This window comes from Chloroflexota bacterium (assembly GCA_026713825.1).
Classification (GTDB): domain Bacteria; phylum Chloroflexota; class Dehalococcoidia; order Lucifugimonadales; family UBA1127; genus UBA1127.
Genome location: JAPONS010000108.1, coordinates 1 through 94,942 on the forward strand (window position 1 = coordinate 1; position 94,942 = coordinate 94,942).

The following is a 94,942-nucleotide window of genomic DNA, read 5'->3' on the forward strand; positions in this document are numbered from 1 at the left end:
CGCTGCGCGCCCGCCTCGGGGGGCCCGCGGCGCCCGTCGCCGCCCGCCCCGCGTCGGACCTGCGGCAGGCCGGCTTCCGCGCCGTCCTCGCGCAGCCGGGCCGCAGCTTGCGGGGGCAGATGCGCCACGCATCGGCCCTTGGCGCCCGTTACACCCTCGTCCTCGGCGACGCCGAGGTGGCGGCGGGCACAGTCCAGGTCAAGGCTATGGACAGCGGTGAACAGCGAGAGACGCCCCTTACCGAGGCTGCGTTGTTGATCAGAGGAGCGTAGCTGGAGTGAGTCTGATCGTATTATTCCAGCTATCCACATAACGGACGTTCGTGTATCCTGAATGGACGATGACCCCAACCCACCTTCTGGATTTACCAGCATTGTCCGGGTGACCTGAATGGAACGGCCGTTGTCTCGCGGGCAGAAGCCGCGGCACATCTCGTGGATTGCGAGGCCCATTCCACCCTGCACCTTAGCTTGTCCAAGCGTTAGATAGAGAGGGAGTGCCTATGCAACGTCCCGGCGGAGGCTCAGGAGAAGAGTGGGAACGCCTCTTTAGACAGGGGCGGGAACGTTTCAGCGATTGGTCGTCGCGCTTCGGTGGCGGCGGCAGTGGTGGGATCGGCGGAGTCGGCGGCGGTATGCGCGCCACGTTTCTGATCGGCGCGATCCTCATCGCCCTGTTGATCTGGCTCGGCACCGGCTTCTACACCGTGGACCCCGACGAGCAGGCCCTCGTGCGCGTCTTCGGAAGGGTCACCAACGTCGCCGGCCAGGGGCTGCACTGGCGCCCGCCGACGCCTATCGCTCGGCACGATACCGTCAAGGTAACCCAGGTCCGGCGCATGGAGGTCGGCTTCCGCACCTTGCCCGACAACACCGTCCGCACCGACGCCGTGGAAGCATTGATGATCACCGGCGACGAGAACATCGTCGACGTGGAGATGGTCGTCCTCTACCGCATCTCCAGCATCAGCGACTACATCCTGAAGGTGCGCGACCCCGGCGACCCGGATCGCGCCATCGGCGACAGGCCTGACGGGCGCACGTTGAAGGACGTCGCAGAGGTCGCCCTCCGCGGCGTCATCGGTCAGCGGCCCATCGACGACGTGCTGACCGCGGAACGTGCCGTCATCGAGACTGAGGTCAAGGACGGTATGACCGGGCTGCTCAACGATTACGCGTCCGGCATCCTCATTGAACAGGTGCAGTTGCAGACGGTGAAGGCGCCGGAGCAGGTGCAGGCCGCGTTTGACGACGTGGTCAGCGCCAAGGAGGACAAGGAGCGGCTCGGAAACGAGGCACAGGCCTACGCCGCGGACATCGTCCCCCGTGCCGAGGGTAACGCCGAGCGCATCCTGAATGAGGCCCGCGCCTTTGAGGCCCAGCGCATCAACGACGCCCGCGGCCGCGCCGCCGAGTTCCTCGCCATCCTCCAGGAATACGCGCAGGCTGAGGACGTCACCCGGGAGCGCCTCTACTTGGAGGCGATGGAACGCATCTTGCCCGGCGTGAAGAAGTTCATCATTGACAACGATACAGGCGGGGACCTCCTCCAATTCTTGCCTCTGGATTCGCTGCAACAGCAGCCACAGCAACAGTCGGCGGGAGGGGGGCCACAGCAATGAAGGCAGGAATCCTCTACGGGTTCATAGCGTTTGTCGCGGCGGCGCTCATAATCATCTCGCAGAGCTTCTTCATCGTCGACGCGACCGAGTACGCCATTGTCACCCAGTTCGGTGAGTTCCAGCGGAGCTACACCAGCCCGGGGCTCAAGACCAAGCTGCCCTTGATCCAGAACGCCGTCAAGTTCGACAACCGGCTCCAGCGTTTCGACATCCCGCCGGCCAACTTCATCACGCTGGACAAGAAGAACCTCGTCATTGACGCGTACGCGCGTTACCGGATCACGGACCCGCTGCTCTTCCTCCAAAATCTCTTCAACCTCGAAGCCGCCGGGCCCAAGGTCGGCGACATCGTTACCTCCGAGTTGAAGAAGGAAGTCGCCAGCGACAACCAGTCTGACATCATCTCGGAGACCCGCGAGCAGGTCATGAATCGGGTGCTCATCGCGTCCCAGAAGATCGCCGACACCAGCGGCGAGAGCGGTCGGGGCCTCGGCGTCGAGATCGTCGACGTGCGCATCAAGCGCGCCGACTTCCCCCTGTCCATCGCCGAGTCCGTCTTCGCCCGCATGAACGCCGAGCGGAGAAGGGTCGCCAACCAGGAGCGCGCCGAAGGCGAACGCACCAAGCTCGAGATCCAATCGAGAGCCGATCGTGACGTGGCGGAGATCCTCGCGAATGCCGGGCGTGAGGCGCTTGAGATTCGCGGTGCTGCGGAGGGTCAGTCCATTCAGATTTTCGCGGAAGCCCTTCAGCAGGACCCCGAGTTCTACACCTTCCTCCGGAGTCTTGAGGCCTATGAGAAGATCCTGAGCGGAAACGACACCATCGTCCTGGACTCTGAAGCCGCACTGTTCCGGTTCTTGGCCGCGGCGCGGGGAGAATAGAAAGAGTAGGCGCACAATCGTGACAACAAGCCCCGGCGCAAACGTGGACGCCGTCGCGGCGGCGGCCCAGCGCCTGCACACCCAGATTCAGAGAGTGATGGTCGGCAAGCGGGACGCCACAGAGCTCCTGCTTGTCGCCGTCCTCTGCAACGGGCACGTCCTTATCGAGGACGTGCCCGGCATCGGCAAGACGATGTTGGCCCGCACTATGGCCCGCTCGTTGGGGTGCACCTTCCGCCGTGTGCAGTTCACGCCGGACCTGCTCCCCTCGGACATCACCGGCTCCCACATCTTCGACCAGCGTACCGCCGAGTTCACCTTCCGTCCCGGCCCCGTCTTCACGCAGGTGTTGTTGGCGGACGAGATCAACCGCGCCACGCCCCGCACCCAGTCCGCGCTGCTGGAGGCCATGGAAGAGAGACAGGTGACGGCGGAGGGCGATTCCCTCTCTCTTCCCAAGCCCTTCCTCGTGCTGGCCACGCAGAACCCCGTCGAACTCGAAGGCACATTCCCCCTGCCCGAGGCCCAGCTCGACCGCTTCCTCCTCCGCGTCCGCATGGGCTACCCCACCGAGTCGGAGGACGCCCTGATCCTCGACCGCTTCATGCGCGACAACCCCATCGAGGACATTGAGCCGGTCGTCTCGGACACCGACCTCATCGCCCTGCAGTCCGCCTGCCGCGAGGTCGTCGTTGAACCCGACGTTCGCGACTACATCAGCCGCATGACGCAGGCCACCCGCGTTCACCCCGAGGTCGAGCTTGGCGCAAGCCCGCGCGCCATGCTTGGCCTGCTCCACGCCTCCCAGGCGCGCGCTGCGGTCAACGGCCGCGGCTACGTCATCCCGGACGACGTCAAGGCGCTGGCGCCCTCCGTATTCGAGCACCGCATCAGCCCGCAGGCGCAGACCAACCTGCGCGGCGACTCGGCCGCCGCGGTGCTCGCTGAGATCATTGAGTCAGTCCCAACGCCGGTGGAGCACGAAGCAGCCGGCGTCCACTCGGGAGACTGAACATGGTCGGTGAGGGCTGGCTCCTCATCACCCTGACGCTCCTCATCATCTCCCTGATAACGGCTCAGGTGCCCCTCCTGCTGCTTACAACCCTCGTCTTCCTCTCGGGCCTGCTCGTCCGCGTGTGGAGCCACTTCGCCCTCGCCCGCGTCTCCCACGAGCAGCGCCTCAGCCACGAGCACGCCTTCTTCGGCGAGACCGTGGAAGTCGACGTCACCGTCTCCAACCGGAAGATGCTCCCCCTGCCCGTGGTGCAGGTGACCCTGGAGGCCCCCGACGAGCTCCGCGTGCTGCGCGGCTCCGTGACGCCCGCCGCCGGCAACCCCTTCCGCATCAACCTGACCAGCTTCCTCGCCGTCGGCTGGTACCGGCGCGTAACCCGGCGCTATCTCGTCGAGTGCAACAAGCGCGGCTACTACACCTTCGGCCCGTCCACCATGTCCGTGCGCGACCCATTCGGCTTCACGAGCCGCGATTCCGACTTCCCCGCCACGTCGCGTCTCGTCGTCTATCCGCGTGTGCTGCCCCTCCGGGCACTCGGCCTGCCATCAACCGAGATCCTCGGCGAGCGCCGTGTGAAGCGGCAGCTATTCGAGGACCCTCTGCGCATTGTGACAAGCCGCGAGTACGTCCCCGGCGACCCGCTCAACCGCATAAACTGGCGCTCCACGGCCCGGCAGGGCAGCCTCCAGACCCGCGTGCTCGAGAGCACCTCGACGCCCAACGTGGCCGTATTCCTCGACGTCAACACCATGGAGTCACGCTTTCAGGCGCCGTCGGAGCCGCTGCTGGAATCGGCCGTGTCCGTCGCAGCCTCCATCGCCAGCCACGCCATTACCTCGCGCTTCGAGGTCGGCGTCTACGTCAACGAGGCCTACCGAGGTACTAGGGAAATGATCCGCTTCGCGCCGTCGAGAAACCCGGGCCATCTGACCCGCGTCCTCACGGGCCTTGCCCACCCGCAGGGTTGGCCCCTCCACTCCATGGACCGAATTCTATCGAGGGAGGGCCGCTCCATTCCGTGGACGGCCAGCATCCTCGTCGTTACCGCCGTCCCGACGCCGGCCCTCTTGGGCACCCTCCGCCGCTTCACGCGAGCTGGACGCCGCGTCGCCCTCGCTCTCGTCGGCTCAGGAGCCGTCCGCGCCGTACCCAGCGACATCCCAACCTTCGTGGTCCCGCAGGCCGCTCTGCAGGGGCACGCCGCAACGCTGGAGGTGGTGACGCAATGAACCGCCTCTACGCCACCCTGCTTGTCATGGCCGAGCTCCTCTGGAGCTACTCCGTCATCGTAGCGCTGACCGAGTGGGGCTGGATCGGATGGGAGCGCCCGCCCGTCTCCCTCCCCGCCGCCACACTCCTTGCCGCGGCCGCGCTTATACCGACGCTCTTGCCAGACGACAGCGAGTCTGTGTTCGTACGCTTTCGCGGGCTGTTCCTTCCGCTGCAGGTGCTCCTCCTCGCATTTGTCGTCCGCACCCAGACCGCCGATGGCTACGCCCTGCTGGACCCCGAATGGTTCAACGCCCTCTGGGCTGGCCCGCAGCTCTTCCTCGGCGCCGTCGCCTACGGCACATTCCTCCTCTGGCGCGCCGGGACATGCACGTCGCCCTTGCCCGTGCCGGAACGGCTGCACACCCGCTTCCTCTTCGGACTTGCCGTATTCTTCTTCGCGCTGCTCTTCGCCTTCTTCGCGGACAATGAGTTCGACAGCCGGAGCCCGCTCCTCTCGCTGGGCATCTACGGCGTCACCTACTTCGGCGTCGGCATGGCCGCCATCGCCATCGCCAACCTCCGCGACATCCGCCGCGAGATGGTGCGCCGCTCCGACACCGGCCTGCCGTCTCTCCGAGAGTGGATGGCAGTGCCCCTCGCGACGATCGTCGGCATGCTCTTCACGTCGCTGGTCTTCTCGGCCTTCTTCTCATTCGACCTCGCCCGGCTGCTGCTCATTCCGCTGGAGTACATCGCGAGGGGCATCGCAATCGCCATCCTCTACGGCATCATCTTCCCCCTGAGCTTCCTCGCGGGCGGGCTCACGTGGCTCCTGCAGCGGCTCGTTGGAACGAACATGGAGGAGGAGCAGAACGGAGACGCCGCCCAGCTCACGGACGACCCCCTCCTGGTGGAGCAGGGCGAACGCGTACTCTTCTCCGACGCCGCATTGCTCGCGCTGCAATGGGCCGCCGGCATCCTCGCCGCCCTCGTCGTCATCTTCATCCTCGCTAGGGTGCTCAACCGCTTCCGTCGCAACCGCGATGACGACGGCGAAGAGGAGGTCAGCGAGTCCCTCGGCGCGTGGAGCTATTTCAAGCAGGACCTCAGCATGTTCCTGGCGTGGCTGATGGGGCTATTCCGAAGGAAGGAGAGGCCCGCGCCCGTCGAGGAGTACACGCCCGTCGCTGTCACCGGCGACACCGGCGGCCTCCGTCGCGACTTCACCATCCGGGAGATCTACCAGGGCCTCCTCTGGGAGGGCCGCACCGTAGGCCGCCCCCGCCGCAACGCCGAGACCCCTTTCGAGTACGGCACACGCATCCACCCCCTCGACACCACGGAGGAGCACGCCCTGGAAGACATCACCCAAGCCTACGTCGAAGCCCGCTACGGCAGCGAAGACCCCTCCCCCGACCGCCTCCGCTGGCTAAACCGCCAATGGCTCCGCCTCCGCGCCGCCCTAACGCGCGAGTGAGGCGAGGGGTAGGGTAGGATGCGCATAACGGCTGCAACGTCAGGAAAGGAGCATCGTGACTACACAGGAAGATCGGGAGCAGCAACAGAGAATAGCAAGGGAACGGCGGGAGGAGCATCAGCGAAGAGAGCACCATGAGCAGCAGGTTTCATCAGCGCTGTCTGCCTCCAATCACGCCTTTGAAGGGCCTCTGAAGGCACTGAGAACGTTGAACGAGATGTTTAGGGAGAACAGGACTCGGTTGACCGCGGATGAAACACGCACCTTCGATACCGTAGCAGATTTGCTCCAGCAGTCGATTGACGCATACAGGCGAGAAATAGTGGCAATGTCCTACCCCGGCTGTATTTGTCCCGTGTGCCAACCCATGAAAAGGTATGCTGATAGATTGGAGAGGGTAAGCAAGAGGTAGGTAAAGGTTCATGCCCGCCCGCAAGGTCTCTATAAGAGACGCCCCCACTGGCAGTCAAGCGAAGTGCAAACTGCTTTCGTGAGCGTTTCTGATAAGTGCACCCTTGGCAAGCCCGGAGCCTGCCCCGTACTTGATATGGGGCCAAACCGCGTGCGTCTAGTACAACCTGGCGCGCAACCTGGGGACAAGCTCTTGTGCTATCGGGTCTACCATCAGCATCAGCGCCTCAAGTGTGACGGCCCCCATAATCGGTTCGGCATCGTCATCGCCGAAGGCCACCGGCGCAACGCCGGAAACGCCCATGGCCGTAAACATGGCGTTCCCAACGCCATAAGAGACCTCGCTCTGGTCAGCAAGTTCAAATGTGATGGTACGGGTCGGCGCTATCCCCAGTTCCCGCAGTGCGCCGGCCGGAATCACGGAATACGTCGCCCCGGTATCGACGAGGGCCTCCACAGCAACGCTGTTGACCCCGTTCACGTCAGACACCGTTAAAGTATGCGTAAACTCCCCCATGCAACACTCCTGAACGCCATTCTAGCAGAAAACGCCTTTTCACCCCCCGGTCACGGCAGATGCCGCACCCGTACCTCGACGTCCAGCTCCATCGCGCCGCCCCCCTGCAGCACCCCTCGCGTGGGCGCAACGTCCTGGTAGTCGCGGCCCGCCCCGATGCGTATGTGCCGGTGGTCCGCCAGGCACCGGTTCGTCGGGTCGAAGCCCACCCAGCCGAGCCCCGGTAGCTTGCACTCCACCCACGCGTGCGTCGCCCCCGGCCGCGTCTCGTCAATGTCCGCGTAGTCGGACACGTCAACGTACCCCGACACGTACCGCGACGCCACGCCCCACGTCCGCGCGACGGCCAGCATGACGTGCGCGTAGTCCTGGCACACGCCCTCGCCCGACTCCAGTACCTGGTCGATTGGCGATCCCACCGACGTGCTGCCCGGCACGTACCTGAAGCTCCCGTGTATCGCCGACATCAACGCCCGCAGCGCCGACAGCGGGTCGCCGCCCGGCCCCTCAAGCCCGTTCGACCGAGCGAAGTCCGCCAGCGCCGGCGTCGACTGCGTCAGCGTCGTCGGGTGCGTGTAGTCCCAGTCGGCGAATGACTCCGAGGCCGCTCGGATCTCGTCCCACGCGCTGCTGTCCAGCGTCTCCGGGGGCGTCTCGCCGGGCAGCGTCACTACGATGGAGTGCGCCGTGATGACGAGGCTCGTATGCTCGCGGTGGATGTGCAGCACGTGCTTTGTGTTGCCGAACGGGTCCAGCTCTGCGTTGTGCGGCGCAGCCGGGTCCGTGGTCAGATCGAACCGCAGCAGTTGTTGCCTCTCGTCGTTCTGCGGGTTCAGGCACACGGACATGATGCAGTTGCGCACCGGCCACTCGTACCGGTAGCGCGAGATGTGCTCAATCTCGTAGCGAACAGGCAGGCTCATGGCATCACCGTACCGGAGCGTCTTGAATGCGGTAGTCGAAGTACGTCGCGGACACCAGGTCGTGCAAGTCGCGGCAGTGCTGGTATGCCTCGTTCAACAGCGGCTCCGGATTGTGATGCCCGTCCCACTCGTACTTCACCAACGCCGAGACCCGTCCCGCCAGCCGCCTCAGGTCCTCGCTCGCGGCCGCGTTCGGCCCCGGCCCCAGCGATTCCAGCGCCTCCTCCACGTGGCCCAGCATGCGGCTTAGCGAGTTCGGCAGATGGCTGTCCGTCGACAGCAGGTCCAGCACCTGTCCCGGTTCCACCTGCACGGCATACCGCACGACGTACGCGTCGAACGCGTGGTACAGCCGCAGCAGCGTCTCCCAGTCCCCGTCAAAGGAATCGTCTGCCAGCCGTGAAAGCTGCAGTTGCGTGAGGAACAGTGACGTCGTCAGCTGCGCCTTCTCGATGGCCCGGCCAAGGCGGATGAAGGACCAGTTCTCGTCGCGGTACATCGTGTCCGCGGCTGCCCCGCTAAACGCCGAGATTGCGCCCGCCGTCTCGTTGTAGAACGTCTCCGGCGACGTCCGCCAGATGTCCCGTATGCCCATTCTCTGTAAACGCAAATACGGCAGGGTCAGTCCCAGCCACATCTCGCCGGTGATGCACTGCCGCATCTGCCGCGCGTTCTCCCGCCCCCCCGCGCAGCAGCTCCACACCGACTCCGGGTGCATCCGCTCGAACGTCAGGTCCTCCGCCAGTGTGTACGAGTCGAACAGCAGCCCCTCGTCCGACTCCAGCACGCCGATGTCGCCCCACGGCGGCGTCCGCTCCATCGTGCCGTAGATGCGGCTCCACCCGAAGTGCACCTCGCGGAATGGCCGGTCAACCATCGCCTCCATCTGCAGCGCCATCATGCGGCACAGGTGCTCCGCCCGCGCCAGGTAGCGGCTCATCCAGTACAGGCCCTGCGCGCTCCTCACCAGTATCATCTCAGTCCTCCAGCACCCACAGGTCCTTGCCCCCGCCGCCCTGACTGCTGTTCACGACAAGGCTGCCCTCACGCAGCGCGACGCGGCAGAACGCCCCCGGCACCGTCCGCGTCTCGCGCCCCGTCAGCATGAACGGCCGCAAGTCGACGTGCCGCGGCTCGAAGCGCCCGTCGATCAGGCACGGCGCCCGCGACAGCGCCAGCGTCGGCTGCGAGATGAAGTCTGCCGGGTTGGCCCGCATCTCCTCCGCGTACGCCTCCCGCTCCGCCTTCGACGCGTGTGGCCCGACGAGCATCCCGTACCCACCCGACCCGCCGACGCGTTTCACCACCAGCTTGTCCAGGTTGTCCAGTGTGTACTCCAGCCCTTCGGGCCGTCGGCAGAGTGTCGTCTCGACGTTTTGCAGCAGCGGCTCCTCGCCCAGGTAGTAGCGCACCATGTCCGGCACGTACGCATAGACGCTCTTGTCGTCCGCGACGCCCGTTCCCGGCGCGTTTGCCAGCGTCACGTTGCCCAGCCGGTACGCGTGCATCAGCCCCGGCACGCCCAGCAGCGAGTCCGGCCTGAACACAAGCGGGTCCAGGAAGTCGTCGTCCACGCGCCGGTAGATGACGTCGACACGCCGCAGCCCCGAAGTCGTCCGCGTGTACACAAAGCCGTCGTTGACCACAAGGTCGCGCCCCTCGACAAGCTGCGCGCCCAGCTCGCCCGCAAGGAACATGTGCTCGTAGAACGCCGAGTTGTAGATCCCCGGCGTCAGCAGCACCAGCGACGGGTCAGACTGCCCCCGCGGCGCAAGCTCCCGCAGCGTCTCCCGCAGGAGCCGTCCGTAGTGCTCAACATCCCGCACCCGCGAGCTCCGGTACACCCGTCGAAGTCCCGCCTTCACCGCCTTCCGGTTCGCGATCATGTACGACACGCCGGAAGGCACCCGCAGGTTGTCCTCCAGCACGAAGAAGCCGTCGTTGGTGCGGACCATGTCGGTGCCGCAGACGGCCACCCACACGCCCAGCGGCGGCTCCATGCCCCGCATCTCGACGCGGTACTGCGGGCACCCGCGCACCACGTCGACGGGTATGACGCCGTCCCGCACGATGCGTCCTTCGCCGTACACGTCGCTCAGGAAGCGGTTCAGCGTCGTCACCCGTTGCACCAGCCCCCGCTCGAGAAACTCCCACTCGGCGGCGGCGATGATGCGAGGCACGCAGTCGACGGGGATGATGCGCTCCTCCGCCTCCTCGTCGCCGTAAACCGTGAAGGTTATCCCCTCCGTCGAGAATGAGTGCGTCACCCGCTCCTGTATCCCGCCCAGCTCCTCCTGCGAAAGCGCCGTCAGCGCCTCGTACAGCGGCCGGGAGCCCTCTCTCGGCTCGCCGGCGTGCAGGAACATCTCATCGAAGATGCCCGGGGCCAGGTTGTAGTTGGAGAAGTCCATGCCAGTCTCATTCTCTGTTCTGGCTGAGCCTGTCAAAGCCCGCGCCTTTGCCTTCTACTTAGCTGCACCAGTATACCGATTGTGCAATCCACCACGCCACGCTATGTATGGGCAAAGGCCGCCCACCCTTACCCCCCACTCCCTCTCCCCCGCCTACTCATACCGGCGAATAGCTTGCCCCATACTCCGATACGGGGCAGGTATCCAGAGACCCTGCGGCCAACGGCATCCGTTATTCTCAGGCTTACTCACACCGCCATTCCGGCGAATGCCGGAATCCAGGGGCCAGGCAACGCGGCCCGCTTGTCCCCCCGCCGCACCTCCCCGTATCATGGGCGATGCGCCCCGTCGCAAACCGGCAGTCGCATTGTGGGAGGACATCGTGGACTCGAAGGCCTTCGTCGCGGAGCTCGTCGGCATGGTGGAAGATTTCTGCCGCACCTTGGACGACGCTCCGCCCGCATACAGCTACATCCCCCTGTCGACCGACGACCAGCGCGTCCACGTCATGAAGAGCCGCCTCTTCAACGAGCAGCGCGCCGCCGACCTCTATGGCTCATGGCTCCGCACGACGCCCGAATTTGACGTGAAATTGCTGATGGCCGAGTCCGCCCACGAGGAGATGGAACACGCGGAAATCCTGTCTGGACGCATCCGGGACCTCGGCCACGACCCCTTCGACTACCGTCCGCTGCCCGCGCAGATGGCGATGTTCAACGCCATCGAGGGGCTGAGCGACACCTGCCAGCGCATCGCCGGGTTCGCCCTCGCGGGCGAGTCCGTGGCGACGTACCTCATCATGAAGTCCCTGGACGCCGACTCCGTCCCGGACTGGATCAAAGCCCCCTACCGCCGCATCGCCGAGGATGAGGTGGGCCACGGCAGCGCCCCCCGGCAGGTCCTCATAGACCACGCCACCACGCCCGAGCGGCAGGACGCCGCCCGCCGCGCCGTCGCCATGCGCCTCGTCCTCTTTCGCGAGTACCTCGCCAGCCTCGACCGGTGGGTGCTCGGCGACGGCCCGTGGTAATCCAATAATCCGTTCGCCCAGAGCTTGTCGGAGGGCGACTGAAACGACCGTCCACACTAAAGGAGGAAACCATGCACGCAATCCAAATGGCGGAGGTCGGCGGCCCGGAGGTCATGAAGTACGTGGAGTTGCCGGACCCCGAGCCGGGCCCCGGTCAGGCCCTCGTCGAGATCAAGGCCGCCGGCGTCAACTACACCGACGTCTACTCCCGCTCCGGCTCCAACCACCCCGCGGCCCTGCCCGCCATCCCCGGTATCGAGGCCGCCGGCGTCGTCCTCAAGCTCGGTGAGGGCGTCAACCAGGTGGCCGTCGGCGACCGAGTTGCCTACTCCAGCGGCCCGGGCTCCTACGCCGAGATCAACGCCGTCCCGGCATGGCGCCTCATGCCCATCCCGGACGAGCTGACCTTTGAGGAGGGCGCCGCCGCCATGCTGCAGGGCATGACCGCCCAATACCTCGTCTCCGACTGCTTCCCAATCAAGCCCGGCGACATAGCCCTCGTCCACTCCGGCGCGGGCGGCGTTGGCCGCCTCCTCATCCAGATGGCCAAGCTCAAGGGCGCCGAGGTCATCACTACCGTCTCCACCGGCGAGAAGGTGGAGATCGCCAAGGCATGCGGCGCAGACCACGTCGTCATGTACACGCAGGAGAGCTTCTCCGAGGCCGTCAAGCGCATCACGGATGGGAAGGGCGTCCAGGTCGCCTACGACGCCGTCGGCGCCACAACCTTCGATGAGAGCATCGCGTCGTTGGCTGTCCGAGGGTACATGGTCGCCTACGGGCAGGCCTCCGGCCCCGTGCCGCCCGTCCCCCTCGCGACGCTGAACCCAAAGTCGCTCTTCCTGACGCGCCCAACCCTCGTCAGCTACACGCTCAACCGCGACGAGATAGCCATGCGCTCAGGCCAGGTGTTCGAGTGGATCAGGTCGGGCGACCTCAAGCTCAGCATCTCGCAGACCTTCGCCCTCAGCGACGCCCCGGAGGCGCACCGCCAGTTGGAGGGCCGCCTGACCACGGGCAAGCTCCTGCTGAAGCCGTAGTGCCGTGAATCGCCCGTCCCCACGGTCGTTCGCCCTCATACATCGAGGAAACCGTGGAGGTAGGGGCAACCCTCGTGGTTACCCTGACTGGGAGCGTGCTCTCCTCGCAGAGCTGTAGAGCGGGACCGTCTTACCGGCAAAAGCCGGTATCCAGAGGGGCGGAGTTCGGGGAGGGGCCGTTTGCCCTGAGGGAACGCATTGAAGGAAGGGGGCAGGCCCGTGGCCTGCCCCCTTCTGTTTGGTCAATCTAGCTGCCTGTAGCTAGGAGTCCAGCGCCCGTAATTACTCCGTATACAATCCAGAACAAAATCCATGAGGGTATTACAGTAATCAGTGCTACAAAGAACGCCCGCATTGCGGAATTGTAGTCCAAAGTCTGGCGCGCGGAGATCACAACGCCTACAAATTGCCAGAGCCAGACGCCAACGAGGATGAATACCCCAATATGTGAGACAAAAGTAAGTACATTCAACACTCCGGGAGTCTGGGCAAACGCCGTACCGCGCGCTACTTGGCCCCAGTTGGCATGGGTCTCTGACGTTCGGAGAATTGTCCCGCCAACCATGTAGATCAGGAGGGCCCAGATCGCCCAAAAGAGAATGCCCCGAACGACAGCGTAGATTAGAGCTTGTAGAACTTCACCCTTACCGCCGAAAAACTCGCCTACGCCACTCAACAAGGAGATAACCACTACCAGCAGCAGCGCCTGGGGCATTGCACCGCTGTCGGCTTCAACCTCCTCATAGGTGTGGGGGTCCAACCGCGCAGCGCCCAACATCCGAGCCAGCATGTTCATCTACCTGCCTCCTCGTGCCCCGCGCTTGAACAGGGCAATGTATTCGCTGCGGCGCGAACGCCCGAACAACTCTCATGCTATCACGAATTGCCAATGTTCAGAGCCTGTCCAAATTGGAAACCGAAGCCAATTGCAGCGTATCGCCCGTTCCAGCGGACAGCGTTTGAGGCAGGGGCGCAAAAGTCTCGGGCAACTGATAAGCAGGGTGCGGCTCGCGGCACGAAAATAAAGGGCGGGCCCTTTCAGGGCCCGCCCTTGACTGCGAGTTGTGGGAGCTTAGTACAAGTGCGGCTGCACCGCCGTCGCGATGGAGACCTCGATGTCGCGGATGGCCTGCGTCATCGCCTGCCCGATGAGGTCCAGCCTGCGCACCTGCTCAACCCGCTCGGACACGCGTTCCAACTCCTTGCCGGAGAGCATGTTCTTGAAGATGCCCGTCGCGTCGGCCAGCCCGATAATGACGATATCCCGAGGATCTGGAATGTCGTCACTCAGCAGTACATTCATAATGCGGCGCTGCACCGCTCGCTCTTGAGTGTCGTCCACAGTGGGGTACTGGGTCGACTTGAACACCCACAGGAAGCGGTTTTCCCGCTCTTCCAGGACCCCCGCCGCGATCAGGCGCTTTAGGCACTCGTCCCGTGTGGCGACGGCCCGCTCGGCCTCCCGCTCTACCCAGTAGCGCGCATCGCGCTCTCCGCCTGCCGCAGTGTCCGCGGCGATGTCCGCAAGTGCCGGGTCGAGCAGAGAGTCGCCTATCGGCGTCCCGTCGACGAGGATCAGCCGCTCCAGGTCCGTGTCGATGCGGTTCTCCAGCGCCAGGTCCATCAGCACCCCGCCGGCAAGGGCATAGTCCATCGACCAACTGGGTATGTGGGAGAAGTTCCCCGACTCGTCATCCAGCAGCAGCAGGACCATCTCTTCAGCGAATCGCAGCATGTTGCTACCCTCTCTTGTGAATTGGGCCGCTCATCACGCCTGCCCGGCATCGGGCCCTTCTATCGGCTGGCCTCATTATAGCACCCCCTTGCGGGGCAAGGGGGCAACAACAATGCCCGTTGGCGGAGATTACGGCTGCACGTACACGGATGCAACCCATGTGCCCGCAATTATGGCGTATAATTCATGGCAGGGCTTAGTCCCGCTGCAATCACGAGCGGGGCTGACGTCGCCTTCGAGGAGATACTCGATATGCCCACTGTCCTGAAGACCGCCGCACACCTCCTGCTGTTCATCGTGGCCGTCGCCGTCTTCTACGTTGGTCTGGGCGTCGGCCTCACCGCGAACCCCACTATCGGCACATTCCTCTGGCTCGCCGCCGCCTCGATAATCGCCGCCAACATCGTCTGGCTCGTGCGCTCCCGCCGCTGACCCCGCCCCGGCTCGATGCCGTTTGACGCCCTGCCCCCCTCCCAATAGAATCAGCCCGAAACTCCTGTTGGGAGGCATGCCATGTACCTCGTCCAGGAAATCCTTCACTTTGGCAACGGCCGAAACGCTGAGGCCATAAAACGCCTCAACTGGATCCACTCGCTCATGCAGCCCCAGCCCGGCTTTGTCTGCGCTCAGGTCTGCGCCTACCTTGGCAATTCCTCCCGCCACCTCGTCCTGCGCATGTGGGAGGACAAAGACGCCTTCCTGGCCTTCCGCGCCACTCCCGACGGCTCGGGCTACTCCGCCAACCGGCCGCCCGGCATCTACGAAGGCCAGCCCTGCGGCCGCGAGTGGGATCTCGCCGCCGAGACCCTCGGCCCCGCCGCCGGCAACTGGCTCATGCGCGGCGAGTTCGACATCGCCGAGGGCCGCTGGGACGATTACTTCATCCTCCGCAAGATGCAGGACCAGACGCACCTCGCGTCGGGCGGCCTTGTGGTTGCCCGCCAGTTCAAGCAGTTGGACGCTGAGAACGTCGCCCTCATGCTCATCCGCAAGACGGGCCGCGCAGACCACCTCAAGTACATGGAAAACGAGAATCTGCCCGGCGCCAACTCGGACCGCCCCCGTGGAACCTTCACCGCCCGCGGCAACGAGTACTACGAGATCGTCGACGAGACCCTGCCCTAGGCCGACCGCCGGCTCTGCGCTCACGTCCTGGCTGCGACAGCGTCTCAAGATGCGCCCTTCAATTGACGCCGTATACGGCGCCACATACAATCGGCCTGCATGACGGCGGTTCTGGCGCGTAGTTGCGGAGGTAGATATGTACTTGATGCAAGAGATCCTGCAAGTTGCCAACGGTCGAAACAAAGAGGCGGTGAAGCGCCTCCAGTGGATCCATTCGCTGATGCAGCCCCAGCCCGGCTTTGTGCGCGCTCAGATTTGCCAGTACCTCGGCAATTCCATGCGCCACCTCATCCTGCGTATGTGGGACGACAGGGAATCCTTTGAAGCCTTCCGCGCTACCCCTGAGGGCGCCGGTTACCCCCAGAGCCGTCCCGCCGGCCTCTACGAGGGCCAGCCCTGCGGACGCGACTGGCAGCTCCTCCAGGAGTCCAACGGCCTCGCCACCGGCAACTTCCTCATTCGCTCTGAATTCGACGTCGCCGGTGACCACTGGGACGACTACCTCACCATCCGCAAGGCCCAGGACCGCATCCACCGGCAGGCCGGCGGGTTCCAGTACGCCTGGAACTTCAAGGAGCTCGGTGAGGGCGACGGAGCGCTCCTCCTCGTCCGAAAGACCAGCCGCGAGGATCACATGGTCTACGTCGAGAGCCTGCTCAAGTCCCAGCTCCGAGACAGCAGCCCGCAGGGCATCTCCAAGCCCCGCGGTGACTACATGGAATACTACGATATCATCGACGAGGTCACGCCGTAGTCCCGGCTCGCCTCTCGAGATACTCATTTCCGGTTGACTGTTGCGGCGTCTGACTCTCGCGCACAAGGGGTAAGAAATGGCAACTCGAATCGGCATCATGGGCGCGGGAGCCCTCGGCAGCTACGTCGGCGCCTTCCTCGCCCGCGCCGGTGAGGACGTCACCATGGTCGATATGTGGCCCGAGCACGTCGAGACCATGAAGCGGGACGGCCTCCGCGCCAGCGGCAGCCAGGGCGATTTCACCGTTCCCATCAACGCCCTGCACCTGACCGAGGCCCAGAACATCACCGACCAGTTCGACTACGCCTTCATCGCCCTCAAGTCCTACGACACCGAGTGGGCGACCCACTTCATCAGGCGCTACGTCAAGCCCGATGGCTGCTTCATCTCCCTGCAGAACTGCTGGAATGACCCGACCGTCGGCGCCATCGTCGGCCAGGAGCGCGCCATGGGCTGCATCGCCTCCCACATTGAGGTCGCCCTGTGGGAGCCCGGCCACGTCCAGCGCGGCGGCGCCGTCGGCCGCGACTCCGGCCACGTCGTCTTCCGCGTCGGCGAGCAGACCCTGCAGGTCACCGAGCGCTCGGAGTACGTCGCCTCCCTGCTCGACAACATCGACGCCGCCTACGCCACCGACAACCTCTGGGGCGAGCGATGGGCCAAGCTCTGCCAGAACTCCATGGGCAACGCCATCTCCGCCATGACCGCCATGGGCACCAACGAGCTCGCCGTCGACCAGCGGTGCCGCACCATCTCCATCAACCTCGCCAGGGAGGCCGCCAGCGTCGGCCTCGCCCTCGGCTACAACGTCGTCGACATCAACGGCAAACCGGCCCAGCTCTGGGCCGACGCGGAGCGCGGCGACGTCTATGAGGAGCTCGACAACTACTTCGCCAACCGCCGCACGCGCGTCAACTGGCTCGCCTCCATGGCCCAGGACGTCCACAAAGGCCGACGCTCTGAGGTCGCCTTCATGAACGGCCTGGTCTGCGCCAAGGGCCGCGAGGTCAGCATCCCCACCCCCTACAACGACGCCATAGTCTCCGCCATGCAGCTAATAGACGACCGCATCAAACCCGCCGGCCCGGAGCTCATCGACATCGTCCTGCAAGGCGTCGGCGCGTAGTCCCTTCCCCTTGACGGGGGAAGGTTAGGATGGGGGTGCCCCACCCAAGTCCGCCGTAGGGACGATTCGCGAATCGCCCGTCCTGCGACAGCGGGAACCCCCGCCTGCCCATCCGCTCACCCTCATCCTGTCGAAGGGTTACCCGAACGGCCAAGCCGTTACCCCAACCCCCCATACCGGCGAATGCCGGTATCCAGAAAGGGGCAACCCTCGTGGTTCCCCTCTCCCGCTATAGTCCTTTCCCTCTTGATGTCGGCAGTCGCAGCGTAACCCCCCGTTGGCCCTGAGCCCGTCGCTGCACCCTCTACCCCGCCAGCAACCCCCGCAGCGACCGAACGTCGTCCACCGACTCCAGCCCGCGCACCGCCGAGATCAGCCCGTCCGCCTTCTCCTCGCCGAGCGCCGGCACGAGCAGGTCCCGCGCCTTAGCCTCGACCTCTTCCGTCGTCATCGGGTTCTCCATCGTCCCCCGCACGGCCACCACGTGGTCGCGGTACGTCGCGCCGTCCGTCGTCGTCACCTCCACGATCGCCTGTCGAGGGCTCTCAGGCGTCACCAGCGCGTCGTCCCCTACCAGCTCCACCTTCTCCCGGATCGCCAGCATCGCCGGGTCCATGAAGCGCTCGTAGTCGTGCGCCGCCGCGAACGAAATCCCGCCATCCACCAGGTACACCGCCATCATGTGCTGCAGGCAAATGTTCGGCATCTCGCGATTGTTCACCGTGCGAGCGCCGCCCACGCCCATCATCACCTTGATGTGCTCCACCTCGTCCGGCCGCAGCGGGTGCTCGTCCAGGATGTGCCCCAGCGCGTCCGCCGCCGCTTGGATCGGCGAGCCAACGCAGTGCTTCTTGATGTTCGTGCGCAAGACCTCGTACCGCTCGCCCAGCTCCGCCACCATCTCCCCCGGCTGCGGCGACGGCGAGAACGACCGGAAGAAGTTGCGCTCCCCCTCGAACACGTTCCACACGCCCGTGAACCCCATGTCGACCAATACCGCCGCGGTCACCCCGCTCCGCGCTGGCATCCCCGCGAAGTCAAACGCCTTCTCGATGTGGTCCGTATCCCGCGCCCACGTCGGAATCCCCGACGTCTGCTGGGCAGTGTACGAGATCAGGTAGCGCATCTGGTCCTCGCTCGTGTCCGTGCACGCACCCGCCGCCGTCGCGGCCCCGAACAGCCCGCCGAGGCTGTGGCTGCTGAACCCGCGCTCCGCCTCCAGCGTGTACCGTTCGCCCAGCGAGTGCATGACTCGGGCGCACATGTCGTACCCCAGCACGACGGCGTTCAGCAGCCGCCGCCCGGACACCGCGTTCCGCTCGCCCATCGCCATCGCCGCCGGCACGATGCCGCACCCCGGGTGCGTCCCCGACGGCGCATGCGAGTCGTCCGTCTCGTCGGCGTGCGCCAGGAAGCCGTTGGCCATCGCCGCCGTCACCGCCGTCGTCAGGAAGGGTGTCGAGAGCACCTGCGCCTCCTCGGTCCCGCCCTGGCTGCGCGCAAACTCGATCGCCATGCGCCCCGGCTCCAGCGCTGCTCCCGAGACCATCGCCGCGATGGTGTCGAGAATGTGGTGTTTGGCCTTTGCCGCCACCTCCGGCGGAAGCGCCGCATCCCGGGCCTGCACCATGTACCGCGCGAGGGTCTCCATCTCTCCGGCCATAACTCCTCCTTGCCGGCCGATTCCGCTGCCGGGCCTCGCGCCGCAGTATCAGACGAGGGCCCCACAGCGTCAATGCGAGCCACCCTGACACAGACACATTGCCTGGACGCCGCGCCCATCGCTACCCTTCTCCCATGCACTACTGCTTCATCACGCTCAAGCAGGCCGTCAGTCAAGAGAAGCGCCGCTGCCAGGTGGTAGCCAGCGATGTCTTCTACCCAGCGATGCGCGAATCAGCCAACAGAATACTTGGTAGGCTGGCCAGGAGATTTTCTCATTCGTGTTGTAGCCAAAATGTGCCGCATCAGCTACAAAGGGAACACCGAAACAAGGGGGTGCCGGTGTCCCCCCCTGCACAAGGATGCGCGGATTGGTCAACAGAATACTGGGTTGCTGGGCCAAGAGAGTTTTTCACTCGTGTTGTAGCTAATATGTGCCGCATCAGCTACAAAACGTGTCAAATTCAACCTCCATGCGGCAAGGGCGCTTCCAGAATGGCTCGCAAGGGATGGAGGCGCCACTCGTGCCCGGAATCCAGCAGGCCCACGGTAGCCGCATGTGCCGAAGACAGTCCCTGCGTTTGGCAAAACTTGACCCCGCAGGTATCCTATCCGCACCCACAAGCGCGGATAGCGCAGGATTCATGGTGTGCAACACGCACTGCCAGGAAGGGAGGTAACTGTGGCAGACTACTTGCTAGTGGAGTCCCGGGACCCGTTCGAGTACGCCGACACGTCCTACTTCTATCAGATGGCGGAAGACCTCTGTAAGGCCGGCAACAACGTCACCTTCTTCCTGGTGCAGAACGGCGTCATCATGGCCCGCAAGGGCATCTCCAACGACGCCATCGCCAGGCTCCGGAGCGCCGCGCCGTCCGTCAAGATCCTCGCCGACGAGTTCTCCCTGCGCGAGCGCGCCATCACTGCCGACAAGCTCGCCGACGGCGTCGCCTCGTCCGGCGTGGACGCCCTCGTCGACATGCTCGCCGTTCCCGGCGTCAAGGCCGTCTGGCACTAGGCCGGACTCTCATCCCGAAGGAGGACTAGCACAATGACTACATCAGGTGACAAGACAATCACCATCGCCCTCATGGACCCGCCGTACGAGTCCGGCACGACCACCACCGCCCTCCGCATCGTCGACGCCGCCCTGCGCAAGGGCATCAACGTCAACGTCTTTGCATATGAGGGCGCGGTCAACATGACCATGAAGGCCCAGGCCCCTCACCCAAACCCAGTCAAGGGCACCAGCATCGAAGAGCAGGACCACCCCAGCACGGCCCGGTTCATCGCCGGTCTGTTCGAGTTGTCGCAGTCCGGCCCCGCGCTCGACTGGATCAACTGCGGCCTCTGCGTCGACGAGCGCGGCGCCGGTGACTGGATCGAGGGCCCGCGCCGCGGCGGCCCCGGCGACCTGTTCAAGATGTCTCAGGCAAGCACCAACACGCTGATTATCGGGACGCGCTAGCTGCCTTACCCCCTTCCCCTCTGGGGGAAGGTTGGGATGGGGGTAGACAGCGACTATACCAAAATCCAGGAGGCAATCATGGCCGGAATTCTCTCCGTCGTGGAGCGCGCCTACCACGGCACCATTGAGGAGCAGGATGACACCATCCTGTGGGTCAGCCACATGCTCAAGAACGCGGGCGCGGACCTCTCCGTGCTCCTGCGCAGCAACGCGGTCAACTACGCCGTCAAGGGCCAGGACGCCAGCGGCCTGAGCATCGGCGGCGTAGAGCTCAGCGTGCCCCCGCGCCTCGACGACGACGTCATCGCGCTGGCTAACTCCGGCGCGCCCGTCTACGTCGTCGCCGAGGACCTCGCCGACCGTGGCATCTCCGCCGGCGACCTCTGCGATGGCGTCCAGACCGTCTCCCGCGCGGACCTCGCCAAGCTCTTCGACGACCACGACGCCATCTGGCACTGGTAAGAAAGCTGGCAGCCCGGTTTGGGGATCGCGGAATTGTTGCTGGGGGGCATGGAAGCCTTTGGCGTGTACTGGTTTCCCCGTACCGAGAGATGACTTCACGGTGGGCGGGAGCGTTTGACAGTATCGAGAACGCCTACCTATAATACGTTTGACTATTTGCCCTTTAAGGAGTCTTTGCATCTATGTTGCGAATCCGCCTGCGCCGAATGGGGAAGAAAAAGCAGCCCAGCTACCGGGTTGTTGTAATGGACGCTCGGTCTCCACGGGACGGCGGCTACATTGACCAGGTCGGGCTCTACAACCCCCGCACGGAACCCGCGACAGTGGAGATAGATACTGACAAGGCGCTGGCGTGGATGAAGAACGGCGCCCAACCTTCTCAGCCGGTGCAACGCCTGCTGCGGAACCTGGGAGTGCTGGAGAAGGCATAACCCATGCGTGAGCTCATCGAGTACATTGCCAAGTCCCTCGCGCACAACCCCGATGCCGTCAAGGTGACGCAGGTCGAGGAGGAAGGCGTTTACGTCATCCAGCTCGATGTCGACCCCGACGACAAGGGGCGCATCATCGGCAAGCAGGGCCGTGTCGCTGAGGCCATGCGCGTTCTGCTGCGCGTGGTCGCCATCAAGCAGGGCGTCCGCGCGTCGCTCCAGATCCTGTAGCCCTAGCGACCGGCCCGGAACTGCCCATGCCGTCTCCCTCCGAAGAACGCAAACCGCAGCCTGACCGCTTGGTTGCCGCCCGTATCCTCGGCCCTTGGGGCCGCCACGGCCACCTCCGTATCGCCTCCCTCAGTGACGTCCCCGACCGCTTTGCCCCCGGCGCCCGTTTCCTCATCGGTGACGACACCTACGTCAGCGAGGGCGCGTCTCAGCAGGGCAAGTCCCTCCTCATCAAGCTCCGCGGCGTAGACACTCGCTGGGACGCCGACGACCTCCGCGGCGAGCTCCTTGAGACCCCCGTTGAGGAGGCCGCTGCCCTGCCCGAGGGCGCCTACTACCAGCACCAGGTCATTGGCCTCGCCGTGCGCACAACGGACGGCCGCGACCTCGGCACACTCTCGGACATCATTGAGACCGGCAGCAATGACGTCTACGTCGTGCGCGGCCCGGACGGTGAACACCTCATCCCGGCCATCCCCGATATCGTGCAGGACGTGGACATGGAGACCGGCGTGATCACCATCGAGACTGTGCCAGGACTACTTTGACCTCACGTCAGCGACGCCTGTAGAATGCCCCTAGCAGGCCCGCCACGGTGGGCCAGCCCATGCACCGCAGAGGAGGTGGCCGTGAGCGGACACTCCAAATGGTCCACAATCAAACACCAGAAGGGCGCCGCTGACGCCAAGCGCGGCCAGCTCTTCACCCGCCTGACCAAGGAAATCGCCGTAGCCGCAAAGGCCGGCGGTGGTGACCCCGACATGAACCCCCGCCTGCGCCTTGCCGTCCAGCAGGCCAAGCAGAACAACATGCCCCTCGACAATATCGAGCGCGCCATCAAGCGGGCCACCGGCCAGTTGGGCGAAGATGTTGTGCTGGAAGAGCTGGTCTATGAGGGGTTCAGTCCTGGCGGCGCTGCCATCATAGTTGTTGCCGTGACAGACAACCGAAACCGCGCATCCTCGGAGGTGCGCAACGTCTTTGACCGTAACAACGGCAAGATGGGGCAGGTCGGCTCAGTAGGCTGGATGTTTGAGCAGAAGGGCGTCATCACCCTGCAGATCTCCGAAGAGCAGATGGAGGAGGCCGAACTCCTTGCCATCGAGCACGGCGCGGAGGACATCACTGACGACGACACCAGCATTGAGGTCCGCACCGCCCCTGAGAACTTTGAGGCCGTCCGCCGTGCCTTGGAGGAGGCCGGCCTGGCTCCCGTCTCCGCCGAGGTCACCCTCGTCCCGACCACCCAGGCCGGCCTCGACGAGCGCGCCGCCGAGCAGACCCTCAAGCTGCTGGACCGCCTCGAGGGTCTGGACGACGTCCAGAAGGTCGTAACCAACGCAGACTTCCCTGAAGCCGTCCTGGAAAAGTACGCGACGGCGGCCTAGGCGCGCCATGGGCCAGCGCATCCTCGGCATAGACCCCGGCACCATCCAGTTCGGCTACGGCCTGCTGGAAGCCGAACGCGGCGATGCCACCTATCTCACGGCCGGGGTCATCAAGGCCCCACGCTCACAGGAGATTGGCGAGCGCCTCCATCGCATCCACGCCGAGCTCCTTGCGCTGCTGGAGACGTGGCGCCCAAACGTCATCGCCGTCGAGGAGCCCTTCGTCCCGCCGGAGGTCGCCAGCCGGGGCGGCCACCGCACCAGCATCCGCTCCGCGATGGCCGTCGGGCAGGCCCAGGCCATCGCGCTGCTGGCGGCCGCTCACTACAGCCTGCCCGTCTTCCGCTACCCGCCGGCGCAGGTGAAGAACGCGGTATCGGGCTACGGTCAGGGCAGCAAGCAGCAGGTCGCCGCCATGGTCGGGATGCTCCTCGGTCTGCAAAAGCCGCCAGAGCCCGCGGACGCCACCGACGCCCTGGCAGTGGCCCTATGCCACCTACAGCACGAACGGCTTAACACCTTGGTATAGCCCGTGACAGACAACCCACAAGTACGCGAGAGGACAAAGCATAGATGATTTCAGGTGTGCGGGGAACACTGGAGGCCGTTGGCGCCGATTGGGTTAACGTGGGAGTCCGCGGGGTCACCTTCCGGGTCTCCGTGCCCTCCTCCGCCATCCCCACCCTCGGCGCCATAGGCGGCTCGGTCCACCTGCACACGCACCTCGTCGTCCGCGACGACGCCATGGAACTGCACGGCTTCCCGACAGACGACGCCCTCCAACTCTTCACCATGCTCATCGGCGTCTCCGGCATCGGCCCAAGGTTGGCCCACTCAATGCTCTCCGCCATGCCGGCCGAGACCCTCGCCGCGGCCATCGCCGCCGGCGACACCAAGGCCCTTGCGCAGGCGCCCGGCCTCGGCCAGCGTACGGCGGCCCGCGTGGTAGTTGAGCTCAAGGACAAGCTGGACATGGGCTTCACAAGCAGTGCTCCCGGCGTCCCCACCACAGGAGCGGCGAACGCCGTCACCGAGGCCCTCCAGGCGTTGGGCTACTCCCCCATTGAGGCCCGCCAGGCAGTCGCGGGCGGCGACACCACCCTCCCCGTCGAGGAGCAGGTCCGTCAGGCCCTCCAACGCATCGCCCAACGTTGAGGGACGTGCTTCAACTTCGTAGGGGCGATTCGCGAATCGCCCGTCCCGTCCGCAGACGGGAACCCCACCGCGAGCGCCTAGTTCAGCGGTGAAAAGTCCGTCGGGGCCAGCATCACGTTCTGGACGTCAGCCACGATGGGGCCGTCCTTCTCCGACTCCGCGAACACCCTCGCCCGCTCCGGGTCCTCCCGGAACGCCGCGAAGCAGCGGCTGCGTTCCTCGTAGCTCTCCCAGGCCAGCATGTAGATCAGCTCATGGCTGGACCCGCCAACCTGCGGCGTCCAGAACCCGATGATGCGGAAACCGTGCTCAGTGAACTTGGCCGCCGTGAAGTCTCGGAACCGCGCGACTACGTTAGGCAGCTTGCCGGGGCAGGCAGTGTAGGTCCGGAGCTCGTACAACATGGCCTCTCCTTGCGGTGCGGATTTCCACGCCATCATACACCAGCAAGGGCCTTCACACGGGGAGAGAGGGTCACTTGAAGGAATCCTCGTCGCTGTCCGGTGGCGCCTGGTTGAAGCGGTTCATAGCGGCCTCGACGCCCTCCGCCACGAAGCACGCCGCCGCCTCTGCCGCACGGGCCAGCAGCCGCTCGACGGACACCTCCTCTGAGTCCGTGAACCCTCCGAGCACGTGACGTATCGGGTCGTCCACCGGCGAGCGCCCCACGCCGATCCGAAGCCGCGGGATTTCCTGCTTCCCCAGCGTGTCAATGATGGAGCGCATCCCGTTGTGCCCGCCGTGGCCGCCTTCCGCACGCAGCCGAGTCACGCCTAGCGGCAGGTCCATGTCGTCATACACAATGAGCATGTCCTCCGGTTTCACCCTGAGGCGCGCTGTCAAGTACGCTACCGGCTCCCCGCTCAGGTTCATGAACGAGCGAGGCTTTGCCAGCGCGACCTGTGCGCCGTCAACCCACCCCTGACCGAGCAGCGCATAGCGGTTCTTGCGCTCCAGCGTGATGCCCCACTGCTTGCACAGCCGGTCCACCGTCATTGCGCCGATGTTGTGCCGCGTATTTGCGTACTTGGGCGTGGGGTTGCCCAAACCCACGATGACCTTCATGCCGCCGCCTGCATCGCAATTGCGTTGAGTTTCCTGCCCATGTTTCGAGGGGTCATATCAGTCGCGCCGCCTTATCCCGGCAATAGCGCCAGAAACTCTTCCTCGTTCAGCACCTGCGTACCATACTTCGAAGCCTGCGTAACCTTCGACGCACCCGGCTCTGCGCCCACGACGAGGTGCGTCGTCTTCTTCGTCACCGACCCCGACGCGGAGGCGCCGAGGGACCGCACCAGCTCCTCTCCCTGTGAGCGCGGCATGGCGGCGAGCGTCCCCGTAAAGCAGAACACCATGCCGGACATCGGCAGCCCCTCGGGAGGAGGCGGAGCCTCGTCCGCGTCCATCCGCAGCCCTGCGCCACGCAGCTTCTCAACAAGCCGCGCGTTGCCCTCGTCCGCAAAGAATCCCGCCACGCTCGCTGCAATCTTCGGCCCGACGCCTGGAATCGCCGTAAGCTCCTCCTCCGACGCTGCCCGCAGTCGCTCCATGTCGCCAAACGCCGAAGCCAGCAGCTCTGCTACCTCGCTGCCCACCAGCATGATGCCAAGGGCGACGAGCAGCCGGTGCAGGGGCCGGTCCTTGCTCTCCTCAATGTTCCGAAGCAGCTTGGCCGCCAGCAGCTCACCCATGCGCTCAAGCTGCACTAGGTCTTCCATCTTCAGCGAGTAGATGTCCGCCACGTCCGTGATCAGCCCGGAGTCCAGCAGCGACGTCGCGATCTTCGGCCCCATGCCGTCGATGTCCATAGCGCCCTTGGACACGAAGTGGAAGATGTGCTCCGCCAGTTGCGCCGGGCACGAGGCGCTGGTGCAGTAATGCGCCGCCTCGCCCTCCGCGCGAAGCACCCGGCTGCCGCACGCCGGGCATTGCTCCGGCATCGCGAATGGTGCCGCACCGGGCGGCCGTTGCTTCGGCAGGCTCCGCACCACCTGCGGGATCACCTCGCCGGCCCGCTCGACGACCACCGTGTCGCCCACGCGGATATCCTTCTCACTGATGTAGTCGGCGTTGTGCAGCGTCGCGTGCTGCACCGTCACGCCACCCACGAAGACCGGTTCCAACACGGCGAATGGATTGATACGCCCCGTGCGCCCCACGTTGACATTGATCTCCAGCACCCGCGTCGTCTCCTGCTGCGACGGCCATTTGAACGCGATCGCCCACCGAGGCTCGCGCCCAACCACGCCCAGTGTCTCCCAGTTCGCCCGGCTGTTCACCTTCACGACGGCGCCGTCGGTGTCGTAGTCCAGGTCCTCACGCCCTTCCAGCCACTCCCTGTAGTAGTCGAGCGCCCTTTCCGGCGTCTCGTAGTAACGGTTGTTCGGATTGGTGCGGATGCCCATGGAGCTGAGCCACTGCAGCAACTCCCACTGCGTTTCCGGCGCGGCGCCGCCTTCGGCGTAGCCAAGGGCGTATACCCAAATGTTCAGCGGCCGGGTCGCAGTCACGTTGGGGTCGAGCTGCCGCACACTGCCCGCCGCGCTGTTTCGAGGGTTTGCGTACAGGGGTAGCCCCTCGGCGGCGCGGGCCTCGTTCATGCGCCGGAAGCCATCGCGCCCCATGTAGATCTCACCGCGCACCTCCAGCAGCTCCGGCGGCGAGCCTAAGAGCTGAAGCGGAATGCTGCGGATGGTGCGGACATTCGCGGTCACGTCCTCGCCTCGCTGCCCGTCGCCCCGGGTCGCGCCGCGCTCAAGCACGCCGTTGCGATAAGTCAGCGACACCGCGAGCCCGTCGATCTTGAGCTCGCAAGTAACGGCGAAGTCGTCCCCGCCCAGCAGCCGGCGTGTTCGCTGCACCCACGCCATGTACTCGTCGTCGTCAAATGCGTTGGAGAGGCTGAACATCTGCCCCCGGTGTATCACCTCGGCAAAGCCATGCGCGGGTGGTGCCCCAACGCGCTGCGTCGGAGAGTCCGGCGTGACGAGGTCAGGATACTCAGCTTCCAGCTCGCGCAGCTCGCGCATCAGCGCGTCGTAGGCGGCGTCGCTGACGAAGGGATCGTCAAGGACGTAGTAGCGATAGTTGTGCTGCGCAAGCTCGGCCCGCAAGGCCTGCGCGCGAATGAGGGCTTCCGGTGAGGCCACGCTCAATCTCCTAACCGGTCGTAAGCGGAGCGCCAGGTGCGCGCTCCGCCAACCTAGGCTACCATCTCCCCCCGGAGCGTCAAGCTGTGCCAGTCGACCACCCCTTTGAGCCAACGGCACGCTTTGACTATACTGTCACCAACACCAACCGGAGGCTCTCCTTTGGCAGACGTGCGTCCATTCCGCGGAGTGCGCTTCAATCCCGATCGCTCCGGCGCCCTCGGCAACGTCCTGTGCCCGCCCTTTGACGAGATCAATGCCGAGCGCCGGGAAGCGCTTCTTGCCCGCGGTGGGCACAACGTCGTGCGGCTCGAGTCTCCCAAGCCCGAATCTGACGGCGCCGACATCTATGCCCAATCCGCCGCCCAGTTGCGGGCGTGGCTCGACGAGGGCGTCCTGGGGCAGGACCGCCGGCCCGCGTACTACGTCATGCAGGAGGAGTACGCCACCGAGTCCGGTCCGCGGCAGCGCGTCGGCGTTTTCGCGGCCGTCCACATCGAGGAGTACGAGCGCGCCATCGTCCTGCCGCACGAGTACACCCGCCGGGGACCCAAGGAAGATCGGCTGGCCATGATGGAGGCCTGCGGCGCCAACTTCAGCCCCATCATGGCAATGTACCGGGACCCCGGCGGCGTCCAGACGCTCCTCTGGGAAGCCATCGCCAACCGCGAGGCCGATGTTACCGCCGGTGCCCCCGGCGCCATCAACTACAAGCTCTGGCTCATCGACGACGACAATGCCGTCGGGCAGCTGCGTGGCCTCCTCAAGTCGTCTCCCATCTACATTGCCGACGGCCATCACCGTTACGAGACCGCTCTCGCCTATCGCGACAACGTCCGCAGCCGTGAGCGTGTACGTCTTGACACGCAGGCATCCGAATTCGTGCTTATGTGCCTCGTCGAGTTTGACGACCCGGGCATGCAGCTCCACTCCTTCCACCGGGCTCTTTCCGGTCTGTCTCGGGACAAACTCTCCGCGCTGCAGGAGCAGGTCTACGGTCTCTTCACCGTCGAGTCCCGCCCGCTGGGTGGCATGAATCCGGAGCGCATGGGTGATTTCCTCGATTCCACCTGGCGCACCCGCGGTGGCAAACCTGCCCTCGGCCTCATCGAGCCCGAGGAGGGTCGTCTCTCAGTCCTCTCCCTACGTGGCAACCTCGCCGCCGGTTCAATCCCCCACGCCCCAACCCCTGAGATGTACCAGTGCGAGGCATGGCTGCTGCATAGCGCTGTGTTGGACCCAGTTCTTGGCGGCAGCAGCGGCGATCAGGCTCAGGTCGACTTCATCCCGGAGCTCGACGTTCTACTTGCGCAGATAGAGCGCGGCGACTGCCAGGCAGCCTTCCTCGTCCCACCCCTGGACATGACCGTTTTCGAGTCCCTCGTCCGCGAGGGCCAGCGCCTGCCGCCGAAGACCACCTATTTCCTCCCTAAGCTCCCAACCGGGTTGGTCATGAACCTCCTCACTGGCGACGTTTAATGATTAAACCTGACTCTACCCTCCCTGGAAATAGCTGATTCATCGGGGCATATAGCGCCCCGCAACTTTGACACGACCCAACCACCCCGCTACGATGAACTAAAGGGCCGCTAGAAAGGCACAGCCATGCTGAAATGGTTCACCACCATGCTCTCGGGCGGCTATGAGGCCGAATCTACCGCCTCGGAGGTTGACCGCGCCATGCCGGAAGACGCCAATCTTCGCACCCCCGCTGGCCAGTACTTGACCGATAAGTTCCCCGTGCTGACCTTCGGCGGCACGCCCAGGATTGACATGGCCAAGTGGCGCTTCCGTGTCTTCGGTCTGGTCGAAGAGAAGCTTGAATGGACGTGGGACGACTTCACCGCCATGCCGCCCACGACCCTAACCGCAGACTTCCACTGCGTCACAACTTGGAGCCGTCTCGACAACACATGGGAGGGCATCTCCATCCATGAGGTCATGAAGCGCATCAAGCCGCTGCCCAACGCCGGCTATGTCATGTTCCACTGCTACGGCGGATACACGGCCAACGTCGCTCTCGACGTACTCACGGACGATGACGTTCTCTTCGCCTACAGGCACGACGATGCGCCGCTCCCCCCCGATCACGGCGGTCCGCTGCGCCTCGTAGTGCCCAAACGCTACGCGTGGAAGAGTCCCAAATGGGTCAACGGCATGGAGTTCATGGAGCGCGACAAGCCCGGCTTCTGGGAACAGCGCGGCTACCACATGGAGGGTGATCCGTGGAAGGAGCAGCGCTTCAGCTGGTAGCGTCGTGACGCTTACTCGCCCCGAACAGGATGTCCTCTGGCTCGAACGCCTTCAGCGCGACGGCCCACCCGATGTCGACCACCGCGATCTCTCCCTCGCACTGCGCCCCAGCCTCGAGCTTCTGCGCGCGCGACGCTTCTGGGAGGCCCACGAGTCGCTGGAGGACCTTTGGCGTGATGCCCCGTACCCGCTCCGCCTCTTTCATTACGCATTGATCAAGGTGGCTGTGGGCCTGCTGCACATGGAGCGCCGAAACCCGCTGCCCGCCGGTCGACAGCTTGCTCAAGCCGCTCTCTACCTCGAACCATTCACGCCAACCTTCGCCGGCCTCGACACCGACGCAATACTCGCGCAGGTCCAAGTCTGCCACAGTGCTCTGGCGGCAACCGCGAGTTCGTCGGTAAACTGGGACTCACTGCCAGAATTCCGGTTCCCGGACTCTGCGCCTGATTAACACCACCAATAGAGAAGGAGGCCCCGGTGACCGGGGCCTCCTAGATTCGTCCTACAGGGGGCCTTGCGGCCTATCCAGCCGAAACGTCAGGCAGCCTTTGCTCGCCGCATCTCTCGGGCTTTCGCAAGCAGATGAGGAGCAACGGCGCGCTCGAACCCGCACTGCAAGCAGTGGAGGGCATCGCCGGTGCCATCGTTCTGTAGCTGAATGTCACCCCTGCACTTAGGACAGGCCTTGAAGTAGATCATGTTGACCTCCCCTTTCCCAGAGCGTCTAGTGCTCTATGCCTTTGTTTAACGCTCTGTACATGTATAACGTTCCATCCGCCCGGAAGGATGCATGTTTTCGTAGCGATTTTGTTCTGACGCCTCTTTGCTCCCGACAGCATAATAACACTTGACACGGTGCGTATCAAGCATTATGATTCGAAATGCAAGGAGACGCCGATGGAGCGCCGTACGCGCCGTATTCAGCTCAGCACGGAAATAGTCTTCCCGCCGGCAACATCGGGCCGCGATGTGGAGGCTCGGCAGGCATCACAACTGCCCGTGCCGGCTGGTGCGCCAGCGCAAGAGCAACCGGTGGAGACCCTCGGCGTTTACGTTATCAGCGTTACAGCGCGCATCCTGCGCATGCATCCACAGACCCTTCGCAAGTACGAGAGGCTGGGCCTCGTCCATCCGTCTCGCAGCGAGGGTATGGTGCGCTATTACTCGGACCATGATCTCAACCGATTGCGGATGATCAAGTATCTGGTGGAGGAGCGCGGCATGAATCTTGCCGGTGTGGAGATGGCGCTGGAGATGGTAGCGCGCTTGCAGGAAATGCAGCGTGCGCTTGAGGGCCAGCGAGAGACCGGGGCAGCTGTCGCGCTCGAGAGCCATGTGCAGTCCGTCTTGGAGATGCTCCACTACGTGGAGCGCGACCAGGGCGCCAGCGGCCAAGTACAAACCTAGTCACTGCCAAAGGGGGACCGATGCCAGACCGCAGTTACGGCGCCCACGACGGCGAGGATCCACCTGTCGAAGGTGTTCTCCCGCCCGCGCCGGAGGCAACCGAGGAGGAGCGGCTTCAAGCGCTCCTGGATGAGGCAGACCGAGAGAAGGCGCAGTTCAGGGCCCTTGCCCAGCGGGCGCAGGCGGACCTCATGAACTATCGCAAACGCGCCGAGGAGGAGCGACAGGAGATTGTGGGCAACGCGGGAGCCCAGCTCATCCTCCGTGTCCTGCCCGTCCTTGATGACGTGGAACGTGCTCTCGCCCACGCAGCCAATGATGCACCGCAGTCCGAAACCGGCTGGCTCGAGGGGTTCCGGCTGATCGAGCGAAAGCTCCAGGGCATTCTCGCCGCCGAGGGGCTCCAGCGTATAGAGGCCGAGGACGCCGTCTTCAATCCCTTCGAGCACGAAGTCGTCGGTCAGTTCGACGTCGTCGGCCGCCGGGAAGGCGAGGTCCTGGAAGTGACGCGTCAGGGCTACAGAATGAACGGCAAGGTGCTCCGCCCTGCGCAGGTGATCGTGCAGGCCGGCCAGGGCAACAGTGAAGACACCAAGAATCCAAATGATCCAAACCAGCACAAGGAGGCGTAACACATGCCAAAGGTACTCGGCATAGACTTGGGCACCACCAACTCGGTGGCCGCTTATGTGGAGGCGGGGCAGCCCATCATCCTGGAGAACGCCGAGGGCTCGCGCCTGACGCCCTCCGTCGTCGCCGTCAACCCCAAGACTGGAGAGCGCTATGTTGGTCTCGCAGCCAAACGGCAGAGTGTGGTCAACCCGGAGCACACCGTCTACTCGGCGAAGCGTCTCATCGGCCGCACCATGAACGATCCTGTGGTGCAGGACGACGTCAAGCTCCTGCCCTACCAGATCCAGCGAGGCGGCAATGGTGACGCCCACGTTGTCATGGGCGACAAGGCTTACTCTCCCACGGAGATTGCGTCCCAAGTGCTGCAGAAGATCAAGCTGGACGCCGAGACCAAGCTCGGCGAGAAGATTACGGAGGCGGTCATCACCGTCCCGGCATACTTCAACAACTCCCAACGTCAGGCCACGACCGACGCCGGCAAGATCGCCGGTCTGGAGGTCCTGCGCATCATCAACGAGCCGACGGCCGCCGCGCTGTCCTACGGCATGGACAAGCACGCTGAGGCCACCGTCGCGGTCTTCGACCTCGGCGGTGGCACCTTCGACATCTCCATCCTCCGCATTGGCGAGGGCGTCAACGAGGTGCTCTCCACCAACGGCAACACGCACCTCGGCGGCGACGACTTTGACCAGAAGAGCGTCGACTGGCTAGTCCGTGACTTCAAGCAGGAGACCGGCATTGACCTCGGCGCCGACCGCATGGCCCTCCAGCGTCTCAAGGAAGCCGCCGAGAAGGCAAAGGTCGAGCTTTCCTCCGTTACGCAGACGGAGATCAACCTGCCCTTCATCTCCGCCGACTCTGCCGGCCCCAAGCACTTGGTGCGCACCATGACTCGCGCGCAGCTCGAGCAGTTGACGGAAGAGCTCCTCAACAAGGTGGACGCTCCCTGCCGCCAGGCCATGACCGACGCCAGCGTGAGTTCCGCCAACATCGACGAAGTCATCGTCGTCGGCGGCATGACCCGCATGCCCGCCGTCATCGAGAGGGTGAAGACCCTGTTCGGCAAGGAGCCCAACCGCTCCGTCAACCCGGACGAGGCTGTCGCCGTCGGCGCCGCGCTTCAGGCCGCCGTGCTCAAGGGCGAGGTGCAGGACATCCTGCTGCTCGACGTCACCCCGCTGACCATGGGCATCGAGACTGAGGGCGGCGTGCGGCACGCGCTCATCCAGCGCAACACCACCATCCCCACCTCCAAGTCCGAGGTGTTTACCACAGCGTCTGACAACCAGGGCAGTGTGGAGGTCCACGTGCTGCAGGGCGAACGGCCCATGGCCGCCGACAACCGCTCCATCGGCCGTTTCATGCTCGACGGGATCCTGCCCGCCCCACGCGGCATCCCAAAGATCGAGGTCACCTTTGACCTCGACGTCAACGGCATCCTGAGCGTGTCCGCCAAGGACCAGGCCACCAACCGCGAGCAGAAGATCGTCATCAAGGAGAGCTCCGGTCTCTCCGATGACGAGATCCAGCGCATGATGAGCGAGGCCGAGCAGAACGCCGAGGACGATGTCCGCAAGCGCGAGGAAGCCGACCTGCGCAACACCGCCAGCCAGCTCGCCTACAGCGCCCACAAGATGCTCAACGAGCAGGGCGAGCAGGTCCCGGAAGACCTCAAAGCCGAGGTCCGCGCCCAGGCCGACGCCCTGCAGCAAGCCGCCCAGACCGAGGAGCCCGCCAAGCTCCGCGCCATGGTCGACGAGCTCAGCGCGACGCTCCAACGCGTCGGCTCCGCGGTGTACCAGCAGGCTGGCGCTCCCGCCGACGGCGCAGACGCCCCGGACGCCACCCCCGACGACACCGTGGAAGGCGAGTTCCGCGAGGTCTAGGCCACAAGGTTTCTCCCCCATAGTAGGGGAGGTTTAGGATGGAGGCCCCGTCCCCCACCCGCGCTGGGCCTGCCCCGGCCGTTCGTGCTGAGCTTGTCGAAGCACAAGGCCTGTTCACCCTGAGGGAAATCGAAGGGCGAACGGGCTACTTGGCATGTTGCCGTCTGGGCAGGAACGCAGAGGACGGAGTAGCCGCAAAACCCGAGAAATCGCCTGGATAGCTGCTTGCCCATACTGCGAGGAGCCTTTATCCTACATCATAGAATGAATGTGCTATCCGTAGAGCGTGAATGAAGCAGCAGAAGGCCCAGATCATCCAATTGCAGCCGACCGAGGAGCAGCGCGTCTACTTTGCCCGCGCCTCCGGTATTGCCCGCCTTGCCTTCAACTGGGCACTGGACTGGTGGAACGAGCAATACAAACTCCACAAGGAGGAGGGAGCGCCCAGGCCAAACCGAGTCAACACCTGGAAAGCCTGGTGCGCCCACAAGCAGGCTTGTAAAGATGAGCGTCCCTGGCTGTACGAGGTCTCGTCGGATGTGCCCAAGTGGGTGATCTATGAGTCGCTGCCCAGAGCGTTCGCCAACTGGTGGAATCCCAAGACCCGGCAAGGACCGCCCAATTTCAAGAGCAAGCGCACCGCCCGCCGGGTTTTTGTGGGACAGGACTCCTGCAAGCCCGCCAACTTCCGCCATCGCGGCATCCGGCTGGCGAAGTTGGGGTGGGTGCGCTGCCGCTCCCAACTGCGCTGGCCGGCGAGCCAGGTCAGGCGCGTCACCGTCTTTGAGCAAGCCGGCAAGTGGTATGCCTCCATCCTGTTTGAGGACCCGGACTACACCCCGCCCGTCCACGAGAACCAAGCGGGCGCGGTGGGCGTGGACCTGGGTTCCCGCAAGCTGGCCGTGGCGTACGACGGGGAATCCTTCCAGCAGTGGGAGAACCCCAAGGCCCTGGATGGCGCGCTGCGCCGGTTGCGCCGCTGGCAGCGGAGGGCCGCCCGCCGCGGGGTGCGCGACAGCAAGCGGCGGGTGCTGGAGGTCACCCGCCGCCTTCGGAAGGCCAACAGCCGCATCGCCCGGCTCCACAAGCGGGTGGCGGACATCCGCCGTTGGCACGGGCACAACGTCTCCAACGCCTTGACGCGGGACTACGCCGTCGTCGGGACGGAGGACCTCAATGTCAAGGGCATGATGCGTTCGGCTAAGGGAACGGTGGAGAATCCAGGCAAAAACGTCAAGGCAAAGTCGGGTTTGAATAGAAGTGTGGCCGACGCCGGCATGGGGGAGTTGCTGCGCCAGATTGACTACAAGGCGCACTGGCGCGGCGGGGAGCGCCGCCAGGTGGGGCGCTTCTTCCCCTCCTCCAGGACGTGCAGCGACTGCGGGTACAAGCACGACGGGCTGCAGGCCCGCGAGCATTGGGCTTGCCCCTTCTGCGGCGTCGTCCACGACCGGGACGAGAACGCCGCCGTTAACATCTACAGAGAAACGGTAGGGGGAAGCACTCCCGAACCGGCGGACTTCGGGCCGCGAACGCCCGTGGAGTCCATGGCCTCTGCTCAAGGTCAGCTACGGCTGCTCGAGTAAGCTGGGACAGTGAAGCGGGAACCATAACCGCGCGTTAGGGCGCCTTTCGCGTTAGGGGTGTCCCCGTACGCGCGGGGGTGCTTGGAGCAGCCTCCATCCACTCCAATTCCTTCATCTGGTGTCCCCGTACGCGCGGGGGTGCTTGGGAGTACATGTGGCGGCATATGCGGATGCTGACGGTGTCCCCGTACGCGCGGGGGTGCTTGGACCCGCACCCCCTTCCCCCAGAACATCAAGACGGTGTCCCCGTACGCGCGGGGGTGCTTGGTAGTAGCAGGTCAGGTCGCGGTAGTCGGACGAGGTGTCCCCGTACGCGCGGGGGTGCTTGACGACCTACACGGAGAAGGCAGGGCGCCGCGCCGGTGTCCCCGTACGCGCGGGGGTGCTTGGGGAGAGAGGCATGACCACACAGGAGCAGACCCGGTCGCGGGGGTGCTTGTCTTCCGCGCTTGGCGCCCGTCAGTGGCAAAGCGGTGTCCCCGTACGCGCGGGGGTGCTTGGTGTTCAGGGGCAATAGAGGTGGGGTCCTGTACAGTAGGTCTTATACGTTGGAGGTAACAGAATGGCCGGGCCAACAAAGCAAAGAGCCATAGAGCTACTGCAAATATCTCTTGACGCCATACCAGGATTGAAAGACGTAAAGCACAATACGCCTGAAGTTGATCCATGGCGTAGGAACACCCGTGTCACTATTCAGAACGTGTTTGAAGGATCCCAATCTCATGTTCGGGAGTTTACAAGAATCTGGCTAGGGGAAAATTACTCCGAAAGCGACTCCTTTTACCAGGATCGGCACATAAAGAGACTGGAAGCATCAGCTTCCATACTCCAATCAATGATCAGTGAAATTGAAAACTTCTGGCCGGAAGACATTCAAGAAACCAACTCTCAGTAAGTCGCCAAGACAACTGAACTCTCCATGGGACGGAAAGTCTTCCTCATTCACGGCCGCAATCACGGTACCAGAGACACCGTGGCGCGGTTCTTGGAGAAGCTGCAAATAAAGGTAGTCATTATGATGGAGCAGCCCAACCAGGGTCGGACTTTGATTGAAAAGCTTGAAGGCAATGCCGACACCGACTTCGCCATAGCGCTCTTGACGCCCGACGACGAAGGGGGGCTGAAAGGCGGGGTGCAGAAGGCTCGCAGCAGGCAAAACGTAATACTTGAGTTGGGCTACTTCATGGGGCGATTAGGGAGAAACAGAGTGTGTGCCTTGGTCCAAGGTGACGTTGAGATACCAACAGATTACTACGGTGTCGTATACATAGACTTTGACGACTCAAACGCTTGGCAACAACAGCTCATAGGAGAACTCAAGGCTGCACGGTTCAGCATCGACGCCAACCGTGCCTTCACATAGGACAAGGCTAAGCCCCCTCACGCCCCCGCCGACAACCCTTGCAGTGGAAACCCCTCCCGCCGCAGATCCTCGACGCTTGCTCTTGCGTAGTCCTGCACCCGCGCCGACACCTCCGGCGGCAGTTGCGCCTGCTCCGGGTCGTCGAGGCGATCTACGCCGTGGGTATGCGCAAAGGCGGGCGGGGCTGTGTCCGGCCACTCTTGGCCGAGCATGACGCCGTAGGCGCGGGTCCAGGCGCGCATTACTGCGCCGATGTCGTAGCCTCCACCCCCGAGCGCAAGCCAGCGCCCGGGTGATAGCCCGGCCAGTTCCCGGACCACCTGCGTGTACCCCTGCACCGTCAGGCGGAGGTGGGTGATGGGGTCCAGGACGTGCGTGTCTATGCCGAGCTGGGTAACCAGGACGTCCGGCTTGAAGGCTTGCACCATTGGGGGCACCACCTCACGGAAGGCCCACAGGTAGGTCTCATCGTTCGTGTAGGGGAAGAGGGGGACGTTCACGGCGTAGCCGCGGCCCGCCCCTGTGCCTATCTCGTTGGTGAAGCCGGTGCCCGGGAAGAGGAACTCGCCGGACTCGTGGAAGGAGATGGTGAGCACCTGGTCTGTGTCGAAGAAGCCCACCTGGACGCCGTCGCCGTGGTGACAGTCTATGTCCACGTAGGCGACGCGCGCCCCCGCCGCGACCATGTGCCTGATGGCGATGACCGGGTCGTCGAAGATGCAGAAGCCTGACGCGTGGCCGGGCATGGCGTGGTGCAGGCCGCCGGAGAAGTTCACTGCCGCCGAGCACCGGCCGCTCAGGAGTTCCTCCGCCGCCGTGAGCGACGCCCCCGTCGTCCAGAGGGCGGCGTCGTACATGCCCTGGTAGACGGGGTTGTCTCCCATGCCGCCCGCGGCGAAGTTGAAGAGGGCCGCCTCCTCCAGCCGCTCTCCGCGGCTTAGGGCCGCCACAGCCTCCACATACGCGGGCGAGTGGTAGGTGTGCACCTCCTCGACGCGGGCCTGCCGCGGCTCCATGAGCGACGCATTGGCCAGCGTGAACGCTCCGAGCGCCTCCAGGAGCTCGTAGGTGTGGCGGAGGCGGTAGGGGCGGAAGACGTGGGTCTCGCTGAGGACGTGGCGCGTCAGCCGGTCGTGGTAGACGAAGGCTGCGGTGCGCGCGTCGTCGGGCGGGGGCAGGCTCATGGCGCGGAGGATACGCGGCCCGCCGACGTACGCGCAAGGGCGCCGCGTCAGTGGACGGTTGGGGTCAGGAGGGTGTATAGTACATGTTGACCCCTCACCACTGAGGGCTACCGTCGCGGGGTGGAGCAGCGGCAGCTCGTTGGGCTCATAACCCAAAGGTCGGAGGTTCGAATCCTCCCCCCGCTACCAACAGGCCACCACAGGAAGCGCCCCTCGCACGAGGGGCGCTTCCTTTTTGTCCATGCTCGGACGCGGACTACTAGCCCCAAAGCTCTGCGCTTGCGATGCGGGCGCCCTCTGACATTGCCCTGAACTTCTCCCAGCACACCTTTGCGTGGCCGACCCGCGAACCGATGCCGCAGTCCGTGCCGGCCATGAGGCTCTCCTTGCCGACGACGTCCGCGTAGCGCAGCAGCCGCTGGGCTACGAGCTGCGGGTGCTCGATGAAGTCGCTGGCATGGCCGATGACGCCGGGGATGAGAACCTTGCCGTCGGGCAGCTTGATGTCGCGCCATACCGCCCACTCGTGCTCGTGCGCGGGGTTGGAGGCCTCGATGGAGTAGCCGACGGACTTCACTTTCAGGATCAGGTCCGCGATGTCGGCCAGCGGAATGTCGTACATGTGCGGCCCCTTGTAGCTCCCCCAGCACGTGTGAAAGCGGACCTTCTCCTCAGGGATGTCGCCGATGGCGTGGTTCAAGGCCTCAATGCGGAGGTTGGCGAACTTCCTGTATTCCTCGACGCTCATGCCGGGGTTCATTTGCCAGCCGTCGGGCAGGTCCGGGTCGTCGATCTGCAGCAGGAAGCCGGCGTCGACGATGGCTTTGTACTCCTCATGCAGCGCGTCGGCAAGCGCGAAGAGGAATGCCTCGTCCGAGGGGTAGTACTCGTTGGCGAGCCAGTGCTCGACGGTCCCGGGTGTGACGGCGGGCAGAAAGGCTTCCTCCGGCGTGTGGCCCTGCAGCCCGGCGTTGAAATTGTCAATGTCCGCCTGAATTCCCGCCTGTCCCGTGTAGGTGATGGGCCCGACGACGAAGAAGGATGGGTTGGAGCCAGCGCCTGTGAAGCCCCCTCGCTGTGCGAAGTAGCCCGAGAACTCCTGCATGTCCCGACCGTTTATGCCGGGAGGCGCCGGGCCGTCCTTCGGCGTGCGCCGCTCAATGCCGCCCATGCGCTCGCCGATGTAGCTGGTGAACGTGACCTTGCTCACCTCACCGTCGTTGACGCTGTCGATGCCCGTCTCAATCTGCAGACCCACGTTCTCCGCGATGACAGAGCGGATCGTATCGGTCATCGCCGGCTCGTTCACCGGTTCTCCGCGGCTCTTGGCCACGACCATGTCAAGGAGCTCGCGCGGCCTTGGCAGGGTACCGGCGTGCATCGTTCGGATGTGGTCTGTGCTACGGATCATGGCTCCTCCTCTATGGCGCAAATCCAGCGTCTACGCGGCTGGAAATGCCTGGCTGCCCTGCAGTGGCCCGGTCCTAGCCCCAGAGCTCCGCGCTTGCGATGCGGGCGCCCTCAGACATTGCCTTGAACTTCTCCCAGCACACCTTGGCATGGCCCACGCGGGCGCCGATGCCGCAGTCCGTGCCGGCCATGATGTTCTCCTTGCCCACGACGTCGGCGTAGCGCAGCAGCCGCTGCGCCACGAGCTGCGGGTGCTCGATGAAGTCACAGGCGTGGCCGATGACGCCGGGGATGAGCACCTTGCCGTCGGGCAGCTTCACGTCGCGCCACACCGTCCACTCGTGCTCGTGCGCGGGGTTGGAGGCCTCGATGGAGTAGCCGACTGCCTTCACCTTCAGGATGAGGTCAACGATGTCCACCAAGGGGATGTCGTGCTTGTGGGGCCCCTTGTAGCTGCCCCAGCAGGTGTGGAAGCGGACTTTCTCCTCCGGGATGTCGCCGATGGCGTGGTTCAGCGCGTCTATCCGCAACTCGGCGAACTTCTTGTATTCCGGGACGGTCATGTCCGGGAACATCTGCCAGGCGTCGGGCAGGTCGGGATCGTCGATCTGGAGCAGGAAGCCCGCGTCGACGATGGCCTTGTACTCCTCATGCAGGACGTCGGCGAGGGCGTAGAGGTAGGCCTCGTCCGTGGGGTAGTACTCGTTGGCGAGCCAGTGCTCGACGGTGCCGGGAGTAACCGCCGGCAGGAAGGTCTCCTCCGGCGAGTAGCCCTCTAGCGCCGCATTGAAGTTGTCGATGTCCGTCTGAATGGCGGCCTGACCCGTGTACGTGAGCGGCCCAACCACGAAGACCGAGGGGTTGGAACCGGCCCCGGTGAAACCGGGCTTGCCATCGAAGTAACCAGGGAAATCGATTTCGTCGCGCCCATTGACACCTGGAGGCGCAGGGCCATCCGCAGGCTTTCGTTGCTCTATTCCGCCCAGGCGCTCTCCGATGTAGTGGGTGAAGCTGAACTTGTGCACCTCGCCGTCGTTGATGCTGTCGATGCCGGTCTCGATCTGCAGGCCCACGTTCTCGCGGATGACGTCCCTGACCAGGCTGGTCAGAGCAGCCTCGTCCACAGGTTGGCCTATCATCTTGGAGAAGGTCATGTTGAAGAGCTCCTGCGGCCTGGGCAGGGTGCCTGCGTGCATAACGCGAATGCGGTCTGTGCTTCTGATCATGTTGTCCTCCGCAGTGGGCACAGGCCCACCTTTGGTGTATTCCCTGTGCCCCATGAAAGTACATCGGCGTAACTGCCGCCGCAAGCCCACACTGGGAATAGTGAGTATCCGTATCAGAGCAACGCAGGCCGTCGCCCGCCCTCACCATTCCCGGCCCACTCCGCTGTTCTCGTTGGCGATAATGCGGAGCTTGCTGACAAAGTTGTCGGCGCCCCAGTTGGGAAGCCGCCACAGCGTCTGCTCCGACTCAGGAATGCGCGGCGAGACGACCTGATGCCCCACGAGTTTGCCCTTCGCCCCCATCACCAGCGCGGCCAGCCCAGCGATTATGGCAAGCCACGCGGTGAAGGGCGCCCAGGTCAGCGTCAGAATCGCGCCGCTCACCACCAAGACCACGCCGATCACCATGATGCGGTGGTCGGTCACGTGGACACGCTCCACCGCCGTCATGCCGATGCGCGAGATCTCGCGGAAGACGCCGTCCGCATCGTCGTTGCGCAGCAGCCGATGGTTGGTCAGGTAGAACGGCGGGTGCTGCAACTCTATGCGCTCGCCGTCATGCAGATGTTCGTGGACGCTCATTCTTGCCTCTCGCCAATTGCGGTCCTTCAGCTAGTCGGGAATGCAGGCGGTGACCATGATCTCCACCACCAGGTCGGCGCCCATCAGCGTGGACTGCACCGTTGCGCGGGCGGGCTTGTCCTGGGTGAAATACTCGTTGTAGACCTCGTTGAAGGCGGCGAAATCGCCGGCGTCCTTGAGCCAGCACGTCGCGGTGAGCACGTTGTCGAGCGACGTGCCCGCCTCCTCGAGGCAGATCTTGATGCGCTCCAGCACGTTGCGGGTCTGCTCCCGGACGTCGGCGCCGACCTCTCCCGTCGCAGGGTTGCGCCCGGTCTGCCCGGACACGTACACCATGTTGCCGAACCGGGTGGCGGGGGACAGGCTGGGGTTTCCGCGCCCCAGGGCCTCTGGCGCGATGATCTCCTTCTGCGGCATTGCTCTCCTCCTTGCGCTGCTCCCGGAACCGTACCCGCTCTACGGGGAGGGCGCAAGTGGACTCGCTCGGAGGACGCGTCGAGATGGGGGCATTGGAATGGATTCGTCCTGGCGGCGGCAGATAGGGGAGAGGAGGTTGTTCCTGCTTCGTTTTGAAGGGAATGTGTCGCATTTCAGCTACAAGCCCATTGAAAAGGTTTTTTGGGGGCAGCATCCTCCCGACTTTGGGGGCCGCAGCAATGGCGGCAGTCGATGCGGATCTTGACGGCGCGGTCTCGTGCAGCCAGGAGTGGATGCGGCCCAAAACAACCGTGCTCGCCTTGTAGCTAACTCGGCACATTTCAGCTACAACGCGAGTAATTTTCTTCAGCAGCACTTCCGGCGGAAGCGATGAAGTGGAGATACACTGTTGGGGGAGCACGAGTCCGTCAAACATGAGGAAAGGGTATAGGCAGTTCATGGTTACGGGCAAAGGGTCTGTGTCATGGGTGACTCTTTGGCAGGCCCGGGGCGAAATGCCCGTTTGACAGCCCTTCTGAGAGGCCCCTACAATCCCGATGCTTTCCCAAACCGCGAGCGCCAGGCCCAACTTGCGGCCTGAGGGCCGCGGGGCACAGACCATCGGCAACGGAGGCGATACATGGAAGCCACTGAACTCGTCAGCGATTCCCTGGGCAGGATTCAGAACGCCATCCGGCGGGTGCTGAACGATCTCCCGGATGAGCACCTTTACTACCGGCCGACGGCGGACGCGAACCCCATCTGCTGGCTCATCTGGCACCTGACCCGGGTGCAGGACCACCACATGTCCGACCTGCTGGGCAAGGAGCAGCTCTGGACGGCGGACGGTTGGCACGCCAAGTTCGGGCAGGCCGCGGACATCAGCAACACGGGCACGCGCCACACCATCGAGCAGGTGGAGTCCATCCGCGCCGACGCCGAGACGCTGCAGGGCTACTACGACGCGGTCTACGAGCGCTCCAAGGAGGTCCTCGGGTCGCTGTCGGCGGAGGACCTGGAGAAGGAGATCAACGAGCCGCAGTACACGCCGCTGCCGACCATCGGCGTGCGGCTGGCGAGCATCATCAGCGACAACACGCAGCACGCGGGGCAGGCGATGTACGTCCGCGGGCTGATCCAGGGTCTCGGCTGGAGCGGGGGGCCGTAGGGCCGCATGTTCCCGCTTGACGAAAAGTACTACGTGCTGGGGTTCGACCCCGGCGGGCCTGACGGCTTTGGGTGGAGCATCTGCGAGGTCTTCGGCGACATCGTGCTCCCCGCACGGGGCGGCGCCGGCCACCACGTGGCCGAGGTCATGGGCAAGGTCATCAACTACATCCACGACCAGGCGAACATCCTCGGCATAGGCATCGCGGCGCCGCTGTTCTGGGCGCCCACGGGCACGCGGCGCGTCGACGGCATCGTTCGCGACGCGCTGGCGTCGAGCGGGCACCCCGACCCGGCAGGGGCGGCGCCGGAGATCGGCGACGCGAGCGGCGAGCGGCTGGTGCAGGGGCACCTGCTGGCGGCCGACATCTGGCAGCACTACCAGATACCCATCACCGAGGTGAACCCCAAGGCGCTGCTATGGCTGCTCGACGCGGAGACGAAGCGCGACCAGGAGATCAACGAGGGCTCGCCGGACGCGGTGGTAGCGGCGTTCGCGGGGTACTGCATGCACGAGCGGCTGCCGGGGTGGCGCAACATCTACCTGGACGAGCCGAACCCGATCCTGCCGCTGGACACGCCGGTCAGCTACTGGATGCCTGTGCGGTAGGTTAGCCGCCGGGCCGCGCCGCCGTTCTGTCCGCCTGCCTCACGGTGAAGGAGATCTCGCCTTCCTGATGGTCGTAGACCATGCGCCACCGCTGCAGGATGTCCCGGCCAAGGACGGAGGGGAGGCCTTGCGTGTTGGATGGGTCGGGGATGAGTAGTCCCAAACGGTAAACATAGTAGGTCGGGCCGTCCACAAAAGCCAGGATCCCCTCAACCTAGTAGGCCTGCTGACTTCCTCCGAATCCCCTTGTGGCTACACGAGGCGATGAGGACAGCGAACTCAAGTCGGCTTTGAGGTTGGTCAAGTCCCTATGCAGGACACAGGTAGAGTCTGCGCCGGTGTCCACTACAAACCTTACACGGCCCTGGACGGAAAATTCGGGAATGCTCAGAATGCCTTGGAGGCGCAACTCACCGGTTACCGGGTGAATGCCTCCCGTCAGCACTACAGAGACCCAGCGGCCAGGATGAGAATCGGCGGGTCAGGATCCAAGTGCTCGTAGACAGCGTTGTTCCGGCGCAGCCCCTGCTGATCCATGCAGCGCAACAATTCCGCATGGCTATCCGCAAACACCCACACATCACCTTCCGCCAAGGCAACCCACTGGTTGGGCCGTTCCTTGATCAGCTCAATGATCCGGCTGTACAAAAGCATATGCCGACGGTCGAAGTCGTCGCCGTCCCGGAACATCTGCTCAATGCCGCCGAAGGCTTCTATTGCTTCGTCGAAGATGTCTTTTTTCGCCATGATTGCCTCCCTTAGGCAACTATAGCACGCCGCCCGCGATGGAGGGGAGGTAGTGGACCTCGTCGTCCTCGCCGACGGGCTCGTGGAGGGCGTAGCCGACGGAGATGCCGTTGATGACGACGGTTACACCCGCTCGGATGCGGTCGCGTTCGTCGTCGACGAGGCGCTCCCAGAAGCCGGGGTGGGCAGCGTCGAGGTTGCGGGTCCCCTGCCGCACCGTGGCCCCGGGGACGACGACAGTCTGCGCGCCGCCCGCGAGGTCACGGTACGGACTGGGTATCCATACTGTTGCCACTGACTAGCCTGCTCCGTTGCTCTCCGATTCCTTGTCCCAGAGAGCCTTGACGATCTTGTGGGGCGCCATGGGCAGTTCCTGCATGCGGACGCCCACGGCGGCCTCGATGGCGTTGGCCAGCGCGCCGAGGGGCGGGACGATGCTGATCTCGGCGACGCCGCGGACGCCGAAGGGGTGGTCGGGGTTGGGGACCTGCACGAGGATGGCGTCGATGTCCGGCAGGTCGAGGCTGGTGGGCATGCGGTAGTCGAGGTAGCTGGAGTTCACCATGCGGCCGTCACCGTCGTAGAAGTACTCCTCGTTGAGCGCCCAGCCGACGCCCTGGGCGGCTCCGCCCTGCACCTGGCCCTCGACGTAGGATGGGTGGATGGCGACGCCGACGTCCTGGGCGGCCGTGTACTTGAGGATGTCCACCTTGCCGGTCTCCGGGTCGACCTCGACGTCGACCATGTGGGTGCTGAAGGACGGGCCAGCGCCGCGCGGGGCGACGGAGGCGGCGGTCGAGATGGGGCCGCCGGTCTCCATGAGCTTGCCGGCAAGCTCCTTGAACGTCAGCTTGAGCTCACTCTCGGCCTTGGAGAAGAAGACGCCGTCGGCGAAATCGACGTTGTCGACGTCGGTCTCCCAGAGCCGGGCGGCGCGGGCGCGCATCAGGTCGACGGCCTGCTTGGCGACCTGCGCGATGGCGACGCCGTTTCGGAGCGTGGTGCTGCTGCCGGCGGTGAGGCCGTTGTAGCCGATGGAGTCCGTGTCCTTGATGCTGGGAATGACGTCCTCGGCAGGGATGCCGAAGGACTCGGCAGTCATCATGGCGAGGGAGACGCGGGAGCCGCCGATGTCGGGCGAGCCCTCGGCGAGGCTGACGGTGCCGTCGGGGTTGATGCTGACGGCGCAGCTCGCGGGCATGCCGGCGTTGCCCCAATAGCCGGAGGCGACGCCGCGGCCGCGGTTGGGGCCGCCGAGGCCGGACTTGTAGTGGTCGGTCGCCTTGAGGGCTTCCATGCACTCGATGTTGCCCATGACGGGGTGCTGGACGCCGTCTGCGCGGCGGTCGCCTTCCCTGGCGGCGTTCTTGATGCGGAACTCGAGCGGGTCGATGCCCAGCTTCTTCGCAAGCTCGTCCACGACGCTCTCGGCGGCGTAGCAGGTCTGCGGGGTGCCGGGCGAGCGGTAGGCCGCGGACTTGGGCTTGTTGACGACGACATCGTAGGCGTCAATGAGGACGTTCTCGATGTTGTAGGTGGTGAACATGCCCTGCGCGCCGGCGCCGACGGCGGAGCCGGGGAATGCGCCGGCCTCGAAGACGAGCTCTGCGTAGGCGGCGGTGATCTTCCCGTCTCTGGTGGCGCGCATCTTGCAGACCATCAGCGAGCAGGAGGCGGGGCCGGTGCCCTCGAAGACCTCGGAGCGGCTCATCATCATCTTGACCGGGCGGCCCGAGCGCTTCGACAGGACGGCGGCGGGGACCTCGAGGTAGACGGGGATCTTGCCGCCGAAGCCGCCGCCGATCTCCTGGGGGGTGATGCGGATCTTGGAGACGGGGTGCTTCAGGATCTCGGCCATGAGCTGACGCTGGTTGAAGGTGCCCTGGCTGCTGTTCCAGACCTGGATGCTGTCGTCGTTGTTCCAGAGCACGGTGGCGTTCTGGGCCTCGATGTAGCCCTGGTGCACCCAGTTGGTGGTGAACTCACGCTCGACGATGACGTCGGCCTTCTTGAAGCCTGCCTCGACGTCGCCGAGGCGCATCTCGGTGCGGCCCGCGACGTTGCTCTTGGTGCCGGTGTCGGTGCCGGGGTCGAAGCGGTAGGCCATGGTCTTGGTGGTCTGCTCCGGGTGAAGCAGCGGGGCATCGGGCTTCATCGCATCGCGGCCGACAAGCACGGGGGGGAGGACCTCGTACTCCACCTCGATGAGGGCGAGGGCGTCCTCGGCGATGTGCTGGTTGTCTGCGGCGACGGCGGCTACTGCATGGCCGCGGTAGAGGGCCTTCTTGTGGGCCATGACATTGTTGGAGAGGTGCATGGTGTTGATGGAGGTCTCGCCGTCATCCAACTCCATGTCGGCGGCCACAGGCAGGTCTGCGCCGGTGATGACGGCGCGGACGCCGGGGAGGGCCTCGGCCTTGCTGGTGTCGATGCGGACGATGTTTGCGTGGGCGTGGGGGCTGCGGAGGATCTTGCCCCAGAGCTCGCCCGTCAGATGGAAGTCAATGCCGTAGATGGCGCGGCCGGTGACCTTGTCGGCGCCGTCGTGGCGGATGGGCCGCGTGCCGATGACCTTGTAGTTGCGCTCTTCTACCGTCGTCATTAGCTCTTTCCTCCCATTTGCTCCGCCGCGTCCACGACGGCCCTGACGATCTTGTCGTAGCCCGTGCATCGGCAGAGGTTGCCGGCAAGCCAGTGGCGAATGCGGTACTCGGACGGGTTCGGCTCACGCTCGAGGAGCGCCTTGGAGGCGACGATGAAGCCCGGCGTGCAGATGCCGCACTGCAGCGCGGCGTTCTCCAGGAAGGCTTGCTGAATGGGGTGCAGGCCCTCGGGCGAGGCGACGCCCTCGATGGTCTCGACGGTGGCGCCGTCGGCCTCAACGCCGAGGACGAGGCAGGAGTCCACGATACGGCCGTCGAGGTTGACGGTGCAGGCGCCGCAGTTGCCGTCGTTGCAGCCCTCCTTGGTGCCGGTCATGTACAGAACGTCCCGGAGCACCTCAAGCAGGCTCTGGTTGGCCTCACAGAGGAAATCTGTAGCCTCACCGTTGACGGTGGTCCGGACGTGAATCTTCTCGGATGGCATCTTCTTAGGCCTCCTTCGCGCGCTGAATGGCGTTGCGCAACGCCCGGGTGGTGAGCACGCCCACAAGGTGCGTGCGATATTCGGCTGTGCCCCGCATGTCGGAGATGGGCTTGGCGGCGGCCCGTGCGGCCTGCGCGGCCTCGGCGATAGCCTCGTCCGAGGGCGCCTTGCCGACGAGGGCAGCGCCCGCTTCCTCGGCGAACACGGGCGTCGGCGCGACGGAGGCGAGGGCGACGCGGCATTCGGTCACCGTGTCGCCGTCCATGACGACGGATGCGCCCGCGCCCGCGACGGCGATGTCCATCTCATTCCGCGGGATGAAGCGGAGGTAGCTGGCCCCGAAGTTGGCCGGCGGGGCCGGCATGCGCATTGCGACGAGGAACTCGCCGGGCCCGAGGACGGTGCGACCGGGGGCGGTGCAAAAGTCCTCGACCGGCACGTCCCGGCGGCCGCCGGGGCCCGCGACCTCGGCGACGGCATTGTGGGCGATGAGAGCCGGGATGCTGTCGCCGCTGGGGGCCGCGTTGCAGAGATTGCCGCCGAGCGATGCCCGCCCCTGGATCTGGATGCCGCCGATAAGGGTGACGGCGTCCATGAGGCCGGGGTAGGCCTCGGCGATGGCGTCATCCTCGTAGATGCGGTGGCATGGCACGGCTGCGCCAATGCGGAGGCCGGCCTGGGGGTCGTAGGAGAGCTCGTTCAGCTCCGGGATCTTCTTGACGTCGACGATCCGGTCGACGGCCCTCCGGCCGCCTCGGAGTTGGACGATGATGTCTGTGCCTCCCGCCAGGGGCCGCGCGGCCTCACCCTTTTCCGCAAGGGCCGCGACCGCCTCCTCAACGGTAGTCGGGGCTACGTATTCAATGGGGCGCAATCGTTTCCTCCCTCGTTTGATGGAGTAAGCCGGACAGACGCAAGTGGCCTGCGGAGGCATAGGTCATGGGCCGGAAAACTCTGTGGGCATGGTACCTATGCCAGATTGGCAATGTCAACCAACGGGAGGGCAGGCAAAGTTCACCGATGATTAACAATTTTGTAACACGAATGAAATGCGCGTGAAACACCTGCGCGCGATTATAAGTGTCGACCTAAATTTGGCCGGAGACAAGCCGGTCGCAAGTGGAGGGGTTCATGGATAGCGGGAACACTGCGTGGATGCTAACGGCGTGTGCCTTGGTGTTGTTCATGACACCGGGGCTCGCCTTCTTCTACGGAGGGCTTGTTCGCAACCGGAACGTACTCAGCACCATCATGTTCAGTTTCATGGCCATGGCGGTGGTGAGCATTGTCTGGGTGCTATGGGGCTACAGCCTGGCATTCGGAGACGGGAACGAATTGATCGGGGACTTCTCCGTGCTTGGGCTGGAGGGGTTGACGGGAGATGACCTGCTCTTCGCGACGTTCCAGATGATGTTTGCCATCATCACCCCCGCCCTAATCACGGGCGCGATCGTAGAGCGGTTCAAGTTCACGACATACCTCATCTTCCTGGTACTGTGGGTCACGCTTGTGTACGCGCCGATCTGCCACTGGGTATGGGCAGAAAACGGCTGGATCTTCGGCATGGGCGCACTGGACTTCGCGGGCGGCACGGTGGTCCACATCAACGCGGGTGTTGCAGCCATCGCGGCGGCGTACCTGGTGGGCAAGCGGCGCAACCCGGCGCCTGAGCCCCACAACGTCCCGTACGTGGTCCTGGGCGCAGCCATCCTGTGGTTCGGCTGGTTCGGATTCAACGCCGGCTCAGGCCTGGCGGCCAACGAGACCGCGGTAAGCGCATTCATCGTGACCAACATTGCGGCGGCGACGGCGGCCCTGACGTGGGGCGTTATCTCCCACATACAGACGGGCAGGATGAGCGCAATCGGCGTTGCGACAGGCGCGGTTGCTGGCCTTGTGGCCATCACGCCGGCATCCGGTTTCGTGGGAGTCATGGGGGCGCTGGGCATCGGCTTCGGCGCGGGAATCTTCTGCTACTTCGCGGTGCTGCTGCGCGCGAAGACCAACCTTGACGACGCCCTGGAAGTGGCGGCAGTCCACGGAGTCGGCGGACTCTGGGGCGCGCTGGCCACCGGCATCTTCGCGGTCGAGGCCATCGGCGGCACGGCGGGGCTCATCGAGGGCAACGCCGAGATCATGGGCACGCAGGCAATAGCGGTCCTCGCCACCATCGGCTACTCGCTGGTTGTCACGTTGATTATCCTGAAGGTGCTGGACCTGATTCCAGGACTGGGCCTGCGGGCGCCGGAGACAGTCGAAGACCAGGGACTCGACCTGGCGATGCACGGCGAGCGCGGATATGTCAGCGACGGCGCTGACTAGGCGAGCGGGCTGTCGAATCAAGCTCGAAACCAGCAAAGAGGGAAAGAAGCAATGATAAGTATTGAAGCATTGGTCAGGCCGGAGCGGATTGGACAGGTCACCCACGCGCTAGAGGAGGCCGGAGTCCCAGGGTTCTACTACTACAACGTAACCGGCCAGGGACGCCAGCGCGGCGTGGAAGTGTTCGTTGGCAGGGCGGGGCAGATCGCAACCCGGTCCGCCGTGCAGAAGACGTGCATCCGCACCGTGGTGAGCGACGACATGAAGGAAGCCGTCATCACCGCCATCACAGAGGCGGCCAAGAGCCCCGGCGAGGGCGAGATTGGCGACGGCAAGATCTTCGTGACGCAGATCGCGGACCTGGCGCGGGTGCGCACAGGCGAGCGGGGTGACGCCGCCCTGTAACGGCAGACCCTGGAAACGTCGAAACGCGGGGCCCGTCCCAATTGTGGGGCGGGCCCCGCTGCGTTACTTGACTGATTGCCGCTCCCTGCCTAGCCTACTTGTGACGTTGCCACCCCGCATGCCAATCAACCCAGAGGAGCCAAACCTATGAAGGTCTTTGCCTTTGACCTGCTGCCATACGGCGAGCACCTGTCCCACCTTCGCGTCGGGTCGGAGCTGCCGTGGCCGCTGCCCAAGGAGCACTTCGACCCGGAGGTCGCCGCCCGCACCTACGCCGAGCACCTGGAGGCGTGGGCGCTCATGGACGAACTGGGCTACGACGGCATCGGCTTCAACGAGCACCATACGTCGCCCTACGGGCTGATGAACTCGCCGAACATCATGGCCGCGGCGGCGGCGCAACGGACCAGCAACCTGAAGCTGCTGATCTACGGGAACCTGCTGCCCATACACGACCCGCTGCGGCTGGCCGAGGAGCTCTCGATGGTCGACTGCCTCTCCGGCGGGCGGCTCATCTCCGGCTTCGCGCGGGGCATCCCCCGCGAGCACAACGTCTACCAGGTGCCGATGCGGGAATCGCGCCCCCGGTTTGAGGAGGCGTGGCAGATCATCAAGCGTGCGTGGACGGAGGAGGTCTTCTCCTTCGAGGGCGACTTCTGGACGTACCGGGACGTCGCCATCTGGCCGAGGCCGTACCAGCAGCCACACCCGCCGGTCTGGACGCCGGTCACGGGCAGCAAGGAGACCATCGAGTGGGCGGCGCGCGAGAACATCCCCATCACGCCGGGGCTCTCGCCGCACATGGGCGTTCGCCGCGACATCGTCAAGTACTACGCGGGGAAGCTGAGCGAGAGCGGCTTCAGCGTCACGCCGGAGCACCTCATCATGCCGGCCAACGCCTTCGTGGCGGACAGCCGCGAGCAGGCGCTGGAGATGGCGGGGCCGTACACGCTCTACTTCAACCAGACGCTGTTCAGCCACGGCAACATCACTGAGGCATCATTGCAGACGGAGCAGGGCTACCTGAACTCGGGCGCCTACGACTACGTGCAGCCGGAGAACCGGCCCTTCATGTCCGGCAACCGCGAGGTCTACCGGAACATGACGATGGAGAACCTCGCCGGCAACCGTGACCTCGCGTGGGGGCCCGCCGACGAGGTCCGCGACAAGCTGATCGCGGCGGCGGACGCCGTCGGCGCGAACACGCTGCTGGTCAGCTTCAACCGGGGCGCGATGCCCAACGAGATGTTCATGGAGCAGCTCCGCCGCTTCGGCAAAGATGTCCTGCCGGCGCTGCAGGCGCACCAGGTGACCGAGGTGCCGCTGGACTAGGGGCAGGGGTCAATGCTGGGCAAAAGAAGAAGCGGCTGCCGATACGGCAGCCGCTTCTATCTCAGATACGCTCGGGTCTAGCGCCGCCCGCCAATCTGGCTAAAGCAGTCGCTGCAGTAGACGGGGCGATCGCCACGGGGCAGGAACGGGACCATGGTGTCCTGGCCGCACTGCGCGCAGACCGCCGGGTACATCTGCCGGGGACCGCGGTCGTAGCCGCCGCTGGCGGCTCGCCGGGCTGAACGACAAGTCGGGCAACGCCGCGGCTCGTTCGTAAACCCCTTCATGGCAAAGTACTCTTGCTCGCCGGCTTCAAAGGTGAAGTCGGCGCCGCACTCTACGCAGGTGAGCGTCTTGTCCTCAAATGCCATCGGTAACCTCCTTTCTTCCAGGATAGGAACGGGACCGGTCACCGATGCATTGAGGGCCGTTTGTGACTTTGACACTTTGCATCATTGGATCGGACCACCACCCTTGCACCATACCACAACCAGGAAAGCTGCGCCAGTGGCTTTCTTGCTTTTCAACCCCTTGACCGTTACGGAAAGCTCAATTTCCGGCGGGCATCAGCATTCCGGCATCACCGCGCCGCGGCGTTGGCGAGCAGCTCCGCAAAGGCGTTGCGCCATCCCTGCGAGAGCGCGGGCAGATCCGCAGCCCTGCGGAAGCCCTCCACGTTGCCGCGGTCGAAGTAGCGCAGGTGCGAGACGGCGCGGACAGTGAACGCCTCCGGGTCCGACTTCACCCGCTCGACCGCGTCGCCCGCCTTGATGACGCCCTCGCGCACGACGCGCAGGTAGAAGCCGATGCGCCCGCTGGCGAGGAACTGCTTGGGGAACTCCAGCAGTCCCATCTTGTGCGCCAGCTTGTAACACGGCGTCCGCGGCTGCGACACCATCACGACAGCGCCGCCGATGGCGAACTCGTCACCAATGCGCACCTCGTCCTCAGACAGGCCCGCGATGGTGAGGTTCTCACCGAACTGGCCCGGCGGCCACTGGGGCTGGCCGAGCTCCTTAGACCAGTAGGCGTAGTGCTCCCAGGGGTAGACGTACGCGGCCTGGTCAGGCCCGCCGTGCGCGATGGGGTCGCCCTGCGCGTCGCCGTCGAAGTCGAGGGTGCGCAGCATGACGGGGCCGTCGACGGGGGTCTTGAAGATGGCGGTGGCAACCTCCACCCCGTCGATGGTCTCAATCCGCGGCAAGGACACGTTGACGGAGATGACCTGCATGGGGCGCTCCCAGAGTCGAGATGGCACAGGGCCGGCCGTCATCAATCATACACCGTGCGAGCATAGGAGTCCGGGTCGATGTAGGCCTCGATGACGGACGGGCCGTCCAGCGACATTCCCCAGTCGAGCGCCTCACCCAGCCCGGCTTCGTCATGGACGGTGCGGGTGGGGACGCCGAAATACTCCGGGGGCGTCGGCGGCGGCTCGCCGAGGAATGAGCCGCCCACGCCGTAGCTCTTGCCCTGCTGCTTCAGCTTGATGAGCGCGAGCCAGCCATCGTTGAGCACGACGATTGGCAGCGGCAGGTCCAGGCGGCGCATGACGGCCAGCTCGCCCGCGGTCATCTGGAAGCAGCCGTCGCCGACAACGCCGACGACGCGGCGGTCAGGGTGCGCCAGCTTCGCGGCGATGGCGCCCGGGATGCCGTAGCCCATGGACGACCAGCCGTTGGTGGAGACGCAGGTGTTGGGCAGGTCCGTGCGCCACTGCGTCGCGATCTGGTGCGTGTGCGCGCCCACGTCGTAGACAAGGATCCCATCGGCAGGGAGCTTCTCTCGGAGGTTGTCGAGCACGCGGTGGGCACTCATGGTTGCCGTCTCCGGGCGCAGGTCGGCGTCGAGCTGCGCGCGGTGCACGGCCCACTCCTCGACCGACCAGTCGTTGGCGGCGGGCGCAAGGCCGGCGATGCCGCGGAGGGCCTCGTCCATGTAGGTGGCCTCGTTGAAGCGCACGTCGACGCTGCCGTCGACGTCGGCGGCCTGATTGGCGACGTGCACCACGGGAATCGAGCCAGCCCACTCCTCGTAGTTGATCTCGATGGGGTCGTAGCCGACCGCGATGACGAGGTCCGCGCCGTTGATGAAGCGCTGCACGTTGGTGCGCCGCGCGCGGCCGAGAACGCCCGCCCAGTTGGGGTGGCTCTCAGGGAGCCAGCCCTTGCCGTGCATGGTGGAGATGAACGGGATGCCCTGCCGCTCGACGAAGGCCTGGAGCGCGTCGGCGGCGCGGGTGCGCGTGAAGCCGAGGCCCGTCATGACGACGGGGCGACGGCTCGCGGCGAGGGCGTCGGCAACTGCGGCAACGGCATTGCCGGCGGCTACGGCTGCGGATGCGTCCGCGGCGGCTGTCTCGACGGTGGCCCCGTTTGGCACGGCGGCTGCGTCCGCGGGGGCCTCGGCGGCGCCTACGTCCTCGGGCAGGTCAAGGTGAACGGGGCCCGGCGGCTCCGCCGTCGCGATGGCCAGCGCCTCCGTGACCCGCGCGGCGACGTCTGTGTGGCGCAGGGGGAGTGAGGCTTTCGTGATGGGCGCGAAGAGTGCGTGGTGGTCGATGCGCATCTGGATACGGCGCTCGAGCCACGGCGTGGGCACGTTGCACGTGATGGCGACGAGGGGAGCGCAGTCGAGCCAGGCGCAGCCGACGCCCGTCGACATGTTGGTCGCGCCGGGGCCCAGCGTCGAGAGGCAGACGCCCGGCGTGCCGGTGAGGCTGCCGACGGCGCTGGCCATGAAGCCGGCAGAGGTCTCGCTGGCGGTGAGCACGTACCTGACGGACGTGCGCTCCAGGGCGTCGATGAGCGGCAGGACGGGCCCGCTGGGCACGCCAAATACCCACTTGACCCCCGCCGCCTCCAGCGTTTGGGCAATGAGGTCAACGTTCTTCATCGCCGGGGCTACTCCCCGTTGCCGAGGCCGCAGTCCTTGAGGAAGCGGTGCACGAGGAAGTTGAAGACGTCCGGCAGCTCGAAGTACATGGAGTGCCCGCACTGCGGGACCTTGATGAGCGAGGCGTTGGGGAAGAGCGCGCAGGCCATCTCCAGCACGTCCGGAGGCTGCAGCACGTCGTCCTCACCGCCGATGAAGCGCGTGGGCATCGTGACGCGGGCGAGGTCGTCCTCGGTAATATCGGCGACGCTGGGGCCGGAGATCTGGGACATGGTGGCGCCGAGGAGACGCGCCTGCGTTGACGGGTTGAAGCCGCTGATCTTGAGGTAGAGCTCCGTCGAGACAGGGTCGCGCTCCCGGAAGCTGGGGGAGAGCACGCGCTCGGCCTGCGCCATCGCGTCGGTGGCCTTGCGGACCTCCTCCTGCCGCGCGGCGAGGGCGCCGGTCGACTCGAAGAAGCCGGTGGTCGCGGCCATCACCAGCGCCTGCACGCGCTCGGGGCGCTTGACGGCGAAGCCGAGGCATGTGCGCCCGCCCATGGACTGCGCGACGAGCGAGGCCTTCTCGATCTCCAGGTGGTCCAGCAGCGCCTCAAGGTCGTCCACGAAGGCTGCGCGGCCGGGGCCGCCCTCGACGTCGCGGGATATGCCGAAGCCGCGGTGGTCGAAGTTGATCACGCGGTACCACTGCGAGAAGTACTTAACCTGTTTCCACCAGATGGCGTGATTCCCACCAACTCCGTGGGCAAGGACGACGGCAGGGCCCGTTCCTGTGGACTCATAGAAGAGGTCTATTCCGTTGATCTTCGCGAAAGGCATGGTGGCCTCCTTCGACCCCGTTTGGGGCGATTGAACATCAGCCGCAAGGGGGTGTCAAGGAGAGCAGGGTTATTGAGGGAGGCGGGAAGACGGCTACGGCGATGAATCCGCGGCGGGCCTGCCCGTCGTGAGGAGGTATGCAGTGTAGAGGAGACCAAGGAGGGGGACGACGGCCAGTATGGCCGGAATTTCCCAGTCGCCCTTCGTTGATCCCGTTGCAATAGACAGCGCATAGTAGCCGTCGGCCAGCGCAGTCGCCAGCAGCAACGTAGCGGCGGCGGCGAGGGCGGGCTTGCCAAGCGACGGCATGAACACGACCGCCAACAGGCCGACAGCGCTCAGTGGGTGCAGGAGAGTCAGGAGCAATCGGGCAAATGTGTCATCGCCGTCGGCAAAGGAGCCGACCAGGGCCAGAAACGCCGCAAACAGGCCGTAGAGAACGGCGACGACCTGCATGGGGACAAGGAGCTTCTTCATGGGGTGAGGATAGGCCCGCCGCGGCGCGAGGGTCAAGCTGCGGGGGCAACCACGAGGATTGCCCCTACAATGGGTCCCGGGCCCCGCTACGGGTCAAAGCGGTAGACCACGGGCATGTCCGTGGCTTCCGTGACCGCTCCGCCCGGATGCCGCCGCACCACCAGACGGCCCGTCCCGCAATCGCCGAACCCGTCGCAGGAGATCTCGCCGATGATGCCCCGGAAGCCGCTCACGCCCGTCAGCGCCTCCCGCAACGCGGCCCGGTCAATGTAGAGGTCGCCTTCAATGGTGACCGCGACGTTGTCAATGGCCCGCAGCAGCATCGTCGTGGCGTCGTAGGCGTGGGAGATAAAGACGTAGGTGGCGGCCTCGCCGTGCCTGGCCTGGTACGCGGCCTTGAGCTGCGCGCCGCTGACACCGGTGGCCTCGTTCACGTTGTCGTCGAAGTCCAGGTCGGGGCTGGAGAAGTAGACGCCCGCGGCCTCCGGCAGGGAGAGCAGCTGGGTGGTCAGCAGCGCCTCGCCGCCGATGACGGTCACGCCCTGCAGGCCGGGGACGTCCGCCAACTGCGTAAGGACCGTCGCGCCATCCTCCCCGTGGACGGGCAGGAAGAGGCCGTCCGGCCCAGCCTCAGCCAGCTCCGTCAGCGCGCCCGTCATGTCGGGGGCCCCTCGGGTGATCTTCATAACGACCGTCGCGCCGCCGCTCTCGGCAAAGGCCGCGGCGAAGGCTTCGGCCAGGCCGCGGGTGTAGGGGTCGCCGTCGTGCAGGACGCCGACGTTGCGGAGTCCCAGCTCCTCCCAGGCGAACCGGGCCACGGCCAAGCCCTGGTACAGATCGTTGCTGGCGGTGCGGTAGTAGCCCGGCATGTTGCTGTCGGAGGCGTTGCCCTGCAGGTCCGACGTCAGCGACGGCGCGGTGTTGGACGGCGACAGCATGACGAGGTTGCCCCGGCTGATGACCGGCAGCGCGGCGACTGCGGCGAACGAGCACGAGGTGCCGATGACGCCCACCACCTTGGGGTCGGCGGCGACGGACTCTGCGGCGTGGATGGCGGCGTCGGTCTCGCACGCCGAGTCCAACCCCTCGCCCATCGCGACCGCATGGCCGCGGATGGGGCCGTAGTCGGCGATGGCCATCTCGACGGTGCGCTCCACGTGGGCGCCGGAGCCGAGGGTGACGGCGGTGATGGTGCGGATGTGGATATCGTCGCCGGCCTCCACCTTCACCGCGCCCAGGAGGCCCTCGTCGAAGGGGCTGCCCCCGCAGGCCGCGCTCAGCGCCAGCAGCGCGGCGGCCAGCGCGAGGGCCAGGGTCCGGCGGAGGTGACGCTTCATCGGGAGTGCGGTCTGCATGCTGTCCGTCCTTCTTTCCTCAGTATAGCGCGCCATTGGGGGCCGCCGGCGGTCTGGTTCGCCCTACATCGCCTCCAGCAGCGCACCGGCAGCGGCGGCGAGGACCACCACGAGCCACGGGGGCGTCTTCCAGAAGGCCAGCAACACGAACGCGGCAGCCCCAAGCGCAAAGTCCTCGGGCGCATCAATGGCGCTGGTCCAGACGGGGTCGTACAGGGCCGCCAGGAGGATGCCCACAACTGCGGCGTTGACGCCCATAAGGCCTCGCCGCACCGGCGTGAAGCCGCGCAGCCGCTCCCAGAAGGGCAGCACACCCCAGACCAGCAGGAACGACGGCAGGAAGATGGCGGCCAATGCCAGCAACCCGCCCAGCCACCAGGGGTCGAGGACGCCCATGACCGTCCCCAAGTACGCAGAGAAGGTGAACAGCGGCCCCGGCACAGCCTGCGCGGCGCCATAGCCCGCGAGGAACTCATCCTTGGTGACCAAGCCGGAAGGGACAACCTCCGCCTCCAACAGCGGCAGCACCACATGCCCGCCGCCGAACACCAGCGAGCCCGAGCGGTAGAAGCTGTCGGCAACGGCAAGCGGCTGGTTGTCGACAGCCCGTGCGACGAAAGGAAGCGCCACGAGCGCGACGATGAACAACGCCAGCAACAGCGCCCCGATCCCGGCGCCGGTGCGCCGTCCTGCGTCGCCGGCAGACTGCAATTCGGCGGGCCGCAGCAGGATGAGGCCGAGCGCGGCTCCGCCCGCGATGACGAGCACCTGCACGGCAACGCCGCCGGTCAGCAGCAGCGCAGCCGCCGCAACCACGGCGATGGTGATGCGCGTCCGGTCCGGCGTCAGGGTCCGGCCCATGCCCCACAGCGCGAAGGCCACGACGGCCACCGCAGCGATCTTGAGGCCGTCGAGCCAGCCGCCGGCGTCGCCGCCGAACTCGTGCACACCGTAGGCGAAGGCCGCCAGGGCCGCGGCGGACGGCAGCGTGAACCCCAGCCACGCGAGGAATCCGCCAAGATACCCCGCGCGCCCCGTCCCGATCGCGATGCCGAGCTGGCTGCTGGCCGGGCCGGGGAGGAACTGGCAGAGCGCGACGAGCTCGGCAAAGCGCTCCTCTGAGAGCCACTTTCGACGCTCAACGTACTCGTCATGGAAGTAGCCGATGTGCGCCACCGGCCCGCCAAAAGACGTGAGCCCAAGGCGCAGCGCGACAAGCAGGACTTCGAGCAATCGGGAGATTCCCATTACGGGCCTATTGTCGCTGACGGAATGAGCGGTGTCAGCAGTGAGTGGTGGGGTATAATAGCGCGTTGCGGTGGTGGGGAGGCGAAGGGAGACGCATGGGAAGCAGACTGACCGGCGAAGGGCCGGCGAAGGTGTACGCGGCGGCGGAAAAGTGGGTGGACGCCGCCCTGCGCACCGACGACTCGCTGTTCACGCCAGGAAAGCCGGTGTGGACACTGGACGTGCTGGGGGAGGTGCGGGAGAACTTCTTAGATCGACCGAATGAAGGTAGTGGGAGCTTCATGAATAGGCTGCAGGCGCAGCTTGACGGCTGCTCGCCTAAGGCTTATCAGCTTGTGGGTGAAGTGATGTACGTCCATTTCCTCATCACCGACAAGGGCATGAACCGAAACACCAAGGTGAACTACATTAACCAAGTGCTTGGCTGGGCTTCTCCTCCCTTCACCATGCCCCAAGAGGCTGCTGATGGATTCGGCATCGGCCTTATGGGTACTGGACAGAGCTTTCACAATCACCGCCCGTACCACATCGGCTTCATTCTGGAATTTGTAGAACACTGGAAGCAACAGCCAGCAAATGAGCAGCAATCGTTGCTGGATAACCCGTGGGCGTTTAAGGACTTCCTTTGGCAGACACCGCTCACCAGCGAATTGCTGAAGAATGACAAGAACAAGCCCACATTACAGAGACTAGCACTGTTGCATCTCATATTCCCGGACACATTCGAGGCAATCGTATCTACAGCGCACAGGCAGAAGATATTCTCTGCGTTCGCCGGACTGGCTGACGAACCCGACCAGGACATCGACCGGCGGTTACAGCAGCTTCGCCGACACTTTGAGGCTAAGTATGGATCGCCCAATCACCTTTTTTATCGCGAGGCGATTAAGAGCCAGTGGGACGGGACCGAACCACATAACCCCGACCCTAGCCCTTGGGACGTAATTGTCAAGCGGGCAAAGGCATACGTAACCACTGGCAATTTAGAGAAGGATGAGATCAATTACAAATTAGATATCGCGCGGAAACTAGCGGAAGCACGGGAGGCAGTCCTCACCGATGGGGGTGACTGGGCAGGGCTAGTTAAAAGAGGAATTGTTGGCAACCTTGTCTTCAATATCCAACTATCCAGGTTCCGCACTTGGGTTGACAGCTTACCGCAGCAAGCCCTCAATGCGCTGAAGACACTCTGGCGGCAAGATGATTCGCCCATTGAGGAACGCATTCGTAAATTCAGTGCTTTACTTCCCAAAGCAAATGTACCTGACGCCGAACATCCCATTGGCATCACTGGCTCTGGCACCCGTGCAAACGTGATCTCAGTCCTTCTTATGGCGTTAGGCGCAGAAGACCACCCGCCCTTCCGCATGGGCGTCTTTGACAAAGCCTATGAATTGACGGGGTTCGCGAAGCCTGGAACTTCCAGCGATGAGGTCGAACTATACACCCATGCCATGAAGTTCCTGAACAAGTTTATTGAAGAAGCTGGTGAGCGCGGTCTCCCGATACACAACCTCCTTGAAGCACAGTCGATTCTTTGGATGATTGGAGATTGGGAAGAAGATGAAGACAACGGCAAAGGTGGTGGGCTTGAGAATAGCCCCACCCTCGCAAGTCTCGCCACTGATCTCTACTTACACCCTGACTTCCTGAGGGACATCGTGCTGCTCCTAGAAGAGAAGAAACAGATCATCTTCCAGGGCCCGCCAGGGACAGGAAAGACCTTTCTTGCGCGTGAGCTTGCCAAGCATCTGGCTGACGGTGATGACGGGCGGGTGACGCTAGTGCAATTTCACCCGTCGTATGCGTATGAGGACTTCGTGCAGGGTTTCCGTCCCGACCCCGACGGCAGGGGTGGGTTCGCGCTGCGGGATGGGCCGCTGCTGCGGGCGGCTCGCGCTGCCCAACAGGACTTGGACGCAGCTAGAGCAGCAGGGCAGGACCCCGATAGCGCCAGCCGCCACTACCTCATCATTGATGAGATCAACCGAGGTAACCTCGGCAAGGTGTTCGGGGAACTGTACTTCCTGTTGGAGTACAGAGACGAGGCCATGCGGCTCCAATACGCCGACACCGACTTCTCTCTGCCGCCCAACCTCTACATCATCGGCACCATGAACACTGCCGACCGTTCAATCGCGCTGGTGGATCTGGCGCTCCGGCGGCGGTTCTACTTCATGGACTTTCACCCGGATGAGGAGCCCATCAAGGGTGTCCTGCGCCGCTGGCTAGCGGCGAACGCGCCGGAGATGGAGTGGGCAGCGGACGTGGTCAACGCGGCGAACGAGAAGCTGAAGGACGACCGCCACGCGGCCATCGGGCCAAGCTACTTCATGCGGCCTGGCCTGGACGACGCGGCTGTGGAACGCATCTGGAAGCACAGCGTCCTGCCGTATCTGACCGAACGCCTCTATGAGAACGCCGAACGGCTCGCCGAGTTTGACCTGAACAAGCTGCGGGCTGAGGTCGAGATCAGCAACGGCAACGCAGGCGGGAGCGGCCCGGCGGAAGCTGAGGAAGGCCCTGGTGATGCAGATGATGACGGTGGCGAGTCCAGTGCGTGAGCTTAACCTGACCGAGTACAAGCCAAGCGAGGCAACGCCACTGACCGCGCCAGAGCTTGCATCGCTCTTGTCGGCCCGCAAGCAGCTCGGTGTGTCTGTAGAGCCTGCGCAGAATCATCTGGGTGCGTATGTCGTCACGCCCGCCTCCACCGTCGGCGCCGTCGAAATCGACGGCCTCTCCGTCGTCATCAAGCCCAAGATCACCATGCAACAGGTGCTGTCTCTCGCCCTCTATGCCATGGATGCGGACAGTCGCTTTCATCTGCACCCCTTTGACTTTGCGGAGGAGGACGCGCTGCCGGACCTGCTGGCGCATGCGCTGGCACAGGCGGCGCAGCGGGCCTTCGCGCAGGGACTGCTGCACGGCTACCGGGCGGAAGAGGAATCGCTGTACGGCGTGCGGGGCCGCATCCGGTTTGACGACCAAGTGCGCCGCCGGTTCGGCCGCGCCCTGCCGATAGAGGCACGGTACGACGACTTCACAGATGACATCCTGGAGAACCGGCTGGTGAAGGCGGCGGCGGGCCAGCTGGCTATGATGCGGCTGCGCTCCCCGGCAGCGCGGCGAGGACTGGGATGGATTGCCGGAACGCTCGCCAATGTCTCGCCCGTGGAGTATCCGCTCAACAACGTGCCGGAGGTGCGGTTCGACCGGCTGAACGAGCACTACCGGCAGGTGGTGACGCTGGCACGGCTGGTGCTGCGGCACACCGCCTACCAGTCGAGCCGGGGCGCGGTTCGGGCTATTGGCTTCTTGTTTGACATGAACGATGTCTTTCAGCGATTCGTGACGCGCGCGCTGAGAGGGAAGCTCCAGTTGTCCGAGCGTGCCTTCCCATCCGATAAGAAACTGCCCCAAAAGGTGACGCTGGACACGAGTGGACAACTGAACCTCTTGCCAGATCTGTCATGGTGGCAGGACGGTAAGTGCGTCTTTGTCGGAGACGCCAAGTACAAGCGCATCCTTGACGAGCGCGTTCCTAACGCTGATCTCTATCAACTTCTGGCCTACGCTACTGCCCTGAATCTTCCAAACGGGTTGCTCATCTATGCGGAGAGTGAAGCAAATGTTGCCTCTCATACCGTCCGCTACGCCAACAAACAACTGGAGGTCACAGCGCTAGATCTCAATGGCAACCTAGACGATGTTCTAGAGCGAGTTGGGTATCTTGCTAACAGGGTATGCACACTTTCCATTTCAGGAAGCGTATCAGTCAGCATGTGAATTGACGCCCACCGCGCCCTATGCTTCCATTGCCGCAGCAAGGCCCGCCGCCTTGTGGAATATCCTGGGATGGGGGGAACCCATATGGAAATGCTTCGGAAACCTGTTGCGGTCTACCTCGCTCTCTCAGCCCTCGCTGTGCTGGTCCACTTCTGGTTCAGCCCGTTCTACCCGGAGTCGTGGGACGTGGGCGTGATCTGGGAGGTGGTGGACGTGTTCATGGCCGTGGGCATCGTGGTCACGCTGGCGTACACGTTCTCGTACAAGAGCAGCGTGGGCTCGGACGACAGCTCGCTCGCCCACATTTGCGCGTACACCGCCTTCTACGCCTCCGTGGTGCTGGCCGTCCTCTTCTTCTGGAACTGGTTCGATGATCTGACCGTGGCATCGGGAGAACAGAGCGTAACCAACTACAACTACTGGGTAATCATCAACACGATGTACATCGTGCTCATGGGCACGGTCGGCTGGCACCTGTGGCGGAAGTAGGCGGGGAGCTTTAAGGCCCCACGGCGGAGTTGCCATGACCAACGGCCTGCCTCTGCTCAACAAGCTGCTCTACACCTCCGACATGATCGGCGGGCAGGCGGTGGCGCAGACGCGCAACCTGTGGCTGCTGTTCTTCCTCGCGCCGCCGCGGGGCGAGGGCGATGCCGCCGTCACAGGCCTGTCGCTTGGCCCGATCGACATCGACGCGCGCGTACTGGTCGGGGCGGTGCTGACGGCGGGCCGGCTCATCGAGGCGTTCGACGACCCCATCATCGGCTGGTGGAGCGACCGCACCAGGAGCCGTTGGGGCCGGCGCCTGCCCTTCGTGGTGTTCTCGACGCCGTTCTGGGCCATCTTCTTCATGCTGCTCTGGTTCTCGCCCGTGGAGGGCGCGAGCTTCGTCAACGCCCTCTGGGTCTTCGTCATTTTGGAGCTGTTCTTCCTCAGCAACACCATGTCCATTGGCCCGTACGAGTCGCTGCTGCCGGAGGTGGCGAGGAGCCACCGGGACCGGATGAGCATCGTTGCGATGCAGTTCTACTTCGGCGTGCTGGGCGCGGTGCTGGGGCTGGTGCTGAGCGGCGTTGTGCAGGACACGTGGGGGTTCCAGGTCATGGGCGTATTGGTGGGCGCGCTGGGGCTTGGCTTTCGCTTCCTCGGCGTCGGCGGCGTCTGGCGGCACGCTCCGCGCGACACGCCGCCCGCGCAGATGCCGCTCAAGGGCGCCTTCCTCGCGACGCTGGCCAACAAGCAGTTCCTGTACTTCCTGCCCACCTTCGTGCTGTACCAGCTCTCGACGACGATGACGCTGGGGTGGATGCCATTCTTCGTCTCGGCCATCCTCGGCGCGGAGAATGAGGGCACGATGACGTCGGCGCTGACGGGCACGGCGCTGGTGGGGATGATGGTGGCGGTGTTCGCCATGTGGAAGCTGAGCCATACGAAGGGCAAGCAGTGGGTCTACTCGTTATGCCTGCTGGGCACCGCCGTCATCCTGCCCTTCATGTTCTTCGTGGGGTTCGTGCCGGGGGTGCCGATACTGGCGCAGGGGATCGTCGTCGCCTTCCTCGTCGGGCTGCCGATGGGCGGCGTGAACCTCATGCCGCGGGCCATCACCGCCGACATCACCGACTACGACGAGATCCGCACCGGCATGCGCCGGGAGGCGATGTTCTTCACGACGCAGAACCTCTTCGAGAAGGTGGGTTCGTCGTTCTCCGCGCTGTTGCTCGCGCTCATCCTGCTGCTGGGCGAGACGGCGGACGACCCGCTGGGCATCCGCCTGCTGGGGCCGGTGGCGGGCGCCATCGCGTTCATCGGCTACTGGGTGTTCCGGGGATACCGGCTGCCGAGCACCGTCACGCCGGAGAGCGTGCGGGAGGCGGGGTTGTAGGGGTTAACGTCTCAACAATTCTTGTTCCTGTCGGAGTCCCAAGCCTTGTACATAGCAACAAGCTCCCCTAGCTCTTCATTTACGACATTATGCATCTCCGACAAGAAGGCCCTTGGTACTAGGATCCAACCATAACCGTTGGCCAGTTTTTCCATACGCAAGACTTGTCTCTGCTTCTCGGAGGCCATCTCAAAACGCCCATTGTTGTGAGCGATGACATTTCGCACGTTTCTGAGCACCTCCAATCTCTTCAAGTTTTCCTCATTTCGTGAGAGTTCCATCCCAAGGACATCTCTGTAATGTGCAATCGCCTTTGTCAAGAAGTCGCTGTTGCCTCCCCTGGTGTTGAGGCCCACAGTTAGTCCCTTTTCACGCCCAATGAGTTCAGCGATCTCCTTGACCGATGTTTCATATACAGCGAATAGCCCAACAATGAATGGGCTACGATAAACACGAGGTAGGAAGGACTCGGTAAAGTAGCCGTATTCGAAGTTGAGCATATCCGACTCATATTCATAATCCGAGTCAGAAGTAAGACTTCGAAGTCCATCGTCGCGTTTCTTCATTGCCTCCTCCGTGGCGTGTGAAATATGTTCTTCAATTAATGTGATATGCTCTTTGAGAGTTGTAATCTCCAATGCAATTTCTACGAGTCGAAAGTCAATTGTGAGTTCTTGGCTCATCCGCAGTTTCCTTCTTTTCGAGACCTGCAGGACACCTTTTACTCGCCGGTCATTAGCCAAAGCAAGGCCTCAAGCCTGAGCTGCCAAATCAACTCCCATTAGAAAAAGGGAGGGGCACAAGGCCCCTCCTAATAGAGTGTGCTTCGTTAGCTATCTGCCCCCGAGGCTGCCTGCTGCCAATGGGTGACGCTAAAGAGCGTGCAGGAGGCGGGCTGTAAGGGTGTTCATTCTTCAAAGTCTCAAGGACTTAACGTTCTGCTCTGCGCTTTCACTCAGCATGTTGATCGAGTAATACAGGGCCGTAGCTGCCTCTTGTCCAATGTTATCTTCAATATTCAAACGACGGCTGGTTTTGGTGAATAGACCTCTCAAGAGGAGTTCGTTCTTCTCGTACAAATCGGCGTTTAGCCTATTGGCCGACCGTGCAATACACTGGCCAAGTAGCTTTTCGTCATCCGTGAGATTGGATGGGTCACTGATCAACTTGGGCGCCCACTTCTCGAAGAATTCCATCCTCCTAACGTTTCCCATTGCCTTTGCCCTTTCGTCAGTCCGGCCATTGGCATCCAACCCGGTTGATTGAGAAATAGTTCGATTGTATTCGCCCATGGTCTCCCATACCGAGAGTTTGTGCCTAGCTTTCAAGTATTGGACGGTAAAGGCACTTTGCTGTATGACTTGCTCATCTTTCTTGAATCGCTTCTGCCATGCGAGCCCATACAGTTCCAAACGCAGCGCCGTCAGTTCATGGTGAAGTGACTCTTGGGGGATACTTTCCATTTGGGGGTTTTTGTCTATCAATTGCTTCTTGATGACATCCAAGAGAACTGTAGGTTTTGCTACAATTTGTCCTATTTCGACGCCATCGAAGACGATCTCGTCGTAGAAACGCCCGCAATGCTGTGCGATCCCTCCCTGAATCTCCATTCCCACTCCTCAGCGTATTGAGCAGAATGCACCCCTCCAACACGAGGCACATTCCGCTCAACTAGTCAGTCACCCCCCTACTCGAAGAACGGCACGAACGCCACCGGCTCCCCGCCGTCTACGTTTCGGACTACCTTGGTGGCTTCCTGCCAGTCGACGGTCTCGTTGAGGATCATGCCGACGGGGCGGACGCGGACGAGCTTGGTGTCGTCGACGCTCGCGGGAATGGAGCCGTCCTCCTGCAGCGCGCGGGCGCCGGCCAGCAGTTGCTTGCGCACCTGGATGATCATGCGGTCGCTGGTGCCGAGGTGCTCACGGCGGCGGTCGTAGATGGCCCCCATGGTCTCGGTCATCGCGCGGTCCTGAAGGTTCACGAGGAAGGGGACGCCGGACATCATGTACTTACTCTGTACGTCGTAGTCGATGCAGTAGTCGTTGGCCTTTCGCGCATAGGACATGTAGCGGGTGCGCGGGTCGGGCGTTTCAGGGAGGTAGCCGCCGGCGGACTTGAACGGGTCCAGCAGGAACGCCTCAAGATCAGAGGACGCCCCCGTGTCCGCCCTGCCGCTCATCATGAACAGCATGTGGTAGTCGTCGTCGATGGGCACCCATGCGCGGAGGTTCACCGTCGCGTCGATGGTGATCATGCTGAAGAAGGGGTAGAGGTACTGGTTGACGCGGTGGTGGATGTCGCCCTGGTCGTTTATGTGACGGAGGGCGGTGTAGTAGACGCCGTAAGGCGTGGGCACCACGTCGAGCGCGGGCGCGCGGTCGTTAGTCCAGACGCCGCGGAGCTGGCCCGGCGCGGCGGGGGCGTCCTCGTAGAGACGGCCGTGGATGAAGTAGACGTGGGAGGAGTCGAGGTCGCCCTCCAACCCCTGCATCCAGTTGCACTCCTCCGTCATTACGTGGGGCTCGTACGACTGATCGTAGGGAAGTGTCGTAACCTCAAACGGCGGGAAGGGTGGAGGCGTCTCGCGGGGCCCCATGTAGGTCCACAGGGCCTTGTTCACTTCCACGACGGGGTACGTGATGGCGCGGACCTTGTCCTTGAAGTTGGACTTGGTCGGCTCGTTGGGCATTTCGAGGCAGGCGCCGGTGACGTCGAACTTCCAGCCATGGTAGTTGCAGGCGAGGCCGGCGTTCTCGTTGCGGCCGAAGAAGAGCGACGCGCCGCGGTGCGGGCAGTTCTCGGCGATGAGGCCGACATCGCCGTTGGAGTCGCGGAAGGCGACGAGGTCCTCGCCGAGCAGGCGGACGCGCTTCATGGGGCCGTCACGCTCCGGCAGGTCGCGGGACGGCAGGAACGGGATCCAGAACTCGCGGATGAAAGAGCCCATCGGCGTTCCGGGCCCGACTCGCGTCAGCATCTCATTGTCGTAGGTCGTCAGCATGCGTTTCCCCCTGATATGAATTATCCGGTTTCCCGATGCCGTAGGGTATGCAAACAGCCTTGGCGTCGTCAAGCGGAGACTCGGCGGAATTCGGCGCACGTACACGACCGGCCGTGCGACGACTGGGCACATCGACCCGCGGCGCCGGGAATCAGGACGCGATCATGCCTTGCTGCGGCTGCGTCCAGGCCACCCTGGGCAGGTGCGTCATGAACTTGGACCGCGGCAGGTCCAAGTGCCCCACCGGCACGTCGATGACGACCGGCGCATTGAGCGCCAGGGCTTCGGGCAGCAGCGTGGCGAGGTCCGAGGGGTCTTCCGTGCGCAGTCCCACCACACCGAAGGACTCGGCGAACTTGACCAGGTCCGGGTTGTGCAGATCCGTGCCATACGAGCCGCCAAAGAAGTCCTCGAGGTCGCGTGCGACGTTGCCGTAGGCGTCGTCCCTGAACACGACGGTGACGGTGTTGATGCCGTACTTGACCGCCGTCGAGAGTTCGGAGGCGTTGAACATGAAGCCGCCGTCGCCGGTGAAGCAGACCACGGGCGTGCCAGGCTTGCCGACCTTGGCGCCGAGAGCGGTGGGAAATGCGTGACCGAGGTTGAACGAGAAGCCGGAGTCTATGTACGTGCCGGGCAGGTTCACCTGGTAGTGGGTGCGGGAGTAGTAGCCAAACTGCGTGACGTCCCAGACCGTTATGGTCTCCTCAGGGATGCTCTGCTTGATGGTCTCGAGGACGGCGTACTGCGGCTCCTGCTGCCTGATGTCGTAGTAGGCAATGAGGCGACGGGCCGCCTCGACAGCCTCTGCTGGTGATGGGCGGTTGTCTGCGCCCGCCTCCCTGAGGAAGGGGAGCAACGCCTCAAGCGTCGCCTTGACGTCGCCGTGCAGGGGCAGGGTGTTGGCCTGTATTCTCGTGAGGTCCCTGTCGTCGATGTTTATGTTAATCAGCGTGCATGCCTCTCCCGCGGGATTGCCGATCGAAAAGCGCGCTCCGACGCCGATCATGACATCGGCCGACTGCATGACGTCGAGGAGCTGGTTCAACTCGAGCGTTTCCGCCGCCGGGCTGAGGCAGGACCCGTAGGTCAGGGGATGGTTGTCGGGGATCGCCCCCTTGCCGCCGCTCGACGTGATGACGGGGATGTTGGTCGTTTCCACAAGTTCCCGGAGAACACCCTCCGCGCCCGACTGCATGACGCCGCCGCCGGCGTATATGAGGGGGAGCCTGGAATTGGCGATCACGTCCGCCGCACGGCGAAGGTCGTCCGGGCTGGGCACGATGCGCGAGACGGGGGCAGAGTCACGCAACTGCACTTCCTCGCGCTCGACGGCCACTTCCGGCGGCATCTCAAGGTAGACGGGGCGAGGGCGTCCTGTGCGCATCTGCCGGAAGGCCTCGGAGACTGCGGCCGGGATTTCACGGGGACGCATGGCCTGCCGCCGCCACTTGGTCACGGGAGCGAGGGTTTCCATCTGGTTGAACACCTCATGGATGGCGCCCAGGTCCTTGCCCATCTGCGGCCGCGAGATCTGCCCGGCAATGAGCAACACCGGCGTTGAGCGCGCGAAGGCGGTCGCCATTCCGGAAGCGGCGTTGTAGACGCCCGCGCCGGGGACGACCAACGCCACGCCGGGCTTACCCGAAGCCCGGGCGTAGCCGTAGGCCATGTTTGTCGCGCCGCCCTCATGCCGCGTGGTGATGTGCTCGATTGCCGCATCGTCGCGCATGGCGACGACGCTGCCGGACATGTGAATGCCGGGTATCCCGAAGACTACCTCGACTCCCTCTCGAATCAAGGACTGGGTCAAGGCTTCGCCGCCACTCATATTGGCCATTAGTCTGGTCCCTTCACTCAGCGACTGGGCAGCATGCCGGTGCGGGAGCTTGCTGCTGCCCATCAATGAGTCGAAGCTGGGCCGGCCCTGTGGTATCGCGAGTATATCACTATGGTGTGGCAGAAATGCCCGTGTGCAAGGTGGGAAACACCAATGTCTGCTGGCCGCCAAGTATGGTGCGATAGTACCAACACCGGGTACTAAGCGTGGCGAATCCATCGACGAACGTACGTTGCGGCGTTACGCGCCATGCCCGGACGCCGAGGCAGTCCCATCCGGGTCCAGCCCTGCACGCACCGCCGGCATCACATCCGAAATGAAGAGTTCCAGTGACCGCTCAGAACGCTCAGGCGGCAGGTCCCCAAATGAGAACACGAGTATGCAGTAGTTGATTCCCGAGACCTCTATGGACTCAATCAACCGCTCGGCCACTGTCTCCGGCGACCCGGCGATGACCACGCGCGTACTTCGGTCGGGCTGCGGCGCGGCCGTGAGCGAGGCGCTGTGCTTCCGGGAGAGGTGGCTGATGTGCGCGGCCCACTCGGCCATTGCCGGGCCGGCGATGGCCTCCGCCTCGGCGTCGGTCTCGGCGACGAAGATGTGCTGGTTGCGGCCGAGCCGCGGCGCGGCGACGTGTGCGTTGTGACGGCCCTCGTCGTCCTGGTGCTCCAACCAGGTCTCGCGGTACTGCTCCAGCATGGGTCGGACGTTCTCAGGCGCGCCGGGGATGGCGGTGTTGTACCCGTGCCGCGCGACGAAGTCGATGATGTCCGGGCTGCTGCTGGGGAACCAGAGAGGCGGGTACGGCTTCTGGTACGGCGCCGTGTGCAGCTCGACGTCGTGGTAGTTGAAGTAGTTGCCCTCGTGCTCCAGCGTGTCCTTCCCGCAGGCGTTGAAGAAAATGTCGAGCGTCTCACGGTAGCGGCCCCGCGATTCCTCCACGTCGTCGATGCCGTAGACCGAGGACTCGAGGAGCGAGATGCCGCGGCCGACGCCGAGCTCCACGCGCCCGCGGCTCATCTGGTCCAGCATGCAGACCTCGTTGTAGAAGCGGTACGGGTCGTACCAGGGCAGGCAAAAGGTGAGCGCACCCACATGCAGGTTTTGCGTGCGCTGGATGGCGGCGGCGAGCAGGATGGACGGCGAGATGTTGAGGGAGAGGGGCGTCGCCTGGTGCTGCGCCGTGTGCCAGGCGTAGAAGCCCGCGCGGTCGGCCATCTCCACCAGACGCATCTTGTGCTCGACGATGTCAGCGACGGGGCGGCCGGAGTTCTCGATCCAGTCGAACATCGCGAACTCGAACGGCGCTTCAGGGAACGTTGTGACTGCCATGGCGTAGAGCTCCTTCGATGGGGTCTCGGTTTCGGGCTGTTGCCGGAGGGCAATCCGAATCCGCGCCAGTATACACCACGCCGTCGCGGCCCTTGCCGCCCCGAAGCCGTGCGGATATGATGCGGCAAACCCGCGACCCGACCCTGAACAAGGGGGCGTTATGAGATTCGGTTCCTTCGTGGAGTTCTCCATGGCGGAAGGGGGCGACCCGGCGGAGGCCTACGCCAAGGCGTTCTCACACGTGGACATGGCGGAGGACCTCGGCCTCGACACCATCTGCCTTGCGGAGTTCCATTTCACGCCAAACCGGGTCATCTCGTCGCCGCTCATGGTGGGGGCGGCAATCGCGGGGCGCACCAAGCGCATCACGATCGGCACGTCGGTCCTCGTGCTGCCGCTGTCGAACCCTCTGCGCGTCGCCGAGGAAGGGGCCACGCTGGACCACGTCAGCGGCGGGCGCTTCGAGTTCGGCGTCGGGCGCAGCGGGTTTCAGGCGGCGTACCAGGGATACGGTATCCCCTACTCGGAGAGCCGCGACCGCTTTCGTGAAGCTCTCGACGTCATCACGATGGCGTGGACAAACGAGCGGTTCAGCTACAGCGGTGAGTACTACAGCTACGAGAACGTCTGCGTGGTGCCAAAGCCGGTGCAGTCGCCGCACCCACCCATCCGGATCGCCGCGACGACGAATGAGACGTTCCCCGTCAACGGACAAATGGGCTACCCCCTCCTCGTCGGTCTGAGGACGGTGCCGCTGGAGGGGGTGACCGAGCAGGTCGCAAGCTACAAGAAAGCGTACAAGGAGGCCGGCCACGAGGCGCCGATGGACGTTTCGCTGCGCATCCCCGTGTACATCGCCGAGGACCGGGAAGCCGCCCTGACCGAGCCGGAGGAGAGCTTTATGCGGCAGTTTCGCAGGCTGCAGCGGCGGCTGGTGGAGGACGAACAGGCCGGCGCGGGAACCGCCGCGGAGATGCGGTCCGAGCGCGCTGCCAGCATCGCCTCGATGACGTGGGAGGACGTGCAGCGAGAGAAGGTAGCCGTCGGCACGCCGGAGATGGTCGTCGAGCAGCTGAGCAAGCTCAGGGAAGCGTTGCACCTCACGGAGGTCGTCGCGGAGTTCAACGCGGGCGAGTTGATCCCATCTGAGCATATCGAACGCTCCCTGCAGCTCTTCTGCGAGAAGGTCGCCCCAGAACTGCGTTAGCGACAAGGAGGTTGTCATGCCGGTCAAGCTTGAACGGATTGGCCACTGCCTCATCAAGGTGCGTGACGTGGAGCGCTCCAAGAAGTTCTACACGCAGGTGCTGGGTTTCCAGATGATGGAGCAGGACCCGGACCACGGCGGCGTCTTCCTGAGCTTGCCCGGCGACGGCCACACCATTGACCTCTCGCAGGTCGGTGACCCCAAGAGCGCGACGCCGCCCGTCGGCCAGCAGGACGGCGTCGGCGTGCTGCACATCGCCTTCAAGGTCGGCAGCTATGAGGCGCTGCGCGAGTCGTACGACAGCCTCATCGCCGACGGCGTCGAGGTGCAGCGCATGATGGACCACGTCAGCCAGCGCAGCCTCTACTTCCACGATCCCGACGGCAACACGCTTGAGGTCTACTACGAGTACCCCAATGCCCGGGAGCTCTTCCTGGCGGGCCGCGGGGATGAGGATGTCCCGTTTACATGGGACGACCCCCTTCCGGAGCACGCCGCCACAGCCTAATAGCGCCACAGGAGGCCCCAATGACGACCGATCCCCGCCAAAATGGCTTTGCACCCACCGAGTACGGCTCGGACGTCATCGTGGACACGCTGCGCGCCCTGGGCATCGAGTACGTCTCGATGAACCCGGGCGCCACGTTCCGCGGCATCCACGACTCGGTAGTCAACCACCTGGGCAACGAGCGACCGGAGTTCATCCTCTGCAACCATGAGGAGATCGCGGTCGCGCTCGCGCAGGGGTACGGGCGCGCGGCAGGCAAGCCGATGGCGGCCTTCGTGCATGACATCGTCGGGCTGCTGCACGCGTCGATGGCGATGTTCAACGCGTGGATGGGCCGCTCCGGCGTGCTGGTGCTCGGCGCAACGGGCCCGCTCGACGCCAACCACCGGCGCCCGTGGATCGACTGGATCCACACGGCCAACGTGCAGGGCGAGGCGGTCCGCAACTTCGTGAAGTGGGACGACCAGCCCTCCAGCGTCGAGGCCTCCGTCGAGTCGCTCATCCGCGCGTACAACCTCGTCACCTCGGAGCCACTGGGGCCCGTCTACGTCTGCTTTGACGCCGACGTGCAGGAGAAGAAGCTGACCGAGCCGTACCAGATGCCCGACGTCTCGCGATTCCCGGCGCCGACGCGGATGCAGGCGGACCCGGCGGCGCTGGAGCAGGTGGCGAGCGCCCTCATGGCGGCCGAGCGCCCCGTGGTGCTCGCGAACTTCCTCGGCCGCTCGGAGGAGGCCACGCAGGGGCTGCTGCGGCTGGCCGAGAGCCTCGCGCTGCCGGTCATCAACGGCGGCGACTTCTTCAACTTCCCGACGCGCCACCCGCTCTACGCGACCGAGAGCCGAGAGGAGCTTCTGTCGGAGGCCGACGTGGTGCTCGCGCTGGACGTGTACGACCTGCAGCAGGAGCTGACCCGGCTGGACCGGGCGACGCGAAAGACAGAGGACATCCTGCGCCCGGACGCCATGCTCATCGACATTTCGCTGCGGCAACTCCAGGTGAAGAGCTGGGCCGACGACCACGGCAGCCTGTACCCGACGGCATTGTCCGTCGCGGCGGACACGTCGCTCGCGACGCCGGCCCTCGCCGACCTGGTGCAGCGGCGGCTGGACGACGCCGTGGGCAGCGCGGCAGCCATCACGGCCCGCCGCGAGCGCATCGCGCAGTTGAGCGAGGCGGCGCTGGCCCGGAACCAGTCGACTGCACAAGCGCACTACGAGGACCACCCGCTGGCGCTCTCGACCATCGCGCAGGAGCTGTGGGACGTCGTGAAGGACTACGACTGGGTCATCGGCAACGGCGACCTGCGCGGGTGGGTGCAGCGGCTGTGGGACATCAAGCACCCGTACCAGGACGTGAGCGCGCGCGGAGGCGGCGGCCTCGGCGAGGGGCTGCCGCACGCGGTCGGCGTGGCGCTGGCAAACCGCGACAAGGGGCGGCTCACCATCAACATCCAATCGGACGGCGACATGCTCTTCACGCCCGCGGCGATCTGGACCGCCGTGCACCACCGCATTCCGCTGCTCATCGTCATGTACAACAACCGCACGTACGGCAACGACCTCGGCCACCAGGGCTCGATGGCTCAGGTTCGCGGACGGCCCATGGAGCGGCGCACCATCGGCATCGACATCGACGACCCGGCGGTGGACTTCGCGGGGCTGGCGCGGTCGTTCGGCGCGTACGCGGAGGGCCCCATCGAGCGGGCGGAGGAGCTCAAGCCCGCCTTCGAGCGCGCGGTGAAGGCCGTCGTGGAGGAGGGCCGCGTGGCGCTCGTGGACATGTACACGCAGGTAGTGTAGGGGGGCGGCAAACTCAGGGCAGGGCCATCTCTACCGCCGTTGCCAACGCTTTCGCATATTGCTATGCTTTCCATGATGCTTGTGCCGGTGGGCGGCGTATGACGCGCGCACCGACCGAGACTACCAAGGAGGACTGTGGATGCTCACCAAGGAAGACAACGATCTGATCACGCAAGTAGGCCCCGGCACGCCTATGGGCGAGCTGTTCCGGCGCTTCTGGCTGCCCGTGATGCTGGCCGAGGAGGTCCCCAACGCCGACAGCACGCCGGTGCGGGTCACCGTCCTCAATGAGAAGCTCATCGGGTTCAGGGACACCGAGGGCCGGGTCGGACTCGTCGACTCCTACTGCCCGCACCGCGGCGCGCCCCTGTTCTTCGGGCGCAACGAGGAGTGCGGCATTCGCTGCGTGTACCACGGCTGGAAGTTCGACGTCGACGGCAACTGCGTCGATCTGCCCAACAGCCCCGAGGGCGAGACCTACAAGGACAAGGTGCAGATCAAGGCGTACCCGACCGTCGAGCGCGGCGGTCTCGTCTGGGCCTACATGGGGCCCAAGGACAGGCAGCCGCCCATGCCCGGCTTCGACTGGCTGGACCAGCCGGAGGAGAACCGCTACCTGATGAAGTTCATCCTCCAGTGCAACTACCTGCAGGGCATGGAGGGCGACTACGACCCGAGCCACGCCGTCTACCTGCACTCGACCCTCGACAACAACGCGTCCAACCGGGCGCTCCAGGTGAGCCAGGTCGGCAACACCTTCCAGGACCCGCGACAGCTCTACGTGGACATCGAGGACACGGACGGCGGCATCGAGTTCGTCTCCAGCGGCAACGCGGAGCGCGGCAAGCTGTTGAGCCTCGGCCACTGGATGATGCCGATCTTCTGCACGGCGGGCATTGCCGGCCCCGGCATCTTCTCCAGCAACATGCGCGTGCCCATCGACGACGAGAACTGCATGTTCTTCCGGCTGCGCTGGAGCTACGACCCCATCCCCGACTACGAGTTGGCCGAGTACAAGTACGGGCAGTTCACACACCCGGAGCTCGTCCCAGGCTCGTTCTACCCCGTTGCAAACATGCAGAACGACTACCAGGTCGACCGGATCGCGCAGAAGAACTACTCGTTCACCGGAATCAAGAACTTCCCGCTGCAGGACATCGCGATGATGGAGGACCAGTGGGGGCCCATCGCCGAGCGCGAGAAGGAGCACCTGGTGCGCTCCGACGAGGGCATCATTCGCGTGCGGCAGCGCCTCATCCGCACGGCCCGCAGGCTCATGGAGGGCGAGGAGCCCTCGGAGCCGAGCATGCCCGATGCCTACAAGGCCCGCACCGTTCGCAAGTTCTACCCCAGCGACTTCCCCGTCGACGAGGCGGTCAAGGAGCTGAAGGAACACCGCATGACGTCCCGCCGCCCCGTGCTTGAGGCGGCGAACGCGTAGATTCGTGTTGAATGGAGCCGGGAGGCCCTGCCCAGGGGGGGTGGGGCCTCTTGGTATGGAATGGCCTTAATTGATTGGAGCCCATGACCACCAGACCAACAAGGGAAGCCCCTGAGGACGCCCGGCCGCAGCAGGAGGGCGCACCTCCTTCCGGTCGAGGGCCGTGGGGCGGACCGCCCGGCGCCGAAGCCGAGCAGAGTGGTCCGTGGCTGCAGCGCACCTTCCGGTCGCTCGGCAACACGGAGTTCCGCTTCCTCTGGACCGGCTCGCTGCTGGCGATGGGCGCGATGCAGATGATGGCCTTCGCGCAGGGGTTCTACGTCTACGACCTCACCGGCGACCCCAAGCTGCTCGGCGTCGTGACCGCCGCCAACGGCGTGCCGGGGTTGGCCCTGAGCCTGTTCGGCGGTGTCTTCGTCGACCGGTGGGAGAAGCGCGGCATCATCCAGGTCAGCCAGATCCTGTTCGCCATCATGGCGATGAGCATCGCCACACTCATCTACACGGATGTCATTCACTGGACCCACCTGATGGTCGCCGCATTCATCCAGGGATGCATCATGCCGTTCATGATGCCGGCGCGGCAAGCCATCGTGCCGCAGGTTGTGCCGCGGCACCTCATCATGAACGCCGCCGCGCTGAGCGCCCTCGTCATGAGCGTGACCACCATGGCCGCCCCCGCCATCGCCGGGCCTCTGTCCGGGTGGCTGGGCATGGCCATGCTGTACGTGTTCATCGGGTGCATGAACATTGCATCGTTCGCATTTACGACGCAGGTGAAGAAGCACTACCCCGAGGGCGAGAGGTCCGGCCGCAGCCCCATCGGCGACATTGTGCTGGGCGTCCAGTACATACGCCGCGACACTGTCATCATGCTGTTGCTGATCATGGGCATTGTGCAGGTGATGATGATGGCGCCAATCCGCTTCGTGATGCCGCTGTTCGCGAGGGACAACTTCAGCGTTGAGGAGGCCGGCCTCGGCTTCATGCTGGCGGTCCTGGGGTTGGGCAGCATGGCTGGCGCCATCGCCGTCGCGGGCATGAAGAAGGCCGGGAACCGCGGCCGGTTGCTTGTGGGCTCCGCTATCATTTCGGGGCTGACGCTCCTGGGATTTGCGGCCATCTCGGAGTTCTTGCCGGTATTTGCCCTCGGACTGGTGATGCTCGCAGTGGTCGGCCTCATCCAGTCTGCGCGAATGACGCTGCAGGCCTCCCTGACGCTCGAGTACGTGGACCCGACCTACCGGGGCCGTGTCATGAGCATCCAGGGGCTCATGTGGGGGCTCATGCCCATAGGCGTGTTGCCGCTAACGCTCATCGCCGACTACTGGGGAGCGCCGGCGGGGCTGTCCATCCTCGCGCTGGCGTTCATCGCTATCGCAACCATCGTGCTCATCTTCTCGCCGACGATGCGGCGGTTGCAGTAGGGAGAGCGAGGCAAGTTGGACGCGCAGACAAACACCAATATGAACATCGAAGAGGGTCCCTCGATTCTCGGCAAGAAGAGCGCTGATCCCGGATCCGGCTTGTATGTAGATGTGGAGAATCTACAGCAAGGCGGCGAGACGGTGATCCAAGAGTTGATTGAGTCTTGGCCTGTGAGCGCCCCTTCGCCTACACATTTGGGCCTCTTCGTTCAGGCTGATCAAATGGAACTGTGGCAGCTATGGGCAAATAGTCAATTTAGGAATCTAACGGTTTCGATCTTTGGGACTCAGCACTTTAGCCAATCTCAAACCAAGAATTCTGCAGACATTGCCATGGCAACTAGGTCGATGGCTGACTTGCTAAGAGAGAGAGTTAGCCACATTGTAATACTCAGCAACGACAGTGATTTCATCTCCCTATTTGCCGCTATTCGGGATGAACTGAGAATTACAGGGAACAGCGGCGTAGTGCCTTTCACCTGGGTGGTGATTGACCAAACTTCCTCTCTATCCCCGACTGTAAAGCGCTTTTTCCCTCAGGAGAACCTGCACGTAATTCCGGCGCAACCCAGCAAGAGCAAGACCTCGAAGGCACAAAAGCCTTCCTCTAGTCGAATGCCTGACGAGAAGTTGAGTGTCGAAAATAGTACCTGGGCACAAATGGCCCTTGCCGTCATTAGGAACATCGAAATTGGCACATTCAAGAGCACTGAGTGCCAGCCCATCATCAAGAAGCAATGGGCCAACCATTCGGTAGCGAAGGCAGGTGGGGCTGCATTCGGCACAGAGTTCAAGAACAACATCTGGCCGCTTCTCCAATCCCATGGAGTTGTTATCGACAACCCAGGCGGCAAGCCGGTTCGCTACCGAATGACTGCAAAGGCTAAGGAAGTAACTGAATAATCTCGCATAGATTCTAGATCCTGTGCCCAAGCCAACAAGTAGCTCTTCACTTGAACTCTCTTGCCCTTGACCCGCTCCGGCTTGCTCCGTATGGTGTAGCCGCGCACAGCGCCGCAAGTCTTTCTCCCGAAGAGTCATGCCATAGGAGCGTGGTGTGCCCCAGTTCGCTGTTGCGATGTCCAAGCAGGTTCTCGGCGCGCTACGAGACCTGGCGCCCATCTTTGCCGTCATCGCCTTCTTCCAGGTTGTTGTCCTCCAACAGCCCTTTCCGGACCTGATCAACGTGCTCGTCGGGCTCGTGTTCGTGGTGCTGGGCCTTGCCTTGTTCATCCAGGGGCTGGAGAGCGGCCTCTTCCCGCTTGGCGAGGCGCTGGCGCAGGGCATGGCGCGCAAGGGCAGCGTCACCGCGCTGCTGACGCTGGCCTTCTGCCTCGGTTTCGGCACGACGGTCGCGGAGCCCGCCCTCATCGCCGTCGCGGCTGAGGCCTCCGACGTGGCGGCCGAGGCGGGCTTCATCCGAGCCAGCCAGGCCGCGAGGGACACCTACGCCCTCGAACTGCGGCTGGTGGTCGCGTTCTCCGTCGGTTTGGCCATCGTCCTCGGCGTGTTGCGCATCGTTAAGGGATGGCCCATCCACCGCTTCATCATCGGCGGCTACGTGCTCGTCATGTTGATGACCATCTTCGCGCCGGAGGAGATCGTTGGCGTGGCGTACGACTCCGGCGGGGTGACCACGAGCACCATCACCGTCCCGCTCATCACCGCGCTCGGCGTGGGGCTCGCGACGACGATCCGCGGGCGCAACCCGATGCTGGACGGCTTCGGCCTCATCGCATTCGCCAGCCTGACGCCCATGATCTGCGTACTCGGCTACGGGATGGTGACGTGATGATCGACTTCCTCAATGTCATCGTCACCACCACACTTACGACGTTGCGGGACGTCATCCCCATCGTCGCCATCCTGGTCTTCTTCCAGGTGGCGGTGCTGCGGCGCAGACTGCCGAACATGCGGGCCATCGCGGCCGGGTCCGTCATGGTGCTGCTGGGGCTGGCGCTCTTCCTCATCGGGTTGGAGGAGGCGCTCTTCCCCATCGGCGAGACGATGGCAAAGCAGCTTGTCGAGAAGAGCGCGTCGGGCGCGGGTGCGCTGGCGCAGGTCGTCCGGTGGGAGGACTACTGGCTCATCTACTGCTTCGCCGCGGCCATCGGTTTTGCGACAACGGTTGCGGAGCCGTCGCTCATCGCCGTTGCACTGAAGGCGGAAGAGGTCTCGGCGGGCGCCGTGAACGCGCTTGGGCTCCGGATCGCGGTTGCCGTCGGCGTCGCGGCGGGCGTGTCGCTGGGGTGCTTCCGCATCGTGACAGGCACGCCGCTGCCGTGGTACATCGTCGTCGCGTACGTCATCGTCATTATCCAGACGTACCTCAGCAACCGCACCATCGTGCCGCTGGCCTACGACAGCGGCGGCGTCACGACGTCGACGGTGACGGTGCCGGTCGTTACGGCGCTGGGCCTCGGCCTCGCCGCGAGCGTGCCCGGACGCAGCCCCTTGATCGACGGATTTGGTCTCATTGCGTTTGCCAGCGTATTTCCCATCATGTCCGTGCTTGGCTATGCGATAATTGCGGAAAGGGTTGAGCGCTGGCGGAAGAAACGGCAGACAAAGGAGGTCCGGCCATGAAGCTGTCTCTCGTTGTTGCGATGGTCGACGATGACAAGACCGAGGCCGTCATTGAAGCGGCTCGGTCCGGCGGGGCTACCGGCGCCACCATCATCAAAAGCGTCAGGGGAGAAGGACTGCAACCGGGAAGGTCGTTCTTAGGCCTGAAGTTTGGCGTGAGCCGGGACGTCCTTCTCTTTCTGGTCATGGAACCGCGGGCCCGCTACATCCTCGAGCGCATCCGGGACGCCGGCATGATGGAGACCCAGGAGGGCGCCGGCATCGCGGTCCAGCTTTCAATAGAGGACGCTGTGGGATTGAACTCCCAGACGACCGCCCTGTTGGCGGAGTTGGAGGGCGCGCTGTGACGGAGCAGAATACTGTACAGATTTCCGACCTGATGGTGTCCGGCGTCAAGACAATCGACGGCCTCGCCACAGTCGCGGAGGCCATGGTCGCCATGAAGGAATACAACGTGAGCTCACTGGTGGTTGAGCGCCGCAGCAGCGACGACGAACTCGGCGTGATCACGGTCACGGATATCGCGCGCGAGGTCGTCGCCACCAACCGGGCCGCAGAGCGCGTGAACGTGTACGAAATCATGTCGAAGCCGGTGCTGACCGTCCGCGCCCAGATGCAGGCCCGCTATGCGGCCCGCCTGCTCGTGCACTTCGGCATATCGCGAACATTGGTGGTTGACGACGCGGGCGACCCCGTGGGTATCGTCACCCTGCGGGACATGGTCATGGGCCTGGCGCCGGGGTAGGCGGGAAGGGGCGGCTGAATGACTGGCGCAGACCCAGTCGAGGAAAGCTGCCAACGCTGAATGTCATGAGAATGGCGTTAGCGGCGGAGTCGTATTTGGCGCTCCGGCGCACTTGGGACTACGGCTTCTTCCATGTACCGTGGTTTGAGGCGCTGGATTGCAGCCAGAAGTCTTGTCGTAACCAACAACTACCGCCCAGAAGGGTAATGCAACGTTGCAAAGCGATGTCCCGTATGAAGAAGGGGATACGATCTCCATTGCCACCTGGGGCCGCCTGAGCAGTCAGGAGCTGGCCCAGCACGGCGTCGACGTGTTGGTGGGACTGGTCAGGGCCTACCACGCGGATTGCCCGTTGCCCAATCACTTCTGGTGCGCCACGTCAGAGAAACTGGTCCTCGCTATGGCCGACCTCTACCAGGCAAATGATGAGGAGGGTGGGCATTACATAGGCTGCTATTTGCGTGGCGCCGATTTTGACAGCGATGGCATTCCAACAATTCACGAAGCGCCATCGTTGAAGGCGCTCCTGCAACTCCTGGACGACGGCCGGGTGCTGGTCAAATTCGGCCGTCTGACAAACGAGGGAGCGGACAGATCTGCCGGCGGATTCGGTCTGTTGGACCAACAAACGGCAGAGTTCATCGTGGTCACTCCCGTTCCTGTTCCCAATGTTCCACCGGAGCCCGGCGGCCACGTCACATTTGTGCTACAGCGGTCCGAGGACTTTTGGAACATTGCACACTTCCCGCACGATGAAGAATCCTCAGACAATACCCGGGTGCAGGTGTTTGTTTCCTTTCCTGTTGACCCCAACCCCACTCCCCTGACGGTGCTCAAGATCAATGATCCCCAAGCCGAGTAGTGCGGAGCATTGCGGAAGGGGGGTAATTGTCCTTCTTTGGCGCAGGAGACATCAGCAGACATTGCAAACGGGACAGCCACTCGTGGGGATGCGGCGATAACCAAAGGAGTGGCCGGATGCACCGTTGGCCGGCCACCCCTTTGTGCGCCTACTCGTACGTCCAGGTGTCGAAGAGGTCGTTGGCTTGTACGCCGTCGGCGCCCACGATCTGCGCGTCGTTGCCGAACCCGATGAAGGCGATCTCATGCTCCCCCGCTACCAGTGTGGGCTTGCCCTCCGCCGCCGCGTCGAACACGAGGGTGTCGGTGCCGCTGCCGCTCAGCAAGGGCAGCTCCCAGCCGCCGGTGGACGGCTCCAGGACGTACAGGACCACCTCGCCCTCCACAAAGACGGGCTTGCTGAACTGGACCTCCACATGGCCTTCGGCATTGCGCGCGAGCCCCAGCACAGTCGCGGGTTCCTGCACGCCGCCGGAGAGCGCGTCAGGCGGGAGTTCCACGAAGCTCTCGGGAGCCTCGATGCTCAGGTCCTCGCCAAAGCCGTGGTAGCGGACGGAGAACAGGTCACGGGTCTCGCCGTCCGTACCTTGCACGGTGACGCGGACCTCCTTCGTCAGGAAGTCATCCACGCCGACGAGGCGGGTGATCCCGCTCTCATCGAGGCCGAACATGGCGGCCTCCTCGCCCAGATCGGCCTGGTCCGAGAGGAGGACGTAGGCCTTCCCGCCTTCGTCCAGGTCAATGACGCCATTCAGCGTGGTGGGAACGTCCTGGGGCAAGAACAGCATGCTGACCAGTTGCAGGGGGGCCAGCGACTGCTCGTCCTGCGACACAGCCTTGAACCATAGCCGGGATGCCGGGTCCTGCGTATAGAAGTCGTCGCCGATCAGGATGCCGCTTGTCTCAATCGTCTGTCCCTCTGGACCCAGCGTCAGCGTGAAGCTGGTCTTGTCCGGCTTGACCATGCCGCCATTCAGCTTGATGGAGGCCCCGCCGGGTGGAGCGCCAGGCACCGGGAACGCGGCCATAAGATCGAAGGAGCCGTCAAACGAGAAGCTCGTGAACCCATCCATTGCCTGCCGGTTGCAGGAGATGACGGCATTGACGTCCGTCAACGCGCCGCCGCCGAGGCATTCAGCCGAGAGGTCCAAGCCGCCCGACATCACGACGGTGGGCTCCGGCTCCGAGACGGCCGCAGGCTCGGGCGCCCGCGTGGGTTCAATAACCGGAACGGGTTCCGTCACCTGGCCCTCATCCTCGCTCCCGCAGGCAGCGAATGCGAACGCGGCCAGCGCCAACCCAACAACAATAGTCAAGAATACCCGCCTGCTCATATCTACCTCCTGGCTGTAACAGCCACGCCTCTTGAGACCGCCTTGTTGTTTATCTACTCGGGCATCGGAGAGCGACGCCGTTGGCTGCCGTCGCCGGGTCTCCTGTTTGTTTGCCCGCTGTTCAGTCGAGGCCCCTTACTTTTATTGTCCACACGCCCTTTTCTGAATTGCAAGACCTTTGGTTGTTTTTGGCCAAATTGTGCTGACAGCAATAGAGAAAGGCTTTGGGTCGTGTGGTCTGTTGGCCCGTAGACCCTTGCCCGCGAACCCTTCCCGCCGTCGCGGCCCAAAAAACCCATTGGCGCCCGCAGCGGACTGCGAACGCCAATGGGGAAGGGTGGGCTACCTGAAGCCGCTCATTCCGAGCGGCTAGTCGAGCCCTTCCCTGTGATGGCGGCGGGCTCGAACGGCCAGCAATGCGGCGGCCGCGCACCCAAGCGCAGCGAGCGCCAACACCGGGCGGACCCTGTTAAACTTGTGGTCGGCGTTAAACGCGTTCATGTCTTCCTCCCTCTTAGATGCAGGAGCTGCCATGCCCCTCTTTTCTCTCTATTTGCTGAGTTTTTGTAACCGCGTCCTTTTAATAATTAAAACGTATGATGCTCATTTTCGTTATGGACGGACGACGAGATTGGGCAAATTGAGACTGGCGAAGACCGTGCGGGATTGCATTGCCATTGCGTGGGCAGTGACGGCGGCCGGGATAAATGAGACTGCCGCGCCCAACGCGACAACCGCCCCGGCGTGATGCAACCGGGGCCTGCATGGCGGGGATGTGGGCGCTCTCGGCCGCCTACTCCCCCTCGACGGGGTTGCGCAGGGTGCCGATGCCCGGGATCTCGATTTCCACGACGTCGCCGGGAACGATGTCGGGCGTGGCGCCGTCGCAGCCGAGCCACATGACGTCGCCGACGTAGAGGGTGACGTACTTGGTGGTCTCCACAAGGAAGTCGACGAGCGAGTAGATGGCATCGCCGGTGGAGTACCGCGAGGCCTCCTCGCCGTTGATGCGGGTGATGACCGTCAGCGCCTCCGGGTCCAGGCCGGGGGTAACCCACGGGCCCATCGGGTTGAAGGTGTCCGTGTTCTTCGCGCGCCACAGCGTGCGGTCGCCGCGCTGCCACGTGCGCTCGCTGACGTCGTTGCCGATGGTGTAGCCGAGCACGCAGTCGAGGGCGTTCTCGCGCGTCAGCCCCTTGGCCGTGCGGCCGATGACCGCGGCCAGCTCACCCTCGACCTGCACGGGACCGGTGGCGTCGCGCGGGATGATGATGGCCTCATCGTGGGCGATAAGGCTGTTGACCGCGCGGTAGCCGATGTCGGCGCGGGGCGGCGCAGCGCCGCTGCCGCCGAGGGCCTGCGCAGCCCACGCCAAGTGCGCGCGGTAGTTGGCCCCGGCCGCGTAGAAGGTAGGCGGAACGCAAGGGATGAGCAGCTTCACGTCGGCCAGCGGCCTCGACTCATCGCCCGCCATTCCAGCGGCGACCGCCTCGCCGCCGTCGAAGGGGCTGCCTGTCATGGCGCGTACCGTGCCGCCGTCCACGACACCGTATGCGGCTCCGGCTCCATCCTGAAACCTGCACCAGTGCATGACGCCCTCCCTCTTCCTCGCCACAAGTAGCGTGGCCACGCCGGCTCCCGTATGATACGTTCACCGGACGAACGATTGCGAGGGGGTATACCTGTATGGCCAAGAAGCGGTTTCTCCTGGAGATGGGCATGGGCGTCGACCTGCACGGGCGCGACTACACCAAGGCCGCGCAGCGCGCTGTGCGCGAGGCCATCTGGCACAACAGCTTTGGCGCCGCCCGCCACCTCGGCAAGGGCGTCGACGAGATGCTGGTGGACGTGATCATCGCCGCGCCGGACCCGGACGCCGTCGACGGCGCGGCCGTGCTGGAGGCGCTGCCCCACGGCAACAACAACACCATCAAGGTCGTGCAGGGCGGCCTCGATATCCCCAATGAGGCGGGCGACGACTCGACGGTCATCGTAAACGCCGCGGTGGTGGTCAGCTTCGACCTGTAGCGGCTGCATAGTCGCACACGGGTGTCGCCCTTCGACAGGGTCCAGAGGGGCAGTGGACAAGGCGTCAATGTAAGCACGCCAACGCCGCGTTAACCGGATCGTGGTTGCGGACGGCCGCAGGTTCAGTACAATACGGGCATACCCAAGATTCAGAGGAGGAACTATGGCTACTGTATCTGAGGAACTCGCCATCTCCACGGCGGATGGCACCATGACCGGCTATGCCTATCTTCCGGAGGGCGACGGCCCTCACCCGGCGGTCATCGTGATCCAGGAGATCTTTGGCGTCGACGACCACATCAAGGACGTCGCCAGCCGCTTCGCCGCCGAGGGCTACTACGCCGTGGCCCCCGACCTGTTCTACCGGCAGGGCGACGGCCTGACCGTCTCCTACGACAACCGTGAAGAGGCCTTCGCGCTGCGGGCCACCACCACGCCCGAGGGCATCACGGCCGACCTGAACGCGCTGATGGCGCACCTGCAGAGCGACGCCCGCGCCAACTCCAACGTTGGCATTGTGGGCTACTGCTTCGGCGGCGGCGTGGTCTACCTCGCCTCCCACGCGGTGCCCGGCGTCTCCGCCGCGGCCATCTACTACGGCGGCGGAATCGTCCCCCGCGACGACGCCCCCGCGGGCGCGCCCAACGGCCTCGACCACGCCGGCGCAGTCGCGTGCCCGGTCATCGGCTTCTGGGGCTCGGAGGACGCAGGCATCCCCGTCGCACACGTCGAGCGCATCGAGCAGGCGTTAAAGGACGCGGGCAAAGACGTGGAGTTCCACGTCTACGAGGGCGCCGGCCACGGCTTCTTCTGCGACGGCCGCGTCAGCTACAACAAGGAAGCGTCCGACGACGCCTGGCCGCGCACACTGGCCTTCTTCAAGCGGAACCTGGGCACAGACTAGGCGATACAGCGTAGAAAACGGGAGGGCGCTCCAACGGGGCGCCCTTTCCATTTGCCCTCGCGTAGCCTAGAGGTTGACGAGCACGCCGCCGGTCACCACCAGCGCCGCGCCCGCTACGATGGCCGGCGAGACTAGCTCGAGGCGCCGCAGGAAGAGTCTCGAGAGCACCACGGCAAAGAGCGGCTCCATGTTCTGCAGAGGCACCACAATCAACAGGTCGCCTCGCAACAGCGCGCCCAGGACGCACAGATGGGCCGTGATGGCCATCGCTCCGCCGATGGTGAACAGCAGGAGCGTGCGGCCGCGAGGGATGGAGAGCGCCTGCCCCTTGACGGCGCCCGCGCCCATCGACGTCAGGAGCGCGGTCGACGACATCACCGCCAGACCGAGGAAGATCTCGGGCGTTATTTGCAGCCCCCACTTGCGGAACACGTACGTGATGGCGATGAAGAACCCGGCGCCCAGAGGGAACAGCAGGTCCAGCGGGCGCCGCGGCCTGTCGCGGTTGCCGCCGGAGGCGTCCAACCCCAGCAGCGCAAGGCCCACCAGCATCGCCACCGTCCCAGCGCCGATGAACGGCGTGAGCGTCTCGCTGAAGAACAGCACGCCGGCGACCGCGGTGAAGAGCACCTGCACGTTGTATATGGGCGTGGTTACGGCGACGCCCACACGCTGCAATCCCGTAAACAGCAACAGCCGTCCCAGGAAGGGCCCGCACACTCCAGCCCCCACGAAGGCAAGCACCGCCCAGCTTGAGAGGCTCATCCACGGGGCGAGGAAGACGAACAGCGGCCAGGATACGGCAACGGCGACCAGCGCAGCCGTTCGCACCGCCGCATCCGTGGTTCCCCGTTCGAGGCCCAGCCGGGTGAAGAACGATGCCAGCGCGAAGAACATGCCCGCGACGACGGCGAGGAGTGCGGGAGGCATTCGGACAGGCACCGCCCTTTGTGAATTGGCGCCGGCGTGCGGCGCTCCGCCCTACTGTAGCCGCCTCGTCACAGGTTAACCAGCACCGCTCCCGTCATCACGAGCGCCGCCCCCGCCACGACAGCGAGGGTTATCCGCTCGAGCCGGCGCAGGAACACCAGGGAGAGCAGCAGCGCGAAGAGCATCTCAGTGTTCTGCAGGGGGATGACTACCACAAGTTTGCCATGCAGCAGCGCCGCCAGACTGGTGAGGTGGGCCACGTTGGTCATGAGCCCCGCAATGACGAACATCATCAAAGGCCGGCCCGTCGGAAAGCGGATCGTCTGCCGGTGGACAACGGCTGAGCCAAGTGAAATGATGAACGCCGTCGACGTCATGATGGCAAGGCCAAGGTAGATGTCGGGGGTCTCCAGCAGCCCCCATTTCCGCAGCACAAACCCGACCGCAATGCAAATGCCGGAGGCTACGGGAATCGCCAGTTCTCGAAGTTGTGCCCGTTGCTCCAGACCCAGGCTGAACTTGCCAAGGCAAAGCAGGCCGGCGCCGCCCACTGCCGCCACGGTTCCCAACCCTATGAGTGGTGAGACTGCTTCGCTGAACAGGATCACGCCGCCCATGACGGACAGGGGCGCTTGGACGTTGTACAGCGGAGTCGAGACGGCTACGCCAATCCTCTGCATGGCGGCAAACAGCAACGCCCGGCCCAGAAAGAGCCCTGTCACACCGGCTGCAATGAATGCAAACACAGCCCAGTTGGAAATGCCCAAATGAGGGGAGAAGAGCAGGTAGAGCGGCCAGGCAACGACCGCGCTGATCAGGTTGACGATGAGCACTGCGGCGCCGGGCGTGCCACGCTCCAGGCCCCACCGAATGTAGAGGGAGGCAAGGGCGAGGAACAGGCCGGTCAGGACGGCCAGTACGGCGGGGTTCATGCCCTCGATACCTCCCTTCTTGCACCAAGATGGAAAGCAGGGGCACTTTATGCTATATCATAACCTTGCCCCTACTGAGAAACTGTCCATGCAACAGGAGACCAAAATGCCAGGGACTTCGTACGTTAAGGTGTCGCCGTCCATCCTCTCCGCGGACGCCGCTGCGTTCGGCGCCCAGGTGGCCGAGGCTGAGGCCGCCGGCGCCGACTACATTCACGTCGACGTCATGGACGGCCACTTTGTCCCCAACCTGACCTTTGGCCCCATGCTGGTGGACGCCTTGCGCTCTCGAACGAGCTTGCCGCTTGACGTGCACCTGATGGTGGACTCACCTGACCAGCTCATCCCGGACTTTGCGAAGGCTGGCGCGTCCATCCTCACCGTGCATGCTGAGGCCGTTGCGCACTTGCACCGGACTGTCCATCTCATCAAGGAGTCGGGGGCCCGGTCCGGCGTTGCCCTGAACCCTTCAACGCCCGCCAGCGTCCTGGAGGAGATAGTCGACGACCTGGACCTGGTGCTGGTGATGACCGTGAACCCCGGCTTCGGCGGTCAGCGATTCATCTCGTCGGTCGTTCCCAAGGTGCGCAGGGTGCGCGCGATGCTGGACGAGCGCTCGCTGGAGACGGAGCTTGAGGTGGATGGCGGCATCAATGCTGAGACGGCGGATGAAGTGGTGAAGAACGGCGCGAGAGTCCTCGTCGCCGGGTCCGCCATCTTCAATAAGAGGGAGAGCGTCGCGGAGGCGATGACCCGGTTGCGCGGCAGCTTCCATGCCGGCTAGGTGACGCAGAGACGGCGCACCTCGACTGATGCGCAATCAGAGGAACGTGCAACGTCAGGGGTTATCTAACCCGAGAGGGCTTGTACTGGCTCCGGATGCACCGCGTGCAAGCCTTCACCCGCACTCGCTGTCCCTTGATCACCATCGTTGCCCGCTGGACGTTGGGAAGCCAACGGGTGTTGGTGCGCCGCTTGGAGTGGCTAACGTTGTGGCCGCTGCCGCCAACCTTGCCGCATATTTGACAACTTGCCATGGTCTGCCTTTTGACGGCGTATTGCCGCTTGTTTACAATTTCCAAATTACATTAGCACAGCTTTGGCACAGGGGCAAGTTGACGGATACCTTGAGAGGGGGGAGTGCGGGGTGACCGAAGGTACGCCAACACGACTGGACGCCGCGGGCCTTCTGACCCTGCTCTCCGGGGGCGCCGAGGCGCTCGAAGTGAACCTCGAGGCGGTGAACGCCCTCAACGTCTTCCCCGTGCCCGACGGCGACACCGGCACCAACATGCTCCTCACCCTGAAGACCGTCGTCGAGTCGGCGCAGCAGGCCGACGGCTCAACGCTCACGGGCGTCGCGAGCGCCGCCGCGCACGGCGCGCTCATGGGCGCGCGCGGCAACAGCGGCGTCATCCTTTCGCAGTTCATTCGCGGGCTCGCACAGGCCGTCGAGGGGCTTCAACATGCCGACTCAGCACAGCTCGCCGAGGCCTTCGCGCAGGGCGGCGCCGCCACGTACCGCGCCGTCAGCAACCCCGTCGAGGGCACCATGCTCACCGTCATGCGCCGCACCGGCGAGGCCATGCAGGGCGCCGCACCGACCGTCGAGGATGCGCTGTCGTTGCTGGAGGCCGGGCTCATCGTGTGCAAGGAAGCGGTGCTGCAAACGCCCGAGCAGCTTCAAGTGCTCCACGATGCCGGCGTCGTAGATGCCGGCGGGCAGGGATTCGCCGTCCTGCTTGAGGGTGGCCTGCTAGCGCTTCGCGGCGAGGACCCCACCTCCATTCGGATGGAGAACGTTGAGGGGCTTGGTCACGTATCGGACAGCTTCATGCAATCCGTGGAAGAGGATGTCTTCGGCTTCTGCACGCAATTCATCATCACCGGCGAGGCGCTCGACCCGGAGGGCCTCCGCGCCACCATCGACGCGATGGCCCATTCGACCGTCGTCATCGGCGATACGCGGACGGTGCGCGTCCACGCCCACACGCTGGAACCCGACACGCTGCTTGAGATGGGCCGCGCGGTCGGCGTGGTGGACCAGGTCAAGATCGAGAGCATGGACAACCAGCACAGGGACTTCCGTGCAGCCCGCGCCGAGGGCCCGCCCGCTGCGGTGGGCGTCGTGGCGGTCGTCCGCGGCGACGGCCTGGAGGAGGTCTTCCGCAGCCTGGGCGTCGAGGTCATCGTCTCCGGGGGGCAGACCATGAACCCCAGCACAGAGGAGCTGCTGGAGGGCATTAGGGCGCTCAATGCCGAGTCGGCGGTGGTGCTGCCCAACAACAAGAACATCGTGGCGGCGGCGCGGCAGGCGGCGGACATGTCCCCGGTCCCGGCGCGTGTCGTGCCGACGACGTCGCTGCCGCAGGGCATCGCGGCGATGCTCGCCTTCTCCCCCGTCGGCAACCTCGACGGCAACGCCGAGTCCATGGCGGAGGGCGCCGAATCGTTGGTCGACGGCGAAGTCGTCACCGCCGTCCGCGACGCCGCCATCGACGGCGCGCAGGTGCGGGCGGGCGAGGTGATGTCGCTGCTGCGAGGCAAGCTGGCGGCCTCCGCGCCAACGGTGCAGGAGGCTCTCGTCGCCCTGGTGCGCGCGGCGGAGCCGGAGGAGGGTTCACTGGTCACGCTCTACTGGGGCGGCGACGTCACCCACGGCGACGCCCTCATCGCCGCTGACGCGCTCGCGAGCGTGGCGGACGGCCTCGATGTCGAGGTGGTCTACGGCGGGCAGCCGCACTACCACTACCTGGTGTCCATAGAGTAGGGGCGCGACTGGAGACTGGCAAAGCAAAAGGGCCCCGCACCTTGGAGCGGGGCCCTCATCATGTCACCAGCAAAACGTTATGCCTTCTTGGACCTCGTGCGCCTGGTAGTAGTGTCCGGGGCGCCCTCGTCCAGCGAGGGGCCGGCCGCCTTGCGGAACTCCTTGATGGCGGAGCCCATTGACTTTGCAAGCTGCGGCAGCCTCGTCGCGCCGAAGAGCAGCAGGACAATGAACAGGACCAGAATGATCTCGGGCAGGCCGAACCCGCCTCGGAATAGCCCAAACACGTTGCACCTCTCTCCGGCCGGTTCCCGTTCAATTGGCCGGCCGCTACCGTAAAGATTCTCTCAGATTGTCAATAGGGCCGCAACCTAGGCCTCAGGCCGCACCACCGGCAGCAGTGCGACGGCCAGCACTTCGTCCATGTTCTCGACGGGGACGAAGGTCAGTGTGCGCCGCACCTGCGTCGGCACGTCCTCCAGGTCGCGGTTGTTCTTCTTCGGCAGCACGAAGGTCTTGATGCCGGCCCGGTGCGCAGCCAGCACCTTCTCCTTGATGCCGCCAACCTCCAGCACGCGCCCGCGCAGGGTGACCTCGCCCGTCATGGCGACATCCTTACGAACGGGCATACGGCCCAGCGCCGACACCAGCGCCGTCGCCAGCGTCACGCCCGCCGAGGGGCCGTCCTTGGGCACCGCGCCCGAGGGCACGTGAATGTGGATGTTGTTCTCCTCGAAGACCTTGGGCGGCAGCTTGAAGCTGTCTGAGCGCGCACGCGCGTAGCTGAGGGCCGCCTGCGCCGACTCCTTCATCACGTCGCCGAGGGAGCCGGTGAGCGTCAGGTCGCCCTTGCCGTCGACCACGCTCACCTCGACGGAGAGCACGTCGCCGCCGACGGCCGTGCGCGCGACGCCCGTCGCGACGCCGACCTCGTCCTGCTCCTCGGCCGCGCCCCACGTGTACCGCGCCGGGCCGATTGCCTTGGCGAGGTAGCTCATCGTGATGCGGGTGGGCGGCTTGCCGCCGTCGGCGATGGTCTTCGCAACCTTGCGGTCCACACCGCCGATCTCCCGCTCCAGGTTCCGGACACCGGCCTCGTGGGTGTAGCCGCGAATGAGTTGCAGCAGCGGCTCCTCGCCCCACGCTACAGGCCTCTCGCCGAGCCCGTTCTCCTCCGCCTGCTTGGGCGCAAGGAAGCGTTGCGCAATGTGGATCTTCTCGTCCTCCGTGTACCCCGGAAGCTCCAGCACCTCAAGCCGGTCCCGCAGCGCCGGGATTATGGGGTCGAGCACGTTCGCCGTGGCGATGAAGAGCACCTTGGAGAGGTCGTAAGGGACCTCCAGGTAGTGGTCGCTGAATCCGTGGTTCTGCTCGGGGTCCAGTACTTCCAGCAGGGCCGACGACGGGTCGCCGCGGAAGTCCGAGCCCATCTTGTCTAGCTCGTCCAGCATGAAGACGGGGTTGACGACGCCCGCAGTCTTCATCGCCTGCACGATGCGCCCCGGAAGCGCGCCGACGTACGTGCGGCGATGCCCTCGCACCTCCGCCTCGTCGCGGACGCCGCCCAGGCTGACACGCACGAAGACGCGCCCCAGCGCCTCGGCGATGGAGCGCCCCAGCGACGTCTTGCCGACGCCCGGCGGCCCCACGAGGCAGAGCACCGGCGACCGCAGCTTGCCCGCCGAGAGCTTGCGGACTGCCATGTACTCCAGCAGGCGCTCCTTCACCTTCTGCAGGCCGTAGTGGTTCTTTTCCAGCACCTTTGCCGCATGGACCGTGTCCAGGTTGTCCTCAGTCGACTTGCTCCACGGCAGTGAGACCAGCCAGTCCAGGTAGTTTCGCAAGACCGAGGACTCCGGGGAGATGCTGGGGATCATGGCGAGCCTGTCCATCTCCTCCAGCGCCTTCTGCTCGGCCGCCTCCGGCATGCCCGCCTGCTCGATGCGGGTCCGCAGATCGTGGGCCTCCTTGTGCGTCGGGTCAACGTCTCGGAGCTGCTCCTGGATCATGCGGAGGTGCTCCCGGAGGATGTGCTCGCGCTGGGTCTTTTCCACCTCTTCCTGCACCGCCGACTGCATGCGGCTCTGCAGCCGGAGCACTTCCAGCTCGCGGGCCAGCAGCTTGTGTACATTCTCGATGCGTTCCTCCGGGTCGAGCGTCTCCAGCACCTTCTGCGCCTCCTCGCTGGGAAGCTGCAGCGAGTTGGCCACCTGGTCCGCGACCTCGCCGTTATTGACGGCGTTCAGGGCGGCGATGTAGTCCTCTTCGCCCAGGTGGTGCGACATCTTGACCGACTCGCCAAGAAGTTCAAGAACGGCCCGGCGGGCAGCTTCTGTCTCCATAGACTCGGTTGTGGACTCTTCCATGGGCAGCACAGCCCCCCGGTAGTAGGGTTCTGTCTCGGTGACGGATTCTATGCTGACGCGGTGGATGCCCTCGAGTACGACGCTTGCTGTGCCGTCGGGCATGCGCATGACGCGTTGGACGGTGGCCATCGTGCCGACCGTGTAGAGGTCGTCCGGGGTGAAGTCCCGCTCCTCGCGGTTCCGGCGACCCACAACAATGATCTTCTGGTCGCCCGCCATGGCGGCATCGACTGCGCGTTGAAAGATGGGACGAAAAACCATGACCTGTCCCATGACCCTGGGGAACACCACAACGTCCCGGCGCACCAGCATCGGGTACTCTTGGGGAATGGGCTTACGGCGGCGAGGACTCACGGACATGCCTCCTGCAGGGTTGGGATGCCTGGGCGTCAACAGAATGCGGCTTTCGGGAAGGGCGTATCTCCCTCAGTGTACCACGCCTGTTCGTGACACAGCGGGGACTTGTCCGTCAGCTCAGGATGAGGTTCACCATGCCGAGCAGGGAGGCGCAGACGACTATGAGCGTGACGCACCTGCGATAGTGCTCGGGCTTCAGCCTCCGCAGGGCGAAAGCCGCCAGCACGATGGAGAGTCCGAGAAACGGCAGCATGAAGAGGCCGGACAGCAGGGACTCGGCGTTCACCACGCCGTTGACCGCAAAGACGGTGATGGTCACCACCTCCAGCGCGACCAAGTAGGCGGCCAACACGGCCCGCATCGTCTGGACCGGCCATTGCTGGTTCACCAGCAGGAGCGCGACGGGCGGGCCGGAAATGCCCGACAAGGGAAAGACCAGGCCGCTCACCACACCGCCGGCCACCATCGCCGTGGACTCCCTTCGGATGTGGAGGCGCAGCCCGGCGAGGAGCGATATTCCGATGACAATGATGATTGAGGAAATGGTGACCTGCAGCGTCCGCTGATCGAGGATCGTCAGCAGCTGCGCCGCAAACGGGGCCACCACGCTGGCCGCGACGGCCAGAAGCGCCGCGTGCCGCCAGGGCACGTGCCGCCACGTCTGGCTCAGAATGATCAAGTCCTGCAGCAGAATCAGCGGTGCGATGAAGCCCACCACCTTGTCCGGTTCCATGACCAGCAGGAGAAGTGGCGTGCCAATAAGCGCAAAGCCGACGCCAAAGGTGATCTTGATGGCGGAGGCAAAGAGTATGATCAGGCCAACGAGTACCAGGGTTACGTCCAGCGGCATAGTTCACTATTCTACATGAGCAACTATGCGGGCGCGCCGCCTTCCGTGGATGCTTCACGGCCAATTGTGCCCGCGCGAATACCCGTGTTCAGTTGAGACTCGTTTCCCTTTACGCCCTCTTTGCCGAGGCGTATCCTATTCACTTGTATGCGGGACAAAGTCTCGCATCCCGGCAACGGCCAAAGAAGATACGGCGCGAAGCCGTAAACGCGTGTCCACGCCGTTTGAATCACGTGACAAAGTGAGTTGCGATGAGTAGCGCAGTCATAGACCGTGTGACCATTCCCATCGAAGGGCTGACGGACGATGAGGGCGCCGCCGAACTGGAAGACGCGCTTCGCGCCCTCCCCGGCGTTGCCGGCGTTTACCTGGACCTGGTGACCGCCGTCGCCGTCCTGGAGGTTTTCCCGAAGCATCCGCTGTCCCAGCAGGACCTGAGCCATGCCGTTGCATCTGCGGGTTTCGCCATCCCCATTGAGACCACCAACCTCAGCATTGGCGGGATGACCTGCGGCTCCTGCGTCATGCACGTGGAGCACGCGCTGAACGGCATTCAAGGTGTGCATAACGCCCGGGTCAACCTCGCCTCAGAGAAGGCGTCAGTGGACTTCATCGCGGGGATGGTGTCCCTCGACACACTGAAGGAAGCGGTGGAAGACGCCGGCTACCGCATGGAGGGCGTGGCCGCGAACTCCCTGGAAGGTGAGCACGAACGTCGGCAGGCGCGGGACCTTGAGGTCAGAGGGCTTCGCATCAAAGCGTTGGTTGCGTTGGCGCTGGGCGCCCTTATATTGATCGGCAGCCTCGACACCATCTTTACCTGGGCCCCAGAGTTCCTGCAGTCCAAGTACGTGCTCTGGGGCCTCGCGACGCCCGTCGTCGTCTGGGCCGGCGGCGGCTTCTTTATATCGGGATTCGGGGTGCTGCGGTTCAGGACCGCCAACATGTTCACGCTCATCTCCATCGGAGTCGGCGCCGCCTACCTGTACAGCGTTTTCATCGTGCTCTTCCCCAATTACTTCATCGCCCGGGACATGCCCACCACCCTCTTCTTTGACACGGCCTCAATCATCGTTGCGCTTATTCTGGTGGGCCGGTACATGGAGGCCGCGAGCAGACGCCGCACGTCGGAGGCGATCAACCGCCTCCTGAGCATGCAGGCAAAGACCGCCCGCGTCGTACGGCATGGCCAGGAAATCGACCTGCCAATTGAGGAAGTCTTCGTAGGAGACATCGTGCTGGTGCTCCCCGGGGAGCGCATCCCTGTCGACGGCATCGTGACGGAGGGCGCCTCCGCCATAGATGAGTCCATGCTCACCGGCGAGAGCATGCCCATCGAAAAGGGCCCCGGCGAATCGGTGTACGGCGCGACCATCAACGGCGCCGGCGCCTTCACCTTCCGGGCGGCCAAGGTGGGCGCCGAGACGCTGCTGGCCAACATCATCCGCATGGTGGAAGAGGCACAGGGGTCAAAGGCGCCGGTGCAGCGGATGGTGGACGTGGTGGCGTCCTACTTTGTGCCCGCGGTCCTCACCATTGCGTTTTCAGCCTTCATCCTGTGGTACGCGCTGGGCCCAGTGCCCTCGCTGTCTTACGCGGTCACGACGTTTGTGGCGGTGCTCATTGTCGCGTGTCCCTGCGCGCTCGGCCTGGCGACACCGACGGCGGTTGTAGTCGGCACGGGCGTGGGAGCGTCATATGGGGTGCTCATCCGCTCGGCAGAGGGATTGGAGCGGGCGCACTCAACCAACACCGTCGTCCTCGACAAGACAGGGACGCTCACCACGGGCAGGCCGGTGTTGACCGATCTGATGTCGTTCGGCGTGGGCGAGAGCGAGTCCCTACGGCTGGCAGCCTCGGTGGAGCGCAACTCGGAGCACCCGTTCGCGCGGGCGCTGCTGGATGCAGCGCTGGAGCGGGACCTCCAGTTGGAGGACGTCACCGACTTCACGTACTTCCCCGGTGAAGGCGTCATTGGGGCCGTCGGCAAGCGCCGGGTGGCCGTGGGCAACGGCCGGCTGATGTCGTCCCTGGGCGTCGACGCCACCCAGGTGGCCTCCCGAGCGGGCGCCATGGCGGCCAACGGAAAGACCCCAATCTTCGTGGCCATCGACGACACCCTCTCCGCGATCCTGACCGTGCAAGACACGATCAAGCCTGAGGCGTACGAGGTGGTGGCCCACCTCCGCCGAATGGGCATGGAACCGGTCATGCTCAGTGGCGACAACAAGCGCACAGCAGAGTCCATCGCGCGGCGGCTTGGCATCGTGCAGGTCATCGCGGGTGTGCACCCGGACGAGAAGGCGCTCAAGATTCGTCAGCTCCAGTACGAGAAGAAGATCGTTGCCATGGTCGGCGACGGCATCAATGATGCGCCCGCGCTGGCGCAGGCGGACATCTGCATCGC

General features: G+C 64.5%; 99 protein-coding genes, 1 tRNA gene and 1 CRISPR repeat array. Of the genes, 56 read left to right on the top strand and 44 right to left on the bottom strand.

Annotation, left to right across the window (positions count from 1 at the left end; genetic code table 11):
• The 7 genes from OXC99_12200 to OXC99_12230 all read left to right on the top strand — a co-directional run.
• On the top strand, window positions 1-272 hold a 272-nt coding region (locus OXC99_12200; GenBank protein MCY4625742.1), incomplete at its 5' end, for a His/Gly/Thr/Pro-type tRNA ligase C-terminal domain-containing protein.
• Window positions 273-502: 230 nt separating this feature from the next.
• A complete protein-coding gene (hflK, locus tag OXC99_12205; protein ID MCY4625743.1) occupies window positions 503-1,621 on the top strand; it encodes an FtsH protease activity modulator HflK in 1,119 nt (372 codons plus the stop codon).
• The gene (hflC, locus tag OXC99_12210) at window positions 1,618-2,505 is read left to right on the top strand and encodes a protease modulator HflC (GenBank protein ID MCY4625744.1); all 888 of its coding nucleotides are present in this window, start codon (window positions 1,618-1,620) and stop codon (window positions 2,503-2,505) included. The genes hflK and hflC overlap by 4 nt, the downstream gene beginning before the upstream one ends.
• A gap of 19 nt (window positions 2,506-2,524) precedes the next feature.
• Complete coding sequence (locus OXC99_12215) at window positions 2,525-3,517, top strand: MoxR family ATPase (protein ID MCY4625745.1); 993 nt, start codon at window positions 2,525-2,527, stop codon at window positions 3,515-3,517.
• Window positions 3,518-3,519: 2 nt separating this feature from the next.
• Window positions 3,520-4,749, top strand: coding sequence for a DUF58 domain-containing protein (locus OXC99_12220; GenBank protein ID MCY4625746.1), 1,230 nt, complete (start codon window positions 3,520-3,522; stop codon window positions 4,747-4,749).
• Window positions 4,746-6,209, top strand: a complete 1,464-nt coding sequence (locus OXC99_12225) for a DUF4129 domain-containing protein (protein MCY4625747.1) — start codon at window positions 4,746-4,748, stop codon at window positions 6,207-6,209. Before OXC99_12220 ends, OXC99_12225 begins: the two co-directional genes overlap by 4 nt.
• A gap of 55 nt (window positions 6,210-6,264) precedes the next feature.
• On the top strand, window positions 6,265-6,621 hold the full coding sequence (locus tag OXC99_12230; protein MCY4625748.1) for a hypothetical protein: 357 nt from the start codon (window positions 6,265-6,267) through the stop codon (window positions 6,619-6,621).
• 156 nt (window positions 6,622-6,777) lie between these two features.
• Here the strand turns inward: OXC99_12230 and OXC99_12235 are convergent, their stop codons facing one another.
• The 4 genes from OXC99_12235 to OXC99_12250 form a co-directional block, all read right to left on the bottom strand.
• Window positions 6,778-7,110 carry an aspartyl protease family protein gene (locus tag OXC99_12235; protein ID MCY4625749.1) on the bottom strand — a complete coding sequence of 111 codons (333 nt, stop codon included), beginning with the start codon at window positions 7,108-7,110 and terminating at the stop codon, window positions 6,778-6,780.
• Window positions 7,111-7,187: 77 nt separating this feature from the next.
• Window positions 7,188-8,060 (bottom strand): transglutaminase family protein, encoded by an 873-nt coding sequence (locus tag OXC99_12240; GenBank protein ID MCY4625750.1) that lies wholly within the window; start codon window positions 8,058-8,060, stop codon window positions 7,188-7,190.
• A 4-nt stretch (window positions 8,061-8,064) separates the two neighbouring features.
• The gene (locus tag OXC99_12245) at window positions 8,065-9,036 is read right to left on the bottom strand and encodes an alpha-E domain-containing protein (protein MCY4625751.1); all 972 of its coding nucleotides are present in this window, start codon (window positions 9,034-9,036) and stop codon (window positions 8,065-8,067) included.
• 1 nt (window position 9,037) lies between these two features.
• A complete protein-coding gene (locus OXC99_12250) occupies window positions 9,038-10,471 on the bottom strand; it encodes a circularly permuted type 2 ATP-grasp protein (GenBank protein ID MCY4625752.1) in 1,434 nt (477 codons plus the stop codon).
• Between the two features lie 382 nt (window positions 10,472-10,853).
• Here OXC99_12250 and OXC99_12255 point away from each other — a divergent pair, with 382 nt between their 5' ends.
• Window positions 10,854-11,501, top strand: a complete 648-nt coding sequence (locus OXC99_12255) for a ferritin-like domain-containing protein (protein ID MCY4625753.1) — start codon at window positions 10,854-10,856, stop codon at window positions 11,499-11,501.
• Between the two features lie 71 nt (window positions 11,502-11,572).
• Window positions 11,573-12,541 carry a quinone oxidoreductase gene (locus OXC99_12260; protein ID MCY4625754.1) on the top strand — a complete coding sequence of 323 codons (969 nt, stop codon included), beginning with the start codon at window positions 11,573-11,575 and terminating at the stop codon, window positions 12,539-12,541.
• Window positions 12,542-12,788: 247 nt separating this feature from the next.
• On the opposite strand, the gene OXC99_12265 is transcribed toward OXC99_12260, so the two are convergent.
• On the bottom strand, window positions 12,789-13,337 hold the full coding sequence (locus OXC99_12265; GenBank protein MCY4625755.1) for a hypothetical protein: 549 nt from the start codon (window positions 13,335-13,337) through the stop codon (window positions 12,789-12,791).
• A 276-nt stretch (window positions 13,338-13,613) separates the two neighbouring features.
• A complete protein-coding gene (locus OXC99_12270) occupies window positions 13,614-14,276 on the bottom strand; it encodes a GPP34 family phosphoprotein (GenBank protein ID MCY4625756.1) in 663 nt (220 codons plus the stop codon).
• Window positions 14,277-14,462: 186 nt separating this feature from the next.
• On the opposite strand from OXC99_12270, the gene OXC99_12275 reads away from it, so the two are divergent.
• From OXC99_12275 to OXC99_12290, 4 genes are all read left to right on the top strand, one after another.
• Window positions 14,463-14,708 (top strand): hypothetical protein, encoded by a 246-nt coding sequence (locus tag OXC99_12275; GenBank protein ID MCY4625757.1) that lies wholly within the window; start codon window positions 14,463-14,465, stop codon window positions 14,706-14,708.
• 81 nt (window positions 14,709-14,789) lie between these two features.
• Window positions 14,790-15,401, top strand: a complete 612-nt coding sequence (locus OXC99_12280) for a hypothetical protein (GenBank protein MCY4625758.1) — start codon at window positions 14,790-14,792, stop codon at window positions 15,399-15,401.
• Between the two features lie 136 nt (window positions 15,402-15,537).
• Complete coding sequence (locus OXC99_12285) at window positions 15,538-16,155, top strand: antibiotic biosynthesis monooxygenase (protein MCY4625759.1); 618 nt, start codon at window positions 15,538-15,540, stop codon at window positions 16,153-16,155.
• Between the two features lie 76 nt (window positions 16,156-16,231).
• A complete protein-coding gene (locus tag OXC99_12290) occupies window positions 16,232-17,281 on the top strand; it encodes a 2-dehydropantoate 2-reductase (protein MCY4625760.1) in 1,050 nt (349 codons plus the stop codon).
• A 304-nt stretch (window positions 17,282-17,585) separates the two neighbouring features.
• On the opposite strand, the gene OXC99_12295 is transcribed toward OXC99_12290, so the two are convergent.
• The gene (locus OXC99_12295; GenBank protein MCY4625761.1) at window positions 17,586-18,944 is read right to left on the bottom strand and encodes an MmgE/PrpD family protein; all 1,359 of its coding nucleotides are present in this window, start codon (window positions 18,942-18,944) and stop codon (window positions 17,586-17,588) included.
• A 681-nt stretch (window positions 18,945-19,625) separates the two neighbouring features.
• Here OXC99_12295 and OXC99_12300 point away from each other — a divergent pair.
• The 9 genes from OXC99_12300 to ruvA all read left to right on the top strand — a co-directional run bounded on the left by OXC99_12300 (window position 19,626) and on the right by ruvA (window position 24,078).
• Window positions 19,626-19,961: a DsrE family protein gene (locus OXC99_12300; protein ID MCY4625762.1), complete on the top strand. Its 336-nt coding sequence runs from the start codon at window positions 19,626-19,628 to the stop codon at window positions 19,959-19,961.
• Between the two features lie 33 nt (window positions 19,962-19,994).
• Window positions 19,995-20,411, top strand: a complete 417-nt coding sequence (locus OXC99_12305) for a DsrE family protein (protein ID MCY4625763.1) — start codon at window positions 19,995-19,997, stop codon at window positions 20,409-20,411.
• Window positions 20,412-20,489: 78 nt separating this feature from the next.
• Entirely contained in the window at window positions 20,490-20,873 is a 384-nt protein-coding gene (locus OXC99_12310; protein MCY4625764.1) for a DsrE family protein, read from the top strand.
• A gap of 182 nt (window positions 20,874-21,055) precedes the next feature.
• Entirely contained in the window at window positions 21,056-21,304 is a 249-nt protein-coding gene (gene rpsP, locus OXC99_12315; protein MCY4625765.1) for a 30S ribosomal protein S16, read from the top strand.
• A gap of 3 nt (window positions 21,305-21,307) precedes the next feature.
• Window positions 21,308-21,535, top strand: coding sequence for a KH domain-containing protein (locus tag OXC99_12320; GenBank protein ID MCY4625766.1), 228 nt, complete (start codon window positions 21,308-21,310; stop codon window positions 21,533-21,535).
• Window positions 21,536-21,603: 68 nt separating this feature from the next.
• Window positions 21,604-22,083 carry a ribosome maturation factor RimM gene (gene rimM / locus OXC99_12325; GenBank protein ID MCY4625767.1) on the top strand — a complete coding sequence of 160 codons (480 nt, stop codon included), beginning with the start codon at window positions 21,604-21,606 and terminating at the stop codon, window positions 22,081-22,083.
• 81 nt (window positions 22,084-22,164) lie between these two features.
• Window positions 22,165-22,923, top strand: a complete 759-nt coding sequence (locus tag OXC99_12330; GenBank protein MCY4625768.1) for a YebC/PmpR family DNA-binding transcriptional regulator — start codon at window positions 22,165-22,167, stop codon at window positions 22,921-22,923.
• A gap of 7 nt (window positions 22,924-22,930) precedes the next feature.
• Window positions 22,931-23,452, top strand: a complete 522-nt coding sequence (gene ruvC / locus OXC99_12335) for a crossover junction endodeoxyribonuclease RuvC (protein ID MCY4625769.1) — start codon at window positions 22,931-22,933, stop codon at window positions 23,450-23,452.
• 44 nt (window positions 23,453-23,496) lie between these two features.
• A complete protein-coding gene (ruvA, locus tag OXC99_12340; GenBank protein MCY4625770.1) occupies window positions 23,497-24,078 on the top strand; it encodes a Holliday junction branch migration protein RuvA in 582 nt (193 codons plus the stop codon).
• Between the two features lie 77 nt (window positions 24,079-24,155).
• Here ruvA and OXC99_12345 read toward each other — a convergent pair whose 3' ends face one another.
• From OXC99_12345 to ligA, 3 genes are all read right to left on the bottom strand, one after another.
• Window positions 24,156-24,482, bottom strand: coding sequence for an NIPSNAP family protein (locus OXC99_12345; GenBank protein ID MCY4625771.1), 327 nt, complete (start codon window positions 24,480-24,482; stop codon window positions 24,156-24,158).
• Window positions 24,483-24,552: 70 nt separating this feature from the next.
• Window positions 24,553-25,143, bottom strand: a complete 591-nt coding sequence (pth, locus tag OXC99_12350) for an aminoacyl-tRNA hydrolase (GenBank protein MCY4625772.1) — start codon at window positions 25,141-25,143, stop codon at window positions 24,553-24,555.
• Between the two features lie 71 nt (window positions 25,144-25,214).
• Window positions 25,215-27,227, bottom strand: coding sequence for an NAD-dependent DNA ligase LigA (gene ligA, locus OXC99_12355; GenBank protein MCY4625773.1), 2,013 nt, complete (start codon window positions 27,225-27,227; stop codon window positions 25,215-25,217).
• A 171-nt stretch (window positions 27,228-27,398) separates the two neighbouring features.
• Between ligA and OXC99_12360 the strand changes: the two genes are divergently transcribed.
• Together OXC99_12360 and OXC99_12365 are read left to right on the top strand one after the other, a co-directional pair.
• Window positions 27,399-28,706 (top strand): DUF1015 domain-containing protein, encoded by a 1,308-nt coding sequence (locus OXC99_12360; protein ID MCY4625774.1) that lies wholly within the window; start codon window positions 27,399-27,401, stop codon window positions 28,704-28,706.
• A gap of 201 nt (window positions 28,707-28,907) precedes the next feature.
• On the top strand, window positions 28,908-29,480 hold the full coding sequence (locus tag OXC99_12365) for a sulfite oxidase-like oxidoreductase (protein ID MCY4625775.1): 573 nt from the start codon (window positions 28,908-28,910) through the stop codon (window positions 29,478-29,480).
• Here the strand turns inward: OXC99_12365 and OXC99_12370 are convergent.
• Window positions 29,470-29,766: a hypothetical protein gene (locus OXC99_12370; protein ID MCY4625776.1), complete on the bottom strand. Its 297-nt coding sequence runs from the start codon at window positions 29,764-29,766 to the stop codon at window positions 29,470-29,472. The genes OXC99_12365 and OXC99_12370 overlap by 11 nt on opposite strands.
• A gap of 254 nt (window positions 29,767-30,020) precedes the next feature.
• On the bottom strand, window positions 30,021-30,182 hold the full coding sequence (locus tag OXC99_12375; GenBank protein MCY4625777.1) for a hypothetical protein: 162 nt from the start codon (window positions 30,180-30,182) through the stop codon (window positions 30,021-30,023).
• 198 nt (window positions 30,183-30,380) lie between these two features.
• On the opposite strand from OXC99_12375, the gene OXC99_12380 reads away from it, so the two are divergent.
• The 6 genes from OXC99_12380 to OXC99_12405 all read left to right on the top strand — a co-directional run bounded on the left by OXC99_12380 (window position 30,381) and on the right by OXC99_12405 (window position 36,358).
• Complete coding sequence (locus tag OXC99_12380) at window positions 30,381-30,890, top strand: MerR family transcriptional regulator (protein MCY4625778.1); 510 nt, start codon at window positions 30,381-30,383, stop codon at window positions 30,888-30,890.
• 20 nt (window positions 30,891-30,910) lie between these two features.
• Window positions 30,911-31,522 (top strand): nucleotide exchange factor GrpE, encoded by a 612-nt coding sequence (locus tag OXC99_12385; GenBank protein MCY4625779.1) that lies wholly within the window; start codon window positions 30,911-30,913, stop codon window positions 31,520-31,522.
• Window positions 31,523-31,525: 3 nt separating this feature from the next.
• The gene (gene dnaK / locus OXC99_12390) at window positions 31,526-33,409 is read left to right on the top strand and encodes a molecular chaperone DnaK (protein ID MCY4625780.1); all 1,884 of its coding nucleotides are present in this window, start codon (window positions 31,526-31,528) and stop codon (window positions 33,407-33,409) included.
• A 290-nt stretch (window positions 33,410-33,699) separates the two neighbouring features.
• Window positions 33,700-34,995 (top strand): transposase, encoded by a 1,296-nt coding sequence (locus OXC99_12395; GenBank protein MCY4625781.1) that lies wholly within the window; start codon window positions 33,700-33,702, stop codon window positions 34,993-34,995.
• Window positions 34,996-35,051: 56 nt separating this feature from the next.
• Window positions 35,052-35,385: a CRISPR direct-repeat array (repeat unit 29 nt; unit sequence GGTGTCCCCGTACGCGCGGGGGTGCTTGG).
• Between the two features lie 172 nt (window positions 35,386-35,557).
• Window positions 35,558-35,890, top strand: a complete 333-nt coding sequence (locus OXC99_12400; protein ID MCY4625782.1) for a hypothetical protein — start codon at window positions 35,558-35,560, stop codon at window positions 35,888-35,890.
• Between the two features lie 24 nt (window positions 35,891-35,914).
• The gene (locus OXC99_12405) at window positions 35,915-36,358 is read left to right on the top strand and encodes a nucleotide-binding protein (GenBank protein ID MCY4625783.1); all 444 of its coding nucleotides are present in this window, start codon (window positions 35,915-35,917) and stop codon (window positions 36,356-36,358) included.
• A gap of 17 nt (window positions 36,359-36,375) precedes the next feature.
• Here OXC99_12405 and OXC99_12410 read toward each other — a convergent pair whose 3' ends face one another.
• Complete coding sequence (locus OXC99_12410; protein MCY4625784.1) at window positions 36,376-37,542, bottom strand: acetoin utilization protein AcuC; 1,167 nt, start codon at window positions 37,540-37,542, stop codon at window positions 36,376-36,378.
• Between the two features lie 114 nt (window positions 37,543-37,656).
• Here OXC99_12410 and OXC99_12415 point away from each other — a divergent pair.
• Window positions 37,657-37,731 (top strand) — tRNA-Met (locus OXC99_12415).
• A gap of 70 nt (window positions 37,732-37,801) precedes the next feature.
• Here the strand turns inward: OXC99_12415 and OXC99_12420 are convergent.
• The 4 genes from OXC99_12420 to OXC99_12435 all read right to left on the bottom strand — a co-directional run bounded on the left by OXC99_12420 (window position 37,802) and on the right by OXC99_12435 (window position 41,177).
• A complete protein-coding gene (locus OXC99_12420; GenBank protein MCY4625785.1) occupies window positions 37,802-38,953 on the bottom strand; it encodes a cobalamin-independent methionine synthase II family protein in 1,152 nt (383 codons plus the stop codon).
• Window positions 38,954-39,026: 73 nt separating this feature from the next.
• Entirely contained in the window at window positions 39,027-40,178 is a 1,152-nt protein-coding gene (locus tag OXC99_12425; protein ID MCY4625786.1) for a cobalamin-independent methionine synthase II family protein, read from the bottom strand.
• 141 nt (window positions 40,179-40,319) lie between these two features.
• Complete coding sequence (locus tag OXC99_12430) at window positions 40,320-40,760, bottom strand: hypothetical protein (GenBank protein MCY4625787.1); 441 nt, start codon at window positions 40,758-40,760, stop codon at window positions 40,320-40,322.
• Window positions 40,761-40,790: 30 nt separating this feature from the next.
• Window positions 40,791-41,177, bottom strand: coding sequence for a RidA family protein (locus tag OXC99_12435; GenBank protein MCY4625788.1), 387 nt, complete (start codon window positions 41,175-41,177; stop codon window positions 40,791-40,793).
• A gap of 640 nt (window positions 41,178-41,817) precedes the next feature.
• Here OXC99_12435 and OXC99_12440 point away from each other — a divergent pair.
• Window positions 41,818-42,345, top strand: coding sequence for a DinB family protein (locus tag OXC99_12440; GenBank protein ID MCY4625789.1), 528 nt, complete (start codon window positions 41,818-41,820; stop codon window positions 42,343-42,345).
• Window positions 42,346-42,351: 6 nt separating this feature from the next.
• Window positions 42,352-42,954 (top strand): hypothetical protein, encoded by a 603-nt coding sequence (locus tag OXC99_12445; protein MCY4625790.1) that lies wholly within the window; start codon window positions 42,352-42,354, stop codon window positions 42,952-42,954.
• Between the two features lies 1 nt (window position 42,955).
• On the opposite strand, the gene OXC99_12450 is transcribed toward OXC99_12445, so the two are convergent.
• The 6 genes from OXC99_12450 to OXC99_12475 all read right to left on the bottom strand — a co-directional run bounded on the left by OXC99_12450 (window position 42,956) and on the right by OXC99_12475 (window position 47,662).
• Window positions 42,956-43,147 carry a hypothetical protein gene (locus OXC99_12450; GenBank protein ID MCY4625791.1) on the bottom strand — a complete coding sequence of 64 codons (192 nt, stop codon included), beginning with the start codon at window positions 43,145-43,147 and terminating at the stop codon, window positions 42,956-42,958.
• Between the two features lie 251 nt (window positions 43,148-43,398).
• Window positions 43,399-43,701 (bottom strand): hypothetical protein, encoded by a 303-nt coding sequence (locus OXC99_12455; protein MCY4625792.1) that lies wholly within the window; start codon window positions 43,699-43,701, stop codon window positions 43,399-43,401.
• 19 nt (window positions 43,702-43,720) lie between these two features.
• Window positions 43,721-43,996, bottom strand: coding sequence for a MoaD/ThiS family protein (locus OXC99_12460; protein MCY4625793.1), 276 nt, complete (start codon window positions 43,994-43,996; stop codon window positions 43,721-43,723).
• Window positions 43,997-43,999: 3 nt separating this feature from the next.
• Window positions 44,000-46,303, bottom strand: coding sequence for a xanthine dehydrogenase family protein molybdopterin-binding subunit (locus OXC99_12465; GenBank protein MCY4625794.1), 2,304 nt, complete (start codon window positions 46,301-46,303; stop codon window positions 44,000-44,002).
• Entirely contained in the window at window positions 46,303-46,788 is a 486-nt protein-coding gene (locus OXC99_12470) for a (2Fe-2S)-binding protein (protein ID MCY4625795.1), read from the bottom strand. The genes OXC99_12465 and OXC99_12470 overlap by 1 nt, the downstream gene beginning before the upstream one ends.
• Before the next feature lie 4 nt (window positions 46,789-46,792).
• The gene (locus OXC99_12475; protein MCY4625796.1) at window positions 46,793-47,662 is read right to left on the bottom strand and encodes a xanthine dehydrogenase family protein subunit M; all 870 of its coding nucleotides are present in this window, start codon (window positions 47,660-47,662) and stop codon (window positions 46,793-46,795) included.
• 257 nt (window positions 47,663-47,919) lie between these two features.
• Here OXC99_12475 and OXC99_12480 point away from each other — a divergent pair, with 257 nt between their 5' ends.
• From OXC99_12480 to OXC99_12490, 3 genes are all read left to right on the top strand, one after another.
• Window positions 47,920-49,110 carry an ammonium transporter gene (locus OXC99_12480; protein MCY4625797.1) on the top strand — a complete coding sequence of 397 codons (1,191 nt, stop codon included), beginning with the start codon at window positions 47,920-47,922 and terminating at the stop codon, window positions 49,108-49,110.
• Between the two features lie 51 nt (window positions 49,111-49,161).
• Window positions 49,162-49,515, top strand: a complete 354-nt coding sequence (locus OXC99_12485; GenBank protein ID MCY4625798.1) for a P-II family nitrogen regulator — start codon at window positions 49,162-49,164, stop codon at window positions 49,513-49,515.
• Window positions 49,516-49,662: 147 nt separating this feature from the next.
• Complete coding sequence (locus OXC99_12490; GenBank protein ID MCY4625799.1) at window positions 49,663-50,847, top strand: LLM class flavin-dependent oxidoreductase; 1,185 nt, start codon at window positions 49,663-49,665, stop codon at window positions 50,845-50,847.
• A 77-nt stretch (window positions 50,848-50,924) separates the two neighbouring features.
• Here the strand turns inward: OXC99_12490 and OXC99_12495 are convergent, their stop codons facing one another.
• The 7 genes from OXC99_12495 to chrA all read right to left on the bottom strand — a co-directional run bounded on the left by OXC99_12495 (window position 50,925) and on the right by chrA (window position 57,640).
• Window positions 50,925-51,218, bottom strand: a complete 294-nt coding sequence (locus tag OXC99_12495) for a zinc-ribbon domain containing protein (protein MCY4625800.1) — start codon at window positions 51,216-51,218, stop codon at window positions 50,925-50,927.
• A 209-nt stretch (window positions 51,219-51,427) separates the two neighbouring features.
• On the bottom strand, window positions 51,428-52,078 hold the full coding sequence (locus OXC99_12500) for an MOSC domain-containing protein (protein ID MCY4625801.1): 651 nt from the start codon (window positions 52,076-52,078) through the stop codon (window positions 51,428-51,430).
• Between the two features lie 41 nt (window positions 52,079-52,119).
• Window positions 52,120-53,742 (bottom strand): thiamine pyrophosphate-binding protein, encoded by a 1,623-nt coding sequence (locus OXC99_12505; GenBank protein ID MCY4625802.1) that lies wholly within the window; start codon window positions 53,740-53,742, stop codon window positions 52,120-52,122.
• Between the two features lie 8 nt (window positions 53,743-53,750).
• Entirely contained in the window at window positions 53,751-54,560 is an 810-nt protein-coding gene (locus tag OXC99_12510; GenBank protein MCY4625803.1) for an alpha/beta hydrolase, read from the bottom strand.
• A 93-nt stretch (window positions 54,561-54,653) separates the two neighbouring features.
• Entirely contained in the window at window positions 54,654-55,037 is a 384-nt protein-coding gene (locus OXC99_12515) for a hypothetical protein (GenBank protein MCY4625804.1), read from the bottom strand.
• Between the two features lie 86 nt (window positions 55,038-55,123).
• Complete coding sequence (locus OXC99_12520; GenBank protein ID MCY4625805.1) at window positions 55,124-56,392, bottom strand: branched-chain amino acid ABC transporter substrate-binding protein; 1,269 nt, start codon at window positions 56,390-56,392, stop codon at window positions 55,124-55,126.
• A gap of 63 nt (window positions 56,393-56,455) precedes the next feature.
• Window positions 56,456-57,640 carry a chromate efflux transporter gene (chrA, locus tag OXC99_12525; GenBank protein MCY4625806.1) on the bottom strand — a complete coding sequence of 395 codons (1,185 nt, stop codon included), beginning with the start codon at window positions 57,638-57,640 and terminating at the stop codon, window positions 56,456-56,458.
• Between the two features lie 95 nt (window positions 57,641-57,735).
• Between chrA and OXC99_12530 the strand changes: the two genes are divergently transcribed.
• The 4 genes from OXC99_12530 to OXC99_12545 all read left to right on the top strand — a co-directional run bounded on the left by OXC99_12530 (window position 57,736) and on the right by OXC99_12545 (window position 63,311).
• Window positions 57,736-60,204: an AAA family ATPase gene (locus OXC99_12530; protein MCY4625807.1), complete on the top strand. Its 2,469-nt coding sequence runs from the start codon at window positions 57,736-57,738 to the stop codon at window positions 60,202-60,204.
• Window positions 60,170-61,429, top strand: coding sequence for a hypothetical protein (locus OXC99_12535; GenBank protein ID MCY4625808.1), 1,260 nt, complete (start codon window positions 60,170-60,172; stop codon window positions 61,427-61,429). The genes OXC99_12530 and OXC99_12535 overlap by 35 nt, the downstream gene beginning before the upstream one ends.
• 84 nt (window positions 61,430-61,513) lie before the next feature.
• Entirely contained in the window at window positions 61,514-61,918 is a 405-nt protein-coding gene (locus OXC99_12540) for a hypothetical protein (protein MCY4625809.1), read from the top strand.
• A 34-nt stretch (window positions 61,919-61,952) separates the two neighbouring features.
• A complete protein-coding gene (locus OXC99_12545; GenBank protein ID MCY4625810.1) occupies window positions 61,953-63,311 on the top strand; it encodes an MFS transporter in 1,359 nt (452 codons plus the stop codon).
• A gap of 11 nt (window positions 63,312-63,322) precedes the next feature.
• Here the strand turns inward: OXC99_12545 and OXC99_12550 are convergent, their stop codons facing one another.
• From OXC99_12550 to OXC99_12570, 5 genes are all read right to left on the bottom strand, one after another.
• Window positions 63,323-63,994, bottom strand: coding sequence for a hypothetical protein (locus tag OXC99_12550; protein MCY4625811.1), 672 nt, complete (start codon window positions 63,992-63,994; stop codon window positions 63,323-63,325).
• A 231-nt stretch (window positions 63,995-64,225) separates the two neighbouring features.
• Window positions 64,226-64,921 carry a hypothetical protein gene (locus OXC99_12555; protein MCY4625812.1) on the bottom strand — a complete coding sequence of 232 codons (696 nt, stop codon included), beginning with the start codon at window positions 64,919-64,921 and terminating at the stop codon, window positions 64,226-64,228.
• A gap of 77 nt (window positions 64,922-64,998) precedes the next feature.
• The gene (locus tag OXC99_12560; protein ID MCY4625813.1) at window positions 64,999-66,315 is read right to left on the bottom strand and encodes a Rieske 2Fe-2S domain-containing protein; all 1,317 of its coding nucleotides are present in this window, start codon (window positions 66,313-66,315) and stop codon (window positions 64,999-65,001) included.
• Window positions 66,316-66,466: 151 nt separating this feature from the next.
• Window positions 66,467-68,146 (bottom strand): thiamine pyrophosphate-binding protein, encoded by a 1,680-nt coding sequence (locus OXC99_12565; GenBank protein ID MCY4625814.1) that lies wholly within the window; start codon window positions 68,144-68,146, stop codon window positions 66,467-66,469.
• A gap of 249 nt (window positions 68,147-68,395) precedes the next feature.
• Window positions 68,396-69,487 carry an LLM class flavin-dependent oxidoreductase gene (locus OXC99_12570; GenBank protein ID MCY4625815.1) on the bottom strand — a complete coding sequence of 364 codons (1,092 nt, stop codon included), beginning with the start codon at window positions 69,485-69,487 and terminating at the stop codon, window positions 68,396-68,398.
• Between the two features lie 160 nt (window positions 69,488-69,647).
• Here OXC99_12570 and OXC99_12575 point away from each other — a divergent pair, with 160 nt between their 5' ends.
• The 11 genes from OXC99_12575 (at window position 69,648) to OXC99_12625 (ending at window position 80,065) form a co-directional block, all read left to right on the top strand.
• On the top strand, window positions 69,648-70,694 hold the full coding sequence (locus OXC99_12575) for an LLM class flavin-dependent oxidoreductase (GenBank protein ID MCY4625816.1): 1,047 nt from the start codon (window positions 69,648-69,650) through the stop codon (window positions 70,692-70,694).
• Window positions 70,695-70,710: 16 nt separating this feature from the next.
• Window positions 70,711-71,202: a VOC family protein gene (locus OXC99_12580; protein ID MCY4625817.1), complete on the top strand. Its 492-nt coding sequence runs from the start codon at window positions 70,711-70,713 to the stop codon at window positions 71,200-71,202.
• Window positions 71,203-71,222: 20 nt separating this feature from the next.
• Window positions 71,223-73,004, top strand: a complete 1,782-nt coding sequence (locus tag OXC99_12585; protein ID MCY4625818.1) for a thiamine pyrophosphate-binding protein — start codon at window positions 71,223-71,225, stop codon at window positions 73,002-73,004.
• 139 nt (window positions 73,005-73,143) lie between these two features.
• Window positions 73,144-74,445 (top strand): Rieske 2Fe-2S domain-containing protein, encoded by a 1,302-nt coding sequence (locus OXC99_12590; GenBank protein ID MCY4625819.1) that lies wholly within the window; start codon window positions 73,144-73,146, stop codon window positions 74,443-74,445.
• An 83-nt stretch (window positions 74,446-74,528) separates the two neighbouring features.
• Complete coding sequence (locus OXC99_12595; GenBank protein ID MCY4625820.1) at window positions 74,529-75,872, top strand: MFS transporter; 1,344 nt, start codon at window positions 74,529-74,531, stop codon at window positions 75,870-75,872.
• A gap of 15 nt (window positions 75,873-75,887) precedes the next feature.
• Window positions 75,888-76,775, top strand: coding sequence for an NYN domain-containing protein (locus OXC99_12600; protein MCY4625821.1), 888 nt, complete (start codon window positions 75,888-75,890; stop codon window positions 76,773-76,775).
• Window positions 76,776-76,950: 175 nt separating this feature from the next.
• Window positions 76,951-77,664, top strand: a complete 714-nt coding sequence (locus OXC99_12605; protein MCY4625822.1) for a DUF1538 domain-containing protein — start codon at window positions 76,951-76,953, stop codon at window positions 77,662-77,664.
• The gene (locus tag OXC99_12610; GenBank protein MCY4625823.1) at window positions 77,664-78,458 is read left to right on the top strand and encodes a DUF1538 domain-containing protein; all 795 of its coding nucleotides are present in this window, start codon (window positions 77,664-77,666) and stop codon (window positions 78,456-78,458) included. The genes OXC99_12605 and OXC99_12610 overlap by 1 nt, the downstream gene beginning before the upstream one ends.
• Complete coding sequence (locus OXC99_12615) at window positions 78,455-78,805, top strand: P-II family nitrogen regulator (protein ID MCY4625824.1); 351 nt, start codon at window positions 78,455-78,457, stop codon at window positions 78,803-78,805. Before OXC99_12610 ends, OXC99_12615 begins: the two co-directional genes overlap by 4 nt.
• Window positions 78,802-79,203, top strand: a complete 402-nt coding sequence (locus OXC99_12620; GenBank protein ID MCY4625825.1) for a CBS domain-containing protein — start codon at window positions 78,802-78,804, stop codon at window positions 79,201-79,203. Before OXC99_12615 ends, OXC99_12620 begins: the two co-directional genes overlap by 4 nt.
• 214 nt (window positions 79,204-79,417) lie before the next feature.
• A complete protein-coding gene (locus OXC99_12625) occupies window positions 79,418-80,065 on the top strand; it encodes a hypothetical protein (GenBank protein ID MCY4625826.1) in 648 nt (215 codons plus the stop codon).
• Between the two features lie 148 nt (window positions 80,066-80,213).
• On the opposite strand, the gene OXC99_12630 is transcribed toward OXC99_12625, so the two are convergent.
• From OXC99_12630 to OXC99_12640, 3 genes are all read right to left on the bottom strand, one after another.
• Complete coding sequence (locus OXC99_12630; protein ID MCY4625827.1) at window positions 80,214-81,398, bottom strand: hypothetical protein; 1,185 nt, start codon at window positions 81,396-81,398, stop codon at window positions 80,214-80,216.
• Between the two features lie 369 nt (window positions 81,399-81,767).
• Window positions 81,768-81,899, bottom strand: coding sequence for a hypothetical protein (locus OXC99_12635; GenBank protein ID MCY4625828.1), 132 nt, complete (start codon window positions 81,897-81,899; stop codon window positions 81,768-81,770).
• A gap of 292 nt (window positions 81,900-82,191) precedes the next feature.
• Complete coding sequence (locus OXC99_12640; protein ID MCY4625829.1) at window positions 82,192-82,989, bottom strand: fumarylacetoacetate hydrolase family protein; 798 nt, start codon at window positions 82,987-82,989, stop codon at window positions 82,192-82,194.
• Window positions 82,990-83,084: 95 nt separating this feature from the next.
• Between OXC99_12640 and OXC99_12645 the strand changes: the two genes are divergently transcribed.
• A complete protein-coding gene (locus OXC99_12645; protein ID MCY4625830.1) occupies window positions 83,085-83,426 on the top strand; it encodes a Lin0512 family protein in 342 nt (113 codons plus the stop codon).
• Between the two features lie 163 nt (window positions 83,427-83,589).
• Window positions 83,590-84,330, top strand: a complete 741-nt coding sequence (locus OXC99_12650; GenBank protein ID MCY4625831.1) for a dienelactone hydrolase family protein — start codon at window positions 83,590-83,592, stop codon at window positions 84,328-84,330.
• 66 nt (window positions 84,331-84,396) lie between these two features.
• Here OXC99_12650 and OXC99_12655 read toward each other — a convergent pair whose 3' ends face one another.
• Both OXC99_12655 and OXC99_12660 read right to left on the bottom strand, forming a co-directional pair.
• On the bottom strand, window positions 84,397-85,260 hold the full coding sequence (locus OXC99_12655) for a DMT family transporter (GenBank protein ID MCY4625832.1): 864 nt from the start codon (window positions 85,258-85,260) through the stop codon (window positions 84,397-84,399).
• Between the two features lie 68 nt (window positions 85,261-85,328).
• A complete protein-coding gene (locus OXC99_12660; protein MCY4625833.1) occupies window positions 85,329-86,192 on the bottom strand; it encodes a DMT family transporter in 864 nt (287 codons plus the stop codon).
• A 106-nt stretch (window positions 86,193-86,298) separates the two neighbouring features.
• Between OXC99_12660 and rpe the strand changes: the two genes are divergently transcribed.
• Window positions 86,299-86,976, top strand: coding sequence for a ribulose-phosphate 3-epimerase (rpe, locus tag OXC99_12665; GenBank protein ID MCY4625834.1), 678 nt, complete (start codon window positions 86,299-86,301; stop codon window positions 86,974-86,976).
• Between the two features lie 61 nt (window positions 86,977-87,037).
• On the opposite strand, the gene rpmB is transcribed toward rpe, so the two are convergent.
• Entirely contained in the window at window positions 87,038-87,229 is a 192-nt protein-coding gene (gene rpmB, locus OXC99_12670; protein MCY4625835.1) for a 50S ribosomal protein L28, read from the bottom strand.
• Window positions 87,230-87,339: 110 nt separating this feature from the next.
• Between rpmB and OXC99_12675 the strand changes: the two genes are divergently transcribed.
• Window positions 87,340-88,962 (top strand): DAK2 domain-containing protein, encoded by a 1,623-nt coding sequence (locus OXC99_12675; GenBank protein MCY4625836.1) that lies wholly within the window; start codon window positions 87,340-87,342, stop codon window positions 88,960-88,962.
• Between the two features lie 77 nt (window positions 88,963-89,039).
• Here the strand turns inward: OXC99_12675 and tatA are convergent, their stop codons facing one another.
• From tatA to OXC99_12690, 3 genes are all read right to left on the bottom strand, one after another.
• Window positions 89,040-89,249 (bottom strand): twin-arginine translocase TatA/TatE family subunit, encoded by a 210-nt coding sequence (gene tatA, locus OXC99_12680; protein ID MCY4625837.1) that lies wholly within the window; start codon window positions 89,247-89,249, stop codon window positions 89,040-89,042.
• A gap of 84 nt (window positions 89,250-89,333) precedes the next feature.
• Entirely contained in the window at window positions 89,334-91,688 is a 2,355-nt protein-coding gene (lon, locus tag OXC99_12685; GenBank protein ID MCY4625838.1) for an endopeptidase La, read from the bottom strand.
• Window positions 91,689-91,797: 109 nt separating this feature from the next.
• Window positions 91,798-92,535, bottom strand: a complete 738-nt coding sequence (locus OXC99_12690) for a sulfite exporter TauE/SafE family protein (protein ID MCY4625839.1) — start codon at window positions 92,533-92,535, stop codon at window positions 91,798-91,800.
• Between the two features lie 251 nt (window positions 92,536-92,786).
• Here OXC99_12690 and OXC99_12695 point away from each other — a divergent pair.
• Window positions 92,787-94,942, top strand: a 2,156-nt coding sequence (locus tag OXC99_12695; protein MCY4625840.1) for a heavy metal translocating P-type ATPase, incomplete at its 3' end; no start/stop codon positions are given.

Excerpts from the sequence above, each read along its gene's own strand:
- hflK (MCY4625743.1), top strand. The coding sequence starts at position 503 with ATGCAACGTCCCGGCGGAGGCTCAGGAGAAGAGTGGGAACGCCTCTTT.
- hflC (MCY4625744.1), top strand. The coding sequence starts at position 1,618 with ATGAAGGCAGGAATCCTCTACGGGTTCATAGCGTTTGTCGCGGCGGCG.
- OXC99_12220 (MCY4625746.1), top strand. The coding sequence starts at position 3,520 with ATGGTCGGTGAGGGCTGGCTCCTCATCACCCTGACGCTCCTCATCATC.
- OXC99_12225 (MCY4625747.1), top strand. The coding sequence starts at position 4,746 with ATGAACCGCCTCTACGCCACCCTGCTTGTCATGGCCGAGCTCCTCTGG.
- OXC99_12240 (MCY4625750.1), bottom strand. The coding sequence starts at position 8,060 with ATGAGCCTGCCTGTTCGCTACGAGATTGAGCACATCTCGCGCTACCGG.
- OXC99_12245 (MCY4625751.1), bottom strand. The coding sequence starts at position 9,036 with ATGATACTGGTGAGGAGCGCGCAGGGCCTGTACTGGATGAGCCGCTAC.
- OXC99_12250 (MCY4625752.1), bottom strand. The coding sequence starts at position 10,471 with ATGGACTTCTCCAACTACAACCTGGCCCCGGGCATCTTCGATGAGATG.
- OXC99_12260 (MCY4625754.1), top strand. The coding sequence starts at position 11,573 with ATGCACGCAATCCAAATGGCGGAGGTCGGCGGCCCGGAGGTCATGAAG.
- OXC99_12265 (MCY4625755.1), bottom strand. The coding sequence starts at position 13,337 with ATGAACATGCTGGCTCGGATGTTGGGCGCTGCGCGGTTGGACCCCCAC.
- OXC99_12270 (MCY4625756.1), bottom strand. The coding sequence starts at position 14,276 with ATGCTGCGATTCGCTGAAGAGATGGTCCTGCTGCTGCTGGATGACGAG.
- OXC99_12275 (MCY4625757.1), top strand. The coding sequence starts at position 14,463 with ATGGCAGGGCTTAGTCCCGCTGCAATCACGAGCGGGGCTGACGTCGCC.
- OXC99_12280 (MCY4625758.1), top strand. The coding sequence starts at position 14,790 with ATGTACCTCGTCCAGGAAATCCTTCACTTTGGCAACGGCCGAAACGCT.
- OXC99_12285 (MCY4625759.1), top strand. The coding sequence starts at position 15,538 with ATGTACTTGATGCAAGAGATCCTGCAAGTTGCCAACGGTCGAAACAAA.
- OXC99_12290 (MCY4625760.1), top strand. The coding sequence starts at position 16,232 with ATGGCAACTCGAATCGGCATCATGGGCGCGGGAGCCCTCGGCAGCTAC.
- OXC99_12295 (MCY4625761.1), bottom strand. The coding sequence starts at position 18,944 with ATGGCCGGAGAGATGGAGACCCTCGCGCGGTACATGGTGCAGGCCCGG.
- OXC99_12305 (MCY4625763.1), top strand. The coding sequence starts at position 19,995 with ATGACTACATCAGGTGACAAGACAATCACCATCGCCCTCATGGACCCG.
- OXC99_12310 (MCY4625764.1), top strand. The coding sequence starts at position 20,490 with ATGGCCGGAATTCTCTCCGTCGTGGAGCGCGCCTACCACGGCACCATT.
- rpsP (MCY4625765.1), top strand. The coding sequence starts at position 21,056 with ATGTTGCGAATCCGCCTGCGCCGAATGGGGAAGAAAAAGCAGCCCAGC.
- OXC99_12320 (MCY4625766.1), top strand. The coding sequence starts at position 21,308 with ATGCGTGAGCTCATCGAGTACATTGCCAAGTCCCTCGCGCACAACCCC.
- ruvC (MCY4625769.1), top strand. The coding sequence starts at position 22,931 with ATGGGCCAGCGCATCCTCGGCATAGACCCCGGCACCATCCAGTTCGGC.
- ruvA (MCY4625770.1), top strand. The coding sequence starts at position 23,497 with ATGATTTCAGGTGTGCGGGGAACACTGGAGGCCGTTGGCGCCGATTGG.
- OXC99_12345 (MCY4625771.1), bottom strand. The coding sequence starts at position 24,482 with ATGTTGTACGAGCTCCGGACCTACACTGCCTGCCCCGGCAAGCTGCCT.
- pth (MCY4625772.1), bottom strand. The coding sequence starts at position 25,143 with ATGAAGGTCATCGTGGGTTTGGGCAACCCCACGCCCAAGTACGCAAAT.
- OXC99_12365 (MCY4625775.1), top strand. The coding sequence starts at position 28,908 with ATGCCGGAAGACGCCAATCTTCGCACCCCCGCTGGCCAGTACTTGACC.
- OXC99_12375 (MCY4625777.1), bottom strand. The coding sequence starts at position 30,182 with ATGATCTACTTCAAGGCCTGTCCTAAGTGCAGGGGTGACATTCAGCTA.
- OXC99_12380 (MCY4625778.1), top strand. The coding sequence starts at position 30,381 with ATGGAGCGCCGTACGCGCCGTATTCAGCTCAGCACGGAAATAGTCTTC.
- OXC99_12385 (MCY4625779.1), top strand. The coding sequence starts at position 30,911 with ATGCCAGACCGCAGTTACGGCGCCCACGACGGCGAGGATCCACCTGTC.
- dnaK (MCY4625780.1), top strand. The coding sequence starts at position 31,526 with ATGCCAAAGGTACTCGGCATAGACTTGGGCACCACCAACTCGGTGGCC.
- OXC99_12395 (MCY4625781.1), top strand. The coding sequence starts at position 33,700 with ATGAAGCAGCAGAAGGCCCAGATCATCCAATTGCAGCCGACCGAGGAG.
- OXC99_12400 (MCY4625782.1), top strand. The coding sequence starts at position 35,558 with ATGGCCGGGCCAACAAAGCAAAGAGCCATAGAGCTACTGCAAATATCT.
- OXC99_12405 (MCY4625783.1), top strand. The coding sequence starts at position 35,915 with ATGGGACGGAAAGTCTTCCTCATTCACGGCCGCAATCACGGTACCAGA.
- OXC99_12410 (MCY4625784.1), bottom strand. The coding sequence starts at position 37,542 with ATGAGCCTGCCCCCGCCCGACGACGCGCGCACCGCAGCCTTCGTCTAC.
- OXC99_12420 (MCY4625785.1), bottom strand. The coding sequence starts at position 38,953 with ATGATCCGTAGCACAGACCACATCCGAACGATGCACGCCGGTACCCTG.
- OXC99_12425 (MCY4625786.1), bottom strand. The coding sequence starts at position 40,178 with ATGATCAGAAGCACAGACCGCATTCGCGTTATGCACGCAGGCACCCTG.
- OXC99_12430 (MCY4625787.1), bottom strand. The coding sequence starts at position 40,760 with ATGAGCGTCCACGAACATCTGCATGACGGCGAGCGCATAGAGTTGCAG.
- OXC99_12435 (MCY4625788.1), bottom strand. The coding sequence starts at position 41,177 with ATGCCGCAGAAGGAGATCATCGCGCCAGAGGCCCTGGGGCGCGGAAAC.
- OXC99_12440 (MCY4625789.1), top strand. The coding sequence starts at position 41,818 with ATGGAAGCCACTGAACTCGTCAGCGATTCCCTGGGCAGGATTCAGAAC.
- OXC99_12445 (MCY4625790.1), top strand. The coding sequence starts at position 42,352 with ATGTTCCCGCTTGACGAAAAGTACTACGTGCTGGGGTTCGACCCCGGC.
- OXC99_12455 (MCY4625792.1), bottom strand. The coding sequence starts at position 43,701 with ATGGCGAAAAAAGACATCTTCGACGAAGCAATAGAAGCCTTCGGCGGC.
- OXC99_12465 (MCY4625794.1), bottom strand. The coding sequence starts at position 46,303 with ATGACGACGGTAGAAGAGCGCAACTACAAGGTCATCGGCACGCGGCCC.
- OXC99_12470 (MCY4625795.1), bottom strand. The coding sequence starts at position 46,788 with ATGCCATCCGAGAAGATTCACGTCCGGACCACCGTCAACGGTGAGGCT.
- OXC99_12480 (MCY4625797.1), top strand. The coding sequence starts at position 47,920 with ATGGATAGCGGGAACACTGCGTGGATGCTAACGGCGTGTGCCTTGGTG.
- OXC99_12485 (MCY4625798.1), top strand. The coding sequence starts at position 49,162 with ATGATAAGTATTGAAGCATTGGTCAGGCCGGAGCGGATTGGACAGGTC.
- OXC99_12490 (MCY4625799.1), top strand. The coding sequence starts at position 49,663 with ATGAAGGTCTTTGCCTTTGACCTGCTGCCATACGGCGAGCACCTGTCC.
- OXC99_12495 (MCY4625800.1), bottom strand. The coding sequence starts at position 51,218 with ATGGCATTTGAGGACAAGACGCTCACCTGCGTAGAGTGCGGCGCCGAC.
- OXC99_12500 (MCY4625801.1), bottom strand. The coding sequence starts at position 52,078 with ATGCAGGTCATCTCCGTCAACGTGTCCTTGCCGCGGATTGAGACCATC.
- OXC99_12505 (MCY4625802.1), bottom strand. The coding sequence starts at position 53,742 with ATGAAGAACGTTGACCTCATTGCCCAAACGCTGGAGGCGGCGGGGGTC.
- OXC99_12510 (MCY4625803.1), bottom strand. The coding sequence starts at position 54,560 with ATGCCTTTCGCGAAGATCAACGGAATAGACCTCTTCTATGAGTCCACA.
- OXC99_12515 (MCY4625804.1), bottom strand. The coding sequence starts at position 55,037 with ATGAAGAAGCTCCTTGTCCCCATGCAGGTCGTCGCCGTTCTCTACGGC.
- OXC99_12520 (MCY4625805.1), bottom strand. The coding sequence starts at position 56,392 with ATGCAGACCGCACTCCCGATGAAGCGTCACCTCCGCCGGACCCTGGCC.
- chrA (MCY4625806.1), bottom strand. The coding sequence starts at position 57,640 with ATGGGAATCTCCCGATTGCTCGAAGTCCTGCTTGTCGCGCTGCGCCTT.
- OXC99_12530 (MCY4625807.1), top strand. The coding sequence starts at position 57,736 with ATGGGAAGCAGACTGACCGGCGAAGGGCCGGCGAAGGTGTACGCGGCG.
- OXC99_12535 (MCY4625808.1), top strand. The coding sequence starts at position 60,170 with ATGCAGATGATGACGGTGGCGAGTCCAGTGCGTGAGCTTAACCTGACC.
- OXC99_12540 (MCY4625809.1), top strand. The coding sequence starts at position 61,514 with ATGGAAATGCTTCGGAAACCTGTTGCGGTCTACCTCGCTCTCTCAGCC.
- OXC99_12545 (MCY4625810.1), top strand. The coding sequence starts at position 61,953 with ATGACCAACGGCCTGCCTCTGCTCAACAAGCTGCTCTACACCTCCGAC.
- OXC99_12550 (MCY4625811.1), bottom strand. The coding sequence starts at position 63,994 with ATGAGCCAAGAACTCACAATTGACTTTCGACTCGTAGAAATTGCATTG.
- OXC99_12555 (MCY4625812.1), bottom strand. The coding sequence starts at position 64,921 with ATGGAGATTCAGGGAGGGATCGCACAGCATTGCGGGCGTTTCTACGAC.
- OXC99_12560 (MCY4625813.1), bottom strand. The coding sequence starts at position 66,315 with ATGCTGACGACCTACGACAATGAGATGCTGACGCGAGTCGGGCCCGGA.
- OXC99_12565 (MCY4625814.1), bottom strand. The coding sequence starts at position 68,146 with ATGAGTGGCGGCGAAGCCTTGACCCAGTCCTTGATTCGAGAGGGAGTC.
- OXC99_12570 (MCY4625815.1), bottom strand. The coding sequence starts at position 69,487 with ATGGCAGTCACAACGTTCCCTGAAGCGCCGTTCGAGTTCGCGATGTTC.
- OXC99_12575 (MCY4625816.1), top strand. The coding sequence starts at position 69,648 with ATGAGATTCGGTTCCTTCGTGGAGTTCTCCATGGCGGAAGGGGGCGAC.
- OXC99_12580 (MCY4625817.1), top strand. The coding sequence starts at position 70,711 with ATGCCGGTCAAGCTTGAACGGATTGGCCACTGCCTCATCAAGGTGCGT.
- OXC99_12585 (MCY4625818.1), top strand. The coding sequence starts at position 71,223 with ATGACGACCGATCCCCGCCAAAATGGCTTTGCACCCACCGAGTACGGC.
- OXC99_12590 (MCY4625819.1), top strand. The coding sequence starts at position 73,144 with ATGCTCACCAAGGAAGACAACGATCTGATCACGCAAGTAGGCCCCGGC.
- OXC99_12595 (MCY4625820.1), top strand. The coding sequence starts at position 74,529 with ATGACCACCAGACCAACAAGGGAAGCCCCTGAGGACGCCCGGCCGCAG.
- OXC99_12605 (MCY4625822.1), top strand. The coding sequence starts at position 76,951 with ATGTCCAAGCAGGTTCTCGGCGCGCTACGAGACCTGGCGCCCATCTTT.
- OXC99_12610 (MCY4625823.1), top strand. The coding sequence starts at position 77,664 with ATGATCGACTTCCTCAATGTCATCGTCACCACCACACTTACGACGTTG.
- OXC99_12615 (MCY4625824.1), top strand. The coding sequence starts at position 78,455 with ATGAAGCTGTCTCTCGTTGTTGCGATGGTCGACGATGACAAGACCGAG.
- OXC99_12630 (MCY4625827.1), bottom strand. The coding sequence starts at position 81,398 with ATGAGCAGGCGGGTATTCTTGACTATTGTTGTTGGGTTGGCGCTGGCC.
- OXC99_12635 (MCY4625828.1), bottom strand. The coding sequence starts at position 81,899 with ATGAACGCGTTTAACGCCGACCACAAGTTTAACAGGGTCCGCCCGGTG.
- OXC99_12640 (MCY4625829.1), bottom strand. The coding sequence starts at position 82,989 with ATGCACTGGTGCAGGTTTCAGGATGGAGCCGGAGCCGCATACGGTGTC.
- OXC99_12645 (MCY4625830.1), top strand. The coding sequence starts at position 83,085 with ATGGCCAAGAAGCGGTTTCTCCTGGAGATGGGCATGGGCGTCGACCTG.
- OXC99_12650 (MCY4625831.1), top strand. The coding sequence starts at position 83,590 with ATGGCTACTGTATCTGAGGAACTCGCCATCTCCACGGCGGATGGCACC.
- OXC99_12655 (MCY4625832.1), bottom strand. The coding sequence starts at position 85,260 with ATGCCTCCCGCACTCCTCGCCGTCGTCGCGGGCATGTTCTTCGCGCTG.
- OXC99_12660 (MCY4625833.1), bottom strand. The coding sequence starts at position 86,192 with ATGAACCCCGCCGTACTGGCCGTCCTGACCGGCCTGTTCCTCGCCCTT.
- rpe (MCY4625834.1), top strand. The coding sequence starts at position 86,299 with ATGCCAGGGACTTCGTACGTTAAGGTGTCGCCGTCCATCCTCTCCGCG.
- rpmB (MCY4625835.1), bottom strand. The coding sequence starts at position 87,229 with ATGGCAAGTTGTCAAATATGCGGCAAGGTTGGCGGCAGCGGCCACAAC.
- lon (MCY4625838.1), bottom strand. The coding sequence starts at position 91,688 with ATGTCCGTGAGTCCTCGCCGCCGTAAGCCCATTCCCCAAGAGTACCCG.
- OXC99_12690 (MCY4625839.1), bottom strand. The coding sequence starts at position 92,535 with ATGCCGCTGGACGTAACCCTGGTACTCGTTGGCCTGATCATACTCTTT.